Below are 115,343 nucleotides of genomic sequence, written 5' to 3'. Positions count from 1 at the left end.
TTATGACATACCAATGGAACGGACGTATTGAAAACTGCGGTGTAGAGAATCTGACATTGGTCTCAGATTATGATAAACACTATCCGAAAGACGAGGATCATTGTTGGACAGGGATTTCCATCGAAGCTGCAGAAAACTGCTGGGTAAGACAAGTTAATTTCAGGCATTTTGCAGGAAGCGCTGTAATCGTTCAACGGACCGGTTCTAAAATCACTGTCGAGGATTGTATTTCGAAAGATCCCGTTTCCGAAATAGGAGGGATGCGCCGTTGTACTTTCCACACATTGGGACAGCAGACTTTATTCCAACGTTGTTATTCGGAACAAGGCATTCACGATTTCGCGGCCGGATTCTGCGCTGCCGGCCCTAATGCTTTCGTTCAATGCGATTCGTACCAATCTTTAGGATTCAGTGGTTCTATTGATGCTTGGGCGTGTGGTTTACTGTTTGATGTCGTCAATATCGACGGACATAATCTCACTTTTAAAAATTTAGGGCAGGATAAGAATGGAGCCGGTTGGAATACAGGCAACAGTCTGTTCTGGCAATGTACCGCTGCAGAAATAGAATGTTATACTCCGGCAAAAGATGCACAAAATCGTGCGTATGGTTGCTGGGCACAGTTCTCGGGAGACGGAGAATGGGCACAGTCCAATAATCATGTCCAGCCGCGCAGTATATTTTATGCCCAATTAACGGAACGCCTGCAAAAAGAATGCGCAGAACGGGCACGTATCCTGCCTAGAAACACAAGTGCAACAAGTAGCCCTACCGTAGAAGTAGCTATGGCATTGGCAAAAGAAGCTTATAATCCTCGTTTGACATTGGAGCATTGGATTGAAGAAAATAAATTTATCCCTTCAGTCGTGCCAACAGGAGTCAAATCAATCGATGATATTAAAGAGAAAAAGACTATTTCAAACAAACAACGGACACAACCGGAAATAAGTATCGTCAACGGACGTATTCAAATGGATGGTGTATTGCTTGTAGGAGGCAGTCATACAACTCCTTGGTGGAATGGAAAACTTAAAACCAACTTTTTGAAAAAAGCAAGCCCTGCCATCACCCGCTTTGTGCCGGGACGCGAAGGATTGGGACTGACTGACCGTATCGACTCTGTAGTCAGCTTCATGAAACAGAAGAACATACTCGTTTTTGACCAGAACTATGGATTGTGGTATGACCGCCGTCGGGATGACCATGAACGTATCCGCCGCCGGGATGGAGATGTATGGGGTCCTTTTTACGAACAGCCATTCGGACGTAGTGGTCAGGGAACAGCTTGGGAAGGTTTAAGCAAATATGATTTGAAACGCCCCAATGCCTGGTACTGGTCGCGCTTGAAGGAATTTGCAGAGAAAGGAAGCAAAGATGGACTGCTTCTATTCCACGAAAACTACTTCCAGCATAATATTCTGGAAGCCGGAGCACATTGGGTGGACTGTCCGTGGAGAAGCAGTAATAATATCAATGAGACCGGATTTCCGGAACCCGTTCCATTTGCCGGAGACAAACGTATTTTCGTAGCAGATATGTTTTACGATATCAGTCATCCGGTACGCCGCGAGTTGCATAGGCAATACATTCGCCAATGTCTCAATAACTTCGCAGATAATTCGAATGTCATTCAACTGACAAGTGCAGAATTTACAGGGCCATTGCACTTCGTACAGTTCTGGTTGGATGTCATAGCCGAGTGGGAAGCTGAAACCGGAAAGAAAGCTAAAGTAGCATTGAGTACGACAAAGGATGTGCAGGATGCTATTCTTGCAGACCCTAAACGGGCTGCTGTGGTAGATGTTATTGATATTCGTTATTGGCATTATAAGAAAGATGGAATCTTTGCGCCGGAAGGTGGGAAAAACATGGCTCCCCGCCAGCATATGCGTAAGATGAAAGTAGGAAAGATAACCTTTAATGAAGCTTATAAGGCAGTGAGCGAATACCGCCGGAAGTTTCCTCAGAAAGCAGTAACTTTCTATGCGCAAAATTATCCTTCTATGGGATGGGCAGTATTCATGGCAAGTGGCTCGTGTCCTGTTATTCCGTGTAAAGACAAGGCTTTCTTAAAGGATGCGGCAGTTATGGAAGTGGAAGAGACCAATACTGATCAATATAAGAAATTGGTAAAATCTGATACAGGAAATATCATTTATTCCAAGTCTGGAACAGAAATTCCCATTCATTTATCGTCCGGGAAATATGTATTAAAGTACATTCACCCTAATTCCGGGGAAGTGAACACAATAAATAAATCACTGAAAATAAAAGGATTATATACTTTAAAGGTACCAGATAAGAAAGAAGGCATTTATTGGTTTCATAAGCTATAAGATAGAAAATCCCGTTGAATGATCTTCAACGGGATTTTTGTTTTATATAGGTAAATTCTAATAAAAGAGTGTTATAAAACATGATACTTATTTTTTCAATCCACAAACCAGATTTTACCTAAGGTTGTGACGGATACTGCCTAGTTTTGCAACATCAAATCAATCGAATTAATGCTATGATGGGACAAACTAATAATTCAACCGAAACTTTATTCGCTTCATTTCAAGCGGGGAATATGGCAGCTTTTTCTCAGCTATATGATTTATATATCAATATCCTTTTTAATTATGGGCTAAAGCTAACTTTGGATAAAGAGTTATTGAAAGATTGCATCCATGATGTTTTTGTGAAGCTTTATACTAAGAAAGATGAACTAGGAACTATTGATAATCTGAAATCCTATATGTTCATCTCATTAAAGAACAAGTTGTGTGATGAACTTCGTAAACGTATGTATATGTCCGATACAGCTATTGAAGAAGTCAATATGCTGGCTCCTACAGATGTAGAAAATGATTATGCGGAAAAAGAACAGCGCAAAAATGAGTTTTTCCTTATTAAGCGTTTACTAAACCAACTATCCCCCCGCCAGCGCGAAGCACTCACTCTATATTATATAGAAGAAAAGAAATATGAAGATATCTGCGAAATTATGAACATGAATTATCAGTCTGTACGCAACTTGATGTATCGCGGATTGACAAAGTTACGTGATTTGGCAAGTTAATTATGGTAAAAAGAATGCTTTATTGAGTACATATACAGGATAACACCGTCCTATTTACGTAAACGCTTAAAAAGGATGTGATATGTATTCTAAGGTAAAAGATTTTTTGACGGATGATGACTTTATCAACTATGCGCTGGGAGTGGTTCCACAGTCAGCCTCCAAATGGGAGGCTTATTTCAAGGAACATCCGGATGAACTGGCAGACGCGGAAGAAGCCAAGGCAGTATTAATGGCTCCGACAGATGTTGCCTGTGATTTTACAATGGCTGAAAGCAAAGAATTAAAAGATAGGATTGTTAGTAGTATAAAAGATTTTTCGGGTATTTTATAATTAGGTTAGGTAGTTGCTATTTTTTTTGTACTTTTGCGCCCAATTAAAAATATCACATTCATGAAGACAAGCGAATCTTTATTATCGATAGGTAAATTTATAGCAGAATATTCGGCCCATTTAATGGGCGCAGGAGTACATACTTCGCGGGTAGTGCGCAATTCCAAACGTATTGGAGAAGCTTTCGGACTAGATGTAAAGTTAGGCGTATTTCATAAAAACATCATTTTGACAATTGTAGATAAAGAGACGAATGAAGCTTGTAATGAAGTTATCGATATCCCCGCACATCCCATTAGTTTTGAACACAACTCTGAGTTAAGCGCATTAAGTTGGGAAGCGGTAGACAATCATCTGTCATTGGAGGAACTGACAGCCAAATACAAGAAAATCGTTTCCGCCCCGATGATACATCCTCTCTTCGTCTTGTTGTTAGTCGGATTCGCCAATGCATCATTCTGCAAATTGTTCGGTGGCGATTTAATATCTATGGGAATTGTCTTTTCTGCTACCATCACAGGATTCTATCTGAAACAGCAGATGCAGAAGAAAAAGCTGAATCATTACATTGTTTTTATCGTTTCAGCTTTTGTTGCTTCCCTTTGCGCTTCTACAGCCTTGATTTTCGATACAACTTCAGAGATAGCAATGGCTACCAGTGTACTTTATCTTGTTCCCGGTGTTCCTTTGATTAATGGAGTGATTGATATAGTCGAAGGATATGTACTGACCGGATTTGCCCGTCTGACAGAAGCCTCTTTGCTGATTGTCAGCATTGCTATCGGACTTTCTTTCACATTACTAATGGTAAAAAACAGTTTAATTTAATATGATAGCACTCGACATTCTTACTGACGGATTTTTTGCAGCAGTGGCAGGTATAGGATTTGGTGCGATTTCCGATCCTCCTTTGCGGGCATTTAAGATGATTGCCTTATTGGCGGCATTGGGACACGCTTGCCGTTTTTGCCTGATGACTTATTTAGGGGTAGATATTGCTACAGCTTCTTTATTTGCCGGCTTAGTGATCGGTTTTGGTAGTTTATGGTTAGGGAAAAAAGTATATTGCCCGATGACAGTACTTTATATTCCGGCTCTGCTTCCGATGATTCCGGGCAAATTTGCATACAACATGGTATTTTCACTTATCATGTGTTTGCAGAACGTGAATGACCCGGAAAATCTGGATAAGTTCATGTCAATGTTCTTCTCCAACAGCCTGGTAGCAAGCACGGTTATTTTCATGTTGGCAGTAGGAGCCACTTTCCCGATGTTCCTATTCCCACATAGAGCTTTTTCATTAACAAGACATTAAAACTACTTTTATGGAGATTTTTTGGAGAACAATTGCATATTATAATTCAGCTACTTGGCTTTTACAGACAGTCATCATTCTGATTGGTATTGCATTGACCGGATTGCTTATCAGTAAACCGCGCACATGGGTGAAGATGGCGATGAAGTTTTATATGATAGGACTTTATACATGGATTTCGGTAATCTACTATTATGTCTATTGCGAAGAACGTAGTTACAATGGAGTGATGGCTATGTTCTGGGGAGTAATGGCTATTATTTGGATATGGGATGCGATTACGGGATACACGACTTTCGAACGTACCCACAAATACGACATCCTGTCCTATGTCTTGTTGGCAATGCCATTCATATATCCTTTAGTATCATTAGCGCGCGGACTTTCCTTTCCGGAAATGACTTCTCCGGTAATGCCTTGTTCTGTGGTTGTGTTTACCATTGGGCTATTATTGCTGTTTGCTCACAAAGTGAACATGTTTCTAGTCCTTTTCCTTTGCCACTGGTCATTGATCGGATTATCCAAAACTTATTTCTTCCAGATTCCGGAAGATTTCCTGTTGGCAAGTGCCACAATTCCCGGCCTGTATCTTTTCTTCAGAGAATATTTCCTGAACAATCTGCATACCGACACCAAGCCGAAAGCCAAATATATCAATTGGCTATTGATAAGCGTTTGCGTCGGACTGGCTGTGTTGCTGACTACTACCATGTTTTTAGAATTAGTTCCGAAGAATTGATCCGGAACATATAGAAGATATTCAAATCAAAAAAGTCTTTCTAGCTTTAATGGCTATGAAAGACTTTTTGCATTATATCACATTTACTTAATTGCGTAGAATATCCGCAGAGCATACTGCATCACCACATCAGGCAACCACCTTTTACTCTTTGCAAACAACACCTGTATCCAGGGACCTACTTTCGTACGGAAAGGAGGATTTGTACGCTCCACTATTTTACAGATTGCAGCAGCCAACTTCCGTGGATGGCATCCATTACGTTCCTCTTTTTCTATGATCTCCAATGATTTCCGGAAGCTTTCTCCATAATCGGTATCCAGTCTTATCTGTTCAGAAATATTCCGATTATCAGTAAATCCGGTATTGAAGTCTCCCGGTTCTACCACGCAAACCTTTATATTGAACGGATGGACCTCTAAAGCCAATGCTTCGCTATATCCTTCCACCGCAAATTTGGAAGCAGAATAAAATCCCTGATAAGGGATGCCCATTACACCACCAATAGAACTGATATTGATGATCTTCCCTTTTCGGTTTTTACGCATGACAGGCAATACCTCCCGGCACATATTCACTACACCAAAGAAATTGGTATTCATCTGTATGTTTACTTCCTCTTCCGTAGCAAGTTCCAATGCACCGCCAATACCCTTCCCGGCATTATTAATCAGTACGTCAATCCGTCCCTGTTCCGATAGAATCCTATCAACAGCTTGACGGATAGAAAGTGAATTGGTAACATCAACAACCAGCATTTTCACCTCATTCATGTCTTCGGAAAGTTTCCGACTTGTCCCATAAACGATGTGTCCTTGTGCTGATAACATTTGAGCGGTAATCTTTCCAAACCCAGAAGATGCTCCGGTGATAAGTATGACTTGTGGTTGCATATTTTTTTATTTGCGGTATGGTACTAACTGCTCAATTATCATTTCTTCAGAATAACAGTCATTTTCTCCCGCCAATCTTCACCATTCTTCGGCTGGAAAGTTTCAAATCCCAGTTCTTTACCGATTTGGATATTCGAGGCGCCGTCATCTACAAATAAAGTTTCAGAAGGAATGATATTGCAATCATTCACCATATAATCGAATATTTCCGGTGCAGGTTTTGTGTGACCGACCTGATAAGACATATATAGTTTATCACAGTAATCATTCAACGGCTTTTTCCTTGACGAGAAATCAGGGCTGCATGCCCATGACATAACGAAAGGATTAGTATTACTTAAAATATACACATGATATGATTTTCTCAATTCTAATATATAATCGAGTTTATTTAGATTCACTTCATTGAAAAAGCCCAGCCATGCCTGTTTGGTTTCCTCCATCGTCAATGAACGGCCACATAAATTCCCCAGTTGTTTCCGAAACTCATCCGCACTTAGCTTACCTTCTTCCAGTTCTTGAAAGATGCCGGTCTGGTGATATTTATCCAGACGGGTGTCGGCATCTGCCAGTCCCAGTTTGATAAATGCTTGAACCGCTTTGTCACGGTCAATATCCACAATCACACCACCAAAATCAAATACAATGTTTTTAATCATGATATATCATTTTTAATTTGCTACAAAGATATTATAAAATCATTAGAGACTTCTTCATTTTAGTACAGAAATAGTAACCTTTTATGCAATCGGGTAGTAGTCCCGTTATAACGTGACAATGGTCACCTTATAGGGTGACAAATGGCACGTTACAAGGTGATATTTGTCATTCTGCAAAATGACTATTTATTTTCAGAAAGATGAGGAACTTTAAATATACGAAATTAAATAGTAAAAAACAAGAGTGGCACTTACTTTTCCTAATGCCCCAATGAGCTTTTCATAGTTTGTATATTTTCGTTTAAACAAGCACTTTCAGTAATTCGGGTATAATAATCTGTAATATATATAGTTGAAAAATAAATTTCCTTGATTAACTTTGCAAAGTTAAAACATCATCAAGTTTAATTCTGACGATGTAGGACATTGACATTTAGATCTAACTACTATAAATTGAAAATTAATTAGTTTATGCTACGTACTATCAGACTTACAGCCGCCATTGTGTGCTTTACACTTATTACCCTGCTTTTTCTCGACTTCACGGGTACATTGCACACATGGTTCGGATGGTTGGCGAAAATTCAATTTCTGCCGGCTTTATTAGCCTTAAACATAGGTATCGTATTGTTTTTAGTTGTACTTACATTTCTGTTCGGACGTATCTACTGCTCTGTTATTTGTCCGTTGGGAGTGTTTCAGGACATTGTTTCGTGGGTATCCGGCAAACAAAAGAAAAACCGGTTCCGTTATTCACCAGCAATGAAATGGTTGCGGTATGGCGTTTTAGGAGTATTCATTATCATGATGGTTGCAGGTTTGAACTCTTTGGCTATCTTGCTGGCACCGTATAGTGCTTATGGCCGGATAGCTTCCAGTCTTTTTGCACCGGTCTGGCAATGGGGAAACAACCTGTTGGCGTACTTCGCCGAACGAATGGATAGTTATGCTTTTTATGAGGTAGATGTATGGATAAAGAGTCTTTCGACGATGCTGATTGCCATTGTTACCCTTGTTGTTCTTTTCATTCTGGCGTGGCGCAACGGACGAACCTATTGTAATACGATCTGCCCCGTAGGTACTGTATTAGGGCTTATATCCAAATATGCGATCTTCAAACCGATAATTGATACTTCCAAATGCAACAACTGCGGTTTGTGTGCCCGCAATTGCAAAGCATCGTGTATTAATCCGAAAGCTCATGAAATAGATTATAGCCGTTGTGTGACTTGTATGGATTGCATCGGAAAGTGTAAGCATGGAGCCATTACATACACAAGATGGAAACCTGAAAACGAAACAGCAACGAATGAAGATACAAAAGCAAAGACTGCCACAGCCGGACAGGTAGATAACGCCCGTCGCAGTTTTCTTTCTGCATCAGCCATTTTTGCTACAACTTCTGTACTGAAAGCACAAGAGAAAAAAGTAGATGGAGGATTGGCTACTATCGAAGATAAAAAGATTCCCAAAAGAGAAAATCCTATCTATCCTCCCGGTGCATTAAGCGCACGCAATTTCACTCAACATTGCACAGCCTGCCAATTATGTGTCTCTGTTTGCCCCAACCAGGTATTGCGCCCATCGGACAACCTATTGACATTGATGCAACCGGAAATGTCATACGAACGTGGGTATTGCCGTCCCGAATGTACTAAATGTTCGGAAGTTTGTCCTGCCGGTGCTATTCATCTCACCAGTCTTGCCGAAAAATCAGCTATTCAGATCGGACATGCCGTATGGATTAAAGAGAACTGTGTACCTTTGACAGACGGAATGGAATGTGGCAACTGTGCCCGCCATTGTCCGACAGGTGCCATACAGATGGTAGCTTCCGATCCTGAAAAAACAGATTCTCCAAAGATTCCGGTAGTAAATGTAGAAAAATGTATCGGTTGTGGGGCGTGTGAGAACCTTTGTCCGTCCCGTCCTTTCAGCGCTATTTATGTGACAGGACACCAGATGCATAGAATTATTTGATCTAAATCAGTATAAGATTATGGAAGATAAAAATAAGAAAGATATAAATAGAAGAGATTTCATTAAGATTGTAGGTATTAGTGCTGCCACGTCGACAGGGCTATTATACGGATGCTCATCAAAAGGTACTTCCTCTTCAAGCAGCGCAACAGGAGAAGGAGAGGTGCCTACCGATAAAATGACTTACCGCACGTCTCCGACTACCGGTGACCGTGTTTCACTCTTGGGATATGGTTGTATGCGTTGGCCTCTCAAACCTGCTCCCAACGGTAATGGTGAAGTAATCGACCAGGATGCCGTGAATGGACTGATTGATTATGCAATCGCTCACGGAGTAAACTATTTCGATACATCTCCGGCATACGTACAGGGCTTTTCCGAAAAAGCAACGGGTATTGCATTGAGCCGTCATCCCCGTGACAAATATTATATCGCCACCAAGTTATCCAATTTCTCTCCCGATACATGGTCTCGTGAAGCATCGCTCAAGATGTACCACAAATCGTTTGCAGACCTGCAGGTAGATTACATTGATTATATGCTGCTTCACGGCATCGGCATGGGAGGAATGGAAGCCCTTAAAGGACGCTACCTGGATAACGGAATGCTTGACTTTCTGGTAAAAGAACGGGAGGCAGGACATATCCGCAATTTGGGATTCTCTTATCATGGGGATATCGAAGTGTATGACTATCTGCTTTCACGGCACGATGAATTCAAGTGGGACTTCGTACAGATACAATTGAACTATGTAGACTGGAAACATGCCAAAGAAACCAATACCCGGAATACGGATGCTGAATATCTGTATGGAGAACTGCATAAACGAGGAATTCCATCTATCATCATGGAACCGCTTTTAGGAGGTCGTTTGTCTAAATTGAATGACAACCTGGTGGCACGGCTCAAACAACGCCGTCCGGAAAGCAGTGTCGCTTCCTGGGCTTTCCGTTTTGCCGGTTCATTCCCGGACATTCTGACTGTGTTAAGCGGCATGACTTATATGGAGCATCTGCAAGATAATCTCCGTACTTATTCTCCTTTGGAACCATTGACAGATGAAGAAAAAGAGTTTCTCGAAGAAACGGCACAATTAATGTTGAAATATCCAACGATCCCTTGCAACGACTGCAAATATTGTATGCCATGTCCGTATGGGTTGGATATACCCGCTGTGTTGTTACATTACAACCGTTGCGTCAATGAAGGGAATGTCCCCAGGAACGGGCAGGATGAGAATTATGCAAAAGCCCGGCGTGCTTTTCTAGTCGGATATGACCGTAGCGTGCCCAAACTTCGTCAGGCAAGCCATTGTATCGGTTGTAACCAGTGTGTGGCACACTGTCCGCAGAACATTGATATTCCGAAAGAGCTGCATCGGATAGATCAGTTCGTAGAACAATTAAAACAAGGTACTTTATAAAAGAAAAGATGGAAGGATTAATCTATTTACTACATACGGGAGGATATTCCTGTACTATTGCCAACAAAGGAGAAATCCGCACTTTCACTCAACGCGGTGTGGCTGATATCTATGATTTACTGACCCAGGAACCGGAGTTTCTTAAAGGAGCTTCGATTGCTGATAAGGTGGTTGGGAAGGGAGCTGCCGCCCTGATGATTCTGGGAGGTATCAAAGAGTTATATACTGATATTATCAGTACCAAAGCTCTGGAGTTGCTTCAGAAATCAGATATAAAAGTTAGTTTTACAGAGAAAGTACCTTTTATCCGGAACCGTAACCATACAGGAGGATGTCCTGTAGAAACAATGTGCAGCGAAGTGGAATCAGCAGAGGAGATATTACCGCTAATTGGTGATTTCCTCGAAAGAATCAGAAGTAAAAATAGAAGAGTAATTTGAACTTAAAAAACAATAAACATGGAAACAACTACTGTAAAGTTCTATTCACTAAATTACAACGATGTGAAAACCTATTGGGCAGCCTTGTTATTCATCGTTGGTAATATTCTTTTCCCACAATTATTCCATCTCATGCCTCAAGGAGGAATAATCTGGCTACCAATCTATTTCTTCACACTGATTGGAGCTTATAAGTACGGATGGAAAGTCGGCTTATTGACAGCTATTCTTTCACCTATTATCAATTCCTTATTTTTCGATATGCCCGCCCCTGCAGTATTACCCGCAATTTTACTGAAATCCATACTACTTGCCATAACTGCCGGTTGGGCTGCACAACGTTTCGGACGTATTTCTATCCCGGTATTGATTGGTGTAGTACTTATTTATCAGGCCGTAGGTACTTTAGGAGAATGGATATATAATGGTAATTTTTACAGTGCTATTCAAGATTTCCGTATCGGAATTCCCGGGATGTGCCTGCAAGTATTAGGAGGCTATACATTCATCAAGTATCTGATTCGCAAATAAATCAATCGGTCGCCTCTTCCTCTTCGGGTTCATCTTCTACTACAACAACAGAGGAGAGGCTTTTCCCTTCTTTAGCGTACGTGCTAGGACTCATTCGATAATATTTTTTAAATACTTCCCGAAAATACTTTGTTTCCGAGAAACCACTCATATCTGCTATTTCTCCGATATTATGTTCACCTTCTTTTAATAATCGTGCTGCATATTTTAAACGAGTCACCCGAATTAATGCTGTCGGAGATTGTCCGGTCAACGCTTTCAATTTACTATATAAACTAGTACGGCTCACGCCCTGTAATTCACAAAGCTTGTCAACGCAAAAATCAGTATTATCGATATTCTTTTCAATATTTTTCTTGACCTCCGATATGAATTTCCAGTCGAGACTATTCATTCCATTTGCTGATGGTACAGGCTCGGAGTCTATTTCAAGATTAGCATACCGCTGACGCAATAAAGCACGGTTGGACAAAAGGTTGGCAATACTCGCCTTCAATAACTTCACACTGAAGGGTTTGACGATATATTCATCTGCACCGATTGTGAGTCCATCAAGAATATTTTTCTCATCCCCCAAAGCTGTAAGTAATAATACCGGAATGTGTGAAGTTTCAACATCCTTCTTAATAGCAGCACAGAGTTCATCTCCTTGCATTTCAGGCATCATAACATCGGAAAGAATAAGTTCCGGCCAGAATTCTTTTACTATCACTAAAGCCTCCCTGCCATTACAACAGGCTTGCACATAATATTGGGGAGAAAGCAGACTAACCAAGTAAGAACGTAATTCATCATTATCTTCTACAATAAGGATACGTTGCATTTCTTTCTTGGCTGTGACAACTTCTGTATTTGCTACATTTGAAAAAACATTCGGAACTGTTAGTTCCGGTGTTTGTAGCTGAATCTTAGGGGAGGAAGCCGAAGTTGCCTCCTGAGTACTCTTATTGTTTTTGGGAAATATAATTTGAACAGTCGTCCCTTGATGTTCCACACTTTTAATCTGAATCTTACCCTTGTGCAGACGAACCAACTTTCCAACCAACATTAGTCCTATGCCACTGCCCGTGACTTTAGAATTGATGGCATTACTGGCACGGAAATGAAGTTTGAACAACTTCCGTTGTTCAGAGGCAGGAATACCGATACCTGTATCACTAATAACCACCTTCCAAAAATCATTCATATCAGAGACAGAGACACTGACCTTGCCATTTTCTGCTGTATATTTCAATGAATTCGATATAATATTTTTCAGAATAGAATCCATTTTCTCTTTATCAAACCATACATTCAAGTAGTTGAAATTACTCTCATAAGTAAAATCTATATGTTTGATAGTAGCATACGAAGAGAAACTATTACATACATCCTTCAAATATGTGTTCAATTCATATTCTGAGATGCTCAACTCGGAAGAATATACGTCAGCACGTTCAAAGTTGATAAGATTAGTCGCCAATCGCAAAAGGGAGTCTACATTCCTTAATGCAGCCTTTGTACGGGTTATTCCGTTGTCAGTAAGGGGTTCTTCGTCTAGGAGTTCTTCCAAAGGCGCTTTTATCATAGTAAGTGGAGTCCGTATATCGTGAGCTGTATTAATAAAAAATTGGGTTTTCTCATCTGATATGTTCTTTTGTTTCCTGAGATTTATCACACGTAAAATAAAAGAGAATCCCCAAATAACCAATGGTACATAACATAGGATAGCCCACCAACTCAACCAAAAAGGGTGTGCGATAATGACTTTCATTGTACGTTCTTCAAAAATAACATCATGCTCTTCTCTGGATATAGCGCGTACGTGTAAAGTATATTTTCCCGGAGGCAGATTGGTGAAACGTATCAGACTATTTGTTCCCGGCTGTGTCCATTTTTCATAGAACCCTTCCAACTTCCAGGAATAAAATGTATTACCCGGAGAATCATAATTGATAGTGGAGACTTTTAGAGAAAAGGTATTTTGGTCATGTTTCAGTTTCAATACATCTGTTTCGTCTATACATTCTTTTAAAGGAGAGTCTTTGCCGTCCGGATAAACAGGCTGATAAGATACATGAAAATCACTGAATATCATTCTGGAAAATTTATAAGAAGGGAACTTTACATTCTCCGGAACTTCAATAGCCCCGTCCGTACTACCAAATACAAAACTTTTATTCATACGTAATGTACCCGAAGAAGCATTAAAATAGGCAGGTAACAATCCTTCTCCTCTAGTCCAATTATGAAAATGTTTCTCTTTTACAAAAAAACAAGTAATACCATTTTCCGTACTCATCATAATACGACCGTCCACTTCAGGTAAAATTGTAAAAATCCGATTGGAAACTAATGCGGAATTGTCTGTATAATAGTGCTCAAAAGACTGTTTCTGTATATTGTATACAAATACTCCTGCTCCATTCGTGCCAATATATAGCAATCCATCATTTGCCTGGTAAAGTGAATTGATATATACACCTTCCAACTCTGATCCAACATATTGATATTTACCGGAATTTCTATCCAATAAGTATAATCCGGAGGCTGTTCCAATCCACATATGATCTTTGTCATGTTCAACAATTGAAGTGACAGATGACACTCCCGGATATAGGCGTACCTCATTCGTTTCTAAATCAAAGCACTTTAGATTATAATATCCCCCGGACCATATATTTCCTTTCGAGTCTTTTATCATATCACGGATATATTTATCGGGGCGCATATTAACGGAAGTAAGCAGGTATGGAGAGAAATATTCAACGGACAATTTATGCTTGTTTATTTTATAAATTCCCGAAGTATAGCCTCCTGCCCAGATTATGCCGGGAGAAACTTCACACAAAGTAATAAAGATATGATTTTTATCTTTTAATTGACGGTCAAAAGAACTTAGGAATGAATGCCATTGTCCTGTGGAGGAGTGGTATAAACTAATTCCATTGCTGGTTCCAAACCATAAGTCTCCATCGCTATCCTCAATTACCGCATGCACCTGATCATTGATTAATGATTGTTTATTACCCATTGAATGTTTCATCCAATGATAATTCTCATACCGATAATCTATAACAGTGATTCCGGTAGGGTAGTTGGAAAGCCAGATTCTCTTTTCTTCATCGACAAAAACATTATTAATATTATTACCATTCATTTCATTATAGCTTTGATAGTTGGCTACAATGTATTGCTCCATCTGGCAGGTATTTATATTAATCTTATAGACTCCCATACCTTCAGTTGATATCAATAACTGTGATTCATCCAATGGTGCCATGCAGGTAATACTTACATCACTTAAATCAACTTCGGGCTTTATTATTTCCCGGTTATTCATATCATATACAAATAGGCCTCTCTCAAACGAACCGATAAGCAGTCGTTTTGATACTTGATGGTAATATAATTCGTTTACCTGCACATGGAAATAATCCAATGTTTCGGCAGGAATAATTTTCAAAGTACCATTTTCCAATTTAAGATATCGAACACCAGTCTCCGTTGATATAAAAAAATGATGGTCGTCCACTTGTTCGATTGCAGTGATGTTGCTGTGTAGAATATTGGTAAATTGAAGTATCTGAGCATTTTCTGTGTTATACAATAATATGGAGTGTTTACGGCATAACCAAATATTATTATTCCGGTCCATATAGCCGTAACTAATGGTTTCCAGACTATTCGGCAACTTATATACCAGCTTGAAATCATCATATTTCCTTTCATATTGGAAGACACGTCCTTGTTTGCCAATCACCCATGTTCCTATATGGGGATTGGTATATATCCATCCTAAATGAATAGGAGATTCCAGAGAATTATCATCTTTATTCAGTCTATAATGTTTGATATCCTTGCCATTGTAGCGATCCATGCCTTCATTGGTAAGAAACCACATATATCCTTCAGCGTCTTTTTGTATACTGAATATCCTTCGATTGCTCAAACCTTCTTCTATCCCTATATATTTGTATGTTTGTGCAGTGACCCAAATAGGAAAAAAGAGGAGAATATAGATGATGTATTTCATATAGGCATTTGTTTTTAACGACTTCTAATAAGCATTGGGAAATAAAAGTTAACAAACTTATACAAAAGCAATGAGAAAAACAAAGAAATATAGAATATTCTATTAAAAACTTTCATTTAGAAAGTTTTTTGTTACTAAAGTTGTTTTTTTGACTTGCTAAGTTGCTTTTATAGCCCCATATGCTAATAATAAAATAAACAATCGTCTGAATCCACAAAGTTATATATTCCGGTTTTATGTCTGCCATATCGGCACCCATAGAGTTTAGCTTTACAAAGGCAAGTGTACCCGGTGCAGCCGGAAGAATATAGTGTACTATTTTCCAATACCACGGCATTAATTCCATAGGATAAGAAACTCCGGAAAGAAATATTAATCCAACCGAAAAAAAAGCAATCATGAGTAATGGAGCTTCCGAATCTGTAAAATATCGCGAAGCAGCCAATCCTAAAAAAGAAGTGGCCATCAGATAAGGTATTAACAATAATATAATGTAAAATCCATTTCCAATATTAGGAATACTAAAGAAATAGGGAAGGAGTCCTAATAAGAAAAAAGAAAAGACTGCATATAAGGCACAATATACAAAAGTTTTTCCCGTCACCAAACGAATGGCAACTCCCCAGCCATACCCAAAAGGTGTATAAGCACGAATTCCTCTGTTGGTATGTTCGTCACCGGTCAACATACCTATCACCATTAGCAAAGTCTGGAAAATAATGATCATCATGACTGCCGGAATCAGATAAGAGCCATATCCTTCCGTATAATTATAGAGTGCAGTTCCCACTACATTTATCGGTTTTGCCATAGCTACTGCCAATAATCCTTGAGGGGGTAAAAAAACAGCACCATCCGACCGATATTTATCATTGATAGCTAACATGACACGTGAAGAAGCGCCTTGTAATGCTTCAAAATAGAGGAAGGCATCGGTCGTTGCATATAAAGAAAATACAGCTTCATCTCCGCGAAATACCCGCTCCTCAAAATCATGCGGCAAGTAAAGTATTCCTTGCACTTTTCCTTCTTTCATCCACTCTTTGGCTTCATGATAGTCAATTGCCTGATCATAAATTTCCGCTTGAGGGGTCGCATCCAGCCATCGAATAAAATTACGACTCAATTCGCTGTGGGAATTATCAACAACGGCAACAGGAACATCCGTTACAATATTAGGAGCGTACATATAATTATAAAGCAATCCATACATGAAAATTCCTCCCATCAACACCAGTAAAACAGCATAACTAGTACTTATGGCAAGAAACTCCCGACGGATAACAAATGATAGCTGTTGTAATTTACTTAATGTTTTCATATTTATGACTTTCTATAGCTCGTTTTAAATGGGGTAGTAATGACAAAGCCAGCAAGGGGAAGATGCAGAGTATCACCATTGACGGCCAAAGATAGATGAATCCACCACCTCCGTAAAGCATGGTTTGTATCATCTCTGTAAAATGACGGACAGGGAACAGATAAGAGGCATCTCTTACTAACGGATACATATTAGAAACCGGAAAAGTTACTCCAGATAAAGTAGCCCCCAATGAACCTACCATAGAAACAACACTTATTACCAGAGAGACTGCCGGGAACAGGGAAAATATGAATAATCCGAGAGCCTGTGTAGCAATAACAAAGAGTACGGTTATCATGTTTATCAGCCACCAGCTTCCTTGAAAAGGAATATGCAGGATACCGAACATGACATAATTACCCAGCCATCCTATCAGAATATATATAAAGGTATAGGGGAGTAGTTTACCCAAAACGGCAGTTATCATATTGCCTTTAGCAGTAGCCAGCCAATCTGTAGCTGTGCGGAATTTGATTTCAATTCCGACTGTATATACGGTAGTCAGGAGAAGCAATACCTGAAATAATACGAAAAAAAACGGCTGGCTCAGATAAACGGAATAATCCAGGCTCGGATTATATATCGGGTGGTTGTTGGCTTGTACCGGTAACAGGAATGTAGTAATTTGCTGTTGGTCTGCCCCGAGAGATACCGCTTCCATTATAATGGGAGATAAGGATACGGGAGCCAATGACGTTTCAAAGGCAGCCATGAGCTCACCACCTACCGACAACAAGGCATAATGATAATAATAGGAAAGAGTTGCATTCTTTCCGGTGATAGCATTCTGTTCAAATCTCGGAGGTATGGAAAGATACCCGTAGATTTCTTTTTTCTGTACGGCCTCGCGGGCTGCAGCCTCATTTACATAATGTTTTACTACCTTAAAAGTGGGCACTGCAGAGATATTCCGTGTAATAGCCCGTGAAGTAGCAGTATTGTCTTGGTCGATAATGCCTATCGGGATATTCTCCATCTGCCCGTTACCGAAAATGGTAGCCATAAAAAAGAGAGTAAACAACGGCAGGACAATACAGACACCGAAATAAAGGCGTCGTGACGTCATTCGCCGCCACTCTCTGAGCAGTACGGAGCGAAAAGGTGAATATGTTTGTGATAAATCCATTCTATGATTAATTTTATTTGCCGATTAATTTAGCGTTAGCAACACAGACATACCGGGACGCAGATCATCTACCTTTTGCGTCGGACGAGCATGAATCTCAAATGTGCGCAAATCATAACTTCCGGTTTGCTTGGTTGATTTCCACGTGGCGAAGCTACCTAGCGGACTAATATAGTATATCTTAAATTCAACATCTTTTTTACCAATAGCAGGTATATCTGCGATGAAAGTTTCCCCCATTTTAAACTGCGGCATCAGATCTTCACGCACATTGAGAACAACATGTACATCATCCATTACTACCAAATTCATAATAGGAGTACCCGGTGCAACCAACTCTCCACGTTTTGGGAAGATGCTTGCTATTTGCCCGTCCTCCGGTGCTGTCAGCCGTGCATCGAGCAATAAAGCAGAAACTTCATCCACTGTACTTTTGGCAGCGTCTACCATACTGGCGGCAGACGCTTTATCTTCTTTTTGTGCACCATCTACAGCCATCTGGTATTGTTCATACGCTGCACGTTCGGCTGCAACAGCTGCTTTATACATCGCTTCCACTTCATCTTTTCTCTGAGAAGTTACAACACTATCTTTATATAAAGTAAGAATACGATTATACGTTGTTTGAGCAAGACCGAGATCACTCTTTGTCTTGTTCCAGAGCTGTAATGCAGTAGCTACAATCTGGCGACGGGTTCCAGCATCTATTTTTTTATTCTGTTGTACGGCAACCTGTTCCAAAGCATTTACTTGTTGATACTTGGCATATATTTCAGGACTATTGATTACAACAAGAGTATCCCCTTGATGTACCCAATCACCTTCCTGGACAAAGAATGTGTCTATACGCCCGGGAAGTTTTCCACTAATACGAATTTCAGTCGCTTCCGCTTGCCCTTGAAGAACTAACGGTTGTTTATGCATCAATATAATTCCCAGCGCTGTAAAAACACCGACAGCGAACATAATAATGACGAAGGCCCATGAAAGGATTCTACTAGCTAATTTCATTGTTTGTTATGGTTTAGGTTGATAGTTTGCAAATTGTTCAGGTGTGCCACAGAGTGAAAGTAGATTCATCAGTGCCACATCATATTCATAATATGCTGCCAAACGAGCCACCTTTACATTGGCAAGCATGGTTTCAGCATCAATAACCTCGGTAGAAGTTGCCATTCCTTCAGTGAAAGATTTCTTCCGGATACGAACCAATTCTTCACTTAAAGCAATTGTCGCATTCAATGCCTTCACATTATCCTGCGCTTTTTGCAACTGCGTATATAACTTATCTATACCAACAGCCAAATCGTCACGAGCCTTCATTTGCCCTAAAGCAAGCGTCTGTTCCGTTAACTTCGATTGGCGTATTTTCTTCTCACGATCCAAACCATCGAACAGATTCCACGTAAACCCGATACCTATCATCGTACTCGGTAACAAATTACTCTGAATACCATGCGAATATAAGGTTTGTTTTCCGAAAAGGGCTATATTCGGCATATAGCCACTTTGTGCAATCCGTACTTCTTGCTTGGCAATATGCTGCTGTAACCGTAACTGGTTAAGCGTATAGTTCCCGCTGTTTACAGAGAAGTCAAAAAGCATCTTAGGAGGTATTGAATCATTCATAAAAAGGGGAGAAGTAGGTGCTATATCAGTATCTGTATCTTTTTTATTCAGCAAAACTTTTAAAGCACTTTGCACTACTGTTTCTTCTTTTCGTGCAGCTTCCAATGCACGCTTAGCTTCATCCATATTTACTTGGGCAAAAAGTCTTCCGGCTTTATCAAGCATACCTGCAGCTTCTAACTTCAAGGCATTCTCATAGTGTTTTTTCAATCCATTATATGTTTCTTCACGAACAATCACGACCTGTTGTGCCAACCGAAGGCCATAATAGCTCTCTGCCAATAAATTCTGTTGATTGGCGGATACTTGTGCCCGGTTCTCCTGTGCCAGATCAACCATCGTTCTTCCGATATTAGTTGCTCGGAAACGTTTTCCACCTGAGAAAAGGACCCATTCTGCAGACAAATCGACAGTAGTCAAGTTGCGTGGAGTCAAAGGAAATACAAGTGTGTTCGCACCTATTTTATCTAATATTGATGAAATGATCTGATCATCCGGAATAATAGAATGTACAAAGTCTTTCGCCGGATCGGTAAACTGTGACAAAGGCTGCTTCACTTCAATCTTTTCCGACATATGCACAAATGCACCTGTGGACTGAAGACTGGGATACCAAAAAGCATTTAGTTTATCACGTTCCGCTTTGGCTATCTCAATACTTTTATCTGCAATTTTCAAGCTCCGATTGCCCTGATTGAGCAGATACAATGATTCTTCAAAACTTAATGGTGTCTGTGCATCTATCTGACTGATGGAAAAAGGCAAAGTCAATAGTACAAAAAGTAACTTATTTTTTTTCATACTGGTTAGGTTATATCTTATATTGAGACATTCTAACAGATAAAAAGAGAAGTTTGTTCATTTCTACTTTTTCTCCCATTAAAAAGTAGAAGATTTTGTTTGAGATATAAAAATTATGTTTACCTTTGCATCACCGTTTCATAGGGCTTCTTAGCCCGGAAACATTAGCAAGTATGCGGTAATAGCTCAGTTGGTAGAGCACTAGCTTCCCAAGCTGGGGGTCGCGAGTTCGAGCCTCGTTTACCGCTCATTTGAAAATCAGGCAGTTCATAGATAACTGCCTGATTTTTTATATGAATAAATTAATGTATGAAGAATAGGGCATTTCATGCATTTTTCGTATTTTTGCACCCTGTTTTAACACTCTGGAAAACTTAAATAGAAAAATATAATGGCAAAAGAACTGAAAGATCTAACCAAACGTAGTGAGAATTACTCACAGTGGTATAACGATTTGGTGGTAAAAGCTGATTTGGCAGAACAGTCTGCTGTACGCGGATGTATGGTGATTAAGCCTTACGGATACGCTATCTGGGAAAAAATGCAACGTCAATTGGACGATATGTTCAAGGAAACAGGACACGTAAATGCCTACTTCCCGCTATTAATCCCGAAATCATTCTTAAGTCGTGAAGCAGAACACGTGGAGGGCTTCGCAAAAGAGTGTGCCGTAGTAACTCATCACCGTTTGAAAAATTCTCCGGATGGAAAAGGAGTTATCGTGGATCCTGAAGCAAAATTGGAAGAAGAACTCATTATTCGTCCGACTTCTGAAACCATTATATGGAATACTTATAAAAATTGGATTAATTCCTATCGTGATCTGCCTATCTTATGTAATCAATGGGCTAACGTAATGCGTTGGGAAATGCGTACCCGTCTTTTCCTGCGTACTGCCGAATTCCTGTGGCAAGAGGGACATACCGCTCATGCTACCCGTGAAGAAGCAGAGGAAGAAGCAATCAGAATGTTGAATGTATATGGTGAATTTGCAGAAAAATATATGGCCGTTCCTGTTGTAAAGGGAGTAAAATCAGCCAACGAACGTTTTGCCGGTGCACTTGATACTTATACAATTGAAGCCATGATGCAGGATGGAAAAGCGTTGCAGAGTGGTACCTCCCACTTCCTGGGACAAAACTTTGCAAAAGCATTCGATGTTCAATTTGTTAATAAAGAAAACAAGTTGGAGTATGTTTGGGCTACTTCATGGGGCGTTTCTACCCGTTTGATGGGTGCATTGATTATGACTCACTCGGATGATAACGGATTGGTATTACCTCCGCATTTGGCTCCTATTCAGGTAGTGATCGTTCCTATCTATAAGAATGACGAACAACTGAAACAAATCGATGCTAAAGTAGAAGGCATTGTAGCGAAACTGAAAGCATTAGGTATCTCTGTTAAATATGACAATGCAGATAATAAACGTCCGGGCTTTAAATTCGCCGACTATGAATTGAAAGGTGTACCTGTTCGTTTGGTTATGGGTGGTCGCGACCTTGAAAACAACACCATGGAAGTGATGCGCCGTGATACACTGGAAAAAGAAACAGTTACTTGTGAAGGCATTGAAACGTATGTTCAGAACTTGCTTGAAGAAATGCAGGCTAATATCTACAAGAAAGCATTGGACTACCGTAACTCCAAGATTACAACAGTAGATACTTACGACGAATTTAAAGAAAAAATCGAAGAAGGCGGATTTATTCTGGCTCATTGGGACGGAACCACTGAAACGGAAGAAAAGATTAAGGAAGAAACCAAAGCAACCATTCGTTGTATTCCGTTCGATTCATTTGTTCCGGGAGACAAGGAACCGGGTAAATGTATGGTAACAGGCAAACCATCTGCTTGCCGCGTGATATTTGCACGTTCTTATTAAATAGAAATCACACATAATTATAAAAAGGATGGAAACGATTCAATCGCTTTCATCCTTTTCTTTTTTCCTTCCATATTATATTATTTGTGACCTGTCCTAATAGTTCATAGGACATTCAATAGTTATTTCAAACTCTTTTTTCAATCCATTTCAGTTTTATTTCAGAAATATCCCTTTTCTTTGTAGCTGTAAAAAAGAAAGGAGACAAAGTTATGAAGATATTGATTGTAGAAGACGAACCCTCTTTAAGAGAACTGATTCAATGTTCACTTGAAAAAGAACGTTACGTTGTGGAAACAGCCAGTGACTTTAATTCTGCTCTACGCAAAGTTGAAGACTACGACTATGATTGTATCTTATTGGACATCATGCTACCGGACGGAAGCGGACTTGATCTTCTTGAACGGCTGAAAGCTCTCCATAAACGGGAGAACGTAATTATTATTTCCGCAAAGGACTCCTTGGAAGACAAAGTTTTGGGACTGGAACTGGGAGCGGATGATTATTTACCGAAGCCATTTCATTTGGTTGAACTAAATGCACGGATTAAAAGCGTGATTCGCCGTCATCAGCATGACGGAGAAATTGATATCCGCCAAGGTAATGTACGAATAGAACCGGATAAATATCGTGTATTTGTCAACGATCAGGAAGTGGAGCTAAATAGAAAAGAGTATGACATCCTGTTATATTTTATCAATCGTCCCGGAAGATTAATCAATAAAAACACTTTGGCCGAATCAGTATGGGGAGATCATATTGACCAGGTTGATAATTTTGACTTCATATATGCACAGATTAAGAATCTTCGCAAAAAGCTCAAAGATTCGGGTGCAAACATTGAAATCAAAGCGGTCTATGGGTTTGGGTATAAAATGGTAGTAGAATAAAAAAAGAAAGAGAATATTGTCCATGAAATTAATATATTACATCATTCTTCGTATTACGCTTGCTTTGACCTTCATACTGACGGTCTGGGCTATATTTTTTTATGTTACGATGATTGATGAAGTCAACGATGAAGTGGATGACGCTCTGGAAGATTATTCGGAAACCATCATTATCCGGGCATTGGCAGGAGAGGAGCTACCTTCTAAAACCAACGGCTCCAACAATCAATATTATATGATGGAAGTAAGCAAAGAATATGCGGAAAGCCGGGAGGATATTCAATATAAAGACTCTATGGTATATATTGAAGAAAAAGAAGAAACCGAACCGGCACGTATTCTTACTACTATCTTTAAAGACGATGAAGGACGATACCACGAACTGACAGTATCGACTCCCAGCATTGAAAAAGATGACTTGAGAGATGCCATCCAAGTATGGATTATATTTTTGTATGTAGCTCTGTTATTCTGCATTATTATCATTTCCGTATGGGTGTTCTATCGGAATATGCGACCGCTCTATGTGCTTCTTCATTGGCTGGACGGTTATCAAACAGGAAAAAAGAATAAGCCGTTGAGTAACGAAACCCAAATCACGGAATTCCGAAAATTAAATGAGGCTGCTATTCGTTATGTAGAACGTACGGAGCAGATGTTCGAACAACAAAAACAATTTATCGGAAATGCTTCACATGAGATACAAACTCCACTTGCTATCTGCCGTAACCGATTGGAAATGTTGATGGAAGATGATTCGTTATCAGAAAAACAACTGGAAGAACTGATGAAAACCCACCAGACTTTAGAATACATCACTAAATTAAACAAATCTCTACTATTGCTTACTAAAATTGACAATGGCCAGTTTACGGATACCAAGCAATTGGAACTAAATGGACTTCTCAAACAATATCTGCAAGATTACGAAGAAGTTTACGACTATCGTAACATAGAAGTAACTATCGATGAACAGGACATTTTCAATGTGACAATGAACGAATCTCTGGCTGTTGCTTTACTCACGAATCTCCTAAAAAATGCATTTGTACATAACATTGACGGGGGACATATCCGGATCACTGTCACCAAAAACAGTATCACTTTCCGAAATTCAGGAGTAGAAAATCCGTTGGATAAGGAACATATCTTCGAACGTTTCTATCAAGGAACTAAAAAGGAAGGATCTACAGGTCTGGGACTAGCAATAGCCGATTCTATCTGTCGTTTGCAACACTTGAGTATAAGATATTACTTCGAACAGAAAGAACACTGCTTCGAGATTTCCAGACAATAATTTTTTATTCAGAAAACACAAAGGACACGGAGTAAAAAGTGAATAACCGATCAGTAATCATCATCTGATCTATCAGCTGTATTCATTTAACTTATTTCTCTGTGTCCTTTGCGTCTTTTATGGTGAGTCAGTTATCGGGATCGTATTTCTCTCCTCATAAACATGATATAAGAGATAGCGAAACAGATAACTGTTGCTGCAATCAGTCCTGTCAGTTGCGGCCATACGACTAAAAGACTTTGTCCCAACGGAAGCGGACTGGGAATAGCTCCCTGCACCTGTTCCATAGTCAATGGTCCCAAACTTCTAACAGAAGGCATCAATAATGTAGTGGTAGCTTCATTAAACAATTCACTCGGTGCCAAACGCATCAATCCCAAAATAAACTTTTGATAACTGATAATCTGATAAGGCGACGCCATCTGTGACGGACTCAAACCTTTTGCCACCAAATTAACAATCATGGTATAGAATACGCTAAAGAACAACCAAACAGCCACCGATGCCAACGCAGAAGTCGCTGCCTGACGAAAACGAAGTGAAAACAAAATAGCTAAATTCAGCCAAAATGCTACATAAAAGATACTGGTAATGATGAAGAAAACAATTCGCCAAAACTCTTCTGCTGTAGGAGGAATGCCAATGGCAATCAATCCACAGCCCATTACCAAAAAGCCCAATACAAACAGCATGATACCTATTACAATTAGAGCAGCCACAAACTTCGCGTTGATAATGCAATCACGATGAATAGGCTGGGACAGCATACGGCTCAATGTTCCTTTATTTTGTTCGGAATTGACTGCGTCAAATCCTAAGGCGATTCCTAATAAAGGTCCTAAGAAGTTAATAAACAATACAAAAGAGGGGAGAGTCCCATCTGAAACCGTAAACAACTTCAAAAATAAAAACGAGCCGTCCGGATCATTAGGCTTGATAGCTTCACCAATATTTGTGAGTGCTGTATATAGCGATCCCATGCAGGTAAGCGCTATAATACCTATTAATATAATGAACCGCCAACTTTTGACATGGTCGGAAATTTCCTTGTTGACGATCACCCAAAAAGGATGATTGACTTTATTCATGTCTTTCTCCTCCTTCCTCAAAATAATGGTTATAAATATCAGACAATTCCTGTTTCTTGTCTTTCAGTTCTGCCATATCGATCAACGCAAGTAATTGGCCATTACTAAACAAACCAACCCGGTCGCATACTTTCTGTACCTGATCCAAGTGATGGGAAGAGAAAAGTACAGTCAACCCCTCTTCCTTACTCAACCAGCGAATCAGTTCGATAAACTCCTGAACACCGGCCGGGTCAATTCCTGAAGTCGGTTCATCGAGGATAATAATCTCCGGATTTTTAATAAGCACATCAGCCAATCCCAACCGCTGTCTCATACCACGAGAATATTTTCCGGTCTTTTTGGTTAACTGTTCTTCAAGGCCTACCCGCTTCATCAGTTCCATAGCTTTGGTTTTCGCCTCCTTATCAGGAATACCATTTAATCGCGCTGTATAGATCAAGTTCTCCGGTCCTGTCATATCATCATAAAATCCTACATCTTCAGGCAAATAACCTATCCTCCTTTTTACTTCAATAGGATGAGTGGTAGAATTTATTCCACAGATTTCAACTGTTCCCGAAGTAGGCTCCGTCAACCCTAGCATCATTAAGATAGTAGTTGATTTTCCGGCACCATTCGGTCCCAGCAACCCGAAGATTTCCCCTTTCCGGATATTCAGGCGAATATGATCTACAGCAGTGAAATTACCATATTGTTTGGTCAAATCGGTAAGTACGATCACTTGTTCGCCCATCATTTACCTCCTTCCATATTTACGGAACAGATAGTAAACCACACCGATAGTAGCAATGATGATAAGCACACCTACCCATCCCCATATCATCGGAGTTTTTACCGCAATTCTGAACTGCGCGTCGGCATTTACTTCAGGAGTTTTGGCCATGATAGTAGTCACATAGTCCCCGGGCAGCGCTTTTTTAGAAGCTTTCAAAGTAGCCATTACCGTTGATGTCTCTCCAGCTTTTAATGCGTCAACCTTTGAAGGTTCAAAAGTAACTTCCCAGTCTGCAGGTTTATTGGCAGACAACTGAATGTCTTTCAGTAATGAAGAACCAGTGTTTCTTACTTCCAGCTCTATTTTCTTCACATCACCAGCTGTGACATCTGTGCTCAATAACCCGCGAGGAGTAGTCAGTTCCATTTGATAAGAACCGGTGACAACTACTTCCAGTTCCAATTCGGCAGAAGTTGTACCTGTAGCAGCACGTACCGGAATTTTATAGCTACCGGCTTCTACATTGGCAGGAGGGGTAATATCTATACTTACATTTTGTGTACTGTTTGCCTCTACTTGTGCAGAAGTGGCTTGTTTGTAGTTCGGTTTAAAAACGACATTCCACCCTCTGGGGGCATTAGCCATCAAAGCATATAGTTGCTGATCGGCGGTCTGATTCTTTAAAGTAGCACTGAAAGTGAAGGTTGATTTCGAATTTCCCTGCATATTGGGCTGGTCAGTAGTAAATTCGGTTTGGTACGTTCCTTTTTGAGCAACCACCACATCCAAGGGAAGTTTGGCGTTTCCAGCATATACCACAAAATGATAATTGCCTTTATTCACTTTTAATGGAACTTCGACTTTTAAATTAAAAGTCTTTTTCTCTTTGGGAAGTACCGACAACTGGCTAAGACTCCAGCCACCGGATTTCATTTCGTGTTTCCAACTGGAGGATAATCCGCTAACAGAAAGATTCGCATTCGTCAATTGGTCCGTGTTGTTAATAAGATCAATACTGTAATCAATTGACGCTCCGGGCGATACGGAGATTTTTGTGTAAGGTGTGTACAGAATCACGCTTTTCGGTATTGAATCATTGGCGTGCGTGTAACTCATGGGAATAACTCCCAATAGAATAGCGAATAATAAAAAATAATTTGTTCTCATAGTCATAAAAAAGTTCTTATGGTTATTTAATATGAATATCGTCAAATTCGTGTGTGCAAAAATAAACGATGTGTATATTAGTAGTTTTAAAAGAATCCTAAAGAATCTAATATCAAGAAGAAATTATATGACGCTATCGCTATAGGACAATGACGGTATCCTTATATAAATAGTGACGCTATGTTAACAGGATAGCGTCACTATATTTTTATGAGATTTTTTTCTTGATAATTCTCAAAATTCCCAAATCTTTTCAGATTCTCCTTTCATCTTTGCAATGTGAAATTAATAATAGTAGTAAAAACCAATATTTAAAAAACAACGATTATGAAAAAGTTAGTATTCTTATTAGTATGTCTTTTTACATTGCAAACAGTAGCTCGTGCAGATGACGACAAACCTATTCAGGTAACTCAAATGCCACAACAGGCACAGCAGTTTATCAAACAGCATTTTGCCGACAGCAAAGTAGCATTAGCCAAAATGGAAAGTGATTTCTTCTATAAAAGTTATGAAGTGATTTTCACTAATGGCGATAAAGTAGAATTTGATAACAAAGGAAACTGGGAAGAAGTGAATTGCAAATATAGCGCGGTACCTACAGCTATTATTCCTGCAACAATTCAAAAATATGTAACGACCAATTATCCCGATGCTAAAATCCTGAAAATAGAGAGGGATAAAAAAGATTATGAAGTAAAACTGTCCAACCGTACGGAATTGAAATTCGACTTGAAATTTAATTTGATTGATATTGATTAATTAAACCTTTTAAAACAGACTGATAATGAAACTAAAAAAATTTGCTTTTTTACTGGCACTAAGTGCTATATGGAGTTTACAAAGTTGTGACAATAATGATGACGAATCACTGAACGTACCTGTAGAGTTACAGAATGCCTTATCATCCAAATACCCGAATGTAACGAATGTAAAATGGGAAAGTAAGGCCGGATATTATGTCGCTGATTTCTATGACCAGTATGAAATATCTGCCTGGTTTACACAGGACGGAATATGGAAAATGACTGAAACGGATATTCCTCTCTCTGCATTGCCCCAAGAAATACAGGCCTCTTTTGAAAACAGCGAATATTATCTTACTTGGAAAGTAGATGATGTAGATAAATTAGAACGGGATGGTTTTGAAATTATTTATGTAATCGAAGTGGAAAAACAAAATCAAGAGGTGGATTTGCACTATTCTGCCAATGGAACATTGATAAAGAGTATTGTTGACACAGATAATGATGAAGATGAATATCTCCCTGTTCAACTGACAGAGGCCATAAAGAATTTCATTTATAAAAACTATTCAAATGCTCTTATCATGGAAGTAGATATAGAAAACGACCGAAATGATAAGTATTACGGATATACGGAAGTGGACATCATTCATAACAGAATCCATAAAGAAATATTATTCGATTCGAACGGAAACTGGTATTCGACTTCATGGGAAGTGCATAAAAATGAACTTCCGGAGACTATTAGGAATGTTATCGAAAAGCAATATAAAGAATATAATTTGGATGACGCAGAGTATATCGAAAAAGCTAATGACACAAAATATTATCGCATTGATTTAGAATTAGGAGAGACTGATCTTACAGTAAATATAGATAGTGATGGAAATGTCATTCCATAAATGAAAAGGTTATCCGGTAAATAAAATAAGCGATGATAAAGCCTATATAATAGGACTCTGTCATCGCTTAATTTCTATCTATATGTATTTAAAGTGATAGATTATAGATGTTTGTATGTCATTTTGTTATAATACTATCCGTCGGTTGCTGCCCGTCCTTTTCCGATTTCTCCCTTTCCCGTTTATTACGTATTTTCCATTTATTCCAGAAAAACAGGTCGCTCCACTTATTAAAATCCTTCTTATACATAATTCCCACCCCTTGTGTGGTTAGATTTGTTTTTGTATAATAACGGTCATTCGTTTCATTGTATGCCTTCAAACGAATATCCCCTGAACGATTAATCAGCCATTCTGCTTCAAAATCACCGACAAAATTCGTATTCGCCATCGGGTTATCCCGATAACCGAAATTTCCATTAATCAATAACCGGTTATTCAGCAACTGTCCGGAAAGAATACCCTCCACTTCCATATCTGTCCAACCTTTGTCTCCTGTACTCAAATTTGTTCCGATATTCCAGTTATTCGTCTCAAAAACCTGCGACAGCGCATTGTTCAACTGACCGGACAGAGTGGAGGATAGCACCGATGACATGACATTCGAGTTCTGATTATTATTACGAGCGTCTTCCGTATAGAACTTACCAATTCCCAACAAATAAAGAATCTGCATATTCATCTGCTCTTCAGTGCTGATATAATTGCGTACCAATGTCTGTACCTCATCTCTTTCATTCGGAAGTTCGATACCCAATTTGATAGTAGGACGCACCAACATACCACTTAAATTCATTATACAATTAACCCGCACATTGGGCTGCTGTATAATGGACGAAGCATCCGGCATCAAATCATTTAATGAAGCCGAATTTACGGTATAAGAAGCCTGTATATCCATATTTGCATCCAAAGGCGCACCATTGAAAGTAATTGTACTTCCATCTTTAATCAAAAAGTCCTTGCGGATCACTTCTTGCAAACTGAATTTATACACTCCCTGATTGATCCGGTAGTTACCGAACATCTTGACATCTCCTTTATTATAAAATTCCGTCCGGATATTTCCCGTTCCTTTTCCACTGATATAATCTCCGGCAACCGGGTCCATAATAATCCGCATAGTGGCATCGGGAGTTGCATCCACCAAAATATTCAACCGGATATCCGTTTTTTGTTCTTCTGTCTCTGCTTGACGTTTTTGTTGTATCTGATCATAATAAGAGATAATTTGAACAGAATCCTGAATAGTCCGACGTGGCGTTTTATCTACAAATTTAATAAACTGGTTACTGGTAGCCGACGCTACACTACCATTAATATAGGTAAAGATCGTATTCCTATTCGTTGTCATGGCCGCATTCACTTCCAGCCCTTGTGCAGCATTGCCGGACAACATTACATTTCCGGTTCCATATACAGTTCCATAGAAAGGCATATCCGCCGATTCTTTCGTATTCATCACAAGCATATTATCAGCCTGTATCTCGAAACGATAATTCAGATTCTTGAAATATTTATAATGCAGATATCCGTTTAATTTTCCCGTATGTCCCTCCATATCGGAAATATGTATATTATTGAATGTCAATCCACCAGGAGCCAGATGAATGGTATCTTTGATGGCAAAGTGAGTATTCAGAATATCGAAGTTCATAGATGCATCTGTCATTACTGCACCATCCAGATTCAATCCCTTGAACTTGCCATAAAAATGCACCTTACCTGTTCCGCGTCCTTTTATATCATTAGCGATGCTTCTCATATAGTGTTCGAGGAACTTCAAATTCAATTCATTCGCTTCAATATTCAAATCAAGTCCGCTCTCCGGTTTCAACGGATAAATAATACCCGTGACGCGCGAAGGAGAAGGAGCAATATCCTGGATAAACGCATCCAACCGGATTCCTCTATTCTCATTGTCCCATTCACCATATATATCCAAATCTCCCAATCGTCCCTGATTGAGAGAGAAATTCTTTATAAACAAACGAGTATTCATGACAGGTTTCTTCAACACACCGCACGCGTATGCCGTTCCCGTAGCATCTCCCTCAAAATTTACATCATCCGATATACTGGCAATATCAAACACATATCCCATATTGATATCCTTCAAGTCAACCTTGACCGAGTCTTCGGGATTGTCAGACAGACGTCCGTTGATACGTACATAACGGTCTTGATGGCTGAAATAGAAATTGTTCACATCCACTTTTCCCGAATCCACTACCACTTGCGAAGGATGTATTTTCCAAAGCGTATCATTCAATATTACATCAGTAGGCTTCACGTCTACCGTTGCCTTTAAGAGCGGTTTTTCTCCTTCCGTACGGAGAAACTTAGCTACAGCCGCCAACTGTCCGCTATACGTTACAGCCGCATTATTACCCCAATTCAAGGTTGTACTGACATTATCATCTTTGGCTTGCGCATCCAAAGAAAGATTAACCGCTCCTTTCTTTTTCAGATTGGTCATACGAACTAACGCACGAATATGATCCGCTGGATTCTCACAAAGAACCATACCCGATTCTATAAAGTTATTCTTATATTGCAAACGGGGAAAATACCCCTCTACACGCAGACGCTGCAAAGGATCGTTGAAATATCCTTTCAAAGTAGAATGGGTATATATTGTCAATGGAATATCAAAGATGGTAGATAGAATATCCGTATTATAGATATGTATATCAAACTGAAAATTATTATGCGTTTCAAATTCTTTTTTAGGCGGCAATATCAGAGACGGAATATATTTCCGCATAATATTAAGAATGCTGGCGGGCAAGGTGTGGTATTGGAATTTCCCTTCTACATCAGCCGTCAGAAACTCAGAAGTCAGCTTCAATTGGTTTTCGTCATTTTTCTTTGTAGCCCGAATATTCATGTTCTTCATGAAATACTCTTTATCCGGAGCCGTAAATTCCAAACTATCGACATTGATTTCTCCAATCATCTCTTCTATGGAACCACCTGTGAAGTTGGCCCTTAATTTCAACGAAAACTCCGCATCCGCATATTTAGTAGTAAGATTAAGATCATGCGGACGCACCTTGTGTACTACCGCCAGAAAATTGAAGGTAGGAACTTTGGAAGTGACATTGACATCCCCGTTCAGATAGACGGAACCATTCGGATCGTCCAATGCTACCTTACCGTTAAATCCACCCCGCTTATATTCTCCGTCCAGCGTGATATTTTCATACCTGTATCTACTATAATCTATTGAAGCAATCAGGCCTTTCAGTTCTACAGTTGGGCGCTGATTTGTGATATGCCGTCCATGCACATCCAGATTGAAAGTTATTTCTCCCAACTGTTCATTAGCTAATAGTTCCCCCAGCTTGAAGTCCGTTGTTTTCACCGCACCGGAGTAAGCGAACAGCCCTTTGCTCTTATCCGCACTTAACTTTAAGTCGGTTTTCACATCTCCCAGACTTGTACGCAACTGACCGTACGTTACCAAGTCTGTGAAATATCCGGAAATTTCTCCGCGAAAACTAATATTTCCCAAACGTTCGAGAATGGGAGGAACTCCATTATAATCCGGATTCAAGTTACGTACTAAAAAGCCTACCCCACGGGTATTGGCCGAAAGTTCGGAAAGAGTACCATACACATACGCATCCTGCGGATGTGATAAATCCTGTAACGAGACATCCCCTCTAAGACGGAATTGCTGTTCCTCCGACACAATCTCCAAATGCGAACAGTTCAACTGGTCTACAGTTCCTTTTACTTCCATGTCCAACGTTATCGGTTCCTTGAAATGAGAAAGAACCGGCACAAAAGGAGAGATGTCCTTTAATGTAATCTGCGACGGTAACGTGCGGAAAGAGAAATGCACTTCCTCCGCAAAATGCTCGAATGCTTGTAAACTGTCATACACCAAGTGGATAGTATCCATTTTTAAAGAAGTCTCGGGCAGTTCAATAGCAAAATTATCAATGCTTGTCTGTTTATTGTTGGCTACCAGCTTCAAGCTCATTTTCTTCAAAGAAAATCCGGACATCTTCTCATCAAGGCTCAATCGCTTGATTCCCAAATTGACCGAATCTTTGCTCAATGCTTTCAAAGATATATTGGCTATAATATTCTGAAGTTGGATATGCTTGGCATTAAATTTTCCCGGAGTCTCTTCTTCCGAAAGTACATGATAAGACATTCTTCCACGACGAATCAATATTGAATTGATACGCAAATCAAGCGAACTCTCTTTCTTTACAGTGTCTTTGGAAGCAAAAGCATCCAGAACAAATTTAAAGTTAGGAGGAGTATCCGGTGTTTCCTTGCGAAGATTAATATTGAAACCGAAAAGCTGTACACTACTGATAGAAATCTTTCCCTTAAAAAAAGGCACAATGTCGAACTTGGCAGACAAACGGGTGACTTTCAACATTTCCTGTCCACTTTGGTCATCAAGCAATACATCATCAATGATAATACGGTTCAATAATCCCATATTGATTCTGCCGATTACCACTTTCGTCTTCAACACTTCGGAAAGTTCATCGGCGACAAACGCACTCATCGCTTGCTGAACATTTGGTATGTTCAGCAAAACAATAGTTCCGATATATACTCCCAGTACAATACCAACTACCCAGCGTACAGTCTTTTTCAGCGTTCTGATAAGCGATTACTTTTATTTTGCGAACAAAAATATAAAATAGTTCGTTATGAATCGTAGTTTTATGATTACTTTTGCACCGTTTAATAGTTTAAATAACTTATGAGTGCAATAATATTAGGAATTGAGTCCTCCTGTGATGATACGTCGGCAGCCGTTATCAAGGATGGTTATCTGCTGTCAAATGTGGTAGCAAGTCAAGCCGTACACGAAGCATACGGCGGCGTAGTACCCGAATTGGCTTCACGGGCACACCAGCAAAATATCGTACCGGTAGTACATGAAGCGTTGAAACGTGCCGGAGTCACTAAGGAAGAGTTGAGTGCAGTAGCTTTTACACGTGGTCCCGGATTAATGGGGTCCTTACTTGTCGGAGTCTCTTTCGCTAAAGGATTCGCTCGTTCTCTCGGGATTCCTATGATTGATGTTAATCATCTGACAGGTCATGTTTTAGCTCATTTTATTAAAGCTGAAGGAGAAGAAAATAAACAGCCGCAATTTCCATTCCTTTGCCTCTTAGTGTCCGGAGGAAATTCGCAGATTATATTGGTAAAGGCCTATAATGACATGGAGATTCTCGGCCAGACAATTGACGACGCTGCAGGTGAAGCAATCGATAAATGTTCAAAAGTTATGGGATTAGGATATCCGGGCGGCCCCATTATCGATAAGCTGGCACGCCAGGGAAATCCGAAAGCATATACATTCAGCAAACCTCATATTCCGGGATTGGATTATAGTTTCAGTGGACTGAAAACTTCATTTTTATATTCATTGCGCGACTGGATGAAGGAAGATCCTGATTTTATCGAACATCATAAAGTGGATCTGGCAGCTTCATTGGAAGCAACGGTAGTAGATATCCTTATGGATAAACTGCGAAAAGCTGCGAAAGAGTATAAGATAAAAGAGGTGGCTGTAGCGGGAGGAGTTTCTGCAAATAACGGATTGCGTAATGCTTTCCGGGAACATGCGGAAAAGTATGGCTGGAATATCTTTATACCTAAATTCAGCTATACCACTGACAACGCGGCTATGATTGCCATTACCGGATATTTCAAATATCTGGATAAAGATTTCTGCTCTATTGAGCTTCCGGCTTATTCTCGTGTCACCCTATAAAGTTATTTTTCTATTGTCACTTGTCACTTTTCTGTCTAATCATTTGTATGATAGCTGCTTAACAGGTGATAATAGGAGTGACAATAGGTGATAACAGTGACAATTGATGATAAAATAGGTGACAATAACCGTGTTTTTGCATCGGAATAACGGCATATAAGCATTGGGATACGGTAACTTTTGCCGTTTGTCTTGATAGAATTAGGAGAATATGACGGCAGCATTAACACGAAACATAAAGTCCACGTACGTGGAACGAGAGAAAGAAGCAGGAAGAATAGCTTAATGAAGTAGGGATATTCTTATAATATAATAGGTATATATAATAAATAAAGCAGGAAAAATATGTTTGCCGAGCTTATAACCATTGGTGATGAACTGCTGATAGGGCAGGTTGTCGATACAAATTCCGCCTGGATGGGGCGGGAGTTAAATAATATAGGAATTGAAGTCCTTCGCATCGTATCGGTTCGCGATAGAGAAGAAGAGATCCTGGAAGCGATTGATAATGCGATGAAAAGGGTAAATATTGTTTTAGTAACCGGAGGACTGGGCCCTACTAAAGATGATATTACCAAACAAACACTTTGTAAGTACTTCAATACTGAACTGATATTCAGCGAAGAAGTCTTCGAAAACGTGAAACGGGTATTGACCGGTAAAATACCAATGAATAAACTGAATAAAGGTCAGGCAATGGTTCCGAAGAACTGTACGGTAATCAACAACCCGGTAGGAAGTGCTTCTGTGAGCTGGTTCGAGAGAGACGGCAAAGTACTTGTATCTATGCCGGGAGTACCACAGGAAATGACTACCGTAATGGCTGAAAGCGTATTACCCAAACTGCATGAGAGGTTTCAAACAGATGTCATTATGCATCAGACTTTCTTAGTACAACATTACCCTGAATCCGTGTTGGCGGAGAAATTAGAAGCTTGGGAGGTCGCCTTACCGGATTGCATCAAACTGGCATATCTGCCCAAACTGGGAATTATCCGTCTGAGATTGACCGGACGCGGACATGACAGGAAAGAAGTGGAAACTCTTCTGAACCGTGAGAAAGCAAAATTGGAAACAATATTGGGCGAAGACATTTTCAGCGAAGAAGACACCCCATTGGAAGTCATCATCGGGGAGTTACTGAAAAAGAGGAAATTAACCGTATCCACCGCAGAAAGTTGCACAGGTGGAAGCATTGCGGAGCGACTGACATCTATCGCTGGAAGTTCGGAATATTTTAAAGGTAGCATAGTGGCTTATTCCAATGAAGTGAAGAAGGACCTTTTGTACGTGTCTTCCGAGACATTGGAAAAGTATGGAGCCGTTAGTGAAGAAACGGTGATTGAAATGGTAAAAGGTGCGATGAAAGCATTGAAAACTGACTGCGCTGTCGCCACATCGGGAATAGCCGGACCGGGAGGAGGCACTCCGGAGAAACCTGTGGGGACTGTATGGATAGCTGCTGGTTATAAAAACGAAATTCGGACATACAAGCAGGAAACAAATCGCGGAAGAGCCATGAATATTGAAAGAGCCGGCAATAATACGTTGCTAATGCTCCGAGATTTACTCAAATAAAGAAAAATAGCTGCTTATAAGTGAATTATTTTAAGAAATTCTTGTTTTATACGGATAAAAGTACTTACTTTGCGTCCTGTTTGAAATAAGTATAGATATAAAACTATAAAAATAAGATAGAAATGTCGAAGATTTGTCAAATTACCGGAAAGAAAGCCATGATTGGCAACAATGTTTCACACTCAAAGAGAAGAACTAAAAGAACCTTTGATTTGAACTTGTTTAACAAAAAGTTCTACTATGTAGAACAAGATTGTTGGATCAGCCTTAGCATTTGCGCTAACGGGCTGCGTATTATCAACAAAAAGGGACTGGACGCTGCGCTGACTGAAGCTGTGGCTAAAGGTTATTGTGATTGGAAAAGCATTAAAGTAATCGGCTAAACGTAGAGGAGAAAACTTACAATGGCAAAGAAAGCAAAAGGTAACAGAGTACAGGTGATTCTGGAATGTACAGAACACAAAGACAGTGGAATGCCGGGAACATCTCGTTATATCACAACTAAGAACAGAAAGAATACTACAGAAAGACTTGAGTTGAAGAAATACAACCCGATTCTGAAAAGAGTAACAGTACACAAAGAAATTAAATAATAAAGAAGTATAACCCATGGCAAAGAAAACAGTAGCAAGTTTGCACGATGGTTCTAAAGAAGGTCGTGCTTATACCAAGGTTATCAAAATGGTAAAATCTCCGAAAACCGGAGCATACGTTTTTGATGAACAAATGGTTCCGAACGAAAAAGTACAAGACTTTTTCAAAAAATAATCGAGATAGCATACACGCTATAAATTCAAAATCCTCTCATTGATAACAATGAGGGGATTTTTTATTGCTTCTTTTTTTACTTTTCCAATCCTTTGTTATATCTTTGTAGCATAATGTATCATACAAACATCTATAAATATGGGATTTTTTAGTTTTTTTTCCAAGGAAAAGAAGGAAACTTTAGATAAAGGATTATCTAAAACCAAAGAGAGTGTCTTTAGTAAGATAGCTCGTGCCGTAGCCGGTAAGTCAAAGGTGGATGACGAAGTGTTGGATAATCTGGAAGAAGTGCTGATCACATCTGACGTAGGTGTGGAAACCACTTTAAATATAATTAAGCGCATAGAAAAACGTGCAGCGGAAGATAAATATGTGAATACCCAAGAGCTGAATCATATATTACGCGATGAAATAGCCGCTTTATTGACTGAGAACAATTCGGGAGATATAGCTGATTTTGATGTAGCTATTGATAAGAAACCATACGTGATTATGGTTGTGGGAGTGAATGGAGTAGGCAAGACCACAACAATTGGCAAATTGGCTTATCAGTTCAAAAAAGCAGGCAAGTCCGTTTACTTGGGAGCTGCCGACACATTCCGTGCTGCCGCAGTAGAACAGCTTATGATATGGGGAGAACGAGTAGGTGTGCCTGTCATTAAGCAAAAAATGGGTGCCGACCCTGCATCGGTGGCGTACGATACACTTAGTTCTGCGGTTGCCAACAATGCGGATATTGTAATTATTGATACTGCCGGACGTCTTCACAACAAAGTCGGTTTGATGAACGAGCTGACAAAGATAAAGAATGTGATGCGGAAAGTAGTGCCCGATGCTCCTAATGAGGTTCTATTGGTATTGGACGGTTCTACAGGTCAGAATGCTTTTGAACAGGCAAAACAGTTCACTCTTGCAACGGAAGTGACAGCAATGGCCATTACAAAACTGGATGGTACAGCGAAGGGAGGAGTTGTAATCGGCATATCAGATCAATTCAAGATTCCCGTTAAATATATCGGATTAGGTGAAGGCATAGAAGACTTACAAGTATTCCGTAAGAATGAGTTTGTAGATTCTTTGTTTGGAGAGAATGCATGAAAAAAAGAAGAATTGATATAATCACTTTGGGATGTTCTAAAAATCTGGTAGACTCGGAACAATTGATACGTCAATTGGAAGAAGTCGGATACAGTGTGACTCATGATACGGAAAATCCGCAAGGTGAAATAGCTGTTATTAATACATGCGGTTTTATCGGTGACGCAAAAGAGGAATCCATCAATATGATTCTGGAATTTGCCGAAAGGAAAGAAGAAGGTGATTTGAAAAAGCTTTTCGTAATGGGTTGCCTTTCCGAACGTTACCTTAAAGAATTGGCAATCGAGATACCGCAGGTAGATAAGTTCTATGGCAAGTTCAATTGGAAGGAATTGTTGCAGGATTTAGGACAGACGTATCATGATGAATTATATATCGAACGGACATTAACGACTCCCCGACATTATGCTTATCTGAAGATATCAGAAGGGTGTGACCGGAAATGTTCCTATTGTGCTATTCCTATCATCACAGGGCGTCACATATCCAAACCGATTGATGAAATTCTTGATGAGGTCCGGTATCTGGTATCTCAAGGCGTAAAAGAGTTTCAAGTGATCGCACAGGAGCTGACTTATTATGGGGTCGATCTATATAAGAAACAAATGCTTCCGGAACTAATTGAACGTATCTCCGACATTCCGGGTGTAGAGTGGATCCGCCTTCATTACGCCTATCCTGCGCATTTTCCTACTGATTTGTTCCGGGTTATGCGTGAACGCGACAATGTATGCAAATATATGGACATCGCCCTCCAGCACATCAGTGACAAGATGTTGAGATTAATGCGACGTCAAGTCACTAAGGAGGATACTTATAAACTGATTGAGCAATTCCGTAAAGAAGTGCCGGGCATTCACCTGCGGACAACTTTAATGGTGGGACATCCGGGAGAGACAGAAGAGGACTTTGAAGAACTGAAAGAGTTTGTACGCAAAGTGCGTTTTGACCGAATGGGAGCTTTTGCCTATTCCGAAGAGGAGGGAACTTATGCTGCGGAAGCGTACGAAGACTCTATCCCGCAAGAAGTTAAACAAGCCAGACTTGATGAGCTGATGGATATCCAGCAAGGAATCTCAGCTGAATTGAGCGCCGCTAAAATCGGAAAACAAATGAAAATTATCATTGACCGGTTGGAGGGGGATTATTATATCGGACGAACAGAATTCGACTCACCGGAGGTGGATCCGGAGGTTCTGATTAATAGTTCTGAAAAAGAGCTTGAGATTGGGCAGTTCTATCAGGTGGAAGTGATAGATGCGGACGATTTTGATTTATATGCAAAGGTTATAAATGTATGAATAATAAGGAATTTACATCCGAGCTAGCGGAAAGACTAGGATATACCATCAAAGATACTTCTGAATTAATCAATTCTTTGTTGGCTAGCATGACGCAAGAGTTGGAAGAAGGCAACATGATTGCGGTACAGGGATTCGGTTCTTTTGAAGTAAAGAAAAAGGCGGAACGCATTTCCATAAATCCGGCAAGCAAACAGCGTATGTTGGTGCCCCCAAAACTGGTATTATCTTATAGACCTAGTAATACATTGAAAGATAAGTTTAAATAAATATATTCCCCGTTATGAATGAAAGACTAACAATTCAAGATCTTACTGACTTATTGGCAGCAAAACATAGCATGACCAAAAAGGATGCTGAGGCGTTCGTAAAAGAGTTTTTTCTTTTGATAGAACAGGCCTTAGAGAGCGAGAATACTGTAAAAATCAAAGGATTGGGTACTTTCAAACTTATTGATGTAGATAGTCGGGAAAGTGTTAATGTGAACACTGGGGAACGTTTTCAAATAAAAGGTCATACCAAAGTCTCGTTTTCTCCGGATGCAAATTTAAGAGATACGATAAACAAGCCTTTTGCACACTTTGAGACGGTTGTTTTAAATGAGAATACTGTTTTAGAGGACACTCCTATAGAAGAAACGGAAGAAGAGGAAAGCGGGGAAGAAGTAATTCCGACAGTCATACCGGAACCTATCGAGCCACAATCCCAGCCTAAGGAAGAGGAAAAAGAAGAAATGTCTCTTACAGAGATACAACCTATTGTAGAACCACGATCTATAGAACCACAATCTGTTGTCGTAGAACCGAAAACAGTTCCTGTAGAAAAGAAAGAAATAATTACTGCGGAGGAGATTATAGAACAAGAGCTTCTGAGGGCAAATCTAAAACCGGAAAGTACGATAGTGCGGTCGCAAGAAGGTAAGAGCGAGATGAAAAAAGGGGCAGAAGTAGCACAGACTGCTATACAGCCGACTCCCCAAAAGAATATTCCCGATTCTTCTGTAAAAGAGAAATCGCCTGTTCCTTATTTAATAACGATCATCATACTTGTTCTGTTATTATGTGGAGGGGTTGTTTTATTCATTTATTATCCGGATTTATTCTCTTCGTCATCCGACAAGAATGCTCTTGATATGCCTCCCGTAACAACTCAGCCTGTCAAGCCGGAAGTACAGTTATCCGACACGGTCGAACAAGACTCTGTGAAAGATATAAAACCGGAAACACCCAAAACCTCTATCACTCCGACACCGGTTGTCCCTCAAAAGAAAGAAGCAGTGACACCTGCCAAAACTGAAAATAAAGTTATCCGGCAGCAACCTTCAACATCCGTATATTTGGATTCCGCCTCTTATAAAATAACCGGAACCAAGACTAAATATACGGTCAAAGAAGGTGAAACTTTAACAAGGGTCTCCTTGCGATTCTATGGAACCAAGGCTATGTGGCCGTATATTGTGAAACACAATCCGGACGTTATTAAGAACCCAAATAATGTACCATACGGCACAACAATAAAAATTCCGGAACTTACAAAAGAATAAGTGATAAAAATTCCATTCCCCCGGCCTTACCCCTGTATCGGCCGGGGGAAGTGTTATGGATGTACAAAAGCGTATGAAAGTACCTTAATCTAAAGACTTCGCATTGTTTTTTAATAAAAATTAGTTGCAATCGTTAATTATATGGCGTACTTTTGGGGCAAAATAAAAAGCCTTATGCTACTATTGGCAGGGCTTATATAGAAATAATGGGATTTAAATAATAAAATATTAAGTATTTATGGCTGAATCAATTGATATCCGCGAGTTGAATGAGCGGATTGAAAGACAAAGTGCTTTCGTTACCAATCTTACAACAGGTATGGACCAAATCATTGTTGGTCAGAAACATTTGGTTGAATCGCTGCTTATCGGATTACTCTCCGATGGTCATGTTCTTTTGGAAGGTGTACCCGGTTTGGCAAAGACTTTAGCTATTAAAACGCTTGCTTCTCTGATTGATGCGAAATATAGCCGCATTCAGTTTACACCGGACTTATTGCCTGCGGACGTCATAGGTACAATGGTCTACAGTCAAAAAGACGAATCTTTTAAAGTTCAAAGAGGACCTATTTTCGCTAATTTTGTATTAGCCGATGAAATTAACCGTGCTCCGGCTAAAGTACAGAGTGCTTTATTGGAGGCCATGCAGGAGCGTCAGGTTACTATCGGTAAAGAAACATTTACATTGCCGGAACCCTTCCTTGTATTGGCTACTCAGAATCCTATCGAACAGGAAGGAACTTATCCGCTTCCGGAAGCACAAGTTGACCGTTTTATGCTGAAGGTCGTTATTGATTATCCGAAGTTGGAAGAGGAAAAGTTGATTATTCGTCAGAATATTAATGGAGAAAAGTTCAACGTAAAACCAATTCTGAAAGCTGACGAAATTATTGAAGCACGTAAAGTAGTTCGCCAGGTATATCTGGATGAAAAGATCGAACGCTACATCGTAGACATTGTATTCGCTACTCGCTTTCCGGAGAAATATGACCTCAAGGAATTGAAAGATATGATCGGTTTCGGTGGTTCACCCCGTGCATCTATCAATTTAGCATTGGCTGCCCGTACATATGCTTTCATCAAACGCCGCGGTTACGTAATTCCGGAAGATGTACGTGCTGTTGCGCATGATGTTCTTCGCCACCGTATCGGATTGACGTATGAAGCGGAAGCTAATAACATGACTTCGGACGAAATCATCAGTAAGATTTTGAATAAGGTTGAAGTGCCCTAAATGGAAACAAGTGAAATACTAAAAAAAGTTCGTCAGATTGAAATTAAGACACGAGGATTGTCTAATAATATCTTTGCAGGCCAGTATCATTCGGCTTTCAAGGGTAGGGGTATGTCATTCTCGGAAGTCCGCGAATATCAATTCGGCGATGATATACGTGACATAGACTGGAATGTGACCGCGCGTTTCAACAAACCTTACGTAAAAGTGTTTGAGGAAGAACGTGAACTGACAGTTATGTTAATGGTTGATGTTTCCGGAAGTTTGGAGTTCGGTACCGTCAAACAGTTGAAGAAAGATATGGTGACGGAAATTGCTGCCACCCTTGCTTTCTCTGCTATTCAGAATAATGATAAAATTGGAGTGATTTTCTTTTCAGACCGGATAGAGAAGTTTATTCCTCCTAAAAAGGGACGTAAACATATTCTATATATCATTCGTGAATTGATTGACTTTCAACCGGAAAGCCGTCGTACTAATATCCGTCTTGCATTGGAATATCTGACGAATGTAATGAAAAGACGTTGCACTGCTTTTATTCTATCCGACTTCATTGATCAGGAAAGTTTTAAGAATGCTCTGACTATTGCCAACCGGAAACATGACGTAGTAGCATTACAGGTTTATGACCGGAGAGTGAGTGATCTTCCTCCTGTGGGTCTCATGCGAATAAAAGATGCGGAAACCGGACATGAGCAGTGGATTGATACTTCATCAAAAGCTGTACGCCGCGCGCATCACGATTGGTGGATTCAAAAGCAGACGGAACTGAACGACACATTTACGAAAAGTAATGTGGATTCGGTTTCTGTCAGAACCGATGAGGATTACGTAAAGGCATTGTTGAACTTATTTGCCAAACGAAATTAATGAAATCAAAGATGAGTAGAAATATTATTCTGATAGCATTATTAGGTCTATTATCCATTGATAAAGTAGCTGCACAATCTGTTACGGTAGAGGCGAAGATAGATTCATTGCAAATACTGATCGGTGAACAGGCAAAAGTGCAGTTGCAAGTGGCTATGGATGCTAAACAACATGCTATTTTCCCTGCTTATACTGATACTTTAGTAAAAGGTGTGGAAATTATAGAAACAGTCAAACCGGATACGCAATTTTTGAATGACCGCCAGCGAATGTTAATCACACAGGAATATGTTATCACTTCTTTTGACTCGGCTTTGTATTACCTGCCGCCAATACCTGTTACTGTAGATGGCAAAGAGTATAAGTCAAAAGCTTTAGCACTGAAAGTCTACTCAATACCGGTCGACACATTACACCCTGATCAATTCTTCGGACAGAAACCTGTAATGAAAGCTCCTTTTGCATGGGAAGACTGGTACGGTTTAATTTCCTGCTCATTCTTAGCTTTACCTTTACTCGGTTTGCTGATCTATCTCATTGTTCGTATACGTGATAATAAACCTATTATCCGTAAGATAAAAGTAGAACCGAAATTGCCGCCACACCAAGCTGCAATGAAAGAGATAGAACGTATCAAAACCGAGAAAGTATGGCAGAAGGGAAGATCGAAGGAATACTATACGGAATTGACTGATACTCTTCGCACGTATATAAAGGATCGCTTCGGATTCAATGCATTGGAAATGACATCATCGGAAATTATTGATAAGTTATTGGAATTGAAGGATAAAGAAGCTATATCTGACCTAAAAGAACTGTTTCAGACTGCCGATTTAGTGAAGTTTGCCAAGCATGATCCTCAAATGAACGAAAATGATGCAAACTTAATTAATGCAATTGACTTTATCAATGAAACAAAACAACCGGAAGAGGAAAATCAGAAACCGCAACCAACGGAAATTACGATTATTGAAAAACGTTCTTTACGCGTTAAAGTAATGTTGATTTGCGGAATTGCACTTTTGTCTGCGGCATTGATTGGTGTCTTTATATATATAGGTATGCAGATATACAATCTTTTTGTGTAAAGAATGAGTAACTTGAATACTAAAAGTAAACTGTTAAATCATAAATAAAATGGTTTTTGCCAATATAGAATATCTGTTTTTGCTATTACTACTTATACCTTATATTGTATGGTATATCTTGAAGCAAAGGAAAAGTGAAGCTACTCTTCAGATTTCGGACGCTCGGGTATATGCGCATACACCTAAAAGTTATAAGAACTATTTGTTGCATGCTCCTTTTCTTTTACGTCTTTTTGCGTTAACATTGGTAATTCTGGTCCTCGCACGACCGCAAACAACCAATAAGTGGCAGAACAGCGAAATAGAAGGTATTGATATAATGCTGGCTGTTGACGTTTCTACCAGTATGTTGGCCGAAGACTTAAAGCCCAATAGATTGGAAGCAGCCAAGGATGTAGCGGCAGAGTTTATCAACGGACGCCCTAATGATAATATAGGTATTACTTTATTTGCCGGTGAGAGTTTTACTCAATGCCCGTTGACTGTGGATCATGCTGTATTGCTAGATATGATTCACAATATCAAATGCGGTCTTATTGAAGATGGTACTGCCGTAGGTATGGGAATAGCAAATGCTGTAACTCGACTGAAAGACAGTAAAGCAAAATCTAAAGTCATTATTTTGCTGACAGACGGTACTAACAATAAAGGTGATATTTCTCCTATGACGGCTGCTGAAATAGCAAAAAGTTTTGGAATTCGTGTGTATACCATCGGGGTTGGTACGAATGGAATGGCGCCTTATCCTTATCCGGTAGGAAATACTGTACAATATGTTAGTATGCCTGTTGAAATTGATGAGAAAACATTGACGCAAATTGCAGGTACTACGGACGGTAATTACTTCCGGGCTACAAGTAATTCGAAACTGAAAGAGGTGTACGAAGAAATTGATAAGCTGGAAAAGACTAAGCTGAATGTAAAAGAGTATAGCAAACGGGATGAGGAATATCATTGGTTCGCACTAGCTGCTTTCCTTTGTGTTCTATTGGAGGTATTATTGCGTAATTCCATACTGAAGAAGATTCCATAAGGTGGTCAACCGTAAATTAGTCAATCGTAAAATAGTTAAGAAAGATGTTTCGATTTGGAGAACCTACATATTTATACCTATTGCTGCTATTACCATTTTTAGCAGCTTTCTACTTGTATTCCAACTACAAGAGAAGAAAGAATATCCGACGTTTTGGAGATCCGGTTTTATTGGCGCAGTTAATGCCCGATGTATCCAAATATCGCCCGGATGTAAAATTCTGGATACTTTTTGCCGCTATCGGTTTGTTTTCAATATTATTAGCACGTCCTCAGTTTGGTTCCAAACTGGAAACAGTAAAACGTAAAGGCGTGGAAGTCATCATTGCACTGGATATTTCAAATTCTATGCTCGCTCAGGATGTACAACCCAGCCGTTTGGAGAAAGCCAAAAGACTGATATCCAGATTGGTGGATGAACTTGACAATGATAAAGTGGGAATGATTGTATTTGCCGGTGACGCTTTCACTCAATTACCGATTACCAGTGATTACATTTCCGCTAAAATGTTTCTGGAATCTATCAATCCTTCATTGATATCCAAGCAAGGTACGGCTATTGGAGAAGCGATTAATTTGGCTGCACGTAGCTTTACTCCACAAGAAGGAGTAGGACGCGCCATTATCGTAATTACTGACGGTGAAAATCATGAAGGTGGTGCTGTTGAAGCGGCAAAAGCTGCTGCCGAAAAAGGTATCCAGGTTAATGTGTTGGGAGTAGGTATGCCCGATGGTGCTCCTATCCCAGCAGAAGGTACCAACGATTATCGGCGTGACCGTGAGGGTAATGTGATTGTTACCCGCTTAAATGAAACAATGTGTCAGGAGATTGCCAAAGAAGGAAAAGGTATCTATGTACGAGTAGATAATTCTAATTCAGCTCAAAAAGCAATCAATCAGGAAGTCAATAAGATGGCAAAATCTGATGTGGAATCTAAGGTATATACGGAGTTTAATGAACAGTTCCAAGCTATTGCCTGGATTATTCTATTATTGTTATTAGCGGAAATATTAATTTTAGATCGCAAGAATCCTTTATTTAAGAACGTTCATCTGTTTTCTAATAAGAAGTAGTTATGCGCATGTTAAAAAGTAAATATATTCTATTCGCTGTGTTTCTGCTGTCAGCCGCCTTTGTATCGGCTCAGAAAGCAGAACGTGACTATATCCGCAAAGGAAATCGCCTGTTTAATGACAGTGTGTTTGTGGATGCCGAAGTGAATTATCGGAAAGCTTTGGAGGTGAATCCTAAATCTACAGTATCTATGTATAATTTAGGGAATACACTCTCACAACAACAGAAAATGCAGGAAGCTATGGAACAATATGTATCGGCCAGCAATATTGAGAAGGATAAGATGAAGTTGGCTCAAATATATCATAACATGGGCGTACTTCTTCAAGCCGGTAAAGATTATGCAAAGGCTGTGGATGCTTATAAGATGTCTTTACGTAATAATCCTGCTGACGATGAGACCCGGTATAATTTGGCTCTTGCACAAAAAATGTTGAAAGACCAACAACAAAATAAACAGAATCAGGATCAAAACCAGGATCAAAATAAAGATCAGCAAAAGCAAGATCAAAAGCAAGACCAGAACAAAGATAAACAGAACGATCAGAAGCAAGACCAAAAGAAGGATCAACAACAACCTCCAAAATCTGAGAAACAAAAGAATCAGATGTCAAAAGAAAACGCTGAACAATTGCTTAATTCTGTGATGCAAGATGAGAAAGACGTACAGGATAAAGTAAAGAAGCAACAGCAGGTTATGCAAGGTGGTCGTTTGGAAAAAGATTGGTAATATAAAGTTGACGATATAAATTTCATAAGCAATGAAGAAACTGATTATCATATTGATAGCATTGATAGCATATAGCACTCAGGCATTTGCCGATAAAGTGTCTTTTACTGCTTCTGCTCCTGACGCAGTAGTAGTAGGCGATCAATTCAGACTATCTTATACCGTAACTACACAAAAAGTAAAAGATTTCCGAGCCCCATCAATCAAAGGATTTGATGTGTTGATGGGACCAAGCCGTTCACAACAAAGTAGTACTCAGATTGTAAATGGCAACGTAACATCTACGAGTAGTATTACATTTACGTATATATTGATGGCCAATACTGCCGGTGAATACACAATTGGCGGTGCTTCAATTGTGGCCGATGGTAACCAAATGGTATCAAACTCCGTAAAAATCAAGGTTTTACCACAAGACCAGAACAGCAATGGTGGACAAGGAGGTTCTTCCGCCCATTCCTCTTCCGGTACGAGTGTATCCGATCAAGATCTATTTATTACTGCGACGGCTAGTAAAACGAATGTATTTGAGCAGGAGGCATTTGTCTTGACTTATAAAATTTATACCAGAGAGTCTAATTTGCAATTGAATAATGCAAAGTTACCCGATTTCAAAGGTTTTCATTCACAAGAGATTGAAATGACAACAAATGCCAGATGGACTCCGGAACATTATCGTGGACGTAATTATTATACAACTGTCTATCGTCAGTTCGTGCTATTCCCTCAACAATCCGGAAAATTGTACATAGATCCGGCACAATTCCAAATGACTATAGGCAAACCAGTACAATCGGATGACCCTTTTGATGCATTCTTTAATGGAGGAAGTAACGTTATAGAAATTAAAAAGTCTATTGCTACCCCTAAGATAGCAATAAATGTCAGTCCGCTTCCGGCAGGTAAACCGGCTGATTTCTCAGGTGGAGTAGGAGAGTTTACAATTTCTTCTTCTATCAACAGCAAAGAATTGAAAACCAATGATGCTATTACTATTAAACTAGTGATTTCCGGTACAGGAAACTTGAAGTTAATTTCTAATCCGGAAATAAAGTTCCCGGAAGACTTTGAAGTATATGATCCTAAAGTAGACAATCAAGTTAGATTAACTCGGGAAGGACTTACAGGTAACAGAGTAATTGAATATTTAGCTATCCCTAGACATGCCGGCACATATAAGATTCCAGGGGTATCTTTTAGCTATTTTGACATTCGTTCCAAATCATACAAAACTCTGAAAACGGAAGAATATGTAGTGAATATTGAAAAAGGTGCAGGAAATGCCGACCAGGTAATTGCGAACTTTACCAACAAGGAAGACTTAAAAGTATTAGGTGAAGATATTCGTTACATCAAACAGAATGAAGTAACTCTCCAACCTAAAGGAAGTTTCTTCTACGGCTCCATGTCTTATTGGCTTTTCTATATTATTCCGGCTCTTGCCTTTATAATATTCTTTATCATCTATCGCAAGCAAGCTGCTGAAAATGCGAATGCCGCTAAAGTACGAACCAAAAAAGCCAACAAAGTGGCTACCAAACGTATGAAATTAGCAGGAAAACTGCTTTCTGAAAATAAAAAAGATGCTTTTTATGATGAAGTATTGAAAGCTTTATGGGGATATATTAGTGACAAATTAAATATTCCTGTATCTCGTTTGTCCAAGGACAATATAGAAGAAAAATTGAGAAATCACGGAGTAAGCGAGGAATTAATCAAGGATTTCTTGAATGCACTAAATGATTGTGAATTTGCCCGTTTCGCTCCGGGAGACGAAAATCAAGCTATGGACAAGGTTTATTCATCTTCAATAGAGGTAATAAGCAAAATGGAGAATTCAATTAAACATTAATCTAGAAGAGATTGTGTCATGAAAAAAATATTATTTTTTATATTAACGTTAATATCAATCACTTGTTTTGGGCAGGATTCACTGAATGTTGATTCCAAGCAAGTGAATGAAGGAGATTCCACCCATGCAGCAAGTACCACTATGTTCTCCAATAACACATTGGACAATGTTACAAAAACGGAAGGGGATTCTGCATATATAAAAGAAGATTATACCGCAGCCATTCAAATCTACGAAGCACTGCTCAAAAATGGAGAAGCAGCTGAAGTGTACTATAATTTAGGAAATAGCTACTATAAGATAGGAGAAATAGCCAAAGCTGTTCTTAATTACGAACGTGCCTTACTGCTACAACCCGGCAATAGTGATATTCGGGCTAACCTTGAAGTAGCTCGTGCAAAAACAATAGACAAGGTGGAAGCTATTCCTGAGGTCTTTTTTGTTTCATGGATCAAGTCGTTGATAAATAGTATGAGCGTAGATGCTTGGGCTACATTAGGAATTATCTCTTTCATTTTATTAATTGTAGCTCTCTATTCTTTCATCTTTTCAAAGCAGATATTATGGAAAAAAACTGGATTCATCTCAGGAATCATCTTTTTAATCATTACGATATGTGCCAATCTGTTTGCTTCTGAACAAAAAGAGCATTTAGTAATCAGAAACGAAGCAATAGTGATGAATCCAAGTGTTACTGTTCGTAGTACTCCAAGCGAAAGTGGTACTAGCTTATTTATTCTTCATGAAGGGAGAAAAGTAAGTATTAAAGATAATTCGATGAAAGAATGGAAAGAAATTCGATTAGAAGATGGAAAAGTTGGATGGGTACCAGCTTCTGCCATTGAAGCTATATAAACAAGAATAATAGATTTTATAAATTAAGAAAAAAAGATAAGCAAATAATTTGTTTTATCTTTTTTTTTTGCTTAAGTTTATAGCGTGATAAAGATCACATAGTATTAACCATTAAATTTACGAGACATGAGAACAATAACATTTAATGAACTTCGTAAGATTAAAGATTCATTGCCCAGCGGTAGCATGCATAGAATAGCAGACGAACTTGGTTTACACGTAGATACCGTGCGAAACTTCTTCGGAGGTCATAATTTCAAGGAGGGAAAAAGTGTCGGAATACATCTTGAGCCCGGTCCGGATGGTGGGCTTGTAATGATAGATGATACGACCGTTCTTGATCGGGCTTTAAAAATTTTAGATGAATTAAATCTGAGTATGCAAAAAGAACAGGCTACCGAATCTGTGCAAGTTTAAAATATAACAAACCGAATCCCAATTGAATAAAACAATTGGGATTTCTTATTTGTTCACCTTATAAAATATACATTTATGGAAGATAAATTAGTAACTCTAGCCATTCTGACGTATACTAAAGCTCAGATATTAAAGAATGTCCTCGAAAATGAAGGTATTGAAACATACATTCATAATGTTAATCAAATACAACCAGTCGTTTCTTCGGGGGTTCGTTTACGAATCAAAGAAAGTGATTTACCACGTGCACTAAAAATAACTGAAAGTTCTACTTGGTTATCTGAAAGTATAGTGGGAGAGAAGGAACCTAAAACAGAGAATAAATCAAATAAGATTTTAATTCCTGTCGATTTCTCTAATTACTCGATGAAAGCATGTGAATTTGCTTTTAACTTAGCAAAAACTGAGAACGCAGAAGTTATCTTATTACACGTTTATTTTACACCAATATATGCGTCCTCATTGCCGTATGGTGATGTCTTCAATTACCAAGTTGGAGATGAAGAGACTGTAAAAACTATTATTCATAGAGTTCATTCTGATCTCAACACCTTATCAGCTAAAATAAAAGAAAAAATAGTTTCAGGGGAATTTCCGGATATCAAATATAGTTGTATTTTACGAGAAGGCATTCCTGAAGAAGAGATTCTCAGATATGCAAAGGAAGAACGTCCTATTGTTATCATCATGGGAACTCGTGGAAAAAACCAAAAAGATATTGATTTGATCGGTAGTGTAACCGCTGAGGTCATTGATAGAAGCCGTGTTCCAATATTAGCTATTCCAGAAAATACTCCATTTAAACAATTTAGTGAAGTCAAACGGATTGCTTTTATAACTAATTTTGATCAAAGAGATTTAATAGCTTTTGAGGCATTCTTTAACACTTGGAAATCGTTCCATTTTTCTGTCTTTTTGATACATCTTACGGAATCTAAAGATACGTGGAATGAAATAAAACTTGCAGGAATAAAAGAATATTTCCATAAACAATACCCAGGTCTAGAAATCCATTATGACGTTGTGATGAATGATAATTTATTGAAAGGGCTTGACCAATATATCAAGGATAACCAAATAGATATAATTACATTGACTTCATATAAAAGAAATATATTTGCTCGATTATTTAATCCTAGTATTGCCAGAAAGATGATATTTCATTCCGATACACCATTGCTTGTTATTAACGGATGATCGAACAGAAGCAAAAAAAGAAACTATATTGGAGGAATAATCGATATTATGTTTAATATGTAAAAGGAGTAAATAATAAAACTTTGCTCCTTTTCTGTTTTATTAGCCCTCTACTTCAATCTACAAAAAGAAGGCCACTAAGGAAGCGACCTTCTTTACTAATCTCATATGGAGAAAAAATTATTACTTCATCATCTTATCAATTTCTTCAAATTCCGGTCCCATATTCAAGTTATAATAAACACGGTAAAGTCCTTGCAACCACAAATCTTTCTGGTCTGGTTTCAAAGCACGGGCTTTCTCATAAAAAGGCTTAGCTTCTTCATAGAACTTCTTTACTACAGCCTGTGCTTCAGCATACTTAGGATCATTAATATCCGTCGTTGCTTTATCAGCATAATCCTGCGCTTTCATCAAATACACTAAACCTACATTAGAGTATGCTTCTGCATATTCCGGATCAGCAGCAATAGCCTTTTTATAGAATTCAATTGCATTATCATATTCTTTCATGTTATGATAAAGATATGCCTTTACATATAAATACAGCTTATTATTCGGATCATTAGACAGCATTCTGTCAGCAAACTCCATAGCCTTAGAGGCTTGATTAGAACTATTATAATAATCAACCAAATTGGCAAAGAAATAATCATTTCCTGGAAATTTAAGAATACCTTCTTCCAAAGCTTTGATCCATGCTACTGTGTCCCCCTTAGCTTTATAAGCATCAGCCATTAATTGCATTGCAAACTTGCCACCATCTTTATCTGACAAAGCCATCGGAGCATACTTGATAATCGCATCTTTATTACCTACTCTATCAGCTGCCAATGTTGCATAATAAGCAATCTGCGGAAGAAGAGTATCGTTTTTAGCAATCTCTTTATCAGCTAACATAGGATATGAAGCTGACTCTACGTATGTTGCGAAGAATTTCAACGCTTCTTTATTCTTATCCAAATTAAAATATTGAATACCACCATTGATCAAATTCGGACGTTCGGCCAACATACTAGAAGCATTCGCCTTCCGATATTTGTTTTTAATTTTGCCCTTTTCATTGGGTACTTGAGCCAGATCGTCACACTTAGTATAATACTCATACATCTTCAATATGCTATTATACACTTTCAATGTATCATACGGTTTTCTCAAAAAAGCATTTTTCATCTGCTCTTCGTTGATACGTTTCTGGATAAATCCAGCAACATCCCATGTTTCAGCAAGATCCTTTGTTTCAGGATTCTTCATAGCTTCCTTAATAAGCTGTTCAGCCTGCTTAAAATTAGGTTTTACGTCATTAGCTATGCTCTTCGCTTCTTTTACATTTTTCATTTGAGCAAAAGAGAAGCTAACAGCCATCAATAAAACCATAGAAAATAATACTCTTTTCATGATTGTTGTTTGATTAATTATTAATATTATGTCTATTCCTCAATGTTATTACTTTCGTTCTCATTTACATCTGACGTATCATCATTGTCAATATCAGGAGCATCAGTATTAGGATCACTCACAATAGTACCCTCTACTTCTTCTTCCGGTATTTCATCCTCAAGACTTTCAGTCATGACTTTACATACTGAACCAATCTGATCATTGCGTTTTTCAAGATTAATCAAACGGACACCTTGGGTAGCACGCCCCATGATACGAACATCTTCTACCTTCAAACGAATTGTGATACCGGATTTATTGATAATCATCAAATCATTTTCATCTGTTACAGATTTAATCGTTACCAATTTACCCGTTTTTTCAGTAATATTCATTGTTTTCACACCCTTACCTCCACGGTTGGTCTTACGATAGTCTTCAATTTCAGAACGTTTACCATATCCTTGCTCAGAAACAACCATTACAGATTCCGTCTCCAAGTCCTTAATGCAAATCATTCCCACAACTTCATCCTGACCATCGTTATCTAATGTAATACCACGCACCCCCGTTGCTGTACGTCCCATAACACGCACTGCTGCTTCATGGAAACGAATTGCACGTCCATTACGGTTGGCAATGATAATTTCATTATTTCCATTCGTCATACGAACTTCGATAACACTGTCATCTTCGCGAATCGTAATAGCATTTACACCATTCTGGCGAGGACGAGAATATTGTTCTAACAATGTTTTCTTTATTACACCTTTCTTAGTACAGAATAATACATAGTGGCTATTGATGAACTCTGAATCCTCTAAACTCTTCACACGCAAATATGCCGTTACATTATCATCTGAATCAATATTCAACAAATTCTGAATAGCACGCCCCTTAGAGTTCTTCGTTCCTTCAGGTATCTCATACACTTTCAACCAATAACACTTACCTTTTTGTGTAAAGAACATCATGGTATTGTGCATGGTAGCCGGATAAATATGCTCTACAAAGTCTTCATCACGAGTTTCTGTTCCCTTAGAACCTACCCCACCACGATTCTGTGCGCGGAATTCTGTTAAAGGAGTACGCTTGATATATCCCATATGAGAAATGGTGATAATCATTTGGTCATCAGCGTAGAAATCTTCCGGATTAAACTCTTCTGAAGAATATACAATCTCTGAACGGCGTTCATCCCCATATTTTGCTTTCACTTCCAGCAGTTCATCTTTCATTACCTTACGGCATACTTCATCATCAGCCAGAATACTTTCCAAATAAGCAATCTGCTTCATGATTTCCTCGTATTCCGCATGAAGCTGATCCTGCATCAAACCAGTCAACTGGCGCAAACGCATTTCTACAATAGCACGCGACTGAATTTCTGTCAGGTTGAAACGTTCTATCAAGCCTGCTATAGCATCATTGGGCGTTTTAGCAGCACGGATAATACGAATTACTTCATCAATATTATCCGAAGCAATAATTAAACCTTCAAGAATATGTGCCCGCTCTTTTGCTTTACGAAGTTCGAACTGAGTACGACGAATTACGACCTCGCGTCTATGTTCTATGAAATATTTTATTAAATCTCTCAGATTTAATGTCTTTGGACGTCCGTGTATCAAAGCAACATTATTCACACCAAAAGATGTCTGTAAAGCTGTCATCTTATAAAGTTTATTCAGCACTACACTTGCATTTGCATCACGTTTTACGTCAATAACGATACGCATACCATCACGGTCAGACTCATCATTAGCATTCGAGATGCCTTCTATTTTCTTATCGTTAACAAGGTCAGCGATATACTTAATCAATTCTGCCTTATTTACATTATAGGGAATCTCGGTGATTACAATTTTATCATGTGCCTGCCCGCTTTCAATTTCAGCTCTCGCACGCATAACTACACGTCCACGACCTGTCAGATAAGCCTCACGCACACCACTTACACCATATATATATCCGCCTGTAGGAAAATCCGGAGCTTTCACAAACTCCATCAACTCTTCCACTGTAATTTCCGGATTATCAATATATGCATCACAAGCATCTATAACTTCAGAAAGATTATGTGGAGGCATATTGGTAGCCATACCCACGGCAATACCAGATGCACCATTCACTAAAAGATTAGGAATTCGAGTTGGCATAACCTTAGGTTCAACCAAAGTATTATCAAAGTTAGGCTCAAAATCTACGGTTTCCTTATACAAGTCATCCATCATCGCTTCACCCAGCTTATTAAGACGTGCCTCCGTATAACGCATAGCAGCAGGGCTATCACCGTCTACCGAACCAAAATTACCCTGTCCGTCTACCAAAGGATAACGCATCGCCCACTCCTGAGCCATACGAACCATTGCAAGATAAACAGAAGAATCTCCATGAGGATGATACTTACCAAGTACTTCACCAACAATTCTGGCTGATTTCTTATAAGGTTTGTCTGAAGTATTACCCAATTCCATCATTCCGTATAAAATTCTACGGTGAACGGGCTTAAATCCATCTCTAACATCCGGAAGGGCACGCGAAACGATGACCGACATAGAGTAGTCAATGTACGATGACTTCATTTCCTCCTCGATGTTAATCTTTATAATTCTGTCTTGTTCAAGCATTTAAAATGATTATTAATTATACATTCTACGGTTTGTAAAAAACCACGCTAAAGTACTACTTTTCCCGGATATACGAAAGTTTTTGGAAAGAAAGTTTTATTATGAACGGAATGATACCCAACTAAGCTTTAAAATACGAAAACAAAAAGAGAAAAATAATAAATTAGGCTATAAAGGCTATGGAATATCGGCAAAAAGCATCCAGCCATTTGTTATACCTTATTATATATAATGCAAATGTAGCATTTTTATGGCACGCCATTTGTAGATATAAGAAATAAAGCAAATATTGCAATACAAACTTGATTTAATGCGTATATTTGCGAGTGAATAACCCTTAGAAAAGAAGGAAGAAAGTATGAATAATCAATTCTCACAAAGAGTTTCCGACATTATCGTCTATAGTAAAGAAGAAGCGAATCGGTTGAGAAGTAGGTACATAGGTCCAGAACACCTGCTTCTGGGTATGCTCCGTGACGGTGAAGGAAAAGCTATCGAGATATTGTCTAAACTCAATCCCAATCTGACTGCCATCAAACAGCAGATTGAAGCTCAGCTAAAGGTAGAAGCTGATGATATGTTATTACCTGACGCAGAAGTGTCGTTGTCTAATGACGCGGCAAAAATATTAAAAATGTGTATTTTAGAAGCACGTGGAATGAAAAGTAACATCGCTGACACAGAACATGTCCTGTTGGCAATTTTAAGAGAAAAAAAGAATGTAGCAGCCTCCATACTTGAAGCAAATAACATCAATTACGCAAAAGTATTGGAACAGGTGACATTGCAGCCAGACATAAATGCTGGAATGTTTACTGAAGATGACGATGAAGATGAAGAAATGTCTTCCCCCCGCTCAAGCGGAAGAGGCAATACTGAAGAGCGTCAACAGGCACAAACAGCTTCGAAAAAGCCATCTAATGACACACCGGTACTTGACAATTTCGGTACGGATATGACAAAAGCGGCAGAAGAAGGAAAATTAGATCCAGTAGTCGGCAGAGAAAAAGAAATTGAACGTTTGGCCCAAATCTTAAGCCGCCGTAAAAAAAACAACCCTATTCTAATAGGTGAACCGGGTGTAGGGAAATCAGCTATTGTTGAGGGACTTGCTTTAAGAATTACTCAGAAAAAGGTTTCACGAATTTTGTTTGATAAACGAGTTGTGGCTCTGGATATGACAGCTGTCGTAGCGGGTACCAAATATCGCGGACAATTTGAAGAGCGTATTCGTTCCATTCTAAATGAGTTACAGAAGAATCCCAATATAATTCTGTTTGTCGATGAGATTCACACAATTGTAGGTGCAGGGTCGGCTGCAGGCTCTATGGACGCTGCGAATATGTTAAAACCGGCATTGGCTAGAGGAGAAATACAATGTATTGGCGCTACCACCCTTGATGAGTATCGTAAGAATATTGAAAAAGACGGTGCTCTTGAACGTCGTTTCCAAAAAGTAATAGTAGAACCAACTACGGCTGAGGAAACTCTTCAAATTTTACATAACATCAAGGACAAGTATGAAGACCATCATAATGTTTTTTATACTGATGAAGCATTGGAAGCATGTGTCAAGCTGACAGACCGCTATATCACAGATCGCAATTTCCCTGATAAGGCTATTGATGCTTTGGATGAAGCCGGTTCACGGGTACATCTTACTAACATTAATGTTCCTAAAGAGATAGAAGAGCAGGAAAAATTGATCGAAGAAGCTAAAAGTAAGAAAAATGAAGCAGTTAAATCTCAGAACTTTGAACTTGCAGCCAGTTTTCGGGATAAAGAAAAAGAATTCTCTCTTCGATTAGACGAGATGAAAAAAGAGTGGGAAGCCAGTCTGAAGGAAAATAGGCAGACCGTTGATGCAGAAGAGATCGCCAACGTTATATCAATGATGTCAGGTATTCCTGTACAACGTATGGCACAAGCCGAAGGTGTTAAGCTAGCCGGCATGAAAGAAGATCTGCAATCTAAAGTCATAGCGCAAGATACGGCCATAGAAAAGTTGGTAAAAGCAATATTGCGAAGCCGTGTAGGATTAAAAGATCCCAATAAACCAATTGGCACATTCATGTTTTTAGGTCCAACGGGGGTTGGTAAGACCCATTTAGCCAAAGAATTAGCCAAATATATGTTTGGTTCAGCCGATGCACTGATTCGTATAGACATGAGTGAGTATATGGAGAAATTTACGGTTTCACGACTGGTCGGAGCACCTCCGGGATACGTAGGATATGAAGAAGGGGGACAATTAACAGAAAAAGTACGCCGCAAACCATATTCTATTGTATTGCTTGATGAAATAGAAAAAGCGCATCCGGATGTATTCAATATCTTGCTTCAAGTAATGGATGAAGGACGTCTGACTGACAGTTATGGCAGGATGGTAGACTTTAAAAACACTGTTATCATCATGACCTCCAATATCGGAACCCGTCAGTTGAAAGAATTTGGACGAGGGGTCGGATTTGCAACACAAAGCCGCCTTGACGACAAAGAATTCTCGCGAAGTGTAATCCAAAAAGCTTTAAATAAATCATTCGCTCCTGAATTTATTAATCGAGTAGATGAAATTATCACATTCGACCAGCTCTCTCTGGAAGCAATTACAAAGATTATTGATATAGAGCTGAAAGGATTATATAATAGAATTGAATCTATTGGATATAAATTAATTATCGAAGATAAAGCGAAAGAGTTCATAGCAACCAAAGGATACGATGTGCAGTATGGTGCCCGTCCTTTAAAACGAGCTATTCAAACCTATTTGGAAGACGGGTTATCAGAACTCATCATTTCTTCGTCTTTAAAAGAAAAAGACATCATTCAAGTCTCTCTTAATGGAGAAAAAGATGAATTAGAAATGAAAGCTATTACTCAAGAATAAGATTACATTGTCCATGTTTGGAATCAATATTAAGTATGTCATAATGTCAGACCTTCGGGTCTGGCATTTTTTTTGTCTCTACCTGAGTAAGTATCAATTAAAATTAATCAATAGATAAACTAAAAAATATACGTATTATGCAGAAAGGTAATATTGGAGTTACAACAGAGAACATTTTTCCTATTATCAAAAAGTTCTTGTATAGTGACCATGAGATTTTTCTTCGTGAGTTAGTATCCAATGCAGTAGACGCTACTCAGAAGCTGAATACACTAGCTTCTATCGGAGAGTTTAAAGGTGAGTTAGGTGATTTAACCATTCATGTTGAATTAGGCAAAGATACTATTACCATTTCCGATCGCGGTATTGGTCTGACTGCAGAAGAAATCGAAAAGTATATCAATCAGATTGCATTCTCTGGAGCAAATGATTTCCTCGAGAAATACAAAAATGACGCAAATGCCATCATTGGTCATTTCGGATTAGGTTTCTATTCTGCTTTTATGGTTGCAAAGAAAGTAGAAATAATCACTAAGTCATATAAAGACGGCGCACAAGCTGTAAAATGGACTTGCGACGGTAGTCCTGAATTTACAATTGAAGAAGTGGAAAAAGCAGATCGAGGCTCGGATATCATCTTGTACATTGATGATGACTGCAAGGAATTTCTTGAAGAAGCCCGCATCTCCGGACTTTTGAAGAAATATTGCAGTTTCCTTCCTGTTCCTATTGCATTTGGGAAGAAAAAAGAATGGAAAGATGGCAAACAGATAGATACAGCCGAAGATAATATCATCAATGATACAACTCCCCTATGGACTCGCAAACCTAGCGAACTATCGGATGAAGATTACAAATCATTCTATAGTAAGTTGTATCCGATGTCTGACGAACCACTTTTCTGGATTCATCTGAATGTCGACTACCCATTCCATTTGACTGGAATTCTTTATTTCCCGAAAGTAAAAAGCAATATTGAACTAAATAAAAACAAAATTCAATTATATTGCAATCAGGTATATGTTACAGATTCTGTTGAAGGTATTGTGCCGGACTTCTTGACACTGTTGCATGGAGTGATAGATTCTCCAGACATTCCGTTGAATGTTTCCCGGTCATATTTACAGAGTGATTCAAACGTGAAGAAAATCTCAACCTATATCACAAAGAAAGTTTCCGACCGTCTGCAATCCATCTTCAAGAATGATCGCAAACAATTTGAAGAAAAGTGGAATGATTTAAAAATATTTATCAATTATGGAATGCTCACACAAGAGGACTTCTATGATAAAGCGCAAAAATTTGCCCTTTTCACCGATACAAATGACAAGCATTACACATTCGAAGAATACCAGACTCTTATTAAAGATAATCAAACAGATAAAGATGGAAATCTGATCTATCTGTATGCTAACAACAAAGATGAACAATATAGTTACATTGAAGCTGCCACCAATAAAGGATACAATGTTTTGCTTATGGATGGCCAGTTAGACGTAGCTATAATAAGCATGTTGGAACAAAAGCTGGAGAAGTCTCGCTTCACCCGTGTTGATAGTGATGTTATCGACAATCTTATCGTTAAAGAAGATAAGAAAGGCGAAATATTGGAAGCAGACAAGCAAGATGCTATCACAACAGCCTTCAAAAGTCAACTTCCTAAAATGGATAAAGTCGAGTTTAATGTCATGACACAAGCATTGGGAGAAAATTCTGCTCCGGTAATGATTACTCAAAGCGAATATATGCGTCGTATGAAAGAAATGGCAAACATACAAGCCGGAATGAGTTTCTATGGCGAAATGCCTGATATGTTCAATTTAATACTGAATTCCGATCACAAACTGATAAAACAAGTATTAAATGAAGAAGAAGGAGCTTGCCATGCAGAGGTAACCCCGATACAATCTGAAATGGATAGCATCAACAAAAAACGCAATGAGTTGAAAGATAAGCAGAAAGGTAAGAAAGATGAAGATATCCCAACAGCTGAAAAAGATGAACTAAATGATTTAGATAAGAAATGGGATGATCTGAAGAGTAAGAAAGAAGCTATCTTCGCAGGTTATGCCAGCAATAATAAAGTTATCCGTCAACTGATTGACTTAGCTTTATTGCAAAATAATATGTTAAGAGGTGAAGCATTGAACAACTTCGTAAAACGTAGCATTGAGCTGATTTAACATCGCCCCTTTTAAACATTACATAACTTTCAAAAGAGCATTCAACGTTAAATTCACGTTGTAATGCTCTTTTTCACTTTAAAACAAGTGGCAAAATATCGATAAATTGAAAAGTATTGCATATATTTGAACACTTAATAGACAGAAATATCAATTGCTTGACTTGGGTTATGAGAAAAATTCTTTTTGTGTTAATTACTTTATGGCTGACTATTCCGGCTATCCATGCCCAAAAAGTAGGATTAGTATTAAGCGGCGGCGGTGCAAAAGGATTAACGCATATTGGTATTATCCGCGCTTTAGAAGAAAACAATATACCTATTGATTATATTGCAGGTACCTCTATGGGGGCCATCATCGGCTCCTTATATGCTATGGGATATTCTCCCGATGATATGGTGGAACTGTTAAAGTCTGAAGACTTCAAACGATGGTATTCCGGAGAAGTGGAAGAAAAGTATGTATATCATTTCAAGAAAAATCTCCCGACTCCTGAATTCTTTAATATTCGTTTTTCATTTAAAGACTCGCTAAAGAACCTGAAACCACAGTTTCTTCCCACCAGCGTAGTGAATCCGATTCAGATGAATCTCGTTTTTGTTGATCTGTACGCACGTGCTACAGCTGCATGTAAAGGAGATTTTGATAAGCTCTTCGTTCCTTTCCGTTGTATTGCGTCCGATGTATATAACAAGCAGCAATTGATAATGAGAAACGGAGATCTAGGAGATGCGGTCAGAGCTTCAATGAGCTTTCCATTCATGTTCAAGCCTATTGAAATAAACAATGTGTTAGCTTATGATGGAGGGATTTACAACAATTTCCCTACAGATGTCATGAAAGATGATTTTCATCCTGACATTATTATAGGAAGCATTGTATCTACCAATCCCACCAAGCCTAAAGAAGATGACCTTATGAGTCAGATAGAAAATATGGTAATGCAAAAAACCGACTATTCCATTCCCGATTCTGTAGGAATATCTATGACTTTCAAATATGACAATGTCAATTTGATGGATTTCCAACGCATTGACGAACTGCATGATATAGGATATAATCGCACTATCAGCATGATGGACTCGATCAAGAGTCGCATTCACCGACGTGTAAACGCAGACAATATACGTTTAAGAAGAATGGTGTATAAAAGCAATTTTCCCGAATTACGCTTTAAAAATATTATTATTGATGGCGCCAATCCCCAACAACAAGCCTACATAAAAAGAGAATTTCATAAATCGGACAATAAAGAATTCACCTATGAGGATTTAAAACAAGGCTATTTTCGACTGCTTTCAGACAAAATGATTTCTGAAATCATTCCTCATGCGATTTACAATCCGGAAGATGATACTTACGACCTGCATTTAAAAGTCAAACTAGAGAATAATTTTGCAGTAAGATTGGGTGGGAATATATCTACTTCCAACTCCAATCAGATTTATCTAGGACTGAGTTATCAGGATTTGAATTACTATGCTAAAGAATTTGTTCTTGATGGACAACTTGGAAAGATCTATAACAATATCCAATTTATGGCAAAGATAGATTTCGCCACAGCTATACCTACGTCATATCGTCTCATAGGTTCAATCAGCACTTTCGATTATTTCAAAAAGGACAAGCTTTTTTCTAGAAATGACAAGCCGGCTTTTAACCAAAAAGACGAACGCTTTTTAAAGTTACAAGTAGGCTTACCTTTTCTTTCAAGTAAACGAGCTGAATTCGGCATAGGAATCGCAAAAATAGAAGATAAATATTTTCAGAAAAACATCATAGATTTCGGGAATGACAAATACGACAAAAGCCGTTATAATTTATTAGGGGGATCCATTAGCTTTAATGGAAGCACCCTTAATGCCCGCCAATATCCCACACGTGGATACAGAGAAGCTCTTGTAGCCCAAATTTTTGTTGGAAGAGAACGATTCTATCCTGGTGAAGGGACAACTAGCGATAATAGTAATAGGAAACACCATTCTTGGCTGCAATTATCCTATATGAAGGAAAAATACCATAATATGAGTGAGCATTGGGTTCTGGGCTGGTATTTGAAAGCATTATATGCCTCCAAAAACTTTTCTGAGAATTATACAGCAACAATGATGCAAGCTGGAGAATTCTCTCCCACATTACATAGTAAAATGACATATAATGAAGCTTTCCGTGCCAATCAGTTTGTAGGTGTCGGCATTCGGCCGGTCTACCGTTTAAATCAAATGTTCCATCTTCGAGGAGAATTCTATGGATTTATGCCGATTTATCCGATTGAGAAAAACTCACTAAATAAAGCATACTATGGAAAAGCGTTTTCTAAATTCGAATATCTGGGAGAAATTTCTGTGGTATGCCAATTACCTTTCGGAGACATCTCTGCGTATGTAAATCATTATAGTTCACCAAGAAAAGAGTGGAATGTGGGGTTAAGCATAGGTTTGCAACTGTTTAATTATCGGTTTATAGAATAATTTTTCTACAAAAAAGTCATTGAAAAGCTTGCTAGTTCGGGAAAAGTCCGTATCTTTGCACCCGTTAAAACAAAATAATGGTCGCGTAGCTCAACTGAATAGAGTAGCTGACTACGGATCAGCCGGTTACAGGTTTGAATCCTGTCGCGATCACTTTTTGAATTAACAGAATGGCCGCGTAGCTCAACTGAATAGAGTAGCTGACTACGGATCAGCCGGTTACAGGTTTGAATCCTGTCGCGGTCACAAACAATTACTTATAAAAGGTCGCGTAGCTCAACTGAATAGAGTAGCTGACTACGGATCAGCCGGTTACAGGTTTGAATCCTGTCGCGATCACGAATCCTCTGCATTTCATGTGGAGGATTTCTTTTTTTACCCCATTTCATCGAAAAAAAATCACCCTTCACCTTCATCCAACTATTGATAATAGAGAATGAAAAGGTGAAGGGCGAACCCTTGTTAGATAAATATATCGTAAGCGTCTCCGCGATTCTATCTTGTCGCCCTTTTTTCATTCTTATATTTTTGCTATGTATAAAAATGAAGCATTATGGATTTAGCAGAAAATCGATTTGGAAAAACTTGGAAACATTTCCTTGAAGTATTGAAAGTAGACTACAATTGTTCTTTAGCCGATGTTTGCCGCGATCAGCATACCACTTTTGGTGGTATGAGTTCCTGGATGTCCAGACGGGGCTATAGCGTTAAACAAGCCAAGGCAGATGTGGTCCGTGATTATTATGGCGGCGTTGAACCCTCCCAACCGACAACTTCCTCTCCTTCATTCACTCAAATATCACCCGCCATGTTGTCGGAAGAAGAGTTTAGTCTTGCCGGGATCACAATCACCTTTAACAGTGGAACCACCATTTCGGTCAAACGGGCCACACCCGGTGGTGTGATTAAAATGTTGCGCGATTACGAAAGAAAGGAGGGAGATCCATGTATTCTCTAACATCAGCCAATCGATACTATCTGTACCAGGGCTTTGTTCGTATGAACCTTGGCATTGACGGTTTATTCAAAATTATACGATCGGAAATGAAGGACTTGTCTCCCGTTTCCGGAGATATCTTTTTATTCTTTGGTAAAAACCGACAAAGTGTAAAAATACTGCGTTGGGATGGCGATGGCTTTCTTCTGTACTACAAGCGCCTCGAAGGTGGAAGTTTTGAGTTACCGACATTTAACCCCAATACAGGCAATTACGAGATTTCTTATCAGGTTTTGTCTTTTATCTTAAATGGAGTGTCATTAAAGTCTGTACGGTTGAGAAAGCGTTTTAGGATCTAATTCAATATTCTGATTATTAGTTATTTGTGCTAAAGATATCATCCGGTTTATTTGGCCAATTCGTTGATTTTTTATATCTTTATGCCATGAAAAAGGATGAGATCATAGAGTTATTGAAGGAACAAATCAAGGGATTACGAGATGACAACAACAGACTCTTGGACCAAATAGATGCTTTGATAAAGGAGGTTTCTTCCCTTAAAGAGGCACTCCTTCAAAAAGGCGAATCTCTTAGCAAGCAACAGCGCCTTACTAAGGGACTCGCCAAACTTGTATCCAACACATCCGAACAGCAACAGGCTCCCCAATCTGCCATATTCGAAGAAGAGCGGCAGAAGATAGAAGCGGAAAAAGCAGATAAGCGTAAAGCAAGAAAGAACAATGGGGCCAAACGTGACATGCATTATGAGATGGAGGAAGAAGAACATGTCGTTTATCCCGATGATCCCGATTTTGACATCAATAAGGCCCGGTTGTTGACCACTGTTCCCAGAATATGCGTCCGCTATGAATGTGTACCCATGCGCTTCATCAAGCATGTCTACAAGATACACACCTATACGCAAGAAGGTCGCCTGTTTGAGGGAAAAACACCGGCTTCGGCCTTCTTGAATTCCAGCTATGACGGTTCATTTATTGCCGGATTGATGGAATTACGTTATATACAATCGCTACCTGTTGAAAGAATCATCAACTACTTCGAGAGTCATGGCTTTACGCTGAAGAAACCTACGGCTCATAAGTTGATAGAGAAAGCCTCAAACCTCTTCGAAAATCTTTATAAGTGCATCCGGCAGACAGCTTTGAGTGATCCTTATAAGGCAGCCGATGAAACCTATTACAAAATACTCGTCCCGGAAAAGAACAGCAAGGGAAAAGGAGTCAGGAAGGGATACCTTTGGGTGGTTGTCGGCATAAACACCAGGATGATATACTTGCTCTATGATGACGGCTCCCGGTCTGAAAGAGTTATTCTTAACGAATTAGGCAGTTGCAAAGGTATCATACAAAGCGATGGTTACTCACCTTACCGGAAGCTCGAAAGCGATGCTTATCCCAATATCACACGCATCCCGTGCTTGCAACATATAAAACGGAAATTTATAGATTGCGGTGAGAAGGACCCGGATGCAAAAAGGATCGTGGAGCTGATAAACGCACTTTATCAAAACGAGCATAAGCATAAAGTTGGGGTTGAGGGATGGACGGTAGAACAGAATCTTATGCATCGAAAAAAGTATGCGCCGGACATACTCGGAGAAATAAAAGATGTGCTTGATGAAATAGAAGAACGGGGGGATTTGTTACCTAAGAGCGAACTGCAGGAAGCCATTACCTATCTTCGCAATGAGTGGAATGCAGTGGTGGACATCTTTAATTATGGTGACACTTATCTGGACAACAATATGGTTGAACGGATGAACCGGTACATATCCTTATCAAGAAAAAACTCATTGTTCTTCGGCAGCCATAAGGGGCCGAACGAGGCGCCATACTCTATACGATAGCACTCACTTGTAGGATGCATAAAGTGAATCTATTTGAGTATCTCACGGATGTGATAAACAGAACAGCCGAATGGCAACCGAACACACCAATTGAAAAATACAGGGAACTGCTTCCTGACAGATGGGAAAAGGCTAATGACTAAAAAGGGATCATTAGCCTTTTTATTTTAATACACTATATAGAATCGCGGAGACGCTTACAATATATCAGAAATTGATAATATCTCCTGTAATCAGCATTTAATATTCAGCTCATTCAAAACTTTACGAATAGCTTCAAACGTAGTAATGCGCGTAGGTACTAGTGGCAACCGAAGTTTATTTTCAATCATTCCCATTGCATTCAACATTGATTTCACACCGGCCGGATTCCCATCTACAAATAATAGATTAAACAATTCTGTAAATCTATGATGGATAGCCAGCGCGTTAGCAAAGTCTCCTTGAAGAGCCAAGCGAGTCATACGGCTAAACTCACGGGGAAAAGCATTTCCTATTACCGAAATAACGCCAACAGCCCCTAAAGTAATAAGAGGGAAAGTGATGCCATCATCTCCAGATATAACATTAAAATTCTCAGGTTTATTTTTAATGATATCATCCATCTGTGTAATATTACCGGAGGCTTCTTTTATAGCAATCACATTACTGAAGTTACGTGCGATACGCAAAGTCGTTTCAGCAGTCATATTCACACCTGTACGTCCCGGAACATTATACAACACAATAGGAAGTTCCGTTGCTTCGGCAATAGCCTTATAATGCTGATAAATACCTTCTTGAGAAGGCTTGTTATAATATGGCACAACAGACAATATAGCGTCGACTCCTGTGAAATCATCATTCTTCAATGTCTCCACAACAGCCCGAGTGTTATTACCACCTACACCTAACAGAATAGGGACTCTTCCGTTAACGCGGTCAATCACCATTTTTTTAATAGTTTTCTTTTCTTCCTCAGTAAGAGTCGGCGTTTCAGCCGTAGTTCCCAGCACACACAGGAAATCCGCATTATTCTGTAATAAATAGTCTACCATACGCATTAGCGCGTCATAGTCAACACTCTCATCCTCTTTGAAAGGAGTAATCAGTGCTACCCCCATTCCTTTCAATTTAGTCTGTATCATGAGTTTTAATTATAATCTCTAATTTATTTAGCCACAAAAGTACGAATATTTTTCATATCTTACGATATAAGTTTCAGAAATTCGTCTTCGCTTAATATGGTTATTCCTAATTTTTGCGCTTTTTCCAACTTTGCAGGTCCCATATTATCTCCAGCAAGAATAAAACTTGTTTTTGCGGAAATACTTCCCACATTTTTCCCTCCGTTTTTCTCAATAAGTTCTTTATATTCGTCACGCGAATGGTGGATAAACACACCGCTGATAACAATAGACTGTCCCGCTAACTTATCAGTATACCCACTCAAATCTTCTTCAGTACGATAAAACTGCAGCCCAGCCTCTTTCAACCTGTTCACCAACTCGCAATTAGCCTCATTTGCAAAATACGTAAGAATACTCTGGGCTATTTTCTCACCGATTTCATCGATACTTACTAATCTTTCAAGATCCGCCCGTTTCAACTCATCTATATTTTCAAACGACTTCGCAATCTTTTTTGCAACAGTTTCACCCACAAAGCGGATTCCCAGAGCAAAAATAACACGTTCGAAAGGAACTGTTTTGCTCTGGGCAATTCCTGTTACAATATTCTCAGCTGATTTTTCCCCCATACGCTCCAATCCTTTAATGTCGTCTATTGTGAGTTTATACAAATCAGCGGTATTATGAATTAAACCTAAGCGATAGAACATATCAACCGTCTCCGGACCTAAACCATCGATATCCATAGCTTTCCGACTAATAAAATGCTCTATCTTACCTTTAATCTGAGGAGGGCAAGCCGTTTCATTAGGACAATAATGAGCAGCTTCCCCTTCATACCTGACTAATTTACTGCCACATTCAGGACAAGTAGTGATGAACCTGACCTTCTCACCAACCATAAAACTACGTGCATCTACATCCACACCCGTGATTTTAGGAATAATCTCACCACCTTTTTCCACATAAACCATATCTCCAATGTGCAAATCAAGTCCTTCGATTATATCAGCATTATGTAAGGATGCACGTTTCACGACAGTTCCCGAGAGCTGTACCGGATCCAAATTAGCCACAGGAGTAACAGCCCCCGTTCTACCGACTTGATAAGTCACTTTATTCAAACGAGTCAAAGCCCGCTCCGCCTGGAACTTGTAAGCAATAGCCCATCTGGGAGATTTAGCCGTAAACCCCAAATTCTTTTGCTGCCTCAAGCTATTTACCTTTAACACAATCCCATCCGTAGCAACCGGTAAGTTTTTACGTTCTACATCCCAATAATTTATAAATTCAAAAACCTCCTCTAATGTTTGACATTTACGCATTAAATCAGATATTTTAAAGCCCCATTTTGCCGCTTCCTGAAGATTTTCGTAATGTCCGTCGCAAGGCAGATTATTTCCTAAAAGATAATATAAATACGCATCCAGTTTACGGGAAGCGACAACTGAAGAATTTTGCAACTTCAATGTTCCGGAAGCTGCATTTCTTGGATTAGCAAAAAGTGGTTCCTCACGGGCCTCCTTTTCTCGATTCAATGCTTCAAATACTTCCCACGGCATAAGAATCTCCCCACGAATTTCAAATGAGGCAGGATAGTTGTCACCGTGAAGTACAAGCGGAATAGAACGAATCGTTTTCACATTATCCGTCACATCATCACCTTTCTCGCCATCTCCACGAGTAACCGCCCGAACTAATTTTCCATCCTCATAAGTCAATGAGATTGATGTTCCGTCATATTTCATCTCACAGCAAATCTCAAAATCTTCATTAAGAGCCTTACGGACACGTTCATAGAAATCGGTGACTTCCTCCTCCGAATATGTGTTCGCCAATGATAACATAGGATATTTATGTGCTACCTGCGTAAAGTTCTTGTTCAAATCACTACCCACACGCATAGTGGGCGAATTCTCATCTTTATATTCCGGGTGAGCCTCCTCCAAATCCTGAAGTTCACGCATCTTGTCATCAAACTCCCTATCCGATATTTCAGGAGCATTCAACACGTAATAATTATAGTTATGCCGATGAAGTTCAGCACGCAATTCCTCTATTTTTCCTTTTATATCCATATTTCTTTGATTGTTTAAGGCAAAAATACGGGTTTATCTTTGAATATTTGTACTTTTGCGAAAAATTAAAGATTATGCGTATTGATATTATAACGGTTTTGCCCGAAATGATTGAGGGATTCTTCAATTGTTCCATTATGAAACGGGCTCAGAACAAAGGACTTGCAGAAATCCATATTCACAATCTGCGTGACTACACTGAAGATAAATACCGCCGTGTCGATGATTATCCTTTTGGCGGCTTTGCCGGAATGGTCATGAAAATAGAGCCTATCGAGCGTTGCATCAATGCTCTCAAAGCGGAGCGAGAGTACGATGAAGTAATCTTCACAACCCCCGACGGAGAACAATTCAACCAGCCTATGGCCAACAATCTGTCTTTAGCACAGAATCTTATTATCCTTTGTGGACATTTCAAAGGAATTGACTATCGTATCCGCGAGCACCTGATCACTAAAGAAATCAGTATCGGAGATTACGTCCTGACAGGTGGCGAATTAGCTGCGGCAGTCATGGCCGACGCTATTGTACGCATCATTCCGGGAGTCATCTCCGACGAACAATCTGCACTTTCCGATTCTTTCCAAGATAATTTGCTGGCAGCACCTGTATATACTCGTCCTGCCGACTATAAAGGCTGGAAAGTTCCCGAGATTCTTTTATCCGGTCATGAAGCCAAGATTAAAGAATGGGAACTGCAACAATCTTTGGAGCGCACCAAGAAACTTCGTCCCGACTTGCTGGAAGAATAAAAACAATATGTAAATAAAAACGACAGCAGGAAATAACTTATTTCCTGCTGTCGTTTTTATTATATCCTCCGCTTGGAGATTTTAGCTCTTACTCTTCACACTAAACACAAACATCTTATTCGTTCGCCATTTCATATTCAATTTCACAGATCAAAACTTGAAGGTAGAATAACATTTTTCTCATATATCTAGTGCGAATAGTTATTGTATGTTTGCAGTTATACCTCAAGCGCACCTATAATTTCCTTCACAGACTTATATCCATATCTATCTAAGTAATTATTTATACCATCTTCCACTTTGATGGTAACAGCCGGATCTATGAAATTTGCCGTACCGATCTGGATAGCAGATGCACCCGCAAGCATGAATTCAACCGCATCTTTCCAATCCATAATCCCGCCTAATCCTATGACAGGAATATTTACCACTTTAGCAACTTGCCATACCATACGTAATGCGATAGGTTTTACGGCGGCTCCGGACATTCCACCCGTTATAGTGGATAAAATGGGACGTCTACGCTCCGCATCGATTGCCATTCCCAATAATGTATTGATTAATGATACACTATCTGCACCACTTTCTTCCGCTGCACGAGCTATTTCAGTGATATCTGTGACGTTTGGAGAGAGTTTTACGATAAGTGTCTTTTTGTAAGCAGAACGTACTGCTTTCACCACTTCTGACGCACCTTTTGCTGACACACCAAAAGCCATACCACCTTGCTTTACATTGGGGCAGGAAATATTTAACTCTATAGCAGGAATTTTGTCAAGTTCATTAATAATTTCGGCTGTTTTCACATAATCTTCGATAGTAGAACCCGAAACATTTACAATCATATTCGTTTCTATGTCTTTTATGCGAGGATATATATGTTCTACAAAGTACTCAACGCCCTTATTTTGCAGTCCCACAGCGTTTAACATCCCCGAAGGAGTCTCAGCCATACGTGGATAAGGATTCCCTTCACGTTTGTGAAGAGTAGTACCCTTTACAATAATACCACCTATTCGCGCTATATCAATGAAGTCAGAGAACTCTTCACCGTATCCAAATGTACCGGATGCTGTCATCACCGGATTCTTCATTTTCAATTCGCCAATATTTACACTTAAATCTGCCATAATAGTTTCTTTACATTAAAAACAGGACCTTCTTTACATACACACAAGTGACCTTCTGTCGTATTTTCCACACAACATAAACATGCACCGATACCACAAGCCATCGTATTTTCCAAAGAGACTTCACATTCTATCTGATTACTTTTGGCATATTTTGCCACAGCCATCATCATAGGTTTGGGACCACAAGTGTAAATCTGCTCAAATTGTACTTTGCCTAATATAGAATGTTGAGTAACATATCCCTTTTCTCCGTAACTACCATCTTCAGTAGTAGTGTACACCTCACCATATTTAGCGAATTCTTCCAACTGCAAAAGATCCTTATCACTACGGGCGCCTAAAAGAAAGGTAGGTTTATGACCGTTTTTAGCCAATTGCTCACCCAAAAACAACATAGGAGCTGTTCCGACACCTCCACCCACTAGCAGGAGCTTATCAGAGGCATTGTGAGGCATTGTGTAGCCATTTCCTAACGGAAGTACCGTATTAATCACATCGCCTGATTTTACCTCTGCCAAACGCCTTGTACCATCTCCGACTAACTGGATCAGAAACCATACTTCATTTCGTTGTTTATCTACAAAGTTAATAGAAATAGGACGACGCAAGAATGTAGTAGGCGAACCGTCCACCCGGAGTTCGGCAAACTGCCCAGGCAACATTTCGGGCAGCAACGATGGAGATGTCAATTTTAGCAATACATAATTAGTATGCAATTTAATATTCTCCGTAACCGTCAGATCTAAAATAAATTTCTTCATGTATGGATATAAAAAATATAAATTCGTATTCCGGGTGCAAAGATACAGGAATTTGCTCAAACGAGCGATTTTACCTCTTATTTTTCAGGTCTAAACGTTTCATAGGTATTATCATCAAAGAAAATTCTTATTTCAGTGATTTTCCTAACAGGCTTTTCTATATACCTAATTTCCTGTTTTACAACCCCTTTAGCTACATTTTCAGTGCCTCTTAATGCAATTTCCTTGCGATTTTCCAGGCCAATCGTCTCTTTGGTCGAATTTACAGGATTCTCGTCAAACAAAGAAGGTTGATAATCTCCATTAGAAGATACCAATGAAGCACTTTCTGCAGAAGCAAGCATTTCACCTTTTCCATATAATAGCCATTCGAGATTTACATAGCTATAAGTCTGGTGAACTTTCATGACTACTTCCAGACTCGGTTTATTTCTATCATTTAAAATATGAGAAAGAGTAGACTGCTGAACCCCGATTGTCTCGGCAAAAACTCTGGGGGGAACCTTTTCCCTTTCCATAATCATTCTAATTCTGTCTTTTATTTCCATACTGCCTTTATTGAAAGTTATAATTCCACGCACTAAATAATGTTTTCACAAAAATATATCAAAGTTTAAATGCAATACAAAAGTAATTATTTAAATTCACAAAAACAAATTACAACTATGAAAATACGAATATGACAAAAGTATATTATTATTCACATTTGAAATATAACGATTGTACACATAGATAAAAGGACCTATTTACATATCATAGTTATTATTTAACAAATACACATTACTACCTGATAACAAACAAATTACACATAACAATAATGAGTAAAAACAGTGGCATTCACAAAAATAAATGCTACACAAAGTTCTAATTTACAGTTCAAAATCAAATAACGGTATATATATAACTGATATTTAATGATATAACATACCTATAAATAACTATTAATCACTCTCCTACTACATTTATACTAAATACTCTATCTTTGTAAACTATCTATTTTACATTTATACAACCAGCTACTAAAGCACAAATGTATTGCATTCACAAGAGTATTAATTACAAATATATAACACGAAATACACAAGCGTAAATAGAAGAAGTTGCACTTGCAATAAAATAAAGAAAAAAAGCTATTATTCACGAATGTATATTATGGTTTCTTCAAATCATCTTTGACATTCTAACATAAAATACCAAATCCTTGCAATATTTCCGTCCATTAGCCCATTTCGATGTTTTTTTTCAATTCTAGAAAGGTCTAATTCTGCATAATACATTGTTATACAAATATTTACTTCAAATTTTATGATTCTGTTTTTTAGTTTAAATAGAGAAAAGCAAGAAAATCACCACTATTAATCTCCAAACTATCAAAATGATATTTAAAGCAAGATAGGAATTCAAATTTTTCTGTGAAGTTTCTTGTGAAGAGAAAAACGCCTATTCGATGAAAGAATGATATTGGGGACACCACCGAATAAAATTGAGATGAATGAATGAATAAACGAAAAATTCCAAAGGATGAGGAAGTAGCCATGAAAAGATGAGGAAAGTATGTAGAAATCATTGTTCGTTTTTTTTATTCAAAATATAGACTTACACCGTCCAAAAGAAAACATATTTCAGAGGATATAGAAAAGACATCTACTTTATTCTATTTATAGTAAAAGTAGATGTCTTTTCTTTATATACCAAAAACGCTCCTACTAATGCAAAATATTAAACACTAATTCGCGAAGAATATCTCCATCTGTCATTGAACTGTTCTTTACTCCCTTTGACTTTGCATCCGCATATCGTATTTCACCAACGATTTGCATTGTCTTTACACCAGTATATTTTCTCATAGCAGCTATATAATCTTTAGCCTGCCAAGTCGTTTTCAGTCCTAACATATTAGCAACTCCCTGCTCTGATTTATCAGGCGCATAATATGCCAGCATCAGATTAGAATAGAAGTTGAACAACAGTGACAAAGTCATCTGTATTGGATTCGTTTTCGGGTTTTCCTCAAAATATTTTATTATCTTATTTGCTTTAAGGATATCCTTTTCAACAAGTGCGCTCCGCAATTCAAAGTTATTATAATCCTTGCTTATACCGATATTCTTTTCTATCTGCTCAGGTGTTACACGTCTCTGACCAGCAGGTAAAGTGATGATTAGCTTTTCCAATTCCCCCGTCAGTCGGCTCAAATCAGAACCTACAAAATCAGCCAACATGGCTGTTGCCTTAGGTTCCATATCCACACCTTTACGCTTCATATAAGAAGATATGAAAGCAGGAAGTTGGGCCTCTTTTATTTTTTTCGATTCAAACAATACGCCCACCTTTTCAATTTCGGCTGCTAACTTCTTTCTACGATCCAACGTACCATGCTTATGGCATATTACCAGAATAGTAGACAGGAGTGGTTTTTGAAGATAATAAGACAACTCTTCCATATTGCGGATTACCTGCGCCTCCTTTACCACTACCACCTGATGTTCAGACATCATCGGATAACGCTTTGCTGCATTTATGACAGTAGCCACATCTACATCGGCACCATATACCACGGTTAGATTGAACTCCTTCTCCGTTTCATTCAACACATTATTTGTTATATAATCCGCAATCAGGTCGATATAATACGATTCTTCCCCCATCAAATAATAGACAGGACGATATTGTTTAGCACCCAACTCCTTGAGAATATCATCACACGTCAGTTCTTGTTTTGCCATAATATCTTTCAAGACCGGGAATTACCAGTCAAATTTCAAGTGTTTTACAGTTTTCTTTTCATCAATAATCATGCGCAAAGAGGCAATACCTATTTCCACATGTTCTTCCACATAATTTTTGGTAACCAGGCTATCGCTCTTGTCTGTTTTCACCCCATCCGGAGTCATCGGTTGATCAGAAACCAACAGCAATGCACCGGTAGGAATATGATTGGCAAAGCCACAACTAAACAATGTTGCCGTTTCCATATCAACTGCCATTGCGCGAGTCTTTTTCAGATACTCCTTGAATGTTTCATCATGTTCCCAAATACGACGATTCGTAGTATAAACAGTTCCTGTCCAATAGTCACGTCCATAGTCACGAATCGATGAAGAAACGGCACGCTGCAACATAAATGCAGGCAACGCCGGAACCTCAGGTGGAAAATAGTCATTGGAAGTTCCCTCGCCACGAATTGCCGCAATGGGAAGAATCAAATCTCCAAGATGATTCTTCTTGTCGATACCACCGCATTTACCAAGAAACAGACATGCCTTCGGGCGGATAGCACCCAGCAAATCCATAATAATGGCGGCATTAGGACTCCCCATACCAAAATTAATCATTGTAATTCCTTCGGCACTGGCAGAAATCATATTAGCATCCCTACCCAATATTGGAACATCAAATTGATTGGCGAAAATCTCTACGTACTTGTTGAAGTTAGTCAACAGTATATACTCTCCAAAATCCTCCAAGTTACGTTTTGTGTAACGTGGCAGCCAATTAGCTACGATTTCTTCTTTTGTTTTCATAATTTCATTAAATTTGCGGTTCCAAATAAAGGAACCCGTTATTTAACTTACAAAAATAATAAATGTTATCGTTAAACCTACCAGTATTCGACACTAAAATAAACGTACGAAACGGAAAAAATGTAATTTTTGACGTAATTCGCAAACGATATGTCGCCCTTACTCCCGAAGAATGGGTACGGCAACACTTTGTACACTTTCTTATTGCACACAAAGGATACCCATCCGCTCTATTAGCGAACGAAGTAATGGTAAAGCTGAACAGTACAACTAAAAGATGCGATACAGTACTCTACCGGAGAGACCTGTCCGCCCGGATGATTGTGGAGTATAAAGCTCCCCATGTAGAAATCACGCAAGCCGTTTTCGATCAGATTACCCGATACAATATGGTACTGAAAGTAGATTACCTGATTGTCAGCAACGGAATGCAGCACTATTGCTGCCGCATGGATTATGAAAATCAGAGCTATACTTTTCTGAGAGATATTCCGGACTATACTTCTTTATAAATCGATCATTACATGAAACCTACGGGATGATTACATCATCCCGCCACCTTCTTTTTCCCACCGAATTTTTCTTGCAATTTCTGCATCAGCTCATAGAAATTAGGTACATAAACCGTAGCCAGCAACGTATTCATTGCCATACCGAATACCACTGCAGCCCCCAGTGCGATACGGCTTTCCGCACCTGCACCGGTAGCAAACAGCAACGGCATTACTCCCAAAACGAAAGCAAATGATGTCATTAAGATCGGTCGCAGACGAACATGTCCCGCTTCAAATGCCGCATCACGGATCGAATTCCCCTCAGCGCGGAAATCACGGGCAAACTCCACAATCAGAATTCCGTTCTTTGCCGAAAGCGCAATCAACAGGATAATACCAATCTGCGTATAAATACTTACCGGAGTCCCCATTATCAGACAACCGATCATCGCTCCCAACAATGCTACCGGCAAACCAATAACCGCCGCTACCGGACTGGTCCAACTTTCGTACTGCGCAGCCAACACTAGAAATGCGACAATCAAAGCCATGACCAGAACAATGGTCGTTGTATTCCCAGCCTGCGTTTCCTGGTATGCAACAGAAGTCCATTCATACCCGAATTCATCACCTAACTGTTCCTTGAACAAAGCCTCCATCTCTTGAATAGCCTGCCCCGTACTGCTTCCCGGAGCCACATTGCAGGTCAAAGCCGCAGTAGAATACATATTATACCGGTTAATCTGATCTTGCCCCAACTGTTCTTCTACTTTAGTAAAAGAAGAGAAAGGTACCATCTCTCCCGCAGAATTCGGCACACTCAATTTCAGCACATCATCGATCACCCTTTGCGCCTGATCACGCGCCTCGATCTTCACCTGATAGATACGTCCGAACTCTACAAAATCATTCACATACGCCGCTCCCATATAATATCCTAACGTAGAAAAGACATCATTCAAGGCAATACCCATAAATTGAACTTTATCCCGATCGATATTCAAAAAATACTGCGGTACATTTGCTTGATACTGGCTGGATATAGAAGCCAGAGCAGGTTTTGTATGGTAAGAAGCCAATAAAGCATCGATAGCCTGCTGCATCTCCGTAGGTCCCAGGTTTTTCCTATCCTCTACCTGAAGCTGCAGACCTCCCGAAGCCCCTAATCCTGGAATAGCCGGTGGAACCATAGCAAACACCTGCCCGGCTTGAATTGTCATATACGCCTCACCGTTGAAACGGTTGACTACAGCGGCAGCCGTGTGCTCCTTCCCTTTCCTTTCGTTCCAGTTTTTCAGTACGACAAAATAAGTAGCCGAATTACTCTGCTCACCACCTCCCATAACGGAAAAACCGGTAATACCTATATAGTTCTGTACCTCAGGATACGAATCAAGTATGGCATTAATTTGATTTCCAACCGCTTGTGTACGCTCCAGACTGGCAGCAGGAGGCAATTGAACCACAGCAATGAAATATCCGTCATCTTCATCGGGAACGAACGTAGAAGGCCAGCGCATAAATAGAAGAACAGCAATAACTGTCAAAATGGCATAAGAAATAAAACTAAATCCCGGTCGTTTAAGCAGCCATTTAACGATTCCGTCATATACTCCCTGCGTTTTATCATAAGCCTTATTGAATCCCCGATAGATAAAAAATTTGGAAGGTTTGCTCTTTTCGAGAAAAAGCGCGCAAAGCGCAGGTGTCAACGTCAATGAATTAAAACCGCTCAACACGGTCGAAGCAGCAATAGTCAACGCAAACTGCTTATATAGCTGACCGGAAATTCCACTAATCAACATAGTAGGAACAAATACGGCAAGCAACACAAGAACCACACCGACAATAGGACCGGTAATCTCTCCCATCGCTTTTGTCACCGCTTCGCGAGGCGAATATTGTCCGGTTTCCAGTAACCTCGAAGCGTTCTCCACCACCACTATCGCATCATCCACCACAATGGCGATTGCCAAAATCAATCCGAACAACGTCAATGTATTGATAGAGAAGCCAAATGCCGCCATCACAGCAAGAGTACCAATCAAAGAGACCGGAATGGTGAGACAAGGAATAATAACCGCCCTCCAATTCTGAAGGAACAAGAAAATAACAAGCACCACCAGCAAAGTAGTCTCAAAGAACGTCACCATCACCTCATCAATGGAAGCATGAATCACATCCGTTGTATCCAACGTAACGTTATAAGTAACACCTGACGGAAAGTTCGCTCCCAATTCCTCCATTTTGGCTTTCACCCCTTTCGATACATCCAATGAGTTGGATCCCGGTTGCTGATAAATAGCAATGGCAGCCGTAGGTTTCCCATTCAGCCGGGATACCACTCCATAAGAAGCAGAACCCAGATCAATTCGTGCAATATCTTTCAGGTGAAGCATTGCTCCGTCCTTTTCCGTACGGATGATGATATTGCCAAACTGTTCCGGTGAGGTAAGTCTCCCCTGCACATTCAACGTATACTGAAACGCATTCTTATTATCCTGTCCGATAGGTTGACCGATATACCCGGCAGAAACCTCTACGTTCTGCGCCTGAATGGCCTGATAGACTTGCTGCGGTGAAATATTGCGAATCCGCATAGCTTCAGGATCCAGCCAGACACGCATAGAATAATCTCCGGCTCCCATGACATTTACCGCACCGACTCCCGGCACACGGGTTAACTGGTCGACAAGATTTAATTTCGCATAGTTGGTAAGGTACAAACTGTTATAGACAGAATCCTGCGAAGCCATTGTCAAGAACATAACGATGTTCGAAGATTGTTTCTGTACAGTCACTCCCTGCACCACCACCGGTTCCGGAAGTGATGATTGCGCGATACTCACCCTGTTTTGCACTTGCACAGTTGCCATGTCAATATCCGTTCCAACGGCAAAAGTGATAGTCAGAGAGTATGCTCCCGAAGATGAAGAGTTGGAAGACATATAAAGCATACCATCTACTCCATTCACCTGCTGTTCGATAGGAATACCTACCGTTTGGGCTACCGTCTCGGCATTTGCACCCGGATAAACGGCCGATACTTGTACCGTCGGTGGTGTAATCTCCGGAAATTGCGCTACCGGCAATATATTTAGTGTCACCAGACCGGCTACCACAATAAGCAGTGCAAGCACCGTAGCGAAGATCGGTCGGTTTATGAAAAATTTAGAAAACATAGATCTATAAGTTTAGGATTAATACTTGAAATGAAAGAACTACTCTTTAAGGTACAGGCTTTACCTTCATTCCATCTCTGACTTTCATCAGAGCTTCCGTGACATACCGCTCTTGAGGAGAAATGCCCTCCAATACCTGACGCAGGGTATCACCCATTAACTGCCCCACCTCAATATGACGGTAACGAACTACGTTCGAGTCATTTACGACATACAGAAATTTACCTAACTGATCCGTTCCTATAGAAGCTTCCTTCACCAATACAGCATTTGAGGCTTCGCCATAAGGAAGAGTTATACTCACATACAACCCGCTTTTCAGAAGCCCTTTCGGATTATCAAAATTAGCGCGTACCATCAATGTTCCCGTACTCATATCCACATTCGGGGATAAATAATCCAACACGGCAGGATAAGACTCCGTTCCATCCTTACCCAATTGTACCATAATCTTTTGCGGCAGGTTCTTTGCCGATTGATTGTCATTCATCGCCATGCCCAACCACTGATTGTCCGCTACATTAAAATACGCATACATCTGATTATCCTTATAGATAGTAGCCAAAGTAACGGGCTGTAAAGATCCGCCCACATAACTCCCTATGTCCACAGTCGATTTCGTGATAGTCCCGTCAAACGGAGCACGCACATAACAATATCCCAGATTCGTATGCGCCGTACTCAAAGCGGCTTCCGCATTATTCACAGCCGCGATCCCTTCTGTCACATTGGCTTCCGACTGTAGCAGTTGTATCTGACTCACCGCATCACTTTTGATAGCCTCTTTCATACGGCTGTAATTACTGCGTGCGTACTCCAGCTGCGCCTGAGCTGTTTGCAGATCCGCTTTCGCCTGTTCCACCTTATCCTTATATAATGTAGGCTCGATGACAAAAAGTAACTGTCCTTTCTTTACCCTTCCTCCCGGAGTATAGGAGGTGGACTGCAAAGTCCCGTTTACTCTGGCCACAAGATTTACCGTTTGCTCCGTTGTCAGGTATCCCGGGTAATCTTTCGTCAGAGTAATGTCCTTCACTACCGGTTTAGTCACGCTAATTTCAGGAGTAGGCATTCCTCCCATTGCTCCTGTGCTTTTCTTCTCCTTGCATCCTGTCAATATGGGCAGCGCAAGAAAGATATACATTAGTTTTTTCATATCCGTTCGGTTATATTTTTTTATAGATTCTTTTTTATTCTCTCCAGCCTCCGCCCAATGCTTTATAAAGGGTTATCAGTTGCAATAATGAACTGCCTTCCGCTTGCACCAGCTGATTCTCATAAGATAGCAGAGAACGTTGGGCGTCGAGCACATTCTGGAACGGTGAAAGCCCCTGTTTATAAAGTTCTAAAGAAAGTTTCAACGTCTCCACACCTTGATTGCGCACCTCCCTCAACGCCACAATCTGCTTGATGGAATTACGATAAGCATTCATCGCATTATCCGTTTCCTGTACAGCAGTCAGAACCGTTTGATTAAATTGATTGATCGTTTCGTCCAATTGAACTTTTGCCAGTCTGGTGGCATTTACCAATTGTCCTCCACTGAAGATTGTCCAACTCAATGCCGGAGCAATCTCATAAGTCATGCTTTTACTCTTCACCAGATCCTTTAAATCGCGGGCAGCATAGCCAAACGAACCTTTCAGAAAAACTTTCGGCAACCAGTCGGCCTTAGAAGCTCCGAGTAACGCTGCCTGCGCATTCACATTCCGTTCCGCACTCCGCACATCGGGTCTTCTCAATAATAAATCGACAGGCATACCCACTCCGATCGGTTCCATATAATCGGGTAAAATCCCCACCGTTTCCAGCATTGGGCGAATCTCCTGAGGATACATTCCAAGCAAAACGGCCAGTGTCGTGATATACTGGTTGATACCTGCTTCCAATTGTGGAATGGAAGCTCTCGTGCTATACAAAACCGACTTAGCCTGTGCCACGTCCAACTTAGCCACAAGTCCGGTGTTATAACGTACTTCCGTGATTTTCAGCACTTCTTCCTGCGAGGCGACATTCTTCTTCACCACCTCAAGCTGCTGCTGAAATTCCCGTAGATTGATATAAGCTGAGGCCACCTCGGCCGCCATAGAAATCATCACCCCCGTATACTCCTCTTTACTTGCAGCAAAATTCTCTTTCTGCGCTTTCACACGCTTACGGATACTGCCGAATACATCCACTTCCCAACTCATACTGAGTGATGCGCCATAATAATGTTCCGTAGATTGAGGAGCGGCACTGATATTACCGCTTGTCTCCTCGCGAGTCCATCCGGCATTCAATCCGACAGAAGGGAAAAAGTTACTGCGCTCCATCCAAAGATTGGCACGGGCAGCAGATATGCGGTTAATAGCCATCGCAACAGAGAAATTGCGGTCTACCGCCAAAGCGATCAGAGAATCCAGCTTGGTGTCTCGGAAAGATTTCCACCAATAATCATCCACAGGAAGCATCTGTTGAAATACTTGTCCACTCTCCTCCCATTCATCAGGAAGAGGCGCCTTCAGATAACGGTTTGCAGTTTGCCCAACCGCAGATACAGTAGAAAGAAACATAAAGAGCGATATGCCCCACATTCGTATATTCATATCAGTTCAGGTTTTTATGAAATGATATGATAACAACCAAAGGTTTGGTTTGTTTATTTTGGGTATGTTAAGAAAGGGAGATAAAAAAAGCCCCGCATGATGCGGAGCTTTGAAATATATAATCAAAAAGCGGCAGATTATTCTGCACTTTTTCTTCTGATCGCTCTTTTGGTTGTTGGTGCGGGAGCTTCTTCAGCCTTATGTTCAATCTGTACACCAGCCAATTCCGGGTCAATCATGATACGTCCGCAATATTCGCAAACGATCACCTTCTTACGAGAGCGAATATCCAATTGTCTCTGAGGCGGAATCTTGTTAAAGCAACCACCGCACGCGTCACGTTGTACATATACGATACCCAGTCCGTTACGAGAATTTTTACGTATACGTTTGAATGACTGCAATAGACGCGGCTCAATTTTAGTTTCCAGATCTTTGGCTTTGTCTCTCAACTTTTCTTCTTCCTGCTTGGTTTCAGAGATAATCTCATCCAACTCGCCCTTCTTCTGTTCGAGGTCTTTTTGTCTTTCATCCAAGACCTGTTCGTTTTTCACAACTTCACCCTCTTTCTCTTCTTTGTCTGCAGAATATTCCTTGATTCTCTTCTCACAAAGCTCGATCTCCAACGTCTGGAATTCAATTTCTTTTGTCAAGAAGTCATATTCACGGTTGTTGCGAACATTGTCTTGCTGTGACTTATATTTTTCAACCGAAGCCTTAGCCGTTTCAATCTCTACCTTCTTACCGGCAATAGCAGCTTTCAATTCATCTACTTCAGCTTTAATCTTATCGATACGAGTACTCAAACCGGCAATCTCATCTTCAAGGTCTTGCACTTCCAACGGAAGTTCACCTCTCAATGTTTTGATCTCGTCAATCTTAGACAACATAGTTTGCAGCTGGAACAGTGTCTTCAGTTTCTGCTCTACCGTCAACTCATTCGGATCTTTTTTTGCTTCTCTAGCCATTTTACTTATAAATATTTTATGGGATTCGTATTTATTTTACTCGATTGGAGTGCAAAATTTGGAAATAAATCCCGGATTATAGAATAAAAAATTTCTTTTGTATATTGTTCGCTTTCATAATGACCGATTTCCGCCATCAGAATATCACCCTCATGACCAAAATAATCATGATATTTAATTTCACCCGTGATAAAGACATCCGCACCTGCCCGAATGGCCTGTGGAAGCAAAAAAGCTCCTGCGCCACCACACAACGCTACTTTCTGTATCTCCCTGCCTGTCAGCCTATTATGACGGACACAGCCTACCTCAAAAGTTTTCTTTATACGTTTCAGGAATTCAAGCTCTGTTTCAGGTTCATCCAATTCGCCCACAATACCCGCACCTGCCTGCATCAAGTCGTCTTGCAGGCTGTTCTCTTTCGGTTCGAGCACTTGCAGATTCTTCAAACCTATTTTTTCAGCTATCTTATAGTTAACTCCCCCGTATGCATTATCCAGATTAGTATGCGCTGAATAGATCACAATATCATTCTTTATTGCCTTCAGTATGCAACGTTCCACATAATCTTTGCCCGTAATGGATTTATAGCCTTTGAAAATGAGCGGATGATGTGATATAACGAGATTGTGCCCCAATGCGATAGCTTCATCCAGCACTGCTTCGGTAACGTCAAGACACAACAAAGCCCCTGTTGCTTCCACTTCTGTCAATCCGATTTGCAGGCCGGCATTATCAAATCCGTCTTGCAATGGCAGAGGCGCGAATCGTTCAAGGGCGCTTACTATTTCCTTAATTTTCATTATTGATAGAAAATTTGGTTGCAAAGATAATAAATTAAATAGTTATGCACATAACTTCCTCATCGTTTTTTTCGTGTGACTGTCATTTCTTGGATTCTTTAGTCACTTCCAACAGTTTTCCGTACGCATCGAACGAACGTCGTGAAGCCAATGAGATAGTAATCATCAACGACAACATGGATGCGGCGAAAGTAATCACCATAATCATCATTTGATATTTGATAGCGACATTCGGGCTGCTTCCCCCCAGAATCTGCCCGATCATCGTACCGGGAAAAGCAACCAGCCCCATGACCGCGATATTCGCAATCAAAGGACTGAAAGATTTAATAATGGCCTGCCGGATAAATGGAGCTTGGGCTTCTTGCCTTGTAGCCCCATTCCCCAATAAATACCGATACAATTGTTGTTCACGTTTCAGCCCGCTATAATAGGTATTCAAAGCGATAACATTGCTCGACAACATATTCCCCATCAGAATGCCGAATATCGGAATAAAATATTGGGCGCTAAAAATATTATCCAATTGAAGGACAACCCCGATAAAGTAAAGCCCTATTAACACAACACTACAGAAAAAGCCGACCGTAATGGGGATTAACAGAATACTTCGTTTCAACCGGGTACGTACCAATGCGGTTTGTCCGGCTACAAATATCATAACGACCACCCAAAGGAAATTAATAAAAGGATTATTCCATAAAAAGAGGTATTTCAGATACATACCGATAAGAAACAGTTGGATAATCATCCGTAATGTGCCAATCATAGCAGGTTTTAGCAGTCCTGTCTTGAATTTCCACAGATAAAAGAATGGAATGGCAAGCAGAAGCAAACCTACAAGAAGATTATAATATGATATGTCAATCGTTCCCACTATATAGTTTAGTATTCCATCTGGTTCTTAATTATAGTTCTATTACATAATGACATCCCGCTGCAAAGTCTTTGTCGTGAGATACCGCCAACACTGCCGCCCCTCTTTCTGCCTGCCTCCGAAAAAAAGACAATACTTTATCAGTCGCCCCCGCATCCAATGCAGACGTCGGTTCGTCAATGATAATCAACGGTTTATTAAGCATTGCAGCCACAGCCAATGTTATACGCTGGCGCTGTCCGCCGGATACCTCATTCACTCTCTTTGCATATAATTCGTGTTCCAAACCCAATTCGTCAAAACAAGCGTATAATCTCTCCTCCGAAAAGGGAACGGAACGATTCACTTTCAGCTCAAACGGAAGGGTAACCATATCTTTCACCCACTCAAACGGCAGTGCCAATTCTTGGGGAATCCATGCAATCTGTCGCCGGACGACATCTATGGTCGATATATCCAGCAACGTCCCTCCCACTTTAATGGTCCCTTCTCTTAACGGCACAAATCCCATCACCGCATTCAACAATGAAGTTTTTCCGCAACCGGACTGCCCCACGATACAAGCGGTTTCTCCCTGTTCCAGATTCAGATTAAAACCGGAGAAAAGCACTTCTGTCCCAAAAGCAATACAGGCATTATTGATATGCAACATGACTCATCTTTCTAAAATTCTCATCAAAAGTACATAAAAAAACACGACTTATGAATATAAAACCCCAATAATATCGCTAGCTATATATTTTGCTGTCTATAGAAGTAGGTTTACTATACCATTATTATCATATTTCTCAGCCATTCCGGAAAGCAATAAGAGTTGAAGCGCACACACCTTACATTTCATGCAAAAGCTAACGGTAATTCATGTATCAATCAACATACAATATATTGTATATCAACCAGTTTGTCACATTATCAAATAAACATTCAAACCGTTCTACCCTAGTGAACAGATCTGTTTACTAGAGTAGACAGTACTGTTCACTATAGTGCACGAAACCGTTCACTATAGTGGAACGATTGAAATGCAAGCTAAATAATCCATCAATGATGGCTAAATAATCCGTCAATGGCGGCTAGATAATCCAACAATATAAGTAGCTTCACCTATAAACAACCGTTAGATTGTAATGAGAGATATATGAGAAATGCATGAGAGATGCATGAAAACAAAACATCTCTCATTGCAGTATATTGCTGATAATATGAACATTACATCAAATTTATGAGAGATATGAGAGATGAAAAAATAGATCTCTAGTAGTGCAGAATTCCCTAGGATTCATCAAATCCAAAATGCGACACTATTTCCTTTTATATCAGTGGCTTTTTCAATAACCTTTATTATTTAAACAAAGCACTTATACATCTCTTCGAATAAAATATTATCTTTGCCTGACTAATTAATTCTAGAAAAGTTATGATACTAAACGAAAGAGACGCTCGCCATGAGCACATACTGCAAGCAGCACGCCAGATAATGACCGCCGCACGCACTGCCCCCAAAGGAAAAGGGATAGATATTATTGAAGTGGCGCTAATTACCGATGAAGAAATCAAGCAATTATCGGACACTATGATAAAGATGGTGGAAGAACATGGAATGAAATTCTTTCTACGGGATGCAGACAACATACTAAATGCCGAATGCGTTATATTAATAGGAACGCGCGAGCAAGCACAGGGACTGAATTGCGGTCATTGCGGATTCTCAACTTGTGCCGGACGTACAGAAGGTGTTCCATGTGCCCTGAATAGTATTGACGTGGGTATTGCGATAGGTTCTGCCTGTGCAACAGCAGCCGATCTGCGTGTAGACACACGGGTAATGTTCTCTGCCGGACTTGCAGCACAACGTCTGAACTGGCTGAAAGACTGCAAAATGGTAATGGCAATTCCGGTAAGTGCATCATCAAAAAATCCGTTCTTCGACCGGAAGCCAAAACAGGAGAACAAAGATTGATATCATACTCGCAAAAAAGAAATGGATATAAATAACTAAATAGAAAAGTCTGATGGGAATCATGGTTGGATTGCCCAGCCCTAGCGGCTCGGAGAAAGATTTGCAATTAAACTTCGGTAAAAATATGACCGTACAGGTAGAAATGAGAGCACCTTATCTGCCTGCCGAATGGCATACGCAAAGCGGCATACAACTGACGTGGCCGCACGCTGGTACGGATTGGGCATATATGCTGGAAGAAGTACAGCAATGTTTCATAAATATCGCCCAAGAAATAACAAAACGGGAACTGTTACTAATCGTCACCCCCGAACCTGAAAAGGTGAAGCAACAAATAACTGCTACCGTCAATATGAACAATGTACGCTTTCTGCAATGTGCCACCAATGACACTTGGGCACGTGACCACGGAGCTATAACCATGATTGACACAGGTACTCCCTCATTGCTAGACTTCGCATTTAACGGCTGGGGACTAAAATATGCTTCCGAACTGGACAATCAAATCACCAGGCAAGCTGTAGAAACCGGAGCTTTAAACGGCCAATACGTCAACCGGCTTGATTTCATACTCGAGGGCGGCTCTATCGAGAGCGATGGAATGGGCACACTGCTCACCACTTCCGAATGTCTGCTCTCTTCCAACCGTAATGAGCGTCTTAACCAAGTAGAGATAGAAGATTATTTAAAATCGGTTTTCCATCTCCAGCAAGTCCTTTGGTTGGATCACGGCTACCTTGCAGGCGACGATACTGACAGTCATATTGATACTTTAGCCCGTTTCTGCTCTACCGACACCATCGCCTACGTGAAATGTGAAGACAAAGAGGACGAGCATTATGGAGCGCTACACGCTATGGAAGAACAATTAAAAACATTCCGCACATTGGCCGGAGCTCCCTATCGTCTGTTAGCTTTACCTATGGCGGACAAGATAGAAGAAGATGGAGAGCGTCTTCCCGCCACATACGCTAATTTTCTGATTTTAAATGACGCCATCCTCTATCCGACTTACAATCAGCCGCAAAATGACAAGAAAGCAGGTGAAGTGTTGCAACAAGCATTTCCGGGACGGCAAATAGTCGGAATAGATTGTCGAGCCCTAATCAAACAGCATGGTTCTTTGCATTGCGTCACCATGCAATATCCAACAGGAGTTATAAAATAAATAATTATTCATCATGAGAAAAATAAAAGTCGGACTTATCCAACAGTCTAACACTTCGGACATTCGTTTCAATCTAATGAATCTCGCCAAAAGCATAGAAGCGTGTGCTGCGCACGGCGCACAGTTAATCGTGCTTCAGGAATTGCACAATTCGCTTTACTTCTGCCAGACAGAAAATACAAACCTATTCGACCTAGCAGAAACGATTCCCGGACCTTCCACCGGATTTTACTCGGAATTGGCGGCAGCCAATAAGGTAGTTCTTGTAACTTCCCTCTTCGAGAAACGCGCACCGGGACTTTATCACAATACAGCCGTTGTCTTCGATCGTGACGGAAGCATCGCCGGTAAATATCGGAAAATGCACATTCCCGACGATCCTGCATATTACGAAAAGTTTTATTTTACTCCCGGAGATATAGGTTTCGAACCGATCCAGACTTCTTTAGGAAAACTGGGAGTCTTGGTATGCTGGGATCAATGGTATCCGGAAGCTGCCCGCCTGATGACACTGAAAGGCGCCGAACTTCTAATCTATCCTACAGCTATCGGCTGGGAAAGTAGCGACACGGATGACGAGAAAGCGCGTCAACTCAACGCCTGGATTATCTCACAACGTGCTCATGCCGTTGCTAACGGTCTTCCTGTTATTTCCGTCAATCGTGTAGGTCATGAGCCCGATCCTTCCGGACAGACAAATGGTATCTTATTTTGGGGAAACAGTTTCGTTGCGGGTCCGCAAGGGGAATTTCTCGCACAGGCCGGAAATGACCGCCCGGAGAATATGGTAGTGGAAATTGATATGGAACGTTCTGAGAATGTACGTCGCTGGTGGCCATTCCTGCGCGATCGTCGCATCGACGAATACGAGGGACTGACTAAGCGATTTTATTGAAAAGTCAGTTTCTTATTAGCCATGAAGTTGACACCTCCGTAAATAAACAATCCCAAGAATTGTGCGAGGTATTCATTCACGTCTAATCCTTCAACCAATAAAACAAGAAACAGGAATTGTGCCGTGTAGGCCAGACCAAAAGCAGAACAAAAGAGCAGTATCTGTTTCCAGATACTGTTCTTTTTGTTTTCTATAGGGAATATCCAGTATTTACACCAAACGAAGTTATGGATTTGAGCAATCAGATACGCTGTTATATTAGCCACTATATAGTCACCGTTGAATGATATTTCCTTCATCATCAACCATACAACCAATGCCATTATCAAGGCATTCATCGTACCGATTACCATAAAACGAAATATACGTACCGATTCTTTCACTCCCACCCTTTGCTTCACTCTTTGATATCAACAATCAAATTCAGTTCGTCAAGTTGAGTCTGGTCAATTGCAGATGGCGCATCCAGCATCACATCACGTCCGGAATTGTTCTTCGGGAACGCGATACAGTCACGGATAGAGTCCAGACCGGCAAATAAAGACACCCAACGATCAAGCCCGTATGCAAGACCACCGTGAGGCGGTGCACCATACTTAAAGGCATTCATCAGGAAGCCGAACTGCGCTTCCGCCTTTTCCGGAGTAAAGCCCAGAATCTCAAACATCTTGGCTTGCAGTTTCGCATCGTGAATACGGATAGAACCTCCACCTACTTCGACACCATTGACTACCATATCGTATGCATCAGCACGCACTGCGGCCGGGTCAGTATCCAACAATGGAATATCTTCATCTTTCGGATGTGTGAAAGGATGATGCATTGCCATCAGACGACCTTCTTCCTCGCTCCATTCAAACATCGGGAAGTCAATCACCCAAAGACAAACGAATTTATTCTTGTCACGCAAGCCCAATTGAGAACCCATTTCCAAACGAAGTTCACAAAGTTGCTTACGGGTTTTCATGGCATCGTCACCGGAAAGAATTAAAATCAAGTCACCCGGCTTAGCTCCGAACGCTTCCTTCATTTTCTGAAGTACCTCTTGCGTATAGAACTTGTCTACGCTTGATTTCACCGTACCATCCGCTTCTATACGGGCATAGACCATACCTTTTGCGCCGATCTGAGGTTTCTTTACAAACTCAGTCAACGCATCCAACTGTTTACGGGTATAAGTCGCAGCACCTTCCGCACAGATACCACCGATATATGCAGCATTATCAAATACGGAGAATCCATGTCCTTTCATGATGTCCATCAATTCGACGAACTTCATGCCGAAACGCAAATCCGGTTTATCGCTACCATAATATTTCATGGCATCAGCCCAAGCCATTCTAGGGAACGGTTCGGTCAGTTCCACACCGCGAAGAGTCTTAAACAGATGTTTAGCCATCCCTTCGAAAGTAGTAATAATATCTTCTTGCTCAACAAAGCTCATTTCACAGTCAATCTGCGTAAACTCCGGTTGACGGTCGGCGCGCAGATCTTCATCACGGAAACATTTCGCAATCTGGAAATAACGGTCGAACCCGGATACCATCAACAATTGCTTCAATGTCTGCGGAGATTGCGGAAGTGCATAGAATTGTCCCGGATTCATACGTGAAGGAACAACAAAGTCACGCGCTCCTTCCGGAGTAGAACCGATCAGAACCGGTGTTTCCACTTCGATAAAACCAAGGCTATCAAGATATTTGCGGACTTCGATAGTCATTTTATGACGTAATTCCAAATTGGAACGAACGGCATTACGACGCAAATCCAAATAGCGGTATTTCATACGGATATCATCACCGCCATCCGTATTGTCTTCAATAGTGAACGGAGGAGTCATGGCCGTGTTCAGCACATTCAGTTCGGAAACAATGATTTCAATGTCTCCGGTAGGAATATTTGCATTCTTGCTGAAACGTTCATTCACCGTTCCGGTGATTTGAATAACGAACTCACGTCCCAACTTATTGGCACGCTCACAGAGTTCTGCATTGATTTCTTCGTTAAATACTAATTGAGTAATTCCATAACGGTCGCGGAGGTCGATGAAGGTCATTCCTCCCATTTTGCGACTACGCTGTACCCATCCGGACAGCGTCACTTGCTTATTTGCATCAGAGATTCTCAGTTCTCCACATGTGTGTGTTCTGAACATATATTTTTTTTATTAAACGATTATCCACTCGCGTTTTTATTTTGGCTGAACCAAAACTCCGCAAAAGTACGCAATAATTTGTAATTCGTAATTAGTTATCCATTATTTTATCAGACTTTCTTCGTCAGCTTTTTCAAGATTTTCTTGTTTTTGTCTGTTATATTGTCAACAATAGCTTCATTCATCAATTTAATTCCATTCATATATTCTTGTGCTCTCTGAAGTACATTGGCCGCATCCTTCTCCGATGCGCGTGGCACTACTACGCGCAATCCCCTTTGAATCAACCTGATATCCACATCAGCGTCCGTCTCCATAGGATCTCCGTCAAAATGCACCACTCCGGGAGTAGCCCGACGAATACACAGCCGCCTACATCGGAAAGTCTTGATGCGGCTATTCTGGTCAATCGTCTTATTAAACAGTTGAAAAGCAAGCGAAGGCACGTCCAATACGGTAAACGGCTCGAGAATGGTCACATCCAGCAAACCATCCGTCAGCGTGGCTTGTGGAGCAATGTAGGCATTGTTTCCATATTGCGACGCATTTCCACAGGCAATAAGAAAGGCTTTATATTTGGATACTCCATTTTCAGTTTCCAGTTCGTATGTCTCCGGCTGGTATTTAAGGCTTTCTTGCAGCGTCTTTTCCAAATAAGTCAGCAACCCACGCTTACCGGCATGTGCAAACTTCAGACTGACAAACGCATCGAATCCGACACCACAGGTACAGAAAAAATCCGTTCCGTTGATCTTACCATAATCTATAATATCCGTGCAGCCTTCATTGAGCACTTCCAATGCTTTCTTCGGTTCCATAGGTATATGCAAATGACGTGCAAGTCCGTTTCCTGACCCACAAGGAATAATTCCCAAAGCAGTATCAGTATGCACTAATGAACGAGCTATTTCATTGATTGTCCCGTCTCCTCCGATAGCTACCACCATATCCGTTTTTTCTTCCGCAGCTTGGGCAGCTATCTCTACCGCATGACCGGCTCTCTCCGTATACACTACTTCCCAAGAGTATTTCGTCTTGTCTATTTTTTCATCCAACAAACTAAGAATCAATTCTTTACTTTGTGTTCCCGAAATAGGATTGACGACGAATTTTATTTTTTTCATATTATCGTTCATGCTATTCTTGTCGATTGTAGACGACAAAAGTAATATAAATATCTCAAATTTTAATCTATTAGAGGTTTCGAATCGCATAGGAGCAACTTTTTTCTCTTAAAAAGAACATATGAAAGCAAAAATTGTTATCTTTGCCCCCTGTTTTAAACACTTGTTAAGATAAAAGTATATTTGATCGTCAGTGAACGATCTGAGTATGAGCATAATAAATTATAATTCAATGGGATTATTACAAGAGAAGTTAGCTAAGTACGACTTGCCACAACAATTTATGGCAAAGGGCGTTTACCCATATTTCCGTGAGATTGAAGGAAAACAGGGTACAGAGGTAGAAATGGGCGGACACGAAGTGCTGATGTTCGGTTCCAATGCATACACTGGCCTTACGGGAGATGAAAGAGTGATTGAAGCCGGTATCAAAGCTATGCACAAATATGGTTCCGGTTGCGCAGGGTCACGCTTTCTGAATGGTACACTTGACCTGCATGTTCAATTGGAGAAAGAGTTGGCCGCTTTTGTTGGAAAGGACGAAGCTCTCTGTTTTTCTACCGGTTTTACAGTAAACTCAGGTGTTATTCCGGCTTTGACCGACCGTAACGATTATATCATCTGTGACGACCGCGACCACGCCTCTATCGTAGATGGCCGTCGCCTCTCCTTCTCACAGCAATTGAAATACAAACACAATGATATGGCGGATTTGGAAAAACAACTTCAAAAGTGTAATCCGGATTCAGTGAAGCTGATTATAGTGGACGGTGTGTTCTCTATGGAAGGCGACTTGGCAAACCTGCCCGAAATCGTACGTTTGAAACATAAATACAATGCGACCATCATGGTAGACGAAGCACATGGCTTGGGAGTATTCGGAAAACAGGGACGTGGTGTTTGTGACCATTTCGGTCTGACTCACGAAGTTGACCTAATCATGGGTACTTTCAGTAAATCATTGGCTTCTATCGGTGGATTCATCGCTGCTGACTCTTCTATTATTAATTGGTTACGCCATAACGCACGTACATATATATTCAGTGCATCCAACACTCCGGCCGCTACCGCGTCCGCTTTGGAGGCTCTCCACATCATCCAGAATGAACCGGAAAGACTCGAAGCCTTGTGGGAAGCTACCAATTATGCTTTGAAACGTTTCCGTGAAGCCGGTTTTGAGATTGGCGCAACAGAGTCACCTATCATCCCTCTTTACGTACGCGATACGGAAAAGACATTCATGGTAACCAAACTGGCTTTCGACGAAGGTGTATTTATCAATCCGGTTATTCCGCCCGCATGTGCTCCACAAGACACATTGGTACGTGTGGCTTTGATGGCTACCCATACAAAAGAACAGATTGACCGTGCTGTAGAGAAATTAGTAAAAGCATTCAAGGCTTTAGACCTCTTATAATCAGCACTCGAAATCATAAATAAAAAGCAGAGGATGAACTCATCCTCTGCTTCCCAAGCTGTTCGTATCAGGATTTAATTCCCTGACAGCCTCTTTTACCACCCTTTGAGTCGGATTCCTATAAGTTTCTGTCTGCTGTACAGGAACAATCTCATTCAGCATTCTCTCATATCCCTTCTGTTCCAACAAAGGCATTTCTTTCTCATCTACCTTCTTTTGATTTTTAGTCTTCATATATCTCCTTATTTTTATTTCTTATCTTAAGAACAGAAAATGATAAAAGATAGTTCATTGTTACACCAAATTATATCACTCTATAATATCTCTGATTTCTAACAAGAAAAAAAGTACAGGTACAAGAGTATGATATTCAATGAATTGAGAATTAATCAATAAAAAACATTCGTTTGCCTATTGTTAATTAAAAAATACTCCCTATCTTTGCACCGCTTTTGAAAAGAACAACCCTTCAAAAAGTAGCGGGGTGTAGCGCAGTCCGGTTAGCGCACCTGCTTTGGGAGCAGGGGGTCGTGGGTTCGAATCCCGCTACCCCGACTACAAAGAAAAAAGGAAGTTCGGTTAAAAGTTTTCGGGGTGTAGCGCAGTCCGGTTAGCGCACCTGCTTTGGGAGCAGGGGGTCGTGGGTTCGAATCCCGCTACCCCGACGAAAAAATCAAGTCAATAAAAATTGAATGGTGTTGAGCTGATACAGTTTGTATCGGCTTTTTTCGTTTATGTAAAATAGACGTAAATATACCCCGTTTGGGGGCAAATAAAGAGGGTATTTCTTTGAACTATCTTTGAACACGTTTCTCTATTTGCATCCGTTTAGGGGAAATTAAAGCAATCTCCTATCAAATTAGCCCGATTCAAGCTGTTTAATGCGATTTTAAACCTTTAAAAAACATTAAAGCAGTATGGCAACATTTAAAGCAGTCGTTTTCCAAAGTGGAAGACATGTCAAGCAAGATGGAACATCAAATATAAAAATTAGAATCTATCACAATAGAGAGTCACAGTACATAGCTACCGGTTATTATATCCGTCCTGAAAGCATGGACGACTCCGGTCGGATCCTACCCAACGTACCTAACAGTGAAATGATAGAGTACGAAATAAATGCGTATATCCAAAAGATCAGGAGAGAGTATTTGAAGCTAGGACAAGAAAGAACCCAATTTATGTCATGTAAGGACTTAAAAAAAGAAATAGAAAAATCATTAGTTCCTGATGCCGAGTTTATAGATTTTGTAGAGTTTACTCAAAATATAGTAATTCAAACGGAAAAGAGAAAAACAGCCGAATGGTACAGATCTTCTATCGATACCCTATGCTGGTACATGAAAAGAAAAAAGATAGATATAAAACTTATCACTTCATTCATGCTAAATAAGATGATCAAAGACTTATATCACTCCGGACCTGCCGGCACACCTTTAGAACCAGGCACGGTAAGCCATTATCTTAGGGGAATAAGAGCATTGTATAACAAGGCAAAACTCTATTATAATAACGAAGACTTTGATATTATAAGGATTCCTGGCGACCCATTCAAGAAAGTTGAAATCCCGGAGTATCGGAGAAAACGAAAGAATATAGATACCAACACCTTATTAAAAATCCGAGATTTTCAGTCTGATAAGAAATGTACTAATATGGCCCGTGATGTCTTTATGATGATGTTCTATATGATGGGAATCAACATCAATGATTTATATAGCATATCATGTGAACGTCGTGGAAGGCTGGAATACACACGTTCAAAAACAAAAACGCGGAACAATCATGAGCAAATACCGCTTTCGATAAAAATAGAACCGGAACTCCGCATCCTCCTTGATAAATACACAGAGGGTTATTTCCTCTCTTACTTTCATACCAACTATTGTAACTTGAATAATTTTATGCGGGCAGTCAATAATGGGCTGAAAGACATTTGCATGAACTTAGAACTCGATTTCAAGATCACCACGAACTGGGCGCGCCACAGCTGGGCCAGTTTGGCGCGCAACAAAGCGGGAATCCCCAAAGCTGATATAGACTTCTGCCTAGGACATGTTAACAATGACTACAAGATGGCTGACATCTACATTGATATAGACTATAGCATTTGCGACAAGGCAAATCGTGCTGTTTTGGATTTATTACAGAAAAAAGAAGAAAAAAAAGACTGAAACGTTTGCGAATTAAAAAACTCTCTCTATATTTGCAAACATAATGGTGTCGAGCTGGATAAAACAATGTTTTTATCCGGCTTTTGTTGTTTCTATAAACTTCAACAGCCTCATATTACTGAATCCCTTCTCTTCTCTATGTTATGCGCCATAAAAAACAATGACGCATGGAAATAACAGTTTCAAAAACAGCTTTATTGGATAAGCTTAAATCAATCGGGCGAATCATACAGCCCAAAAATTCAATACCGGCCTATGACAACTTTTTGTTTGTCATCGACGAATTTGGAATCATCCTGGTAACAGCAGGAGAAGAAGCCGGGCGTATCACAACGAATATAGATGGAAAAGCAGATTTTACCAATCATTCTTTTATGGCCAATGCGAAAACTTTGCTTGACGGATTAAAAGAAATCCCTGAACAGCCATTGACGATATCTATCCTAAAAAAAGAACTGATTGTCAAATACGCCAATGGCAAGTTCTCAATACCGCTTGAAAAGGAAGAGCAGTATCCCTCTATGAATACGGATAATACCGCTACCCCATTCCTTGTATCAGGTAATGATTTATTATACGGAATAAAGCAGACATTAATTTGTAGTGCTAATGACGAGCTCCGTCCGGTGCTGAATGGTGTCTATTTTGATATAGGCCTAGATTCGATGTCATTTGTCGCAACGGATGGAACTCGATTGGCTATGATTGAGAATCCATCGCCCTACACACGTAAGGAACGGGCAGCCTTCATCCTGCCAAGCAAGTTCGCAAAGGTCCTCTCCAATATTGTTCCGGAAGATTGTATGAATGTAGAGATTTCGGTAAATCAGACCAATATCTTATTTGAATTTGACTCATATCGATTAATTTGTCGTATGATTGAAGGCCGGTTCCCTAATTATCGCGCTGTTATTCCTCAAAAGCAACCCAATCGTGCTGTATTAAAGAAAGTTGATATTGTGTCAGCTTTAAAACGTGTATCTGTCTTCTGTGATGAAAGTTCATCTTTGGTAGTACTCAAGTTCGATTCCGACTCTCTTAAAATTGCAGCTCATGATTTAGATTTCTCTAAGTCTGCAGAAGAAACGATTCCCCTACAGTCAGGCTGTAATATTGAAATCGGCTTTAGAAGCAGCTTCTTGATTGAAATGGTGAATAACATTCCTTCGGAAGATATTGCCATCACTATGAGCGATCCATCGCAAGCCTCACTTCTTACCCGCTGTGACGAAGAAGTAAAAAGCTTAACCTACCTATTAATGCCTTTATCAATTAATAATTAAAGCTATGGGAAAAGAGAATCAATCATTCAAACAGGTTATTCAATCTTATTTAGAGCAACGCGCAAAGAGGGATTCCCTCTTTGCCACCTCTTTTGCGAAGCAAAGCAAGAATATAGATGAATGTTGCAACTACATTATAGGTGAAGCTAAAAAACGCGGTGATAACGCTGTATTCATGTCTGACGATGAAGTATTCGGGCTTGCAGTTCATTACTACGATGAAGATAATATCAAAGTAAGTAAGCAGACCAATTATAAGGTATCAACTGGGAATGCGAAAAAAGAAGCGGCTACAGAACAACCGGAAACTAAAAAGCCGGATTCTGCCCCTAATAAGCGTAAAGGGAAGAAAACAGAAATACCATCAGGACAATTTTTATTATTTGATGAGTTATGAGACCAAGAACTAAACTTCAAGTCAGAGTAGCTGATTTAAGCAGCCAGCTACCTAATATTGATAATATGATGATTGACTGGGCTAAAGATGATTGTTTAAATCATATAGGGTATGCAACAAAGTCACGTGTTATATGTATGGAGTGCGGCCAACGCTTCGCTCCGGAACTTGTAAAACGTAAACGTGCTGTTTGTCCTCATTGTGATACGTCTTTGAAAATAGAGCAGTCGAGGAAGCGTATCAATAAACAGACAATGTTTATTGGCAAGGCAGAAATTTGTGAGGAATTCCAAGTTATCCGAAGTTTTGAATTGATTGCTTATTACCGATCAGAAACAAAGCCTTGTTATTATATTCGTGAGATACTGCAACATTGGATAAAAGACGACGGTAACCGGGAAGTAGTAGCTCGTGCCAATAATATGGGATTCAATGGCTGGTGCGGAGAACTGGAGATACGGAATAAAGTTATTGGATCGTATTATTACAATCATAACAATGATATTTATTGCGAACGCTATCATCCGGCCTCTGTCTTTAGACCTAAATATATTCGAATGGGTATAGATTGTAAATTACGCGGTATGTCATTTCTTACTGCCACCAATACGATTCCCCATTCTCCCAAGGCTGAAACACTTCTAAAGGCAAGACGTTATGAATTAATAGATTATTTCGAGGACCACCGTTACAAGATTGATATGTATTGGCCGTCTATAAAAATTTGTCTTCGCAATAAATATCGGATTAAAGATGTTTCGATGTGGTTTGATTATCTAGAACTACTAGATCATTATCATAAAGATTTGCATAACGCTCATTACGTTTGTCCTAAGAATCTAAAAAAAGCTCATGACTTGTATGTGGCGAGAAAAAAACGTGATGATGAAAAAGAACGTAAGGCCAAGGATATGCAACGTCTGCTTAAACTCAAGAAGGATGCAGAGAATTATATCAAAGAAAAATCGAAGTTCTTTGACCTAAAAATGTATGATGGTAAAATAGTCGTAGTACCGCTCAAAAGTATTGAAGAGTTTCAACAAGAAGGTGAAATCATGCACCATTGCGTCTTTACAAATAAATATTATAAAGAAAAGGATTCACTCATTCTTTCTGCCCGAATAGGCAAGAAACATGTTGAGACTATAGAGGTCAATTTAAAGACATTCAGTATTGTTCAGTCTCAAGGGGTCTGTAACCAAGATACCGAGTACCATAACCGTATTATCGGACTCGTAAAAAAAAATATGAACTTAATACGTCAAAGACTGACGGCATAGCATACAATGACCTATATAGATTATATAAACCAATTTTGGAAGATGAATCGAAGTGTAGAATTCAGCCCGAACGAAGTCTTTTTGTACTTCTATCTCTTGAATGAGTGCAATATTCGGGGTTGGCAGAATCCGTTTGAACATCCCAACAAGACTATCGTCCTCGCAACCGGTATATCAGAGAAGACCGTCATTGAAGTTAGGAACAGATTGCAGCAAAAAGGTTTAATAACTTTCGAATCGGGTAAAAAGAATGCAAAATCGCCAGTTTATTACTTACTTGACGAAAGTAAAACGGTAAGTAAAGAGGTAAGTAAAAGGGTAAGTAAAACGGTAAGTAAAACGGTTAACCTTAAAGATAAGACTAAAGACAATAAGACAATATCTCCCTCACGCGTGGGAGAACTGTTTCCGGCTGATAGTTTTTTCGATAAGACTTTAGACGACTGTTATACTGAACTGAAATCGAATCAGTCATGGGCGGAAACAGTAACGATGAACACTCGTTCTTCCGGCAACCCTGATTTCACGTTAGAAGCCTTTTACGGGTATTTGGAGAAGTTCTTTATGAAATTACAGAATGAGGGAGAAACGACGAAGTCGTCTAAAGATGCGATGTCTCACTTTGCCCGATGGTTGACAGTTGAACTTAAAAACAAGAAAGATGAACGGAGAATTAATAAAAGCAGGGATGCAGGCGGTACTAACCCCGTTGCAGATAGTCCAGGAGACAGCAGTAATCCGAAAGGAGCTAACTCCGATACAGCAGGCCTTACAGACTGGATTGACAGCCTCCCAATTGGTCGCTGAATGGAGCGGGACAATCGCGCAATTGAACTGTAATGTCTCATTGTTTGATGTGGCTAATGCTGAGAATATCCCTACTCTAGCTGACGTAAACAGAAGCTTTAGCAATTCGACATCAGTAGAGATTATTACTGAACATTTGAAGTCAGTATTAAGATATGCCGGTGTTGAACTAACCGATGCTCAACTGGCGGAAACAGCCTTATCAATTTTATCTAGTTACTGGTACCTGAACTTAGCCGAGTTATGCATTTTCTTCTCCCAGCTAAAGAATGGCAGCCGAGGACAATTTGTGTGGGGACGAAAATCAACAATCAAGCTATCATGGTAGCGCTTGCCGATTTTTGCAAAGACAGACGTAGAGAGATTGAGCATAAGGAAAACATCAGGATACGTCAAGACACGGAGAACGGATATTCCCGATCAGAGACATTGTCTAAAGACATCGTTCTAGGTACAAAAGGTATTAAAAACGCTCGAGAAGAAGCAATGCAAAGTTTTGAGGCCTTTCTGAAGTTCTTCCCACATCTACCGGAGAAGTACGACGCAAAAGTTCTATGGAGAGCATGGGGAGGCGACAATGAAGCTCTGCATAAAATCTACGGTGAGAAGATTCCTGCTAAAGATGTGGCCGAAATGGATATAGGAATGTATTTGTGTAATTACAACATTGCCAAGGATAAAGAGTTGGAAAAATAAATGCGGCCGGCGTACCACCACCGACCGCTTTCATAAGCATAAAGCTTTGTATTGCTATTAGGAACAGCAAATATATAAAATCTTTATGCATATGGCAAGTGAAGCAGTAAATAATTACATAACTAAGCGCTACGAGCGATGGCTTGATTACTCTTTGTATCATTGTGGGCTTGCTGGCATTTCAGACGAAGCAACAGACGTCCTAAATGAGGTCATATGTTCGCTCCTTCAGAAGCAAAGCAAGCTACTTGATAAATTACTCAACACAAAGAAAAATGGCTATACAGAGCTTGATTTCTTTGTTTTGAAGATGATAAAGTTGAACGCATCCTCTCCTACTTCACAGTACCGAAGTAGATACAAACCTTTACCAGTGGATGATAATGTAGATTATTCCAGGCTGGATATCGAGGATATTTCAGATGATTCAGTAGATCGAAATGCTGAAATATTAGACAGGCTGCATTTAGTAAGAGATACATTTGAAAGCTTAGAACTCGGAGATTTAGCTGCACATGTGTTTGAGTTTCATTTCTTCCAGGATGGAAATTTCTCTGAATGGGAAGGTCCGGAGACATTGAAGCAGCTATATGAGATATATAACGGAGTACAAGAACTTATTAGAAAGAAAATAGCCGGGGAATCTATATTTTAATTGAAATTCCTTGGTCATGGAAGAAAAAGAAAAAATTACAATTGATCCCCGGAACTATCGTATCCATGGGGACGAAAACAAGCGGCTTATCCACAAAAGCCTTGTTGAATGTGGAGCCGGTCGGTCCGTGTTGGCTGACCGGAATAGTGTGTTAATCGCTGGAAACGGTGTCTATGAGGAAGCTCAAAAGCTAGGACTCAAAGTACGGATTATCGAGTCCGATGGTAAAGAGTTAGTCGTTATTAAGCGTACCGACTTATCTACGGAAGATGAAAAAAGAAGGTTGCTTGCCTTAGCGGACAATCATACTTCCGACACTTCTCATTTTAACTTCTCTGCTATTGTTGAGGACATCGACCTTGATAAGCTATGTGACTGGAATCTGGATATTCCGAACTTCAACATCGATGAAGATAAATTAGATGATTTCTTTAGTGGAAGCACACAGCTGGTATCCAAAAAAGATAAGGTTTTGATTTGTCCTTTCTGTGGTAAAAACGTGCACGAGAAGGAGGGAAAACATGATTAAAAAGGTCATAACATATAATCAAGTGATCGGATTTCACTCCTATCCGGATGCTCCAGCTTCGTGCGCATATCTATCGAAACGTCATCGGCATATATTCATTATCAGTTGTGAGTTCAAAGTGTCACACAATAACAGGGAAATCGAAATTAATACCATGCAAGAACAGCTTTCAGCCAAGTTACAGGAAGAATTTGGGGCGCCATGTGAGTTCGGCTCATTGTCGTGTGAAGATGTCGCCACGTGGCTTTTAAATCGTTTTCCAGAAATGTCGGAAGCTAAAGTACTGGAGGACGGTTTCGGTGGATCCATTATTCAAAGATAATCTGAAAGTCCATTTTGCCGGATGCGAGAACCTAGACAAGCTAACAGCACTTCATTCTGTCGGAGTTAAATACTTCCTATTTACTTGCTATCCATTCGTAAAGCAAATGCTGAATGGGAAACTTTCTAATAGGAATAGGAACAATATCATTCCTTCATTAGTATCTTCCCTTGGTGAACATGTAATCATGGATTCTGGGCTTTTTACTCTGATGTTTGGAGCTGATAAAGGAAAGCGAGACGAAGCATTCCTGTACACTTGGATGTTGAAGTTAGTTGATTTCGTGAAGGAAACGGGCTTCAAAGGTACATGTGTTGAAGTAGACTGTCAGAAGATCCTCTCTCCTGAAATGGCATGGTCTTTTAGAAAAGAAATGAAACGACTTCTTCCCAATAACAGGATAATCAATGTCTTTCATTTGGAAGATGGAAAGGAAGGTTTAAATCGTATGATTGATTTCTCCGATTACATTGCGATAAGCGTTCCAGAATTAAGAATACACAAGAGTTGTACCTATAAAACAGATGTTGCTCATTTGACTAGGTATATCAAGCAAAGAAAGCCACAAATTGACATACATCTGTTAGGGTGTACCGAATCGAAGATGTTGAAAGAGAATCGCTTTTGCACAAGTGCTGATAGTACGACGTGGAGTGCAATCGTAAGATGGCCGAAATTGCCTTTTGTCATTAATGGGAAAAAGATACCGAAGTATATCGGAGATTTGGATGAATCTAAACTGTTGGAGTTTTATGCCGAAAATGTGGATCAGCTAATAACTAAATATAGATTCAACTCCTGTTCTAAACTCACGTTGGCAAAAGTATGTTTAGCAGGCGAGTTAAGCCTGCACGAATATGATTATTTATTAGGTAACCAAAGATGAAAATTATGTATACAGTAAAAAAGCGTATTGAGATTTCAGCTTCACATAGCTTGAAGCTATCCTACGAGAGCAAATGTCAGAACCTGCACGGGCACAATTGGATTATAATTGTTTGGTGCCAGGCAAAAGACCTGAATTCCGATGGAATGGTAATTGATTTCAGTCATATCAAACAAAAAATACAAGATAAGTTAGATCACAAGAATCTGAATGAGGTTCTTCCATTCAACACAACTGCGGAGAATATGGCAAAATGGATTTGCGGTCAGGTACCGGGATGTTTTAAAGTAATGGTACAAGAATCAGAAAATAATATTGCGTGGTATGAAAAAGATAAATGAGATTTTTTATAGTATTCAGGGAGAAGGTTATCGTACTGGTACTCCTGCTGTTTTCGTTCGTTTCTCCGGATGTAATTTGAAATGCCCCTTCTGTGATACACAACATTCTTCCGGAAGAGAAATGTCGGATGAGGAAATTATCAAAAAGATTTGCTTCTATCCTACTCGCTTCGTTGTTTTGACCGGTGGCGAGCCGGGATTGCAGGTAGATCGAAAGTTTATCAATAAGCTCCATCAGGCAGGGAAGTTCGTTCAGATAGAAACAAACGGGACCGTCCCTATTCCAAGAAACATTGACTGGGTGACTTGTTCGCCTAAAGAAGGCAGCAAGGTTATTATAGTCAATCCTCATGAAATAAAGGTCGTATATACAGGACAGGACCTATCAGCCTATGAAGCAATGACAGCAGCCGTGTATTATCTACAACCATGCTCCTGCCAAAACACAGAAGAAGTTATTAACTACGTAAAAGAACACCCTAAATGGAAACTAAGTCTACAGACACAAAAGATATTGAATATGCAGTAAGAACAATCTTATCGTACATTGGTGACAATCCAGAACGAGAAGGATTAAAAGGAACACCGGAACGTATTGTTAGAATGTGGAAAGAACTATTTCGCGGGTACGATCCAGAACAGGCGCCAAAAGTAACAATTTTCCCAAATGGTAAAGATGGATTATCCTTTAATAGCATAGTAGCAGACTCTGGTACCTACTACTCAATGTGCGAGCACCACATGATGCCCTTCTTCGGAAAGTATTGGTTTGCCTATATTCCTAATCCAGAAGGAAGCATATTAGGTATCTCAAAGATTGGCCGTGTTATCGATTATTGTGCAGCCCGTTTACAGGTACAGGAGAGATTAGCTCAAGATGTCGTTATGATGATAGTGGATGCACTCGGAAAAGAACACCCACCGCTAGCTGTTGGAATAATTATGGAGGGTGAACATCTCTGCAAATCGATGCGCGGTGTGAAAAAAGCAGGAAAAATGCATTCTTCGTTCTATTTTGATAATGGAAAGTTGCCTGAATTGAAGGCTGAATTATCACAGTTTGTTAGTTATGGTTAATTTATGACAGAGAAGAAGAATCCGGCTGAAAAGAAAAAAAGAGGGCGTAAATCGGAATACAGAATAGAATTCTCCGATCAGGCCTTAAAGCTTTGTTTGTTGGGTGCAACGGATAAAGAGCTAGCCGAATTCTTCTCTGTTTCCGAACAAACATTGAACAAATGGAAAAAGGACTATCCCGAATTTCTTGAGTCCCTAAAAAAGGGAAAGAATATTGCAGATGCTAATGTTGCATCCCGTCTTTATAACCGTGCCATCGGCTATGACTGTAAAGCCACCAAATTCGCAACATCAGAAGGAAAGATTACTGATTCAAAAGAATACATAGAGCATTATCCTCCTGATACAACGGCTGCAATATTTTGGCTGAAGAACCGGCAGCCGGAGAAATGGCGTGACAAGAAAGAAGTTGATGCAAATGTGAATATTGGTGATGAACTGGAAGGATTGAGTGACGAACAGTTACAGTCTATTATTGATGGTAAAGAAGAAAAGTAAAAGAGAAATATTGATTCGTAAGGCGAAAGCTGCTACCATACTCCGCAAACGAATAGCAAAGAAAGACTTTTGGGCGTTCTGTTTATACTATGATCCGAAGTTTTTCTCTAAACGTCTGTTCCTAAAAAAAGTCGCTGAAGCGTTCATGCGTGTGTATAGCTCGTATTCTGCGGGTATAATCTACCGTCTTGCTGTCAGTATGCCACCACGTGCCGGAAAGTCTTATATATCCTCTCTTTTCATCGCTTGGATGTACGGCCACTTTCCCGAAGAATCTGTAATGCGTAACTGTTGTTCTGACACGTTATACAACAAGCTCTCTTATGATACCCGCGATATTGTCAAATCAAAACGTTATCATGAGATATTTACTGAGATTCACCTAAAAGGAGATAAACAGAATGTCAAAGGTTGGAATGTAGAAGGTGCTCGGCAGGTAAGCTACTTCGGTGGCGGTGTCGGCGGTACTGTGATCGGATTCGGTGCTTCTATGCTAGCTATGACAGACGACTTGTACAAGAGCCTGGAAGATGCGTTATCCGACAATAATAACGAGAAGGTATGGTCTTGGAAACAAGGTACGCACGATTCACGTATTGAAGGAAGCTGCTGCATGATTGACATCGGTACACGCTGGTCTTCTAATGATGTCCTCGGACGCATGGAAGAAGCCGGCAAGTACAATGAAATCATTCGTATTGCCGCCCTGGATGAGAACGACGAAACTTTCTGTGCCGATGTACATACAACAGAGTACTACAAGGAACTACGTTCTGAAACAGACGAAAGTATCTGGATGGCCGAGTATATGCAGGAGCCCTTCGAAGCCAAAGGCCTATTATTCCCTAAATCTGCTCTCATGCGTTTTAAAAGTGCTGATATCGCAGGAAAGAAACCTGATGGTGTTATCGGTGGTTGTGATACGGCAGACAAGGGAGATGATGATTTTTGCGCACCATTCGCAAAGGTATTCGGGCCGAAGTACTTTATTACGGATGTACTATTTACCAAGGCCCCTGTAGAAGTTACAGAGCCGCGCCTGGCTCAAATGGTAATTGATACCGAATGCGACCAGATGCGTATTGAATCAAACAACGGTGGACGCATATTTGCTATCCATGTCCGTAAATTGGTAACGGCGGAAAAGAAAGCTTGCATCATACAAGCCCGTCCTACTACACAACACAAACCAACACGAATCATTATGAAGGCCGGTTGGATAAAGAAGTACTGTGCTTTCCTCGATGAATTGGAATACACCAAAGGTTCGGATTATGGCCGTTTCATGAAAGCTCTTACCAGTTACAAGCGCGAGGGTGATAACGCTCACGATGATGCACCGGACGGAATGACAATACTCGCTGAGTTTGCCGAATCACTCGGTCTGAAATTAAAAACTTCAAATCGCAAGGTAGGACGTGGATAATTGTTTATGGTACGCTTTTTGTATTTTGATTATAATATTAATTTAAAAAATAATATTATGTCGACAACAAATTTTGATGAATTTCTTCACGGAGTAAATTTGGATGATTACAATGAAATTTATGAATTAGCAAATGCTGCTAGTCAAGGAGAAAATGGTAATTATTATGAAGTGACCCAAGATGGGGATAAAATCTTTATTAAATGTGTCTATGCTGATATAACTTTAGCTTTATTGTCAGAAGCGGCAAGAAATGCTTTTATATCAAAACTGGAGCAGGATTATATGGATGGTATGGACCAAGAAAGTTTCTGGGGGTATAAGAGGGCTTTGGAAAAATCTGATGAAGAGGATGCTAGGCATGGCATTTAAGAGTTCTTAGATTTATATTGGCAGAGGATGCTGACAAATTGTCAACATCCTCTGCCAATTATTGGAGTATATTTTGTCTGGCATTATATTTTAAGAGAAAAGTATATGCCAGATATTAAGGATATTCTAAAGAAAGATGACTTTGGTAGCATAGTAGGTGATTTATGCGTTGATACACGCGAGAACCGCAATCCTCGCGAGTATATGGAAGAATACGATGGCGACAGGACTCGACGTAAAGAATCTGTCGGGTATCGTGAACGGAAGAAGATTGCTGTATATTCGGAAACAGAAAAAGAGGTTGATGCCGATACAGGAGAAGAAAGACCTAAGAGACTAGAGGATAAAACTGTAGAAGTCGCTCAAGTAGTGACTAATCTACCCAAAAAGATAGTTCGCACCTCTGTTGCCTTTCTGTTTGGTGGTGAAATGACTATCACAGCCGAAGATTCAAACGACGGTTTCAGCGAGTTTAAAAAGGTCTACAAGCGTAAGCTCAAGATGCAATCAGTATTAAAAGAGTTTGCCCGCAAGGTATTGTCTGAAACCAAAGCTGCTATTGTTTTCTATCCGGTTACCCGGGATGATGGTAAGAGTCAGCTAAAGGTTAAAATCCTCTCTACTCCCAAAGATAGCAATACCGAATGTGAATTCTATCCGCATTTCGATGAAGACGACGATATGGACGGCTTTCTCTATAAATACAATGCAGAGGTTAATGGTCGTACTTGCGAATGCGTGAAGATATACACGAAAGATACTATCTACTCCGGTGTTATGGATGGCGTTTGGCTAGTGAAAAAGACAAAAAATCTTTTCGGTAAGATTCCGGTAGTATATGCCGAGGTCGATTGTCCTGATTGGGACGATGTTGCTAATTTGATGGATAAAAAGGAGATGAGACTTTCCCGTCTGTCAGATACAAATGATTATTTCTCTGAACCAATTTTAAAAACCTATGGCCTTGCAAATCTACCGAGTAAAGAGACAGTTGGCAAGGAATTGAACTTCGGAATAGAAATAGACCCTGATACCGGTACGTCGTATCATGGTGATGCCGATTACTTAGCATGGCAACAGTCTTGTGAATCCGTTACACTCGAACTTAACCAATTAGATGATGCCATACACTCCGGAGCTTCCAGCCCTGATTTATCAATGAATAAACTAATGGGATTAGGTAACTTAAGCGGGACATCTCGCCGATTTATGCTGATTGATGCAGAAATAAAAGCCAGTGAGCAGATGGAAATCTTCGGCCCTGCTGTTCAACGTACCGTGGCAATAGTTCAAGCAGGAATGGCTAATATTACACATACCAAGTATGCGTCACAGCTAAATGATAATTTTATTGAGGTGGAGTTTGGCAGTATTCTCCCACAGGACCTGGCTGAAGAACTCAAGAACCTCGAAACTGCTTCTCAATTCAATAGCAAGGAAACGATTATAAAGAATTCACCATACACTGACGATGTGGAAACAGAATTGAATCGTAAGAAGCAAGACGAAAAAGAGACTGCACAAAATAATTCATTTATTGGAGCAACTTTATAATTTATGCCCGGACTTTCTTTCTACGATAAACAACATATACAGAAAATTGCTGCACAGCAGGCCGTAATAGCCAATATCTTTAATCAGTTTATACTTTCTGTTTCCCCGTATCTCCGTAAATGGTCTGATGCGGGAAAAAATAACGTGTGGATACAGAATCGTAGCATTGAAAATGCCGTCGACAAAGAGCTACTGACATTGGAATCATTGCTAATTAAAAATATCGAATCGTTTCAGTTCGATGCATGGAAGCGGTCAGATATGAAGAATGACGATTTCATACGTGAGTATATCAAAGGAATGTCTATTTCATCGGTTGCCAAGGAAGGTATGTTCACACACAGTATGTCTGCTTTTTCGGCCTTTCAGAAGGAGGTAGATGCTCAAGGGTTGCGATTATCTGATAGAGTTTGGAACATAGCACAACAAACGAAATCTCAATTAGAGTTCTATCTTGATAGCGGTATTGCTGCTGGTCGAAGTTCAAATGAGATTAGTCGCGATATGCGGCAGTTACTAGACAAGCCGGACAAACGCTTTCGCCGTGTACGAAACGACGAAGGTAAGCTTGTATTATCTCGTCCTATGAAAGACTACCATCCGGGACAGGGTGTGTATCGTAGCGCCAAGATGAACGCTCTCCGGACATCTGCAACAACCACAAATATAGCTTACCGTAGTGCAGACTATGAGCGTTGGAGTAAGCAGGATTTCGTACTAGGTATCGAGATACAACGTTCGGCCAATAATCGCGGACCGTGCAAAATCTGTGATGCGATGGTCGGAAAATATCCGAAGACATTCAAGTTTACAGGCTTCCATCCTTTCTGTATCTGCTTCGCTACTCCTATCGTAATGGAACCGGATAATTTAGCTGATTTCCTGCTGAATGACACAGTTCCGCACGAGCAGATTATTACGGATATTCCCCAGAAAGCAAAGGATTTCGTCAGTGAGAATAAAGATGGATTGCAATCGGCTTTTTGGTATAAGGATAACTTCACTAAGGATGGAGATATCAATGAGCGTATAAAGATTGCTATTAAACCAGAAAAGCCACAACAGCTTGTAATTGAGCCTAAATATACCTTCAAAGAAAGTAAGAGCATAGAAGAAGCACAGGAGTTTGCACGTCAATTCTGTCAAAAAAACATGCTTGACCGTACATTCAAGGGAGAGATTAATTACAAAGGTATATCCGTCGATAATGCAAACGAAATCAATAAAGTACTCGCAGATGTTTTCAATCAATTAGATATGCCTAAAATTAGCGGTATCAAGGTTATATCACCAACTTCTGTACAGGGAAAAAAGGCTTTTTCTGATGGTGTAGATGCTGTTGCCTCTTATAGTCCAGTTGACGGAGGTATATTCTTGAATAAAGATATCTTAAAATCACCAAAGGCTTTTGCTGAATATATGCAAAAGTCACAAGATGCATGGAGTAAAGTAATGGAGAATATAGACCGATTAACTCCTGCTCAAAGAGCAATAGCTATGCGTTATAAAGAAGCTGGTCGGTCATTGGTAGATGAAACTTTACAAGGATGTATTCGTCATGAAATAGGACATCATGTACAATGGAAGATGTTACCAACTAATTTGAATAATGAACTAGGTAAGGAAATGAGCCTGTATGCCAGTAAAATTTCTGGTTATGCTACATCAAGCAAGTCTGAGTATTTAGCTGAAAGCTTTGTCGCCTATATGCGGGGTGAAAAGGCTAATATTGACCCCAAGTTAGTGGAATTTCTTGATTCTAAGTTTGTATCCAATTCGGTCGTCAAAATTGTACCAAAGAAAATCAAACGCATCAAGACCGATATAGAGAAAAATGATATTCAGAAAAGATGGGATGAACGATTTGTAAGAAACTTCAATCAAACCAAGATTGAGCAAAAAATTGGCATCAAGAGAGGTGAAGAAATGACTTTCGAAGAAGCTAATGAACTACGGGGAAATATAAACTTCGGTAAAGGGAATGAATATGGTGTAAACTGTCAATCTTGTGTTGTTGCTAACGAGTTGAGACGACGTGGATATGATGTAACAGCACTGCCTAATCTTGAGAAAAAAGGGAATATTCCCCATGAGCTCTCAAAAAGAACTAACTGGGCATGGATTGATCCGAAAACGATGGTTATGCCTGAAAAAAAGACAGCAGGTGGCATATATGATATAACCAGAACAGGGGCTTTAAAAAGCAAAAGTATAAAAGAGTTAACCAAGGAACTAGTCGAACTAGTAAAAGAGCCAGGAAGATACCATATTGATTTCTCTTGGAAAGGTCGAAATTCGGGGCATATTATTACTTTGGAAAAATCACTTGATGGAAAAATAGTCATATATGATCCACAAACTGGAAAAATAAAAAATTGGGGAGAACTATCAAAGGAAATAAGCCTGAAATATGGAGTCAATGTACTACGTGTGGATAATCTTCTAGTAAATACTGATATTATTAACGGAATAGTGAAGAAATTATAGCAGTGTCTCTGAATATCCTTTTGGCATAGAAGTCATTCCCATGATATCTGTCGATTGTGTATAAGGAGCCAGTGTAGCAACGCCATCTTTTACAAGGATAAACCGAGGATAACCAATACAACGCCCTTCATCTTCTTTCCGGGATGCTGTATATGCCAAATAATCGTTCCACTCTCCATAGTAGGAAACTTGGTCGAATCCATTTTGAAGAGCGAGTGCTTTAGCTTTGACTTTATATTCTTTCTTCTTATCCATATTGCAAATGTATGCATTTGATTCTGAAATAAAATATATAAGCAGGAAAAATTTACTCCCTTTATATTTTAATAGAAAATCGTTATGACAATCATTGATGCAATTAAAAAGGGATTGAAAGCCGCAGGTGTAAACGAAAAGTACGCTGTAAAGGTTCAGAAACTCTTCAAAATCGAAAAGGAGGAGGATATTGATACTTATATTGCCTTGTTCAAAGACAATATTCTTCCTGATCTTGAAAACACATCCGCAATAGAAAAAGCGAAAAAGGATGCTATTTCCGAGTATGAAAAGAGCAATGGTTTAAAGGATGGCAAACCTATCAAATCGGCTAAAAAGACTAAGAAAACGGTAAAATCCGAAGACGATGATGAAGAAGACGATAAAGACGAGGACGAAGACTTCGAAGGATTGCCTGCTTCTGTTGTTAAGTTATTGAAAGCCCAACAGAAACAGATTTCCGAGTTGGCTGCATCTGTCTCTACTGTCGCTTCAACAGTCACAACTTCTACAAAACAAGCATCTGCTAAAGCGTTATTTGCAGATTCTAAACTCCCTGCAAAATGGTTCAACCGTATTGATGTCAACTCGGAAACCTCTGTTGAAGACCAGATTAAAGAGCTTCAGGAAGAATATGCCGAAATCAAACAATCTGTTATTGATGATGAGATCGCCGGTGGTGATTACAAGCCTAATTCCTATAAGCCTAAAGAACGTACCGAACAGGATTGGTTGAAGTTAATGGAGGACGAGGAAAGCTCTGATAATGGCACTGCTAGCCTTGGTCTGGAAGAATAATTATTAATATTTAAAGCTATGTTCAGAAAAAAACAAAGTGAATTTCAGTATGCTCCCGGTATCGAAAAGATTATCGAGGACATTCAGGGCGGTGGAACTATTGCCCGCGCGGAACTGAAGGAAATCATCGACGAGCTTCCTCCGCTTGTAATCGTGGGTAAAGATGCTAATGGTCTTTACCATGTAGTTAAAACCGGAAAAGTTACCGCTGTCGCGGCTGCCGATGCTGTTGCTATTCAAATCGCAAAGAATCATGTGTTCAAAGTTGGAGAAGCTGTTACAATCGGCGGTGCTTTAACCGGCGCTTCTGATGTAATCTCTGCAATCGACAAGACCAATACGGCTTATGACACGATAACTCTTGCCGGAGCTATTGGAGCCGCAAAGATGAATGATGTGTTGGTTCTCGTTACCGCTAAAGCTGCTGCCAAAGCTGCTAAGTTCAAATATACCCCGGAGGTTATCACTATGAACAAGGTTGATGTGACCGTTGCTAACCAGCAATCCGGACTCTTGGTGCGTGGTACTGTTAATGAGGCAGTAATGCCCTACCCTGTTGACGACGCTATTAAAGCGTTGCTCCGTTTTATCCGTTTTGTCTAATCCATTAAAATAATGATATATGGAAAGAAGTTTAATTAAACAAGTGAACCGTAAGAACATGGGAGCACGACTTAACTCACGTAAGGTTAAGCCGGTCTTCTTCCCTAACTTTTTCGGTGTAAAGCAGAAAGATTCTCTGAAATGGGAAACTTTGACTGGAGAGAAAGGTGCTCCTGTTATTGCAGACGTTATCAGCTTTGATTCTTCTGCACCGCAAAAGAAACGTGAAGTTGTAGGTAAGATGTCAGGTGATATCCCCAAGACTGCCGTTAAGCGTGGTATGAATGAAAGCGACTGGAACGAATACCGGCAACTTAGCCGTGATTGTGAAGGTGATTCGGATTTGAAATCTATCCTTGACCTCGCTTTCAAAGATCAGGACTTTGTATATAACGCTGTTCGTGGACGTTTCGAATGGTGGTGCATGCAGTTGTTATCCAAAGGTGGATTCATCCTCAATTCAAGCAACAATAACGGTATTGTTACCGAAGAATTTGTCGGTTGCGGTATGCCTAACACGAACAAGATAGTATCTACCGAGGACTGGGCTAAGTCAGCAACAGCCGATGGTTTGCAGGATATCGAAGATACCGTAGTCGCCGCTTCTGCCGAAGGTGTCACTATTAAATACGTAGTGATGCGTAAAGACAGATTTGCTTTATTGAAGAAGCAAAAGGCTGTTATTGAAAAGGTAAAAGGCTGGATTAATCAGAAAGAAAAGCTGACTATCTCCAAAAAGGTTATTAACGAGTACCTTTCCGGACAAGAGAATACAGAAGGCGTTCAAATCGTTCTTGTAAGTCCGTCTGTTCGTATAGAGAATGCCGCCCATCAACGTACAACAGTAAACCCGTGGGAAGCAAACAATATCTGTTTCCTGGAGGATTTGCAGTGTGGCGATATCCAGCATGGCCCTATCGCAGCAGAACATTCGGTTGAATACAAGAAGAAAGCTACCACGCTGAAAAAAGACTTTGTTTTTATCAGCAAATGGTCTGAGTTAGAACCATTCAAGGAATGGACTAAAGCGGAAGCTAATGCTATCCCGGTTATCAATGACCCTGATGCAATGTACATCATGAAGACTGATGGTAAAGCATGGGCGGAAGGCGAAGATACTGAAAAAACAGACGAAGACGGTTATTAATTATTATTATGGCAACAATCAGAGAAACAATACTGGAATATCCTTCTGTTGGGGATATGGAAGGCTTCTTGGAGAATGTAGTCTTTGTAAAACGTGATGTTAATCCTGAAGATAAATGCACTGCTGAAAACATGAAGTCGGTCGGTCTTTGTGTCGCTGATACGTACGCCATGATGGTAAATTCGCAAGATTTCAGTGAAAATAAGCTTTCCATCACTCATCCCCGTTCTTTCTATATTCAGACTGCAAGACAGTTATATATCGAGAATGGGGAGCCGGAGAAAGCTGCTAAACTTGGGAAACGAATCATTATCAAAGGAAGAGCTGGTAACAGATGGTAAAACGGTATCCACATACAGCAATAGTTACTATTGAGGCTAACGGGCGCTTAGTTGATGGTGAATGGGTTCCTGGGAAACCGGTTGAAATATCTGTCCCCGGACGCTACGACCCGGTAAGCGATGGAAGAATTGTTTTAAAACACAATTCGGCTGGTGATGAAACACAGGTACATGGCTATTTCTACTCCAAAATGCAACCGCCGACAGACAGTAAGTTCTTGCGTTTGAAAGTTGCATCAAAGGGTATTGATGTACCGGTTATTTGCTGGGAACCCTATCAATCACATTCAATTATCAACGTATGAGAAATGGCATGACTCCCCTATTTGACCAAAAGTCACTAGAACGATGGTTTGAGCAATTTCAAAGTAAAGCAGAATATAAGACGCTTGTTCTCCTGCAAGCAGGAGGTGAAAAGTTTATCGAAGTAGCCCGCCGGAGTGGCTCATATAAAGACCAGACTGGTAATCTTCGTTCCTCTATCGGATATATAATTGCAAAAGATGGGGAAGTTGTCAAGGAGAACTTCAAGGAAAGCGACAAAGGGACTGATAAGACAACTGGTAAATATAAAGGGCGTAGGCTTGCAGAAGAAGTATCTCTGTCTCATACCGGTGGTTATATATTGGTTGGTGTTGCAGGTATGGAGTATGCGGCAGCCGTTGAAGCAAAAGGATATGAAGTTATTTCAGGTGCTAATACGCAATGTGAGAAATATCTAAGGGATACGTTGAAATCAGTTTTTAGCAAGATTTGATTATGGATGAATTTGACGCTATAGATATAGTTTATAATGCTGTGGCCGCTGCGGACACCGATATTGTGATTTACAAGGACAAATCGGAAGCAGGTGTTGCTAGTGAACATATTGTTATTAATCACCTGCAACTGAATGAACTTGACTTTATTAATAAAGTGCCTGTCAATATCAACATCTTCGTTCCCTTGAATGATAATGGGATGAACCGACGTCAACGAATGAAAGAATTAAAGCGTAAGGTACGGAAATCGCTTGATTCAATCAACAGTAACGACGGCAGATGTAAAGAAGTAACAGTCATTTGGAGTGTTCCAATACCGGAACTGAAAGAAGGATTTTCGTGTGTAAATATTAGATTAGAAATTTTAATTGACAAGTAATTATGGCAGGAGAAGTAAGACCTATCGCCATGGGCGTAGGAAAAATTAAGTTTGGAACAGTCGGTGACGGAGTTCCTGGAACAGACCTCAAAGAATTTCCATTGCCTTTCAAAGGCAGTGTGGCATTTAACTTTGCCGACCCTAAAGAAGTAAAGATTGAGACGGAAGGGAGCGATGAACCTCTATATGTTGAATTTGTAAAAGACACAACGGACTATATAGAGTTCTCAATTCCTACTCCCTCTAATGAAGTAATCAAGGATTTGGCGGGTGGAGAGATTGAAACGACTGGAGGAAAGAATATCTGGAATAAACCTCTCAATGTCCCTTCCATTTCAAAAACGTTCCAATGCGAAACGCTACCTAAGGATGGCAAAAAGGTGGTTTATACCATTGTTAATGGAAAAGTCAGTTCCAAAATTTCGCAAGCTCCCGGTTCAGAGCAAGCCGAATTATTGCTTGTACGTGTATATGTCCAAGCAGCTATTACGATAGCCGGAGTTAAAAAAACTGCATTTATGCGTGAGGTAGTAACTGTTACCGAAGAGGGAGCAGCGTAATCATTAATTGGATTCCTGTATAGCTAAGTTGGCAAAAGCACTACATCGGTTATGTAGAGACCGGCGGTTCGAATCCGTCTGCAGGAGCAAACTATTGAAGGATGGAGCTGAAAGTATTGAAGGTTAGTTGCAAATGGCTTGAAATATTGCCCGGAAGTACAACGGGCTAGGCTCCTTGGATTAATTATGAGTATAAAGAACTTATTTCAGCAAGAATCGGAATCTGTAACGGGCCAGCCCGTCAAAATTCCATTTGATTTCACTAACCGAGATTCTATCCCTAAAGGGAAAAATCCCGGCGATTGTATTGTAATAAAACCTATCACTGTCCGGACATGGTTCCGGATTCGTCCCCTTCTACTTAACATAGAGAAAGACGACATTGAAAAGATGATCGTAAAGACAGGGGAACTGACAAATAATTTCCCGGAGATGATGAATAAGTATGGAGAACTACTTCTCGACATTGTTTGCCTAGGCATACACAATAAATCAAGTGAACCGCCGGGATGGTTTAGAGATGTTCTTGCAGACAATACCACATGGGAAGATATACGCATTTTACTCAATGCGATTATATACCGCATAGGATATCACCCTTTTTGCACCTCTATCACGATGCTTCGGAACGTGAGCCCCCTGGAAGAGACGGAGATAATAGCCGCTCGGAAAAACTTGCAAAGCTGGAAAGTTACAATCCAAGCAGATTCTTAGTAATCGCAAAAGAAGCGCTAGGATTAACTTTTAAAGAAACGCTGGATAGTAGCTATGAATTAATAGAAATGTTACTGCAGGAGTACTCATTTATGATGAGAGAGCGTAATAAGACGCCGGATAAAGACGGAGAAATAGAAGGTAGAGATTTTGAATGGGTAGAACTACCCTCCTTCGATAATCCAAACGAAAAAGTCCGAATGAAAAAATATCACGATATCGGCGGAAAAGTGAAAAGTTAGATAAATTGTTGCTATATT

At 39.9% G+C, this 115,343-nt stretch carries 104 protein-coding genes, 7 tRNA genes and 1 pseudogene (1 of these 112 only partly in view); 80 read left to right on the top strand and 32 right to left on the bottom strand.

What is annotated here, in order from left to right; genetic code table 11:
- The 6 genes from H8S63_RS01695 to H8S63_RS01670 all read left to right on the top strand — a co-directional run.
- Positions 1-2,336: the 3' portion of a DUF6298 domain-containing protein gene (locus H8S63_RS01695; RefSeq protein WP_186925534.1), read on the top strand. The gene continues 760 nt to the left of window position 1, outside the view; the window shows 2,336 of its 3,096 coding nt (coding positions 761-3,096); its start codon lies beyond the left edge, outside the window; its stop codon occupies positions 2,334-2,336.
- 176 nt (positions 2,337-2,512) lie between these two features.
- The gene (locus H8S63_RS01690; protein WP_007752863.1) at positions 2,513-3,064 is read left to right on the top strand and encodes an RNA polymerase sigma factor; all 552 of its coding nucleotides are present in this window, start codon (positions 2,513-2,515) and stop codon (positions 3,062-3,064) included.
- 82 nt (positions 3,065-3,146) lie between these two features.
- Positions 3,147-3,398 carry a hypothetical protein gene (locus tag H8S63_RS01685; RefSeq protein ID WP_186925533.1) on the top strand — a complete coding sequence of 84 codons (252 nt, stop codon included), beginning with the start codon at positions 3,147-3,149 and terminating at the stop codon, positions 3,396-3,398.
- Between the two features lie 60 nt (positions 3,399-3,458).
- Positions 3,459-4,226 carry a threonine/serine exporter family protein gene (locus H8S63_RS01680; RefSeq protein WP_007752854.1) on the top strand — a complete coding sequence of 256 codons (768 nt, stop codon included), beginning with the start codon at positions 3,459-3,461 and terminating at the stop codon, positions 4,224-4,226.
- A gap of 1 nt (position 4,227) precedes the next feature.
- Positions 4,228-4,713 carry a threonine/serine exporter family protein gene (locus H8S63_RS01675; RefSeq protein ID WP_007760308.1) on the top strand — a complete coding sequence of 162 codons (486 nt, stop codon included), beginning with the start codon at positions 4,228-4,230 and terminating at the stop codon, positions 4,711-4,713.
- 10 nt (positions 4,714-4,723) lie between these two features.
- Positions 4,724-5,452, top strand: a complete 729-nt coding sequence (locus tag H8S63_RS01670) for a DUF6064 family protein (RefSeq protein ID WP_186925532.1) — start codon at positions 4,724-4,726, stop codon at positions 5,450-5,452.
- Between the two features lie 83 nt (positions 5,453-5,535).
- On the opposite strand, the gene H8S63_RS01665 is transcribed toward H8S63_RS01670, so the two are convergent.
- Positions 5,536-6,345, bottom strand: a complete 810-nt coding sequence (locus H8S63_RS01665) for an SDR family oxidoreductase (protein WP_186925531.1) — start codon at positions 6,343-6,345, stop codon at positions 5,536-5,538.
- Positions 6,346-6,383: 38 nt separating this feature from the next.
- The gene (locus H8S63_RS01660; protein WP_186925530.1) at positions 6,384-7,004 is read right to left on the bottom strand and encodes an HAD family phosphatase; all 621 of its coding nucleotides are present in this window, start codon (positions 7,002-7,004) and stop codon (positions 6,384-6,386) included.
- Positions 7,005-7,475: 471 nt separating this feature from the next.
- Between H8S63_RS01660 and H8S63_RS01655 the strand changes: the two genes are divergently transcribed.
- From H8S63_RS01655 to H8S63_RS01640, 4 genes are read left to right on the top strand one after another with little or no spacing between them, the layout of a single operon-like run.
- Positions 7,476-8,984 carry a 4Fe-4S binding protein gene (locus H8S63_RS01655; RefSeq protein ID WP_186925529.1) on the top strand — a complete coding sequence of 503 codons (1,509 nt, stop codon included), beginning with the start codon at positions 7,476-7,478 and terminating at the stop codon, positions 8,982-8,984.
- 19 nt (positions 8,985-9,003) lie between these two features.
- The gene (locus tag H8S63_RS01650; protein WP_186925528.1) at positions 9,004-10,407 is read left to right on the top strand and encodes an aldo/keto reductase; all 1,404 of its coding nucleotides are present in this window, start codon (positions 9,004-9,006) and stop codon (positions 10,405-10,407) included.
- Between the two features lie 8 nt (positions 10,408-10,415).
- Positions 10,416-10,847: a DUF1893 domain-containing protein gene (locus H8S63_RS01645; RefSeq protein WP_186925527.1), complete on the top strand. Its 432-nt coding sequence runs from the start codon at positions 10,416-10,418 to the stop codon at positions 10,845-10,847.
- Between the two features lie 18 nt (positions 10,848-10,865).
- Positions 10,866-11,378: a hypothetical protein gene (locus H8S63_RS01640; RefSeq protein ID WP_007752832.1), complete on the top strand. Its 513-nt coding sequence runs from the start codon at positions 10,866-10,868 to the stop codon at positions 11,376-11,378.
- Between the two features lies 1 nt (position 11,379).
- Here the strand turns inward: H8S63_RS01640 and H8S63_RS01635 are convergent, their stop codons facing one another.
- The 5 genes from H8S63_RS01635 to H8S63_RS01615 all read right to left on the bottom strand — a co-directional run bounded on the left by H8S63_RS01635 (position 11,380) and on the right by H8S63_RS01615 (position 20,312).
- A complete protein-coding gene (locus H8S63_RS01635; protein ID WP_186925526.1) occupies positions 11,380-15,393 on the bottom strand; it encodes a two-component regulator propeller domain-containing protein in 4,014 nt (1,337 codons plus the stop codon).
- Positions 15,394-15,505: 112 nt separating this feature from the next.
- Entirely contained in the window at positions 15,506-16,714 is a 1,209-nt protein-coding gene (locus H8S63_RS01630; protein ID WP_186925525.1) for an ABC transporter permease, read from the bottom strand.
- Positions 16,698-17,882, bottom strand: a complete 1,185-nt coding sequence (locus tag H8S63_RS01625) for an ABC transporter permease (protein ID WP_186925524.1) — start codon at positions 17,880-17,882, stop codon at positions 16,698-16,700. Before H8S63_RS01625 ends, H8S63_RS01630 begins: the two co-directional genes overlap by 17 nt.
- 24 nt (positions 17,883-17,906) lie before the next feature.
- Entirely contained in the window at positions 17,907-18,893 is a 987-nt protein-coding gene (locus H8S63_RS01620) for an HlyD family secretion protein (RefSeq protein WP_186925523.1), read from the bottom strand.
- A gap of 6 nt (positions 18,894-18,899) precedes the next feature.
- Positions 18,900-20,312 carry a TolC family protein gene (locus H8S63_RS01615; protein WP_186925522.1) on the bottom strand — a complete coding sequence of 471 codons (1,413 nt, stop codon included), beginning with the start codon at positions 20,310-20,312 and terminating at the stop codon, positions 18,900-18,902.
- A gap of 175 nt (positions 20,313-20,487) precedes the next feature.
- Between H8S63_RS01615 and H8S63_RS01610 the strand changes: the two genes are divergently transcribed.
- The 4 genes from H8S63_RS01610 (at position 20,488) to H8S63_RS01595 (ending at position 24,384) form a co-directional block, all read left to right on the top strand.
- Positions 20,488-20,560 (top strand) — tRNA-Gly (locus H8S63_RS01610).
- Positions 20,561-20,703: 143 nt separating this feature from the next.
- A complete protein-coding gene (proS, locus tag H8S63_RS01605) occupies positions 20,704-22,197 on the top strand; it encodes a proline--tRNA ligase (RefSeq protein ID WP_186925521.1) in 1,494 nt (497 codons plus the stop codon).
- A 212-nt stretch (positions 22,198-22,409) separates the two neighbouring features.
- On the top strand, positions 22,410-23,087 hold the full coding sequence (locus tag H8S63_RS01600) for a response regulator transcription factor (RefSeq protein WP_007752797.1): 678 nt from the start codon (positions 22,410-22,412) through the stop codon (positions 23,085-23,087).
- Positions 23,088-23,109: 22 nt separating this feature from the next.
- Positions 23,110-24,384: a HAMP domain-containing sensor histidine kinase gene (locus H8S63_RS01595; RefSeq protein ID WP_007752795.1), complete on the top strand. Its 1,275-nt coding sequence runs from the start codon at positions 23,110-23,112 to the stop codon at positions 24,382-24,384.
- A gap of 131 nt (positions 24,385-24,515) precedes the next feature.
- On the opposite strand, the gene H8S63_RS01590 is transcribed toward H8S63_RS01595, so the two are convergent.
- The 3 genes from H8S63_RS01590 to H8S63_RS01580 are packed head-to-tail and all read right to left on the bottom strand — an operon-like array spanning position 24,516 to position 27,363.
- Entirely contained in the window at positions 24,516-25,472 is a 957-nt protein-coding gene (locus H8S63_RS01590; RefSeq protein WP_007752792.1) for an ABC transporter permease, read from the bottom strand.
- Complete coding sequence (locus H8S63_RS01585) at positions 25,465-26,208, bottom strand: ABC transporter ATP-binding protein (protein WP_004314352.1); 744 nt, start codon at positions 26,206-26,208, stop codon at positions 25,465-25,467. Before H8S63_RS01585 ends, H8S63_RS01590 begins: the two co-directional genes overlap by 8 nt.
- 3 nt (positions 26,209-26,211) lie before the next feature.
- Complete coding sequence (locus tag H8S63_RS01580) at positions 26,212-27,363, bottom strand: NEW3 domain-containing protein (protein WP_022274994.1); 1,152 nt, start codon at positions 27,361-27,363, stop codon at positions 26,212-26,214.
- Between the two features lie 321 nt (positions 27,364-27,684).
- Between H8S63_RS01580 and H8S63_RS01575 the strand changes: the two genes are divergently transcribed.
- Together H8S63_RS01575 and H8S63_RS01570 are read left to right on the top strand one after the other, a co-directional pair.
- Positions 27,685-28,119 carry a PepSY-like domain-containing protein gene (locus H8S63_RS01575; protein ID WP_007760372.1) on the top strand — a complete coding sequence of 145 codons (435 nt, stop codon included), beginning with the start codon at positions 27,685-27,687 and terminating at the stop codon, positions 28,117-28,119.
- Positions 28,120-28,144: 25 nt separating this feature from the next.
- Entirely contained in the window at positions 28,145-29,005 is an 861-nt protein-coding gene (locus tag H8S63_RS01570; RefSeq protein WP_186925520.1) for a PepSY-like domain-containing protein, read from the top strand.
- A 118-nt stretch (positions 29,006-29,123) separates the two neighbouring features.
- Here H8S63_RS01570 and H8S63_RS01565 read toward each other — a convergent pair whose 3' ends face one another.
- Complete coding sequence (locus H8S63_RS01565; RefSeq protein WP_186925519.1) at positions 29,124-33,539, bottom strand: translocation/assembly module TamB domain-containing protein; 4,416 nt, start codon at positions 33,537-33,539, stop codon at positions 29,124-29,126.
- 201 nt (positions 33,540-33,740) lie between these two features.
- On the opposite strand from H8S63_RS01565, the gene tsaD reads away from it, so the two are divergent.
- The 19 genes from tsaD to H8S63_RS01470 all read left to right on the top strand — a co-directional run bounded on the left by tsaD (position 33,741) and on the right by H8S63_RS01470 (position 51,398).
- Complete coding sequence (gene tsaD / locus H8S63_RS01560) at positions 33,741-34,760, top strand: tRNA (adenosine(37)-N6)-threonylcarbamoyltransferase complex transferase subunit TsaD (protein ID WP_007758239.1); 1,020 nt, start codon at positions 33,741-33,743, stop codon at positions 34,758-34,760.
- A gap of 345 nt (positions 34,761-35,105) precedes the next feature.
- Positions 35,106-36,338, top strand: coding sequence for a competence/damage-inducible protein A (locus H8S63_RS01555; protein WP_186925518.1), 1,233 nt, complete (start codon positions 35,106-35,108; stop codon positions 36,336-36,338).
- A 122-nt stretch (positions 36,339-36,460) separates the two neighbouring features.
- Positions 36,461-36,721, top strand: a complete 261-nt coding sequence (rpmB, locus tag H8S63_RS01550) for a 50S ribosomal protein L28 (protein WP_004295983.1) — start codon at positions 36,461-36,463, stop codon at positions 36,719-36,721.
- A 21-nt stretch (positions 36,722-36,742) separates the two neighbouring features.
- A complete protein-coding gene (gene rpmG / locus H8S63_RS01545; protein WP_002560155.1) occupies positions 36,743-36,931 on the top strand; it encodes a 50S ribosomal protein L33 in 189 nt (62 codons plus the stop codon).
- Between the two features lie 16 nt (positions 36,932-36,947).
- Positions 36,948-37,106: a DUF4295 domain-containing protein gene (locus tag H8S63_RS01540; protein WP_007758236.1), complete on the top strand. Its 159-nt coding sequence runs from the start codon at positions 36,948-36,950 to the stop codon at positions 37,104-37,106.
- Positions 37,107-37,244: 138 nt separating this feature from the next.
- Positions 37,245-38,204 (top strand): signal recognition particle-docking protein FtsY, encoded by a 960-nt coding sequence (gene ftsY / locus H8S63_RS01535; protein WP_022275143.1) that lies wholly within the window; start codon positions 37,245-37,247, stop codon positions 38,202-38,204.
- Positions 38,201-39,505 carry a 30S ribosomal protein S12 methylthiotransferase RimO gene (gene rimO, locus H8S63_RS01530; protein ID WP_007758234.1) on the top strand — a complete coding sequence of 435 codons (1,305 nt, stop codon included), beginning with the start codon at positions 38,201-38,203 and terminating at the stop codon, positions 39,503-39,505. The genes ftsY and rimO overlap by 4 nt, the downstream gene beginning before the upstream one ends.
- Complete coding sequence (locus H8S63_RS01525) at positions 39,502-39,774, top strand: HU family DNA-binding protein (protein ID WP_007758232.1); 273 nt, start codon at positions 39,502-39,504, stop codon at positions 39,772-39,774. The genes rimO and H8S63_RS01525 overlap by 4 nt, the downstream gene beginning before the upstream one ends.
- A 14-nt stretch (positions 39,775-39,788) precedes the next feature.
- Positions 39,789-41,048, top strand: coding sequence for an HU family DNA-binding protein (locus H8S63_RS01520; RefSeq protein ID WP_186925517.1), 1,260 nt, complete (start codon positions 39,789-39,791; stop codon positions 41,046-41,048).
- A gap of 238 nt (positions 41,049-41,286) precedes the next feature.
- A complete protein-coding gene (locus tag H8S63_RS01515; RefSeq protein ID WP_007758227.1) occupies positions 41,287-42,282 on the top strand; it encodes a MoxR family ATPase in 996 nt (331 codons plus the stop codon).
- The gene (locus H8S63_RS01510) at positions 42,283-43,152 is read left to right on the top strand and encodes a DUF58 domain-containing protein (RefSeq protein ID WP_007758226.1); all 870 of its coding nucleotides are present in this window, start codon (positions 42,283-42,285) and stop codon (positions 43,150-43,152) included. It abuts the gene before it with no gap.
- Complete coding sequence (locus H8S63_RS01505; RefSeq protein ID WP_186925516.1) at positions 43,152-44,240, top strand: hypothetical protein; 1,089 nt, start codon at positions 43,152-43,154, stop codon at positions 44,238-44,240. The genes H8S63_RS01510 and H8S63_RS01505 overlap by 1 nt, the downstream gene beginning before the upstream one ends.
- A 49-nt stretch (positions 44,241-44,289) precedes the next feature.
- On the top strand, positions 44,290-45,273 hold the full coding sequence (locus tag H8S63_RS01500) for a VWA domain-containing protein (RefSeq protein ID WP_007758221.1): 984 nt from the start codon (positions 44,290-44,292) through the stop codon (positions 45,271-45,273).
- A 44-nt stretch (positions 45,274-45,317) separates the two neighbouring features.
- Complete coding sequence (locus H8S63_RS01495; protein ID WP_022275146.1) at positions 45,318-46,346, top strand: VWA domain-containing protein; 1,029 nt, start codon at positions 45,318-45,320, stop codon at positions 46,344-46,346.
- 8 nt (positions 46,347-46,354) lie between these two features.
- Positions 46,355-47,077, top strand: a complete 723-nt coding sequence (locus H8S63_RS01490) for a tetratricopeptide repeat protein (protein WP_186925681.1) — start codon at positions 46,355-46,357, stop codon at positions 47,075-47,077.
- Between the two features lie 31 nt (positions 47,078-47,108).
- Positions 47,109-48,929 carry a BatD family protein gene (locus H8S63_RS01485; protein ID WP_186925515.1) on the top strand — a complete coding sequence of 607 codons (1,821 nt, stop codon included), beginning with the start codon at positions 47,109-47,111 and terminating at the stop codon, positions 48,927-48,929.
- Between the two features lie 18 nt (positions 48,930-48,947).
- Entirely contained in the window at positions 48,948-49,784 is an 837-nt protein-coding gene (locus H8S63_RS01480) for a tetratricopeptide repeat protein (protein WP_186925514.1), read from the top strand.
- Between the two features lie 126 nt (positions 49,785-49,910).
- Positions 49,911-50,201: a hypothetical protein gene (locus tag H8S63_RS01475; protein WP_007758208.1), complete on the top strand. Its 291-nt coding sequence runs from the start codon at positions 49,911-49,913 to the stop codon at positions 50,199-50,201.
- Between the two features lie 75 nt (positions 50,202-50,276).
- The gene (locus H8S63_RS01470) at positions 50,277-51,398 is read left to right on the top strand and encodes a universal stress protein (RefSeq protein ID WP_186925513.1); all 1,122 of its coding nucleotides are present in this window, start codon (positions 50,277-50,279) and stop codon (positions 51,396-51,398) included.
- 183 nt (positions 51,399-51,581) lie between these two features.
- Here the strand turns inward: H8S63_RS01470 and H8S63_RS01465 are convergent, their stop codons facing one another.
- Both H8S63_RS01465 and gyrA read right to left on the bottom strand, forming a co-directional pair.
- Positions 51,582-52,796 (bottom strand): M48 family metallopeptidase, encoded by a 1,215-nt coding sequence (locus H8S63_RS01465; protein WP_007758206.1) that lies wholly within the window; start codon positions 52,794-52,796, stop codon positions 51,582-51,584.
- A 32-nt stretch (positions 52,797-52,828) separates the two neighbouring features.
- Positions 52,829-55,408 carry a DNA gyrase subunit A gene (gyrA, locus tag H8S63_RS01460; RefSeq protein WP_186925512.1) on the bottom strand — a complete coding sequence of 860 codons (2,580 nt, stop codon included), beginning with the start codon at positions 55,406-55,408 and terminating at the stop codon, positions 52,829-52,831.
- A gap of 358 nt (positions 55,409-55,766) precedes the next feature.
- Here gyrA and H8S63_RS01455 point away from each other — a divergent pair, with 358 nt between their 5' ends.
- The 9 genes and pseudogenes from H8S63_RS01455 (at position 55,767) to H8S63_RS01415 (ending at position 65,896) form a co-directional block, all read left to right on the top strand.
- The gene (locus H8S63_RS01455; RefSeq protein ID WP_186925511.1) at positions 55,767-58,295 is read left to right on the top strand and encodes an ATP-dependent Clp protease ATP-binding subunit; all 2,529 of its coding nucleotides are present in this window, start codon (positions 55,767-55,769) and stop codon (positions 58,293-58,295) included.
- A gap of 137 nt (positions 58,296-58,432) precedes the next feature.
- Positions 58,433-60,478: a molecular chaperone HtpG gene (htpG, locus tag H8S63_RS01450; RefSeq protein WP_186925510.1), complete on the top strand. Its 2,046-nt coding sequence runs from the start codon at positions 58,433-58,435 to the stop codon at positions 60,476-60,478.
- 170 nt (positions 60,479-60,648) lie between these two features.
- Complete coding sequence (locus tag H8S63_RS01445; protein ID WP_007758201.1) at positions 60,649-62,949, top strand: patatin-like phospholipase family protein; 2,301 nt, start codon at positions 60,649-60,651, stop codon at positions 62,947-62,949.
- Between the two features lie 79 nt (positions 62,950-63,028).
- Positions 63,029-63,102: transfer RNA gene (locus H8S63_RS01440), tRNA-Arg, on the top strand.
- A 19-nt stretch (positions 63,103-63,121) separates the two neighbouring features.
- A tRNA-Arg gene (locus H8S63_RS01435) sits at positions 63,122-63,195 on the top strand.
- Positions 63,196-63,214: 19 nt separating this feature from the next.
- Positions 63,215-63,288: transfer RNA gene (locus H8S63_RS01430), tRNA-Arg, on the top strand.
- 214 nt (positions 63,289-63,502) lie between these two features.
- The gene (locus H8S63_RS01425) at positions 63,503-63,907 is read left to right on the top strand and encodes a hypothetical protein (protein ID WP_154029875.1); all 405 of its coding nucleotides are present in this window, start codon (positions 63,503-63,505) and stop codon (positions 63,905-63,907) included.
- Complete coding sequence (gene tnpB / locus H8S63_RS01420; protein ID WP_004296723.1) at positions 63,895-64,245, top strand: IS66 family insertion sequence element accessory protein TnpB; 351 nt, start codon at positions 63,895-63,897, stop codon at positions 64,243-64,245. The genes H8S63_RS01425 and tnpB overlap by 13 nt, the downstream gene beginning before the upstream one ends.
- An 86-nt stretch (positions 64,246-64,331) precedes the next feature.
- A pseudogene (locus H8S63_RS01415) lies at positions 64,332-65,896 on the top strand (IS66 family transposase).
- 90 nt (positions 65,897-65,986) lie between these two features.
- Here the strand turns inward: H8S63_RS01415 and dapA are convergent.
- Positions 65,987-66,880 carry a 4-hydroxy-tetrahydrodipicolinate synthase gene (gene dapA / locus H8S63_RS01410; RefSeq protein WP_007753443.1) on the bottom strand — a complete coding sequence of 298 codons (894 nt, stop codon included), beginning with the start codon at positions 66,878-66,880 and terminating at the stop codon, positions 65,987-65,989.
- Between the two features lie 59 nt (positions 66,881-66,939).
- On the bottom strand, positions 66,940-68,940 hold the full coding sequence (ligA, locus tag H8S63_RS01405; protein WP_186925509.1) for an NAD-dependent DNA ligase LigA: 2,001 nt from the start codon (positions 68,938-68,940) through the stop codon (positions 66,940-66,942).
- A gap of 74 nt (positions 68,941-69,014) precedes the next feature.
- Between ligA and trmD the strand changes: the two genes are divergently transcribed.
- On the top strand, positions 69,015-69,692 hold the full coding sequence (trmD, locus tag H8S63_RS01400; protein WP_007753437.1) for a tRNA (guanosine(37)-N1)-methyltransferase TrmD: 678 nt from the start codon (positions 69,015-69,017) through the stop codon (positions 69,690-69,692).
- Positions 69,693-69,910: 218 nt separating this feature from the next.
- Here the strand turns inward: trmD and H8S63_RS01395 are convergent, their stop codons facing one another.
- The 5 genes from H8S63_RS01395 to H8S63_RS01375 form a co-directional block, all read right to left on the bottom strand.
- Positions 69,911-70,822, bottom strand: coding sequence for a dihydroorotate dehydrogenase (locus H8S63_RS01395; protein ID WP_186925508.1), 912 nt, complete (start codon positions 70,820-70,822; stop codon positions 69,911-69,913).
- Positions 70,810-71,586: a dihydroorotate dehydrogenase electron transfer subunit gene (locus tag H8S63_RS01390; RefSeq protein ID WP_186925507.1), complete on the bottom strand. Its 777-nt coding sequence runs from the start codon at positions 71,584-71,586 to the stop codon at positions 70,810-70,812. The genes H8S63_RS01395 and H8S63_RS01390 overlap by 13 nt, the downstream gene beginning before the upstream one ends.
- Before the next feature lie 77 nt (positions 71,587-71,663).
- Entirely contained in the window at positions 71,664-72,134 is a 471-nt protein-coding gene (locus tag H8S63_RS01385) for a helix-turn-helix domain-containing protein (protein WP_007753420.1), read from the bottom strand.
- Between the two features lie 1,158 nt (positions 72,135-73,292).
- Positions 73,293-74,312 (bottom strand): DNA polymerase III subunit delta, encoded by a 1,020-nt coding sequence (holA, locus tag H8S63_RS01380; protein WP_186925506.1) that lies wholly within the window; start codon positions 74,310-74,312, stop codon positions 73,293-73,295.
- Positions 74,313-74,333: 21 nt separating this feature from the next.
- Positions 74,334-75,110, bottom strand: coding sequence for an AMP nucleosidase (locus H8S63_RS01375; RefSeq protein WP_007760475.1), 777 nt, complete (start codon positions 75,108-75,110; stop codon positions 74,334-74,336).
- A gap of 62 nt (positions 75,111-75,172) precedes the next feature.
- Here H8S63_RS01375 and H8S63_RS01370 point away from each other — a divergent pair, with 62 nt between their 5' ends.
- A complete protein-coding gene (locus H8S63_RS01370) occupies positions 75,173-75,622 on the top strand; it encodes a type I restriction enzyme HsdR N-terminal domain-containing protein (protein WP_186925505.1) in 450 nt (149 codons plus the stop codon).
- A 35-nt stretch (positions 75,623-75,657) separates the two neighbouring features.
- Here the strand turns inward: H8S63_RS01370 and H8S63_RS01365 are convergent, their stop codons facing one another.
- The 7 genes from H8S63_RS01365 to H8S63_RS01335 all read right to left on the bottom strand — a co-directional run bounded on the left by H8S63_RS01365 (position 75,658) and on the right by H8S63_RS01335 (position 84,674).
- Positions 75,658-78,786: an efflux RND transporter permease subunit gene (locus H8S63_RS01365; protein WP_022275864.1), complete on the bottom strand. Its 3,129-nt coding sequence runs from the start codon at positions 78,784-78,786 to the stop codon at positions 75,658-75,660.
- A 46-nt stretch (positions 78,787-78,832) separates the two neighbouring features.
- Complete coding sequence (locus H8S63_RS01360) at positions 78,833-79,942, bottom strand: efflux RND transporter periplasmic adaptor subunit (protein WP_007753407.1); 1,110 nt, start codon at positions 79,940-79,942, stop codon at positions 78,833-78,835.
- Between the two features lie 34 nt (positions 79,943-79,976).
- Positions 79,977-81,374, bottom strand: a complete 1,398-nt coding sequence (locus tag H8S63_RS01355) for an efflux transporter outer membrane subunit (protein ID WP_186925504.1) — start codon at positions 81,372-81,374, stop codon at positions 79,977-79,979.
- A gap of 137 nt (positions 81,375-81,511) precedes the next feature.
- Positions 81,512-82,342 carry a zinc ribbon domain-containing protein gene (locus H8S63_RS01350; RefSeq protein ID WP_186925503.1) on the bottom strand — a complete coding sequence of 277 codons (831 nt, stop codon included), beginning with the start codon at positions 82,340-82,342 and terminating at the stop codon, positions 81,512-81,514.
- A 5-nt stretch (positions 82,343-82,347) separates the two neighbouring features.
- The gene (locus tag H8S63_RS01345) at positions 82,348-83,145 is read right to left on the bottom strand and encodes a Nif3-like dinuclear metal center hexameric protein (protein ID WP_186925502.1); all 798 of its coding nucleotides are present in this window, start codon (positions 83,143-83,145) and stop codon (positions 82,348-82,350) included.
- Positions 83,146-83,227: 82 nt separating this feature from the next.
- The gene (locus tag H8S63_RS01340) at positions 83,228-84,022 is read right to left on the bottom strand and encodes an ABC transporter permease (RefSeq protein WP_186925501.1); all 795 of its coding nucleotides are present in this window, start codon (positions 84,020-84,022) and stop codon (positions 83,228-83,230) included.
- A gap of 31 nt (positions 84,023-84,053) precedes the next feature.
- Positions 84,054-84,674: an ATP-binding cassette domain-containing protein gene (locus tag H8S63_RS01335; protein ID WP_186925500.1), complete on the bottom strand. Its 621-nt coding sequence runs from the start codon at positions 84,672-84,674 to the stop codon at positions 84,054-84,056.
- Positions 84,675-85,439: 765 nt separating this feature from the next.
- On the opposite strand from H8S63_RS01335, the gene H8S63_RS01330 reads away from it, so the two are divergent.
- Genes H8S63_RS01330 through H8S63_RS01320 form a run of 3 tightly spaced genes read left to right on the top strand, consistent with a single transcriptional unit; the run spans position 85,440 to position 88,045 of the window.
- Complete coding sequence (locus H8S63_RS01330; protein WP_007753389.1) at positions 85,440-85,982, top strand: ferredoxin domain-containing protein; 543 nt, start codon at positions 85,440-85,442, stop codon at positions 85,980-85,982.
- Positions 85,983-86,034: 52 nt separating this feature from the next.
- Positions 86,035-87,150 (top strand): agmatine deiminase family protein, encoded by a 1,116-nt coding sequence (locus H8S63_RS01325; protein ID WP_186925499.1) that lies wholly within the window; start codon positions 86,035-86,037, stop codon positions 87,148-87,150.
- Between the two features lie 13 nt (positions 87,151-87,163).
- The gene (locus tag H8S63_RS01320; RefSeq protein WP_186925498.1) at positions 87,164-88,045 is read left to right on the top strand and encodes a carbon-nitrogen hydrolase; all 882 of its coding nucleotides are present in this window, start codon (positions 87,164-87,166) and stop codon (positions 88,043-88,045) included.
- Here H8S63_RS01320 and H8S63_RS01315 read toward each other — a convergent pair.
- The 3 genes from H8S63_RS01315 to H8S63_RS01305 form a co-directional block, all read right to left on the bottom strand.
- Entirely contained in the window at positions 88,039-88,428 is a 390-nt protein-coding gene (locus H8S63_RS01315; protein WP_032839592.1) for a GtrA family protein, read from the bottom strand. The two genes, H8S63_RS01320 and H8S63_RS01315, sit on opposite strands and share 7 nt — an antisense overlap.
- A 14-nt stretch (positions 88,429-88,442) precedes the next feature.
- On the bottom strand, positions 88,443-90,200 hold the full coding sequence (gene aspS / locus H8S63_RS01310) for an aspartate--tRNA ligase (RefSeq protein WP_007753377.1): 1,758 nt from the start codon (positions 90,198-90,200) through the stop codon (positions 88,443-88,445).
- A 110-nt stretch (positions 90,201-90,310) separates the two neighbouring features.
- Positions 90,311-91,336: a diacylglycerol kinase family protein gene (locus tag H8S63_RS01305; RefSeq protein WP_017142787.1), complete on the bottom strand. Its 1,026-nt coding sequence runs from the start codon at positions 91,334-91,336 to the stop codon at positions 90,311-90,313.
- A 220-nt stretch (positions 91,337-91,556) separates the two neighbouring features.
- On the opposite strand from H8S63_RS01305, the gene H8S63_RS01300 reads away from it, so the two are divergent.
- On the top strand, positions 91,557-92,741 hold the full coding sequence (locus H8S63_RS01300; RefSeq protein WP_007753371.1) for an aminotransferase class I/II-fold pyridoxal phosphate-dependent enzyme: 1,185 nt from the start codon (positions 91,557-91,559) through the stop codon (positions 92,739-92,741).
- Positions 92,742-92,780: 39 nt separating this feature from the next.
- Here the strand turns inward: H8S63_RS01300 and H8S63_RS01295 are convergent, their stop codons facing one another.
- Entirely contained in the window at positions 92,781-92,975 is a 195-nt protein-coding gene (locus tag H8S63_RS01295) for a hypothetical protein (RefSeq protein ID WP_186925497.1), read from the bottom strand.
- A gap of 246 nt (positions 92,976-93,221) precedes the next feature.
- Between H8S63_RS01295 and H8S63_RS01290 the strand changes: the two genes are divergently transcribed.
- From H8S63_RS01290 to H8S63_RS01195, 20 genes are all read left to right on the top strand, one after another.
- Positions 93,222-93,296 (top strand) — tRNA-Pro (locus tag H8S63_RS01290).
- Positions 93,297-93,331: 35 nt separating this feature from the next.
- Positions 93,332-93,406 (top strand) — tRNA-Pro (locus H8S63_RS01285).
- Positions 93,407-93,658: 252 nt separating this feature from the next.
- The gene (locus H8S63_RS01280) at positions 93,659-94,915 is read left to right on the top strand and encodes a phage integrase SAM-like domain-containing protein (protein WP_186925496.1); all 1,257 of its coding nucleotides are present in this window, start codon (positions 93,659-93,661) and stop codon (positions 94,913-94,915) included.
- A 167-nt stretch (positions 94,916-95,082) separates the two neighbouring features.
- Complete coding sequence (dnaN, locus tag H8S63_RS01275) at positions 95,083-96,198, top strand: DNA polymerase III subunit beta (protein ID WP_186925495.1); 1,116 nt, start codon at positions 95,083-95,085, stop codon at positions 96,196-96,198.
- Positions 96,199-96,202: 4 nt separating this feature from the next.
- Positions 96,203-96,595, top strand: coding sequence for a Cas9 inhibitor AcrIIA9 family protein (locus H8S63_RS01270; RefSeq protein WP_186925494.1), 393 nt, complete (start codon positions 96,203-96,205; stop codon positions 96,593-96,595).
- Positions 96,592-97,875, top strand: a complete 1,284-nt coding sequence (locus H8S63_RS01265) for a PcfJ domain-containing protein (protein WP_186925493.1) — start codon at positions 96,592-96,594, stop codon at positions 97,873-97,875. Before H8S63_RS01270 ends, H8S63_RS01265 begins: the two co-directional genes overlap by 4 nt.
- 42 nt (positions 97,876-97,917) lie before the next feature.
- Positions 97,918-98,682, top strand: coding sequence for a helix-turn-helix domain-containing protein (locus tag H8S63_RS01260; RefSeq protein ID WP_255467615.1), 765 nt, complete (start codon positions 97,918-97,920; stop codon positions 98,680-98,682).
- Between the two features lie 243 nt (positions 98,683-98,925).
- The gene (locus tag H8S63_RS19885; protein ID WP_255467614.1) at positions 98,926-99,378 is read left to right on the top strand and encodes a hypothetical protein; all 453 of its coding nucleotides are present in this window, start codon (positions 98,926-98,928) and stop codon (positions 99,376-99,378) included.
- A 91-nt stretch (positions 99,379-99,469) separates the two neighbouring features.
- The gene (locus H8S63_RS01250) at positions 99,470-100,033 is read left to right on the top strand and encodes a hypothetical protein (protein ID WP_186925492.1); all 564 of its coding nucleotides are present in this window, start codon (positions 99,470-99,472) and stop codon (positions 100,031-100,033) included.
- 16 nt (positions 100,034-100,049) lie between these two features.
- Positions 100,050-100,562 carry a hypothetical protein gene (locus H8S63_RS01245; RefSeq protein WP_186925491.1) on the top strand — a complete coding sequence of 171 codons (513 nt, stop codon included), beginning with the start codon at positions 100,050-100,052 and terminating at the stop codon, positions 100,560-100,562.
- A gap of 22 nt (positions 100,563-100,584) precedes the next feature.
- The gene (locus H8S63_RS01240) at positions 100,585-100,884 is read left to right on the top strand and encodes a hypothetical protein (RefSeq protein WP_186925490.1); all 300 of its coding nucleotides are present in this window, start codon (positions 100,585-100,587) and stop codon (positions 100,882-100,884) included.
- Positions 100,862-101,770, top strand: a complete 909-nt coding sequence (locus H8S63_RS01235) for a hypothetical protein (RefSeq protein ID WP_186925489.1) — start codon at positions 100,862-100,864, stop codon at positions 101,768-101,770. Before H8S63_RS01240 ends, H8S63_RS01235 begins: the two co-directional genes overlap by 23 nt.
- A gap of 5 nt (positions 101,771-101,775) precedes the next feature.
- Positions 101,776-102,111, top strand: a complete 336-nt coding sequence (queD, locus tag H8S63_RS01230; protein ID WP_186925488.1) for a 6-carboxytetrahydropterin synthase QueD — start codon at positions 101,776-101,778, stop codon at positions 102,109-102,111.
- Positions 102,095-102,640, top strand: a complete 546-nt coding sequence (locus tag H8S63_RS01225) for a 7-carboxy-7-deazaguanine synthase QueE (RefSeq protein WP_186925487.1) — start codon at positions 102,095-102,097, stop codon at positions 102,638-102,640. Before queD ends, H8S63_RS01225 begins: the two co-directional genes overlap by 17 nt.
- Positions 102,595-103,188: a GTP cyclohydrolase I gene (gene folE / locus H8S63_RS01220; protein WP_186925486.1), complete on the top strand. Its 594-nt coding sequence runs from the start codon at positions 102,595-102,597 to the stop codon at positions 103,186-103,188. The genes H8S63_RS01225 and folE overlap by 46 nt, the downstream gene beginning before the upstream one ends.
- A 3-nt stretch (positions 103,189-103,191) precedes the next feature.
- On the top strand, positions 103,192-103,686 hold the full coding sequence (locus tag H8S63_RS01215) for a helix-turn-helix domain-containing protein (protein ID WP_186925485.1): 495 nt from the start codon (positions 103,192-103,194) through the stop codon (positions 103,684-103,686).
- Positions 103,667-105,112, top strand: coding sequence for a phage terminase large subunit (terL, locus tag H8S63_RS01210; RefSeq protein WP_186925484.1), 1,446 nt, complete (start codon positions 103,667-103,669; stop codon positions 105,110-105,112). Before H8S63_RS01215 ends, terL begins: the two co-directional genes overlap by 20 nt.
- 57 nt (positions 105,113-105,169) lie before the next feature.
- Positions 105,170-105,484 carry a hypothetical protein gene (locus H8S63_RS01205; protein ID WP_186925483.1) on the top strand — a complete coding sequence of 105 codons (315 nt, stop codon included), beginning with the start codon at positions 105,170-105,172 and terminating at the stop codon, positions 105,482-105,484.
- Positions 105,485-105,589: 105 nt separating this feature from the next.
- The gene (locus H8S63_RS01200; RefSeq protein ID WP_186925482.1) at positions 105,590-107,038 is read left to right on the top strand and encodes a phage portal protein; all 1,449 of its coding nucleotides are present in this window, start codon (positions 105,590-105,592) and stop codon (positions 107,036-107,038) included.
- Positions 107,039-107,041: 3 nt separating this feature from the next.
- A complete protein-coding gene (locus H8S63_RS01195; RefSeq protein ID WP_186925481.1) occupies positions 107,042-109,525 on the top strand; it encodes a toxin glutamine deamidase domain-containing protein in 2,484 nt (827 codons plus the stop codon).
- Here the strand turns inward: H8S63_RS01195 and H8S63_RS01190 are convergent.
- Positions 109,520-109,780, bottom strand: coding sequence for a hypothetical protein (locus H8S63_RS01190; protein WP_186925480.1), 261 nt, complete (start codon positions 109,778-109,780; stop codon positions 109,520-109,522). The genes H8S63_RS01195 and H8S63_RS01190 overlap by 6 nt on opposite strands.
- An 84-nt stretch (positions 109,781-109,864) precedes the next feature.
- On the opposite strand from H8S63_RS01190, the gene H8S63_RS01185 reads away from it, so the two are divergent.
- From H8S63_RS01185 to H8S63_RS19880, 10 genes are all read left to right on the top strand, one after another.
- On the top strand, positions 109,865-110,578 hold the full coding sequence (locus H8S63_RS01185) for a hypothetical protein (protein WP_186925479.1): 714 nt from the start codon (positions 109,865-109,867) through the stop codon (positions 110,576-110,578).
- Between the two features lie 18 nt (positions 110,579-110,596).
- Positions 110,597-111,181: a hypothetical protein gene (locus H8S63_RS01180; protein WP_186925478.1), complete on the top strand. Its 585-nt coding sequence runs from the start codon at positions 110,597-110,599 to the stop codon at positions 111,179-111,181.
- 19 nt (positions 111,182-111,200) lie between these two features.
- Complete coding sequence (locus H8S63_RS01175; RefSeq protein WP_186925477.1) at positions 111,201-112,328, top strand: major capsid protein; 1,128 nt, start codon at positions 111,201-111,203, stop codon at positions 112,326-112,328.
- Between the two features lie 8 nt (positions 112,329-112,336).
- On the top strand, positions 112,337-112,669 hold the full coding sequence (locus H8S63_RS01170; protein ID WP_186925476.1) for a hypothetical protein: 333 nt from the start codon (positions 112,337-112,339) through the stop codon (positions 112,667-112,669).
- Positions 112,663-112,974 carry a hypothetical protein gene (locus tag H8S63_RS01165; protein WP_186925475.1) on the top strand — a complete coding sequence of 104 codons (312 nt, stop codon included), beginning with the start codon at positions 112,663-112,665 and terminating at the stop codon, positions 112,972-112,974. Before H8S63_RS01170 ends, H8S63_RS01165 begins: the two co-directional genes overlap by 7 nt.
- Positions 112,971-113,426, top strand: coding sequence for a hypothetical protein (locus H8S63_RS01160; RefSeq protein ID WP_186925474.1), 456 nt, complete (start codon positions 112,971-112,973; stop codon positions 113,424-113,426). The genes H8S63_RS01165 and H8S63_RS01160 overlap by 4 nt, the downstream gene beginning before the upstream one ends.
- A gap of 2 nt (positions 113,427-113,428) precedes the next feature.
- Positions 113,429-113,809, top strand: coding sequence for a hypothetical protein (locus H8S63_RS01155; protein ID WP_186925473.1), 381 nt, complete (start codon positions 113,429-113,431; stop codon positions 113,807-113,809).
- 2 nt (positions 113,810-113,811) lie between these two features.
- Positions 113,812-114,369 carry a hypothetical protein gene (locus H8S63_RS01150; protein ID WP_186925472.1) on the top strand — a complete coding sequence of 186 codons (558 nt, stop codon included), beginning with the start codon at positions 113,812-113,814 and terminating at the stop codon, positions 114,367-114,369.
- A 13-nt stretch (positions 114,370-114,382) separates the two neighbouring features.
- Positions 114,383-114,456: transfer RNA gene (locus H8S63_RS01145), tRNA-Thr, on the top strand.
- Positions 114,457-114,911: 455 nt separating this feature from the next.
- Positions 114,912-115,325, top strand: a complete 414-nt coding sequence (locus H8S63_RS19880) for a hypothetical protein (protein WP_229099156.1) — start codon at positions 114,912-114,914, stop codon at positions 115,323-115,325.
- Positions 115,326-115,343: the final 18 nt, after the last annotated feature.

The organism is Bacteroides sp. NSJ-39 (assembly GCF_014287315.1).
GTDB classification, from domain to species: Bacteria; Bacteroidota; Bacteroidia; order Bacteroidales; family Bacteroidaceae; genus Bacteroides; species Bacteroides finegoldii.
Note: the sequence above shows the minus strand (reverse complement) of the source record. Positions and strands in the feature narration are given on the sequence as shown.

Bases quoted from the DNA above. Each gene is read 5' to 3' on its own strand.
- folE (WP_186925486.1), top strand. From the start codon at position 102,595: ATGGAAACTAAGTCTACAGACACAAAAGATATTGAATATGCAGTAAGA.
- H8S63_RS01630 (WP_186925525.1), bottom strand. From the start codon at position 16,714: ATGAAAACATTAAGTAAATTACAACAGCTATCATTTGTTATCCGTCGG.
- H8S63_RS01455 (WP_186925511.1), top strand. From the start codon at position 55,767: ATGAATAATCAATTCTCACAAAGAGTTTCCGACATTATCGTCTATAGT.
- H8S63_RS01175 (WP_186925477.1), top strand. From the start codon at position 111,201: ATGGAAAGAAGTTTAATTAAACAAGTGAACCGTAAGAACATGGGAGCA.
- H8S63_RS01215 (WP_186925485.1), top strand. From the start codon at position 103,192: ATGACAGAGAAGAAGAATCCGGCTGAAAAGAAAAAAAGAGGGCGTAAA.
- H8S63_RS01595 (WP_007752795.1), top strand. From the start codon at position 23,110: ATGAAATTAATATATTACATCATTCTTCGTATTACGCTTGCTTTGACC.
- H8S63_RS01590 (WP_007752792.1), bottom strand. From the start codon at position 25,472: ATGAATAAAGTCAATCATCCTTTTTGGGTGATCGTCAACAAGGAAATT.
- H8S63_RS01225 (WP_186925487.1), top strand. From the start codon at position 102,095: ATGAAAAAGATAAATGAGATTTTTTATAGTATTCAGGGAGAAGGTTAT.
- H8S63_RS01375 (WP_007760475.1), bottom strand. From the start codon at position 75,110: ATGAAAACAAAAGAAGAAATCGTAGCTAATTGGCTGCCACGTTACACA.
- H8S63_RS01390 (WP_186925507.1), bottom strand. From the start codon at position 71,586: ATGAAGAAATTTATTTTAGATCTGACGGTTACGGAGAATATTAAATTG.
- H8S63_RS19880 (WP_229099156.1), top strand. From the start codon at position 114,912: ATGGGAAGATATACGCATTTTACTCAATGCGATTATATACCGCATAGG.
- H8S63_RS01200 (WP_186925482.1), top strand. From the start codon at position 105,590: ATGCCAGATATTAAGGATATTCTAAAGAAAGATGACTTTGGTAGCATA.
- H8S63_RS01515 (WP_007758227.1), top strand. From the start codon at position 41,287: ATGGCTGAATCAATTGATATCCGCGAGTTGAATGAGCGGATTGAAAGA.
- tsaD (WP_007758239.1), top strand. From the start codon at position 33,741: ATGAGTGCAATAATATTAGGAATTGAGTCCTCCTGTGATGATACGTCG.
- H8S63_RS01615 (WP_186925522.1), bottom strand. From the start codon at position 20,312: ATGAAAAAAAATAAGTTACTTTTTGTACTATTGACTTTGCCTTTTTCC.
- H8S63_RS01570 (WP_186925520.1), top strand. From the start codon at position 28,145: ATGAAACTAAAAAAATTTGCTTTTTTACTGGCACTAAGTGCTATATGG.
- aspS (WP_007753377.1), bottom strand. From the start codon at position 90,200: ATGTTCAGAACACACACATGTGGAGAACTGAGAATCTCTGATGCAAAT.
- rpmG (WP_002560155.1), top strand. From the start codon at position 36,743: ATGGCAAAGAAAGCAAAAGGTAACAGAGTACAGGTGATTCTGGAATGT.
- H8S63_RS01490 (WP_186925681.1), top strand. From the start codon at position 46,355: ATGTTAAAAAGTAAATATATTCTATTCGCTGTGTTTCTGCTGTCAGCC.
- H8S63_RS01640 (WP_007752832.1), top strand. From the start codon at position 10,866: ATGGAAACAACTACTGTAAAGTTCTATTCACTAAATTACAACGATGTG.
- H8S63_RS01305 (WP_017142787.1), bottom strand. From the start codon at position 91,336: ATGAACGATAATATGAAAAAAATAAAATTCGTCGTCAATCCTATTTCG.
- H8S63_RS01265 (WP_186925493.1), top strand. From the start codon at position 96,592: ATGAGACCAAGAACTAAACTTCAAGTCAGAGTAGCTGATTTAAGCAGC.
- H8S63_RS01365 (WP_022275864.1), bottom strand. From the start codon at position 78,786: ATGTTTTCTAAATTTTTCATAAACCGACCGATCTTCGCTACGGTGCTT.
- proS (WP_186925521.1), top strand. From the start codon at position 20,704: ATGGCAAAAGAACTGAAAGATCTAACCAAACGTAGTGAGAATTACTCA.
- trmD (WP_007753437.1), top strand. From the start codon at position 69,015: ATGCGTATTGATATTATAACGGTTTTGCCCGAAATGATTGAGGGATTC.
- H8S63_RS01185 (WP_186925479.1), top strand. From the start codon at position 109,865: ATGACAATCATTGATGCAATTAAAAAGGGATTGAAAGCCGCAGGTGTA.
- H8S63_RS01330 (WP_007753389.1), top strand. From the start codon at position 85,440: ATGATACTAAACGAAAGAGACGCTCGCCATGAGCACATACTGCAAGCA.
- H8S63_RS01665 (WP_186925531.1), bottom strand. From the start codon at position 6,345: ATGCAACCACAAGTCATACTTATCACCGGAGCATCTTCTGGGTTTGGA.
- H8S63_RS01625 (WP_186925524.1), bottom strand. From the start codon at position 17,882: ATGGATTTATCACAAACATATTCACCTTTTCGCTCCGTACTGCTCAGA.
- H8S63_RS01245 (WP_186925491.1), top strand. From the start codon at position 100,050: ATGGAAGAAAAAGAAAAAATTACAATTGATCCCCGGAACTATCGTATC.
- H8S63_RS01585 (WP_004314352.1), bottom strand. From the start codon at position 26,208: ATGGGCGAACAAGTGATCGTACTTACCGATTTGACCAAACAATATGGT.
- H8S63_RS01655 (WP_186925529.1), top strand. From the start codon at position 7,476: ATGCTACGTACTATCAGACTTACAGCCGCCATTGTGTGCTTTACACTT.
- H8S63_RS01470 (WP_186925513.1), top strand. From the start codon at position 50,277: ATGGAAGATAAATTAGTAACTCTAGCCATTCTGACGTATACTAAAGCT.
- H8S63_RS01540 (WP_007758236.1), top strand. From the start codon at position 36,948: ATGGCAAAGAAAACAGTAGCAAGTTTGCACGATGGTTCTAAAGAAGGT.
- H8S63_RS01170 (WP_186925476.1), top strand. From the start codon at position 112,337: ATGGCAACAATCAGAGAAACAATACTGGAATATCCTTCTGTTGGGGAT.
- H8S63_RS01505 (WP_186925516.1), top strand. From the start codon at position 43,152: ATGAAATCAAAGATGAGTAGAAATATTATTCTGATAGCATTATTAGGT.
- H8S63_RS01500 (WP_007758221.1), top strand. From the start codon at position 44,290: ATGGTTTTTGCCAATATAGAATATCTGTTTTTGCTATTACTACTTATA.
- H8S63_RS01670 (WP_186925532.1), top strand. From the start codon at position 4,724: ATGGAGATTTTTTGGAGAACAATTGCATATTATAATTCAGCTACTTGG.
- H8S63_RS01580 (WP_022274994.1), bottom strand. From the start codon at position 27,363: ATGACTATGAGAACAAATTATTTTTTATTATTCGCTATTCTATTGGGA.
- H8S63_RS01690 (WP_007752863.1), top strand. From the start codon at position 2,513: ATGATGGGACAAACTAATAATTCAACCGAAACTTTATTCGCTTCATTT.
- holA (WP_186925506.1), bottom strand. From the start codon at position 74,312: ATGGCAAAACAAGAACTGACGTGTGATGATATTCTCAAGGAGTTGGGT.
- H8S63_RS01165 (WP_186925475.1), top strand. From the start codon at position 112,663: ATGGTAAAACGGTATCCACATACAGCAATAGTTACTATTGAGGCTAAC.
- H8S63_RS01565 (WP_186925519.1), bottom strand. From the start codon at position 33,539: ATGAGTGCGTTTGTCGCCGATGAACTTTCCGAAGTGTTGAAGACGAAA.
- queD (WP_186925488.1), top strand. From the start codon at position 101,776: ATGTATACAGTAAAAAAGCGTATTGAGATTTCAGCTTCACATAGCTTG.
- H8S63_RS01355 (WP_186925504.1), bottom strand. From the start codon at position 81,374: ATGAATATACGAATGTGGGGCATATCGCTCTTTATGTTTCTTTCTACT.
- H8S63_RS01335 (WP_186925500.1), bottom strand. From the start codon at position 84,674: ATGTTGCATATCAATAATGCCTGTATTGCTTTTGGGACAGAAGTGCTT.
- H8S63_RS01160 (WP_186925474.1), top strand. From the start codon at position 112,971: ATGAGAAATGGCATGACTCCCCTATTTGACCAAAAGTCACTAGAACGA.
- H8S63_RS01270 (WP_186925494.1), top strand. From the start codon at position 96,203: ATGGGAAAAGAGAATCAATCATTCAAACAGGTTATTCAATCTTATTTA.
- H8S63_RS01480 (WP_186925514.1), top strand. From the start codon at position 48,948: ATGAAAAAAATATTATTTTTTATATTAACGTTAATATCAATCACTTGT.
- H8S63_RS01685 (WP_186925533.1), top strand. From the start codon at position 3,147: ATGTATTCTAAGGTAAAAGATTTTTTGACGGATGATGACTTTATCAAC.
- terL (WP_186925484.1), top strand. From the start codon at position 103,667: ATGGTAAAGAAGAAAAGTAAAAGAGAAATATTGATTCGTAAGGCGAAA.
- H8S63_RS01385 (WP_007753420.1), bottom strand. From the start codon at position 72,134: ATGGAAATAAAAGACAGAATTAGAATGATTATGGAAAGGGAAAAGGTT.
- H8S63_RS01445 (WP_007758201.1), top strand. From the start codon at position 60,649: ATGAGAAAAATTCTTTTTGTGTTAATTACTTTATGGCTGACTATTCCG.
- H8S63_RS01250 (WP_186925492.1), top strand. From the start codon at position 99,470: ATGGCAAGTGAAGCAGTAAATAATTACATAACTAAGCGCTACGAGCGA.
- H8S63_RS19885 (WP_255467614.1), top strand. From the start codon at position 98,926: ATGCATTTTCTTCTCCCAGCTAAAGAATGGCAGCCGAGGACAATTTGT.
- H8S63_RS01295 (WP_186925497.1), bottom strand. From the start codon at position 92,975: ATGAAGACTAAAAATCAAAAGAAGGTAGATGAGAAAGAAATGCCTTTG.
- H8S63_RS01660 (WP_186925530.1), bottom strand. From the start codon at position 7,004: ATGATTAAAAACATTGTATTTGATTTTGGTGGTGTGATTGTGGATATT.
- dapA (WP_007753443.1), bottom strand. From the start codon at position 66,880: ATGATACAGACTAAATTGAAAGGAATGGGGGTAGCACTGATTACTCCT.
- htpG (WP_186925510.1), top strand. From the start codon at position 58,433: ATGCAGAAAGGTAATATTGGAGTTACAACAGAGAACATTTTTCCTATT.
- rimO (WP_007758234.1), top strand. From the start codon at position 38,201: ATGAAAAAAAGAAGAATTGATATAATCACTTTGGGATGTTCTAAAAAT.
- H8S63_RS01350 (WP_186925503.1), bottom strand. From the start codon at position 82,342: ATGGCTAGAGAAGCAAAAAAAGATCCGAATGAGTTGACGGTAGAGCAG.
- H8S63_RS01320 (WP_186925498.1), top strand. From the start codon at position 87,164: ATGAGAAAAATAAAAGTCGGACTTATCCAACAGTCTAACACTTCGGAC.
- H8S63_RS01680 (WP_007752854.1), top strand. From the start codon at position 3,459: ATGAAGACAAGCGAATCTTTATTATCGATAGGTAAATTTATAGCAGAA.
- gyrA (WP_186925512.1), bottom strand. From the start codon at position 55,408: ATGCTTGAACAAGACAGAATTATAAAGATTAACATCGAGGAGGAAATG.
- H8S63_RS01485 (WP_186925515.1), top strand. From the start codon at position 47,109: ATGAAGAAACTGATTATCATATTGATAGCATTGATAGCATATAGCACT.
- H8S63_RS01650 (WP_186925528.1), top strand. From the start codon at position 9,004: ATGGAAGATAAAAATAAGAAAGATATAAATAGAAGAGATTTCATTAAG.
- H8S63_RS01635 (WP_186925526.1), bottom strand. From the start codon at position 15,393: ATGAAATACATCATCTATATTCTCCTCTTTTTTCCTATTTGGGTCACT.
- H8S63_RS01465 (WP_007758206.1), bottom strand. From the start codon at position 52,796: ATGAAAAGAGTATTATTTTCTATGGTTTTATTGATGGCTGTTAGCTTC.
- H8S63_RS01150 (WP_186925472.1), top strand. From the start codon at position 113,812: ATGGCAGGAGAAGTAAGACCTATCGCCATGGGCGTAGGAAAAATTAAG.
- H8S63_RS01280 (WP_186925496.1), top strand. From the start codon at position 93,659: ATGGCAACATTTAAAGCAGTCGTTTTCCAAAGTGGAAGACATGTCAAG.
- dnaN (WP_186925495.1), top strand. From the start codon at position 95,083: ATGGAAATAACAGTTTCAAAAACAGCTTTATTGGATAAGCTTAAATCA.
- H8S63_RS01325 (WP_186925499.1), top strand. From the start codon at position 86,035: ATGGGAATCATGGTTGGATTGCCCAGCCCTAGCGGCTCGGAGAAAGAT.
- H8S63_RS01675 (WP_007760308.1), top strand. From the start codon at position 4,228: ATGATAGCACTCGACATTCTTACTGACGGATTTTTTGCAGCAGTGGCA.
- H8S63_RS01555 (WP_186925518.1), top strand. From the start codon at position 35,106: ATGTTTGCCGAGCTTATAACCATTGGTGATGAACTGCTGATAGGGCAG.
- H8S63_RS01205 (WP_186925483.1), top strand. From the start codon at position 105,170: ATGTCGACAACAAATTTTGATGAATTTCTTCACGGAGTAAATTTGGAT.
- ligA (WP_186925509.1), bottom strand. From the start codon at position 68,940: ATGGATATAAAAGGAAAAATAGAGGAATTGCGTGCTGAACTTCATCGG.
- H8S63_RS01510 (WP_007758226.1), top strand. From the start codon at position 42,283: ATGGAAACAAGTGAAATACTAAAAAAAGTTCGTCAGATTGAAATTAAG.
- H8S63_RS01370 (WP_186925505.1), top strand. From the start codon at position 75,173: ATGTTATCGTTAAACCTACCAGTATTCGACACTAAAATAAACGTACGA.
- H8S63_RS01395 (WP_186925508.1), bottom strand. From the start codon at position 70,822: ATGGCAGATTTAAGTGTAAATATTGGCGAATTGAAAATGAAGAATCCG.
- H8S63_RS01600 (WP_007752797.1), top strand. From the start codon at position 22,410: ATGAAGATATTGATTGTAGAAGACGAACCCTCTTTAAGAGAACTGATT.
- H8S63_RS01180 (WP_186925478.1), top strand. From the start codon at position 110,597: ATGTTCAGAAAAAAACAAAGTGAATTTCAGTATGCTCCCGGTATCGAA.
- H8S63_RS01495 (WP_022275146.1), top strand. From the start codon at position 45,318: ATGTTTCGATTTGGAGAACCTACATATTTATACCTATTGCTGCTATTA.
- tnpB (WP_004296723.1), top strand. From the start codon at position 63,895: ATGTATTCTCTAACATCAGCCAATCGATACTATCTGTACCAGGGCTTT.
- H8S63_RS01300 (WP_007753371.1), top strand. From the start codon at position 91,557: ATGGGATTATTACAAGAGAAGTTAGCTAAGTACGACTTGCCACAACAA.
- H8S63_RS01190 (WP_186925480.1), bottom strand. From the start codon at position 109,780: ATGGATAAGAAGAAAGAATATAAAGTCAAAGCTAAAGCACTCGCTCTT.
- H8S63_RS01195 (WP_186925481.1), top strand. From the start codon at position 107,042: ATGCCCGGACTTTCTTTCTACGATAAACAACATATACAGAAAATTGCT.
- H8S63_RS01520 (WP_186925517.1), top strand. From the start codon at position 39,789: ATGAATGAAAGACTAACAATTCAAGATCTTACTGACTTATTGGCAGCA.
- H8S63_RS01620 (WP_186925523.1), bottom strand. From the start codon at position 18,893: ATGAAATTAGCTAGTAGAATCCTTTCATGGGCCTTCGTCATTATTATG.
- rpmB (WP_004295983.1), top strand. From the start codon at position 36,461: ATGTCGAAGATTTGTCAAATTACCGGAAAGAAAGCCATGATTGGCAAC.
- H8S63_RS01525 (WP_007758232.1), top strand. From the start codon at position 39,502: ATGAATAATAAGGAATTTACATCCGAGCTAGCGGAAAGACTAGGATAT.
- H8S63_RS01155 (WP_186925473.1), top strand. From the start codon at position 113,429: ATGGATGAATTTGACGCTATAGATATAGTTTATAATGCTGTGGCCGCT.
- H8S63_RS01645 (WP_186925527.1), top strand. From the start codon at position 10,416: ATGGAAGGATTAATCTATTTACTACATACGGGAGGATATTCCTGTACT.
- ftsY (WP_022275143.1), top strand. From the start codon at position 37,245: ATGGGATTTTTTAGTTTTTTTTCCAAGGAAAAGAAGGAAACTTTAGAT.
- H8S63_RS01345 (WP_186925502.1), bottom strand. From the start codon at position 83,145: ATGAAAATTAAGGAAATAGTAAGCGCCCTTGAACGATTCGCGCCTCTG.
- H8S63_RS01360 (WP_007753407.1), bottom strand. From the start codon at position 79,942: ATGAAAAAACTAATGTATATCTTTCTTGCGCTGCCCATATTGACAGGA.
- H8S63_RS01260 (WP_255467615.1), top strand. From the start codon at position 97,918: ATGAATCGAAGTGTAGAATTCAGCCCGAACGAAGTCTTTTTGTACTTC.
- H8S63_RS01425 (WP_154029875.1), top strand. From the start codon at position 63,503: ATGGATTTAGCAGAAAATCGATTTGGAAAAACTTGGAAACATTTCCTT.
- H8S63_RS01475 (WP_007758208.1), top strand. From the start codon at position 49,911: ATGAGAACAATAACATTTAATGAACTTCGTAAGATTAAAGATTCATTG.
- H8S63_RS01575 (WP_007760372.1), top strand. From the start codon at position 27,685: ATGAAAAAGTTAGTATTCTTATTAGTATGTCTTTTTACATTGCAAACA.